This is a genomic window from Paenibacillus sp. NN59 (assembly GCF_057597225.1).
The window spans coordinates 2,133,587-2,248,929 of the sequence record NZ_CP199678.1; the positions used below are offsets into that span (position 1 = coordinate 2,133,587).

At 45.7% G+C, this 115,343-nt stretch carries 80 protein-coding genes, 2 tRNA genes and 1 pseudogene (2 of these 83 running past the window's edge); 63 read left to right on the forward strand and 20 right to left on the reverse strand.

Features of this window, described 5'->3' with window-relative positions; all coding sequences use genetic code 11:
* From ACT89M_RS09605 to ACT89M_RS09645, 9 genes are all read left to right on the forward strand, one after another.
* Positions 1-3,136, forward strand: the 3' portion of a protein-coding gene (locus ACT89M_RS09605) for a DNA polymerase III subunit alpha (RefSeq protein ID WP_487345213.1). 1,046 nt of this gene lie to the left of the window's left edge; the window shows 3,136 of its 4,182 coding nt (coding positions 1,047-4,182); its start codon lies beyond the left edge, outside the window; it ends in the stop codon at positions 3,134-3,136.
* A complete protein-coding gene (locus ACT89M_RS09610) occupies positions 3,111-3,437 on the forward strand; it encodes a hypothetical protein (RefSeq protein ID WP_154886741.1) in 327 nt (108 codons plus the stop codon). Before ACT89M_RS09605 ends, ACT89M_RS09610 begins: the two co-directional genes overlap by 26 nt.
* 205 nt (positions 3,438-3,642) lie before the next feature.
* Positions 3,643-4,134: a phosphatidylglycerophosphatase A family protein gene (locus tag ACT89M_RS09615; protein WP_090920516.1), complete on the forward strand. Its 492-nt coding sequence runs from the start codon at positions 3,643-3,645 to the stop codon at positions 4,132-4,134.
* A 282-nt stretch (positions 4,135-4,416) separates the two neighbouring features.
* Complete coding sequence (locus ACT89M_RS09620; RefSeq protein ID WP_090920220.1) at positions 4,417-4,605, forward strand: glutamate decarboxylase; 189 nt, start codon at positions 4,417-4,419, stop codon at positions 4,603-4,605.
* 339 nt (positions 4,606-4,944) lie between these two features.
* Complete coding sequence (gene accD / locus ACT89M_RS09625; protein WP_123064194.1) at positions 4,945-5,838, forward strand: acetyl-CoA carboxylase, carboxyltransferase subunit beta; 894 nt, start codon at positions 4,945-4,947, stop codon at positions 5,836-5,838.
* A complete protein-coding gene (locus ACT89M_RS09630; RefSeq protein ID WP_253495799.1) occupies positions 5,839-6,942 on the forward strand; it encodes an acetyl-CoA carboxylase carboxyltransferase subunit alpha in 1,104 nt (367 codons plus the stop codon).
* 107 nt (positions 6,943-7,049) lie between these two features.
* Positions 7,050-8,477, forward strand: coding sequence for a pyruvate kinase (pyk, locus tag ACT89M_RS09635; protein ID WP_090920229.1), 1,428 nt, complete (start codon positions 7,050-7,052; stop codon positions 8,475-8,477).
* Positions 8,478-8,609: 132 nt separating this feature from the next.
* The gene (locus tag ACT89M_RS09640; RefSeq protein WP_373323200.1) at positions 8,610-9,116 is read left to right on the forward strand and encodes an acyl-CoA thioesterase; all 507 of its coding nucleotides are present in this window, start codon (positions 8,610-8,612) and stop codon (positions 9,114-9,116) included.
* A gap of 1 nt (position 9,117) precedes the next feature.
* Positions 9,118-9,522, forward strand: a complete 405-nt coding sequence (locus ACT89M_RS09645; RefSeq protein WP_090920522.1) for an FxsA family protein — start codon at positions 9,118-9,120, stop codon at positions 9,520-9,522.
* A gap of 123 nt (positions 9,523-9,645) precedes the next feature.
* On the opposite strand, the gene ytvI is transcribed toward ACT89M_RS09645, so the two are convergent.
* Positions 9,646-10,764 carry a sporulation integral membrane protein YtvI gene (ytvI, locus tag ACT89M_RS09650; protein ID WP_090920232.1) on the reverse strand — a complete coding sequence of 373 codons (1,119 nt, stop codon included), beginning with the start codon at positions 10,762-10,764 and terminating at the stop codon, positions 9,646-9,648.
* Between the two features lie 495 nt (positions 10,765-11,259).
* Here ytvI and citZ point away from each other — a divergent pair, with 495 nt between their 5' ends.
* From citZ to ACT89M_RS09670, 4 genes are all read left to right on the forward strand, one after another.
* Positions 11,260-12,372, forward strand: a complete 1,113-nt coding sequence (gene citZ / locus ACT89M_RS09655; protein ID WP_123064199.1) for a citrate synthase — start codon at positions 11,260-11,262, stop codon at positions 12,370-12,372.
* 147 nt (positions 12,373-12,519) lie between these two features.
* Positions 12,520-13,812, forward strand: coding sequence for an NADP-dependent isocitrate dehydrogenase (icd, locus tag ACT89M_RS09660; RefSeq protein ID WP_090920240.1), 1,293 nt, complete (start codon positions 12,520-12,522; stop codon positions 13,810-13,812).
* Between the two features lie 28 nt (positions 13,813-13,840).
* Complete coding sequence (mdh, locus tag ACT89M_RS09665; protein ID WP_090920243.1) at positions 13,841-14,782, forward strand: malate dehydrogenase; 942 nt, start codon at positions 13,841-13,843, stop codon at positions 14,780-14,782.
* A gap of 135 nt (positions 14,783-14,917) precedes the next feature.
* Entirely contained in the window at positions 14,918-15,343 is a 426-nt protein-coding gene (locus tag ACT89M_RS09670) for a hypothetical protein (protein ID WP_090920246.1), read from the forward strand.
* A gap of 283 nt (positions 15,344-15,626) precedes the next feature.
* On the opposite strand, the gene ACT89M_RS09675 is transcribed toward ACT89M_RS09670, so the two are convergent.
* Positions 15,627-17,186 (reverse strand): histidine kinase N-terminal 7TM domain-containing diguanylate cyclase, encoded by a 1,560-nt coding sequence (locus tag ACT89M_RS09675; RefSeq protein ID WP_308722106.1) that lies wholly within the window; start codon positions 17,184-17,186, stop codon positions 15,627-15,629.
* A gap of 428 nt (positions 17,187-17,614) precedes the next feature.
* Between ACT89M_RS09675 and ACT89M_RS09680 the strand changes: the two genes are divergently transcribed.
* The 12 genes from ACT89M_RS09680 to ACT89M_RS09735 all read left to right on the forward strand — a co-directional run bounded on the left by ACT89M_RS09680 (position 17,615) and on the right by ACT89M_RS09735 (position 31,018).
* Positions 17,615-18,487 carry an SDR family oxidoreductase gene (locus ACT89M_RS09680; RefSeq protein WP_308722105.1) on the forward strand — a complete coding sequence of 291 codons (873 nt, stop codon included), beginning with the start codon at positions 17,615-17,617 and terminating at the stop codon, positions 18,485-18,487.
* Between the two features lie 353 nt (positions 18,488-18,840).
* Positions 18,841-19,185, forward strand: coding sequence for a cupin domain-containing protein (locus ACT89M_RS09685; protein WP_154886735.1), 345 nt, complete (start codon positions 18,841-18,843; stop codon positions 19,183-19,185).
* A 165-nt stretch (positions 19,186-19,350) separates the two neighbouring features.
* Complete coding sequence (gene pnpS / locus ACT89M_RS09690) at positions 19,351-21,180, forward strand: two-component system histidine kinase PnpS (RefSeq protein WP_154886733.1); 1,830 nt, start codon at positions 19,351-19,353, stop codon at positions 21,178-21,180.
* Positions 21,181-21,321: 141 nt separating this feature from the next.
* Positions 21,322-22,050: a response regulator transcription factor gene (locus ACT89M_RS09695; RefSeq protein WP_090920260.1), complete on the forward strand. Its 729-nt coding sequence runs from the start codon at positions 21,322-21,324 to the stop codon at positions 22,048-22,050.
* 149 nt (positions 22,051-22,199) lie between these two features.
* Entirely contained in the window at positions 22,200-23,396 is a 1,197-nt protein-coding gene (locus ACT89M_RS09700; RefSeq protein ID WP_154886731.1) for a methyl-accepting chemotaxis protein, read from the forward strand.
* Between the two features lie 251 nt (positions 23,397-23,647).
* Positions 23,648-24,403: a phosphate ABC transporter ATP-binding protein PstB gene (gene pstB, locus ACT89M_RS09705; protein WP_090920265.1), complete on the forward strand. Its 756-nt coding sequence runs from the start codon at positions 23,648-23,650 to the stop codon at positions 24,401-24,403.
* A gap of 63 nt (positions 24,404-24,466) precedes the next feature.
* Positions 24,467-25,126: a phosphate signaling complex protein PhoU gene (gene phoU, locus ACT89M_RS09710; protein WP_090920525.1), complete on the forward strand. Its 660-nt coding sequence runs from the start codon at positions 24,467-24,469 to the stop codon at positions 25,124-25,126.
* A gap of 248 nt (positions 25,127-25,374) precedes the next feature.
* Positions 25,375-28,029: a DNA polymerase I gene (gene polA / locus ACT89M_RS09715; RefSeq protein ID WP_308722104.1), complete on the forward strand. Its 2,655-nt coding sequence runs from the start codon at positions 25,375-25,377 to the stop codon at positions 28,027-28,029.
* Between the two features lie 60 nt (positions 28,030-28,089).
* The gene (mutM, locus tag ACT89M_RS09720) at positions 28,090-28,917 is read left to right on the forward strand and encodes a DNA-formamidopyrimidine glycosylase (RefSeq protein ID WP_308722103.1); all 828 of its coding nucleotides are present in this window, start codon (positions 28,090-28,092) and stop codon (positions 28,915-28,917) included.
* 149 nt (positions 28,918-29,066) lie between these two features.
* On the forward strand, positions 29,067-29,831 hold the full coding sequence (locus tag ACT89M_RS09725) for an MntP/YtaF family protein (RefSeq protein ID WP_308722267.1): 765 nt from the start codon (positions 29,067-29,069) through the stop codon (positions 29,829-29,831).
* Positions 29,832-29,861: 30 nt separating this feature from the next.
* On the forward strand, positions 29,862-30,458 hold the full coding sequence (gene coaE / locus ACT89M_RS09730; protein WP_308722102.1) for a dephospho-CoA kinase: 597 nt from the start codon (positions 29,862-29,864) through the stop codon (positions 30,456-30,458).
* On the forward strand, positions 30,455-31,018 hold the full coding sequence (locus tag ACT89M_RS09735; protein ID WP_090920282.1) for a lytic transglycosylase domain-containing protein: 564 nt from the start codon (positions 30,455-30,457) through the stop codon (positions 31,016-31,018). Before coaE ends, ACT89M_RS09735 begins: the two co-directional genes overlap by 4 nt.
* A 98-nt stretch (positions 31,019-31,116) precedes the next feature.
* On the opposite strand, the gene ACT89M_RS09740 is transcribed toward ACT89M_RS09735, so the two are convergent.
* Positions 31,117-31,338 carry an alpha/beta-type small acid-soluble spore protein gene (locus ACT89M_RS09740; RefSeq protein ID WP_017689472.1) on the reverse strand — a complete coding sequence of 74 codons (222 nt, stop codon included), beginning with the start codon at positions 31,336-31,338 and terminating at the stop codon, positions 31,117-31,119.
* 115 nt (positions 31,339-31,453) lie between these two features.
* Between ACT89M_RS09740 and nrdR the strand changes: the two genes are divergently transcribed.
* From nrdR to ACT89M_RS09760, 4 genes are all read left to right on the forward strand, one after another.
* Positions 31,454-31,921: a transcriptional regulator NrdR gene (nrdR, locus tag ACT89M_RS09745; protein WP_090920285.1), complete on the forward strand. Its 468-nt coding sequence runs from the start codon at positions 31,454-31,456 to the stop codon at positions 31,919-31,921.
* Between the two features lie 198 nt (positions 31,922-32,119).
* Positions 32,120-32,192 (forward strand) — tRNA-Ala (locus ACT89M_RS09750).
* A gap of 106 nt (positions 32,193-32,298) precedes the next feature.
* Positions 32,299-33,261, forward strand: coding sequence for a helix-turn-helix transcriptional regulator (locus tag ACT89M_RS09755; RefSeq protein WP_308722101.1), 963 nt, complete (start codon positions 32,299-32,301; stop codon positions 33,259-33,261).
* Between the two features lie 107 nt (positions 33,262-33,368).
* Positions 33,369-33,995, forward strand: a complete 627-nt coding sequence (locus tag ACT89M_RS09760) for a type 1 glutamine amidotransferase family protein (RefSeq protein WP_308722100.1) — start codon at positions 33,369-33,371, stop codon at positions 33,993-33,995.
* Positions 33,996-34,175: 180 nt separating this feature from the next.
* On the opposite strand, the gene ACT89M_RS09765 is transcribed toward ACT89M_RS09760, so the two are convergent.
* Positions 34,176-37,790: an S-layer homology domain-containing protein gene (locus ACT89M_RS09765; protein ID WP_308722099.1), complete on the reverse strand. Its 3,615-nt coding sequence runs from the start codon at positions 37,788-37,790 to the stop codon at positions 34,176-34,178.
* 399 nt (positions 37,791-38,189) lie between these two features.
* Here ACT89M_RS09765 and ACT89M_RS09770 point away from each other — a divergent pair, with 399 nt between their 5' ends.
* On the forward strand, positions 38,190-46,238 hold the full coding sequence (locus ACT89M_RS09770) for an immunoglobulin-like domain-containing protein (protein WP_487345214.1): 8,049 nt from the start codon (positions 38,190-38,192) through the stop codon (positions 46,236-46,238).
* Positions 46,239-46,396: 158 nt separating this feature from the next.
* Here the strand turns inward: ACT89M_RS09770 and ACT89M_RS09775 are convergent, their stop codons facing one another.
* The gene (locus ACT89M_RS09775; RefSeq protein ID WP_154886711.1) at positions 46,397-46,927 is read right to left on the reverse strand and encodes a glutathione reductase; all 531 of its coding nucleotides are present in this window, start codon (positions 46,925-46,927) and stop codon (positions 46,397-46,399) included.
* A gap of 206 nt (positions 46,928-47,133) precedes the next feature.
* On the opposite strand from ACT89M_RS09775, the gene ACT89M_RS09780 reads away from it, so the two are divergent.
* Positions 47,134-47,802, forward strand: a complete 669-nt coding sequence (locus ACT89M_RS09780; RefSeq protein WP_487345215.1) for a Type 1 glutamine amidotransferase-like domain-containing protein — start codon at positions 47,134-47,136, stop codon at positions 47,800-47,802.
* Between the two features lie 27 nt (positions 47,803-47,829).
* On the opposite strand, the gene ACT89M_RS09785 is transcribed toward ACT89M_RS09780, so the two are convergent.
* Together ACT89M_RS09785 and ACT89M_RS09790 are read right to left on the reverse strand one after the other, a co-directional pair.
* Positions 47,830-48,738 (reverse strand): FAD:protein FMN transferase, encoded by a 909-nt coding sequence (locus tag ACT89M_RS09785; protein WP_261769173.1) that lies wholly within the window; start codon positions 48,736-48,738, stop codon positions 47,830-47,832.
* A 42-nt stretch (positions 48,739-48,780) separates the two neighbouring features.
* Positions 48,781-49,710 (reverse strand): LysR family transcriptional regulator, encoded by a 930-nt coding sequence (locus tag ACT89M_RS09790; RefSeq protein ID WP_154886706.1) that lies wholly within the window; start codon positions 49,708-49,710, stop codon positions 48,781-48,783.
* A gap of 181 nt (positions 49,711-49,891) precedes the next feature.
* Between ACT89M_RS09790 and ACT89M_RS09795 the strand changes: the two genes are divergently transcribed.
* The 5 genes from ACT89M_RS09795 (at position 49,892) to ACT89M_RS09815 (ending at position 56,947) form a co-directional block, all read left to right on the forward strand.
* Complete coding sequence (locus ACT89M_RS09795) at positions 49,892-50,506, forward strand: NAD(P)H-dependent oxidoreductase (RefSeq protein ID WP_154886703.1); 615 nt, start codon at positions 49,892-49,894, stop codon at positions 50,504-50,506.
* A 13-nt stretch (positions 50,507-50,519) separates the two neighbouring features.
* Positions 50,520-52,970, forward strand: a complete 2,451-nt coding sequence (locus ACT89M_RS09800; RefSeq protein WP_487345216.1) for a flavocytochrome c — start codon at positions 50,520-50,522, stop codon at positions 52,968-52,970.
* Positions 52,971-53,140: 170 nt separating this feature from the next.
* Positions 53,141-54,658, forward strand: a complete 1,518-nt coding sequence (locus tag ACT89M_RS09805) for a spore germination protein (protein WP_154886699.1) — start codon at positions 53,141-53,143, stop codon at positions 54,656-54,658.
* Positions 54,655-55,833 (forward strand): Ger(x)C family spore germination protein, encoded by a 1,179-nt coding sequence (locus tag ACT89M_RS09810; RefSeq protein WP_154886697.1) that lies wholly within the window; start codon positions 54,655-54,657, stop codon positions 55,831-55,833. The genes ACT89M_RS09805 and ACT89M_RS09810 overlap by 4 nt, the downstream gene beginning before the upstream one ends.
* A 16-nt stretch (positions 55,834-55,849) precedes the next feature.
* Positions 55,850-56,947 carry an endospore germination permease gene (locus ACT89M_RS09815; protein ID WP_186809561.1) on the forward strand — a complete coding sequence of 366 codons (1,098 nt, stop codon included), beginning with the start codon at positions 55,850-55,852 and terminating at the stop codon, positions 56,945-56,947.
* Between the two features lie 102 nt (positions 56,948-57,049).
* Here the strand turns inward: ACT89M_RS09815 and ACT89M_RS09820 are convergent, their stop codons facing one another.
* Together ACT89M_RS09820 and ACT89M_RS09825 are read right to left on the reverse strand one after the other, a co-directional pair.
* Positions 57,050-58,315, reverse strand: coding sequence for an MFS transporter (locus ACT89M_RS09820; protein ID WP_154886693.1), 1,266 nt, complete (start codon positions 58,313-58,315; stop codon positions 57,050-57,052).
* Positions 58,315-58,965 (reverse strand): TetR/AcrR family transcriptional regulator, encoded by a 651-nt coding sequence (locus ACT89M_RS09825; RefSeq protein ID WP_154886691.1) that lies wholly within the window; start codon positions 58,963-58,965, stop codon positions 58,315-58,317. The genes ACT89M_RS09820 and ACT89M_RS09825 overlap by 1 nt, the downstream gene beginning before the upstream one ends.
* A gap of 247 nt (positions 58,966-59,212) precedes the next feature.
* Here ACT89M_RS09825 and fabD point away from each other — a divergent pair, with 247 nt between their 5' ends.
* From fabD to ACT89M_RS09870, 9 genes are all read left to right on the forward strand, one after another.
* A complete protein-coding gene (fabD, locus tag ACT89M_RS09830) occupies positions 59,213-60,421 on the forward strand; it encodes an ACP S-malonyltransferase (RefSeq protein ID WP_154886688.1) in 1,209 nt (402 codons plus the stop codon).
* Positions 60,414-62,999: a non-ribosomal peptide synthetase gene (locus ACT89M_RS09835; RefSeq protein ID WP_487345217.1), complete on the forward strand. Its 2,586-nt coding sequence runs from the start codon at positions 60,414-60,416 to the stop codon at positions 62,997-62,999. The genes fabD and ACT89M_RS09835 overlap by 8 nt, the downstream gene beginning before the upstream one ends.
* A gap of 18 nt (positions 63,000-63,017) precedes the next feature.
* Positions 63,018-74,549, forward strand: a complete 11,532-nt coding sequence (locus ACT89M_RS09840; protein WP_487345218.1) for an amino acid adenylation domain-containing protein — start codon at positions 63,018-63,020, stop codon at positions 74,547-74,549.
* A 22-nt stretch (positions 74,550-74,571) separates the two neighbouring features.
* Positions 74,572-81,552 carry an amino acid adenylation domain-containing protein gene (locus ACT89M_RS09845; RefSeq protein WP_487345219.1) on the forward strand — a complete coding sequence of 2,327 codons (6,981 nt, stop codon included), beginning with the start codon at positions 74,572-74,574 and terminating at the stop codon, positions 81,550-81,552.
* Positions 81,553-81,640: 88 nt separating this feature from the next.
* Positions 81,641-82,900: a macrolide family glycosyltransferase gene (locus tag ACT89M_RS09850; protein WP_487345220.1), complete on the forward strand. Its 1,260-nt coding sequence runs from the start codon at positions 81,641-81,643 to the stop codon at positions 82,898-82,900.
* A gap of 33 nt (positions 82,901-82,933) precedes the next feature.
* Entirely contained in the window at positions 82,934-84,178 is a 1,245-nt protein-coding gene (locus ACT89M_RS09855) for a macrolide family glycosyltransferase (protein ID WP_154886678.1), read from the forward strand.
* Between the two features lie 466 nt (positions 84,179-84,644).
* The gene (locus tag ACT89M_RS09860) at positions 84,645-85,454 is read left to right on the forward strand and encodes an alpha/beta hydrolase (RefSeq protein WP_090920360.1); all 810 of its coding nucleotides are present in this window, start codon (positions 84,645-84,647) and stop codon (positions 85,452-85,454) included.
* A gap of 48 nt (positions 85,455-85,502) precedes the next feature.
* Positions 85,503-86,021 carry a MarR family winged helix-turn-helix transcriptional regulator gene (locus ACT89M_RS09865; RefSeq protein ID WP_090920366.1) on the forward strand — a complete coding sequence of 173 codons (519 nt, stop codon included), beginning with the start codon at positions 85,503-85,505 and terminating at the stop codon, positions 86,019-86,021.
* Positions 86,022-86,195: 174 nt separating this feature from the next.
* On the forward strand, positions 86,196-87,551 hold the full coding sequence (locus tag ACT89M_RS09870) for an FAD-binding oxidoreductase (protein WP_308722090.1): 1,356 nt from the start codon (positions 86,196-86,198) through the stop codon (positions 87,549-87,551).
* A 66-nt stretch (positions 87,552-87,617) separates the two neighbouring features.
* Here ACT89M_RS09870 and ACT89M_RS09875 read toward each other — a convergent pair whose 3' ends face one another.
* The 4 genes from ACT89M_RS09875 to ACT89M_RS09890 all read right to left on the reverse strand — a co-directional run bounded on the left by ACT89M_RS09875 (position 87,618) and on the right by ACT89M_RS09890 (position 90,691).
* Complete coding sequence (locus ACT89M_RS09875; RefSeq protein ID WP_186809559.1) at positions 87,618-89,018, reverse strand: prolyl oligopeptidase family serine peptidase; 1,401 nt, start codon at positions 89,016-89,018, stop codon at positions 87,618-87,620.
* 159 nt (positions 89,019-89,177) lie between these two features.
* Positions 89,178-89,474, reverse strand: coding sequence for a putative quinol monooxygenase (locus ACT89M_RS09880; RefSeq protein ID WP_090920375.1), 297 nt, complete (start codon positions 89,472-89,474; stop codon positions 89,178-89,180).
* A gap of 122 nt (positions 89,475-89,596) precedes the next feature.
* A complete protein-coding gene (locus ACT89M_RS09885) occupies positions 89,597-90,247 on the reverse strand; it encodes a nitroreductase family protein (protein ID WP_090920378.1) in 651 nt (216 codons plus the stop codon).
* 24 nt (positions 90,248-90,271) lie between these two features.
* The gene (locus tag ACT89M_RS09890; protein ID WP_090920382.1) at positions 90,272-90,691 is read right to left on the reverse strand and encodes a MarR family winged helix-turn-helix transcriptional regulator; all 420 of its coding nucleotides are present in this window, start codon (positions 90,689-90,691) and stop codon (positions 90,272-90,274) included.
* A gap of 428 nt (positions 90,692-91,119) precedes the next feature.
* Here ACT89M_RS09890 and ACT89M_RS09895 point away from each other — a divergent pair, with 428 nt between their 5' ends.
* The 5 genes from ACT89M_RS09895 (at position 91,120) to ACT89M_RS09915 (ending at position 97,102) form a co-directional block, all read left to right on the forward strand.
* Entirely contained in the window at positions 91,120-92,721 is a 1,602-nt protein-coding gene (locus ACT89M_RS09895; protein WP_154886669.1) for an AraC family transcriptional regulator, read from the forward strand.
* A gap of 109 nt (positions 92,722-92,830) precedes the next feature.
* The gene (locus tag ACT89M_RS09900) at positions 92,831-93,814 is read left to right on the forward strand and encodes an ABC transporter substrate-binding protein (protein WP_154886667.1); all 984 of its coding nucleotides are present in this window, start codon (positions 92,831-92,833) and stop codon (positions 93,812-93,814) included.
* Positions 93,815-94,666, forward strand: a complete 852-nt coding sequence (locus tag ACT89M_RS09905) for a (2Fe-2S)-binding protein (protein WP_154886665.1) — start codon at positions 93,815-93,817, stop codon at positions 94,664-94,666.
* 367 nt (positions 94,667-95,033) lie between these two features.
* The gene (locus tag ACT89M_RS09910) at positions 95,034-96,461 is read left to right on the forward strand and encodes an NAD(P)-binding domain-containing protein (protein WP_308722089.1); all 1,428 of its coding nucleotides are present in this window, start codon (positions 95,034-95,036) and stop codon (positions 96,459-96,461) included.
* 134 nt (positions 96,462-96,595) lie between these two features.
* Positions 96,596-97,102, forward strand: coding sequence for a hypothetical protein (locus tag ACT89M_RS09915; protein WP_154886661.1), 507 nt, complete (start codon positions 96,596-96,598; stop codon positions 97,100-97,102).
* A gap of 87 nt (positions 97,103-97,189) precedes the next feature.
* Here the strand turns inward: ACT89M_RS09915 and ACT89M_RS09920 are convergent, their stop codons facing one another.
* A complete protein-coding gene (locus ACT89M_RS09920; protein WP_308722088.1) occupies positions 97,190-97,873 on the reverse strand; it encodes a G1 family glutamic endopeptidase in 684 nt (227 codons plus the stop codon).
* 189 nt (positions 97,874-98,062) lie between these two features.
* On the opposite strand from ACT89M_RS09920, the gene ACT89M_RS09925 reads away from it, so the two are divergent.
* The 4 genes from ACT89M_RS09925 (at position 98,063) to ACT89M_RS09940 (ending at position 102,805) form a co-directional block, all read left to right on the forward strand.
* Entirely contained in the window at positions 98,063-98,809 is a 747-nt protein-coding gene (locus tag ACT89M_RS09925) for a DeoR/GlpR family DNA-binding transcription regulator (protein WP_090920406.1), read from the forward strand.
* Between the two features lie 2 nt (positions 98,810-98,811).
* Positions 98,812-99,723, forward strand: a complete 912-nt coding sequence (pfkB, locus tag ACT89M_RS09930; protein ID WP_154886658.1) for a 1-phosphofructokinase — start codon at positions 98,812-98,814, stop codon at positions 99,721-99,723.
* 67 nt (positions 99,724-99,790) lie between these two features.
* On the forward strand, positions 99,791-101,758 hold the full coding sequence (locus ACT89M_RS09935) for a PTS fructose transporter subunit IIABC (protein ID WP_308722087.1): 1,968 nt from the start codon (positions 99,791-99,793) through the stop codon (positions 101,756-101,758).
* Positions 101,759-102,016: 258 nt separating this feature from the next.
* Complete coding sequence (locus tag ACT89M_RS09940; RefSeq protein WP_154886656.1) at positions 102,017-102,805, forward strand: class I SAM-dependent methyltransferase; 789 nt, start codon at positions 102,017-102,019, stop codon at positions 102,803-102,805.
* 179 nt (positions 102,806-102,984) lie between these two features.
* On the opposite strand, the gene ACT89M_RS09945 is transcribed toward ACT89M_RS09940, so the two are convergent.
* The 3 genes from ACT89M_RS09945 to ACT89M_RS09955 all read right to left on the reverse strand — a co-directional run bounded on the left by ACT89M_RS09945 (position 102,985) and on the right by ACT89M_RS09955 (position 106,395).
* Positions 102,985-104,124, reverse strand: a complete 1,140-nt coding sequence (locus ACT89M_RS09945) for a zinc-dependent alcohol dehydrogenase (protein ID WP_154886654.1) — start codon at positions 104,122-104,124, stop codon at positions 102,985-102,987.
* Positions 104,125-104,204: 80 nt separating this feature from the next.
* Positions 104,205-105,368, reverse strand: coding sequence for an oxalate decarboxylase family bicupin (locus tag ACT89M_RS09950; protein ID WP_154886651.1), 1,164 nt, complete (start codon positions 105,366-105,368; stop codon positions 104,205-104,207).
* 178 nt (positions 105,369-105,546) lie between these two features.
* Positions 105,547-106,395, reverse strand: coding sequence for an SDR family NAD(P)-dependent oxidoreductase (locus ACT89M_RS09955; RefSeq protein WP_154886649.1), 849 nt, complete (start codon positions 106,393-106,395; stop codon positions 105,547-105,549).
* A 134-nt stretch (positions 106,396-106,529) separates the two neighbouring features.
* Between ACT89M_RS09955 and ACT89M_RS09960 the strand changes: the two genes are divergently transcribed.
* The 4 genes from ACT89M_RS09960 to ACT89M_RS09975 all read left to right on the forward strand — a co-directional run bounded on the left by ACT89M_RS09960 (position 106,530) and on the right by ACT89M_RS09975 (position 110,505).
* Complete coding sequence (locus ACT89M_RS09960; protein WP_186809558.1) at positions 106,530-106,967, forward strand: MerR family transcriptional regulator; 438 nt, start codon at positions 106,530-106,532, stop codon at positions 106,965-106,967.
* Between the two features lie 44 nt (positions 106,968-107,011).
* On the forward strand, positions 107,012-107,920 hold the full coding sequence (locus tag ACT89M_RS09965) for a LysR family transcriptional regulator (RefSeq protein ID WP_090920428.1): 909 nt from the start codon (positions 107,012-107,014) through the stop codon (positions 107,918-107,920).
* 63 nt (positions 107,921-107,983) lie between these two features.
* A complete protein-coding gene (locus ACT89M_RS09970; RefSeq protein WP_154886645.1) occupies positions 107,984-108,718 on the forward strand; it encodes a spermidine synthase in 735 nt (244 codons plus the stop codon).
* A gap of 164 nt (positions 108,719-108,882) precedes the next feature.
* The gene (locus tag ACT89M_RS09975) at positions 108,883-110,505 is read left to right on the forward strand and encodes a sensor domain-containing diguanylate cyclase (protein ID WP_154886642.1); all 1,623 of its coding nucleotides are present in this window, start codon (positions 108,883-108,885) and stop codon (positions 110,503-110,505) included.
* Between the two features lie 71 nt (positions 110,506-110,576).
* On the opposite strand, the gene ACT89M_RS09980 is transcribed toward ACT89M_RS09975, so the two are convergent.
* The gene (locus ACT89M_RS09980) at positions 110,577-111,569 is read right to left on the reverse strand and encodes a Gfo/Idh/MocA family protein (protein WP_308722086.1); all 993 of its coding nucleotides are present in this window, start codon (positions 111,567-111,569) and stop codon (positions 110,577-110,579) included.
* 222 nt (positions 111,570-111,791) lie between these two features.
* Here ACT89M_RS09980 and ACT89M_RS09985 point away from each other — a divergent pair.
* Positions 111,792-111,876: transfer RNA gene (locus ACT89M_RS09985), tRNA-Leu, on the forward strand.
* Positions 111,877-111,941: 65 nt separating this feature from the next.
* On the opposite strand, the gene ACT89M_RS09990 is transcribed toward ACT89M_RS09985, so the two are convergent.
* On the reverse strand, positions 111,942-112,133 hold the full coding sequence (locus ACT89M_RS09990; protein WP_154886637.1) for a hypothetical protein: 192 nt from the start codon (positions 112,131-112,133) through the stop codon (positions 111,942-111,944).
* A gap of 189 nt (positions 112,134-112,322) precedes the next feature.
* Positions 112,323-112,919 carry a helix-turn-helix domain-containing protein gene (locus ACT89M_RS09995; RefSeq protein WP_090920440.1) on the reverse strand — a complete coding sequence of 199 codons (597 nt, stop codon included), beginning with the start codon at positions 112,917-112,919 and terminating at the stop codon, positions 112,323-112,325.
* A gap of 447 nt (positions 112,920-113,366) precedes the next feature.
* Here ACT89M_RS09995 and ACT89M_RS10000 point away from each other — a divergent pair.
* The 4 genes and pseudogenes from ACT89M_RS10000 to ACT89M_RS10015 all read left to right on the forward strand — a co-directional run.
* Positions 113,367-113,759, forward strand: a pseudogene (locus ACT89M_RS10000) (phage holin family protein); the annotation flags it as partial.
* Between the two features lie 316 nt (positions 113,760-114,075).
* On the forward strand, positions 114,076-114,363 hold the full coding sequence (locus tag ACT89M_RS10005) for a Dabb family protein (RefSeq protein WP_090920446.1): 288 nt from the start codon (positions 114,076-114,078) through the stop codon (positions 114,361-114,363).
* Between the two features lie 174 nt (positions 114,364-114,537).
* Positions 114,538-114,993 carry a DUF86 domain-containing protein gene (locus ACT89M_RS10010; RefSeq protein WP_090920449.1) on the forward strand — a complete coding sequence of 152 codons (456 nt, stop codon included), beginning with the start codon at positions 114,538-114,540 and terminating at the stop codon, positions 114,991-114,993.
* A 17-nt stretch (positions 114,994-115,010) separates the two neighbouring features.
* Positions 115,011-115,343, forward strand: the 5' portion of a protein-coding gene (locus tag ACT89M_RS10015; protein WP_154886631.1) for a DUF4261 domain-containing protein. It continues 570 nt past the right edge of the window; only the first 333 of its 903 coding nucleotides appear in the window; its start codon is at positions 115,011-115,013; its stop codon lies off the right edge, out of view.

Below are 115,343 nucleotides of genomic sequence, written 5' to 3' on the forward strand. Positions count from 1 at the left end.
GGATTTCATCGCTTATGCGCACAAGCAGGGAATTGTCACCGGACCGGGTCGGGGTTCATCGGCAGGAAGCCTGGTGGCTTATACACTTCGTATTACGGATGTCGATCCGATGAAATATAACCTGCTCTTCGAGCGTTTTCTCAATCCTGAGCGGATATCCATGCCCGATATCGATATCGATTTCAGTGATGAACGTCGTGACGAGGTCATTGATTATGTGGCACAGAAATACGGCAAAGCCCATGTTGCCCAGATTATTACGTTTGGAACCATGGCAGCCCGAGCTGCAGTCCGTGATGTTGGGCGGGCGCTGAACGTGCCATATGGCGAAGTGGACAAGGCTGCGAAACTGATTCCTGCACAGCTCGGCATTAACATTGAACGAGCAATGGAAGCTACGCCGGAGCTGAAGGCGTTGTATGAGACGAAACCCAAGACACGTGAGCTGCTCGATATGGCAATGAAGGTGGAAGGAATGCCTCGTCATGCTTCCACGCATGCTGCGGGTGTCGTCATCTCACGAGATCCGCTGACGGATGCCGTTCCATTGCAGGAAGGAAGCGAAGGAACAGCCCTGACACAGTATTCCATGGAAAATCTGGAATCGATAGGGCTGCTTAAGATGGATTTTCTCGGCTTACGAACCCTCTCCATTATAGAACGTTGTCTGCGCTGGATTGGGGAGCGTGCGGAAGTTCCTGATTTTACACGGATTGCTGACGACGACCCACTTACGTATGAGATGCTGGGACGCGGCGATACGATGGGTATATTTCAGCTGGAATCTGCCGGAGTACGTCGTGTTTTGAAGGAAATGAAGCCGAGTGTGTTCGAAGATATTATCTCCGTATTGGCGTTGTACCGTCCAGGTCCGATGGAGTTTATCTCCAAATACATTCAGGGTAAGCATGGTCAGATTGAAGTGGAATATCCACATGATGATCTGGAGTCGATTCTGAAAGATACGTACGGCATCATTGTCTATCAGGAGCAGATCATGCAGATTGCATCCCGTATGGCGGGCTTTTCCTTGGGAGAAGCGGATTTGCTTCGCCGAGCTGTTTCCAAGAAAAAACGGGAAGTGCTCGATCTGGAACGAGGCCACTTTGTTCAGGGCAGTCTGAAACAGGGATATAGCGAAGCAGAAGCAGACCTCGTTTACGATATGATTGTCAAATTTGCCAACTACGGTTTTCCACGTGCTCACGCAGCAGCGTATGGTGTGCTTGCATTCCAAACGGCTTACTTGAAGGCGCACTATCCCGTGCATTTCATGGCTTCTATGCTAACCGCTGTTATGGGGAGCCATCGTAAGGTTGCAGAGTATGTAGTGGAATGCCGTCACATGCAGATTAATGTGCTCCCGCCAGATGTAAATGAAAGTGGCATTTTGTTCACACCTGTGTTTGCTTCGTCTGCTGTGAAGGAGATGGATGAATCAAGGGAAACAGGTGGACAACCACCAAGACGTGAAGCTCCCGAAGCCCGCGAAGATGCTTCTTATGATAACTATGAGGAACATGGGGATTACGGAGAGGTGCCGTTACCGGATGATCCTGGGCCTATGCCGGACGATAACGAACACTTAACGGAAATGGAGAGAAGTGGATACAACGAAGGTTTGCACGCTGTATCTGCTAAGTCAGATTCGAAAGAGTCGGGCCGTAAGTTAGACCCGGGTCTGGTGAGAATATCTGTATCGGACACTGTGCTTGGATCGGAACAGGTTCATGATCAGCAGGAAATGCGGGATCATGATAGGATGCAGGGTGCCGAGCATGCTCAGTCTGAGGATGTGACGCACAACCAGAATCCCGATCATGCGCATGGACGGATTCAGGAGAAGGCATCAGAATTAAGCAATAAGGATAGTGGAGTAGTAACGATATGGTCCTCAGGAGCCATTCGTTTCGGGCTGGCTGCAGTGAAAAATGTAGGTACACAAGCGATGGAAAGCATTATGGCAGTCAGACAGGAAAAACCGTTCGACAGTTTGCTCGATTTTTGTCGCCGTGTTGATCTGAGAGTGTGCAACAAACGTGTCATTGAATCACTGATTCAGGCCGGAGCATTTGACAGCCTGCCAGGACATCGTGCGCAACTGCTGGCAATGTTAGACGAGACTGTTGAAGCGGCTCTGAAATGGCGTAAAGAGCGTGAGGATCTGCAGATTCAGCTGTTTGACTTTGTGGAGACACCAAACTGGGAGATTGAATATCCGGAAATTCCGCCGTTCTCGGCAAGTCAGCAGCTGGAACTGGAACGTGAATTGCTTGGTCTGTATCTGTCCGGTCATCCACTGGATGATTACGAAGATGTGCTCGCATCGAGCGGGGCTGACCGGATCATGGAATTGACGGAAGCGGCTGACGATACGATGGCCGTCGCCGCAGGTATGGTGGTGTCCGTGAAGTCGATTACGACGAAACAGGGCAAGGCCATGGCGTTCATGGAGCTGGAAGACCAGGTCGAACGCTGCGAAGTGGTTCTCTTTCCCGAGGTATGGCGGCGAAGCCAGCAACATGTCGGGAAAGGTGAACTGCTCGTCGTGCGTGCCAAGGTGCAGCAGCAGGACGAGGGCTTTAAGCTGCTGGCCGAAGAAGTGTCGCCGCTGACACCGGCGGCACTGGAACAGCAGCTGCGCAGCCGCGACCGCCGCGGCAAGCCCGGCAGCGGCAGCGCTTCGCGCCCGGCGCAGGCGGCTTCGCCGCAGCGACCGGCGGGCGCGGGAGCCGCAGCGCAGCGCAGCAGCGCAGGCGGTGACGCTTCCGCTGCGCGTGCAAGCGGAAGCCGCAGCCCTGCCTCGGCGCGCAGCGAGGCAGGCACAGGCGCCGCAGCCAGCGCACGCGCGGGCAGTGCGACGCCTGCGGCTGGCGCGGCGGAGCAGGGCCGCGCGCCGCGTGGGGCCGAGCAACGGGTGTTCGTGAAGCTCACCCCGCAGGCCGAGAAGCCCGAGCTGCTGGCGCGCCTCAAAGAGCTGCTCCAGCAGCATCCTGGCCCGGTAGCGACCGTACTTTTCTACGAGCAGCAGCAGAAGCTGCTCGCCTTGAGCGACGCCTACCGGATCAAACCTTCACCGGCACTGTTCTCCGAAATGGAGAAAATGCTTGGTGAAGGGACAGTCAAAATCAAATAAAGCTGAAGCAGGTTTTCACCACCTTCAGCGGGGGATGCCCACCGTTTGCAAGATTAAGAACGGTGGGCATCCTTTTTTTATAAAAGTTCCGTCAATGATGTATCCCTTCGGCTCAGTGTTATCGTTCACCAGAAGTCCTTGCGCGAATGTACACATTGCCAGTGGTAATGATCACAAGAACGGTTATTCCGGTGAAAAACAGCAAAATACGCCGGGAAATTCTATTTTATGCGGAATTGTGTCTGTTCCGTTTACCATGATCTCCGTCTTGAATTACAAGGCTCTCTCTATGAATGAATGATGAGGAAAATACCCTCTTTGAAATTTTAGCCAATAAACGCCAGCTGTACTTGCACATGCTAGCCAACAGAAGATCGGTATGGCGTAATGTCAGCTTGAGCGTGTACATTCGCACAATTTATGAACATTTTGGAAGTTCACTGCATACACTTGAGAACACCGAAGAACTTGGAGGTTCTCGGGGGATTGATGCGGGAGGTCGAGATATGTCATATGAGATCGCGGAAGCTATGCTGGCCCGGCGAGGTGTACACATTGATGCTATCGCAGAGATTGTGTATCGTTTGCAGAAAGGGTACCACCCGGAATTGACCATGGACGACTGTGTAACCAGCGTAAAATCCGTTTTGCAAAAAAGAGAGGTACAGTACACACTGTACACCGGCATTGCGCTTGACGAACTGGCTGAAAAAAAGCTTCTACCCCAACCGCTGCAAGCGATAATGGAAGCGGATGAGTCACTCTATGGAGTGGACGAGACTCTGGCTTTAGGGATAACACATGTGTATGGCATGATTGGTTTAACCAGTTTTGGCTATCTGGACAAGGAAAAAATAGGTGTGATTCATGATTTGAATGAACAAAAATCGGCCGTTCACGTGTTCCTGGATGATCTGGTTGCAGGTCTTGCTGCAGCCGCCTCCGCGCGGATTGCACACAAGAATATTAAAGCCAAGAAATACCTTTCAGACCTGTAAGATCTATTAATACCAACAGAAACCTGTGGTTACCATCTCAATCTGTCCAATAGCATTAAGGGCGGCTATGGCTGCCCTGTAAGGTTTTTGCCTCTTAGTAAAAGTCAGCGAATTATATCACATGACTATGACCATTTGGCTTGCCAAGCAGGGGACAATGTCCCGAATCATCCGATTTTCTCCTGAAAGGTCTTCAACCCTTCCTTGCAGAAAAAAACGGAGGTATGGTATCATTAGTCCAATATACGGGCTCTGAACATTAGCTTAGGGGGCGGACATGGCATGTGGACGGTGATTTACATTGCGCCGACAGCAAAGGTTGCGGACAAGATCAAGACCAAGCTTTCGGAAGAAGGTTTTCTGGTACAGACCCGTCCCATCAGTTTATCCAAGCAACAATATGAGATTCGCGTCCCTTCTGGGGAATTGGAAGAGGTTCAGGAAGTGTTGAATTCCATTCTTCATTCTTGATTCTCGATATTGAAGTGCCTTGGCAGATAACAAAAAGTACCACTGGTACATAAGGGACTGACCGCGGAAGCGGAAAGAGGAATCGACTTGCATGAGTATAATGCTACTGTCCTTCCTTCTTTTTTTGTTAATCGGTTATAGCAGGTAACCTCAATTGTGCGGAGAGTAGCCGTTGAGGTTTGCCTTGTATCGGAGGAATTTTGTTCTGAATGCTAGTAAGGTATAAGTCTTAACATGAGTTATAAGCGTAAGCGGTTCACCGCAGCATGCAGATCAAGCTGATTGTTACAGCGGACTGTGGCCTGCGGCCATCAAATTATTGGCTGGAGAGGTGTAGTTGTGTTCAAAGATATATTCCAAAAGAAACGGAAGTACGCTACCATACCTTCCGAGCGTGCAATTCCAGGTGAACGTCAAGAAGCCGTCGAGCGCCCGAAACGTGAAATACCTGAAGGGCTTATGAACAAGTGCAGCAAATGCGGCACCATTCAATATAGCAAGGAACTGGAGAAAAACCTGAAAGTATGTCCTGCCTGCGGCTACCATATGCGTCTTAACGCTATGGAACGTATTGCAATGGTACTGGATGAAGAAGGTTTTGTTGAGCATGATGCAGATATGGTTTCGGTTGATCCACTCGGATTCCCGGGGTACAGCAGTAAGCTGGAGCAGCAACGTCTGAAATCGGGTTTGAAGGAAGCCGTTATAACAGGAGAAGGGACCATTGAAGGTCTTCCTGTTGTTGTTGCTGTAATGAGCTTTGATTTCTTCACAGGCAGTATGGGCTCTGTAGTCGGAGAGAAAATTACCCGTGCTGTTGAACATGCCATTGAGAAGAAGCTTCCTTTAATTATTTTCTCTACTTCAGGCGGTGCACGGATGCAGGAGAGTATTCTGAGTCTGATGCAGATGGCTAAAACAAGTGCGGCTTTAGCTCGTTTGGACGAGCAAGGCGGGCTCTATATTTCGGTGATCACCGATCCGACAACCGGTGGGGTATCGGCTAGTTTCGCGAGCCTTGGCGATATTATTATCGCTGAACCTGGCGCTGTATTTGGTTTTGCAGGCAGAATAGTAATTGAGCAAACGATCCGTCAGAAGCTGCCGGATGATTTCCAGACCGCAGAATTCAACCTCCAGCATGGTCAACTGGACATGGTTGTTCACCGGAAAGAACTTCGGGCAACCCTTGGCAAGCTTCTCGATATGCACAGTGAAAAGGGAGGGGTCTAAATGGCGGGTAGTTTGCCATATGAAGCGCCTCTGATTGAGATGCGCAAAAAAATTGAAGAACTCGTTCAGTTTGGGCAGGAAAAAGGGATTGATTTTACCGAAGAAATAGCCCGTCTCGAAGAACGTTATCATAGACTTGAAGAAGAGATTTACACCAGCATAACACCGGCTCAGAAGATGCATTTGGCTCGTCACCAGCAGCGTCCAACAGCACTGGATCTGATTCAGCTCATTTTTACTGATTTTACCGAACTGCATGGTGACCGTATGTTTGGTGACGACCTTGCGGTTGTTGGTGGACTCGCCAAGCTGAATGGACAAACCGTAACGGTACTTGGCCAACAGCGTGGAAAGGATACGAAGGACAACATCGCCCGCTTTTTTGGAAGTGCTCACCCGGAAGGTTTCCGTAAAGGACTTCGCTTGATGAAGCAGGCTGACAAATTTGGTCGCCCGATTATTACGTTTGTTGATACTAAAGGAGCGTATCCGGGTAATACTGCAGAAGAGAGAGGTCAATCGGAAGCGATTGCCCGTAATTTGCTGGAGATGGCTAAACTCTCGGTTCCTGTTATTGTTGTTGTCATCGGCGAAGGTGGAAGCGGCGGTGCTCTAGCTATGGCTGTAGGTAACCGTGTGCTCATGCTCGAGCATGCCATCTATTCTGCAATTTCTCCTAATGGTGCGGCATCGATTCTATGGAAGGATGCATCCAAAGCAGATCAGGCCGCTGAAGCGATGAAAATTACGGCGAAAGACCTGCTCGAGATGGAAGTGATCGAAGAGATTATCACTGAACCGCGCGGCGGAGCTCACCAGGACTATGATACAGCTGCAACAGCGATCTCCGAAGCTCTAGTTCGTCATCTGGATGAGATGAAAGGATGGAGTGCGGAGCAATTAAAGCAGGATCGCTATGAAAAATTCCGCAAAATCGGCTCAGTGACTTTTGAAGCACCAGCCTCTGCGGTAGAACCTACTAAAGAAAGAGAGCCTGCGGGTGAAGTTGAAGCAAATTCCGAGGCAGAATCTGTCCAAGTGGAAGCATCGGAACAGCCGTTAGAAGCAGAACCTGTGAAAAATTTGTCGGGAAATGCAGAATGATGTGACGAATTTCCTATACAAATGATCGAAAGTATAGTAAATTTAATAGTTGGAAAAAGAAAAATAGAGATATAAAGTTAGACCTTTAAAATCGGAGGAAACCCAAAATGCGCAAAACGAAAATTGTATGTACGATTGGCCCATCCAGTGAATCCCTGGAGAATACCAAGAAACTGATTATGGCTGGCATGAACGTAGCCCGTCTGAACTTCTCCCACGGTGATTTCGATGAGCACGGCGGACGGATCGTAGCGATTCGCCAAGCATGTGAAGAGCTGAACAAAACTGTAGCAATCCTGCTGGACACCAAAGGACCGGAAATTCGTACAGGTAAACTTGAAGTTGAGCCAATTGAATTGGTTCAGGACGAGTACATCACTTTGACGACAGAAGAAATTCTGGGAACCAAAGATCGTCTTTCCATTACGTATGCAGATCTTCCTAAGGATGTTGAAGCTGGATCTACAATTCTGATCGACGACGGTCTGATCGGACTGACTGTGGTGGAAGTACAAGGCACCGAGATCAAATGCCGTATCGTTAACGGCGGTACAATCAAAAGCAAAAAAGGTGTTAACGTTCCAGGCGTCGCGATTTCCCTGCCGGGTATCACTGAAAAAGATGCTAACGATATCGTGTTTGGTATCGAACAAGGTATCGATTTCATCGCAGCTTCTTTCGTTCGTAAAGCAAGCGACGTGCTTGAAATTCGTGAATTGCTTGAGAAACATAATGCAGGTCACATTCAAATTATCTCCAAAATCGAAAACCAACAAGGTGTAGACAACCTGGACGAAATCCTTGAAGTGTCTGACGGCCTGATGGTTGCTCGTGGAGACCTAGGTGTGGAAATCCCTGCTGAAGAAGTACCACTGGTACAAAAACGCATGATCGAAAAATGTAATGTTGCGGGTAAACCGGTTATTACAGCTACACAAATGCTGGATTCGATGCAACGTAACCCGCGTCCGACTCGTGCGGAAGCAAGTGACGTAGCCAACGCAATCTTTGACGGTACAGATGCAATCATGTTGTCTGGTGAGACAGCTGCCGGTAAATATCCGGTAGAGTCCGTGCTGACAATGTCCCGTATTGCAGAAAAAGCAGAATCTGCTCTGCCTTACCAAGAGTTGTATCTGAAACAACGTGTTGCACAACAAACAACGGTTACTGAAGCGATCAGTCAATCCGTTGCTCTGTCCGCTCAAGATTTGAACGCAAAAGCGATCATCACTTCGACAGAATCCGGACATACCGCACGTATGATCTCTAAATATCGTCCAGAAGCTCCAATCATCGCTGTAACGACAGAAGACAGAACTTCCCGTCGTTTGGCACTGGCATGGGGTGTAACTCCTGTTAAAGGTAGATTGGTTGATTCTACGGATGCTTTGTTCGAAAATGCAATTGAAGGTGGCGTAAAATCAGGACTGGTTAAAGAAGGAGACCTGGTTGTCATTACAGCAGGTGTACCTCTGGGCCGCTCCGGTTCTACTAACCTGATCAAAGTTAGCCAAATTCCAAACAACGCTTAATTGTAGCGTATGATTCGGTAAGTAACATGAAAGAAGCAATGGGCCCTTATGTCCCGTTGCTTTTTTTCCATCTTCATGACACGATTCTGTGATTTGAAGCGTATGAATGGTAGAGCCAAGGAGGCTGAGAACGTGCGAAAAGAAAGTAATGGTAACTGGTATACAGCTCGTCTTCGTGTACGTTATCAGGAGAGCGACCAGATGGGGGTTGTCTATCATGCGAACTACCTGAACTGGTTCGAGATCGGCCGTACCGAGATGATTCGCCAAATGGGGTATACATATCGTAAAATGGAAGAACAGGCACTGTTGCTTCCTGTAACCGGTCTGGATGTGAAGTATCATAAACCGGCGCGGTACGATGACGAGATCATCATTTTCACTCGAATCACTGCTTTTAGCGGCTTGCGCCTGAATTACGAGTACGACATAAGACGTATGTCTGAGGAAGATGATGCTTCACTCGCTGTCGGTGAGCGGGTGTGGGCACATGATGAATCACTCCCAGGTGAACGATTGGTGACGGGATCTACCCAGCATGTGTGGGTGAATACAGACTGGAAGCCGGTTAGACTGGATAAGGTCGCTTCAGAGCTATACAGCGCGCTTGAAAAGGTGTGGTTCTCAGGAAAGGAGTAACATATCAATGCGAAAATGGATGTGGGCTTTACTTTTATTAATTCCGGTAATTGAGCTGTTTGGTTTCATTCTGATGAGTGATTGGATCGGGGCCGGAAAAACATTGCTTCTTATGATTCTCACGTCCTTGATTGGTATAGCCATGTTGCAGTTTGAAGGGCGTAAGGTATTGATGGACGCCAAACAGGAGATGGAACGCGGCAAGGTGCCTGGGCGGAAAATGGTCGATGGTCTTTTCGTTTTTGTCGGCGGATTCTTGCTGCTGATCCCTGGTTTTGTGACCGATCTCATCGGTTTTACGTTAGTATTTCCGTTAACACGTCCAGTATATCGGTTATTCTTCCTGGGCTGGTTGGAGAAAAAGATGAGAAACGGCAGCATTACATTTTATCGCCGTCCGAAATAGGAGAGCATCTATCTCGTTTAAACCAAAAGTCTCCGTTCTGCAGGCACCTTCTGCTTGGAACGGAGACTTTTTTTGCATTAGTTTAACTGGAAAAGGATTGTGATTAATGCTCTTCAATCAGACTCATCGGACTCTGCCATTAATGATATAGGTCCTGAGGTCACGAAGTACATTGGCACGGTTAAAGGCATCGAGAATCACAAGACTCACCGGACCGATAATGAGGCCTAGCACACCAAATAGCTTCAAGCCAACAAACATGCCTACTAACGTTGCGAGTGGGTCTAGCCCCACACTACTGGCAAGAACTTTCGGTTCAATGATCTGCCGGGCAATAAGCAAGATAAGATAGATCACACTAATACCGATGCCAAGATAGATATCCCCGTTCATGAACAAATACGCCGCCCAAGGTACCATGACCAGACCGACACCAAGATAGGGGAGCAGGTCGACCAGACCAATCAGCAGAGCGATCGTGAACGCTGACTTGACTTGAAGGATAAGCAACCCAATCATGACGAACAGCGCTGTAATCGAGATCATGATCAGCTGTGCGCGTACATAACCAAAGAGGGCTTTTTTGAGATCATTCCAGATATCAGAGATCGGTTTGCGAACTGCAGACGGAACCCAACCAGAGACGGTAATGCTATGACGAGTCCAGCCTTTGCTAATGAAGAAGGTAGATAGCAACACCACAATGAGAACTGCACCCATATTAGGTAGCGAGGTCAGCAGGTTTAAAATCAGGTTGAAAAACCCAGTAACAAGGTCACTTACCGCTGTTCCGACGGTCTCTGTTGTTTTGCTGATGTTACTGTTAATGGTTTCTTGATAATTCGGGTTTTCTTTGTAAAAATCGTTAATCTGCGCTATCAAACTTTGGATCGTATCGTTCTGCGTCCAGCGTACAAACGTTTCTTTGATTTCGTCCACATGCAGATCGAAACTGGTGGTTAGTGAAATGACTTCTTTAACCATACGAGTAACAGCCGCAGATAAAATTACAGCGATTGCCCCAAAATACAATAGAAGTGATAAGGTAACCGCGAGCCAGCGTGGAAAACGGAGCCTGTTCTGGAGCAACTTTACGAGCGGATTCATCGCGTAGGCAATAATCCAGGCAATAACAAAAGGATATAACAGCGGGAACAACAGATATACGGCTACGGCGATCAGAAAGGTAGCTACAATAACCCACAGACCGCGAAGCAGACGTTTGAGAATGATTCGATCCAAGGTTCAACTCCCCTTTATTCAGTCAAGAGCTTATCTTATTAATATAGAGCAATCGTCAGCTTTTGAAACGCCAAAAAGAACAGTCTGCAACCGTGTGCCGGAATCCTGCTTAGCACATCGTCTGCCTAAAGTATGCCTGAGGTTTACAAATTATAGCAATAGATTTTGTGACTATATTTTGGTTTGATTTCTCTAATGACATAAATTGTTCAGTACACATTAAATCCCAACCCTGCTTGTGTAAAGGTTTTCAAAAATGCTTTATCACTCCGATAAATATGTTTGATGTGCGAATGAACTCTCATCATGTTCACATAAACGACAAAATCCAGTATGATGATATAAGTAAATACCGATTGACAGATAAGAAAACCGAATTTTGACAACTTAGGTCATTTTTAAAATGAAACGGTTTACAAAAGAGGTTAGGTGCACTTTGGCACTGATATGACTTAGAATGATTTCTGATTTCGCTTATTAAAGGAGAGATGTAATATGACAGCTACCAAAGGTCTGGAAGGCATCGTTGCAACAACCTCTTCGATCAGCTCTATTGTAGACGGTGTGCTTACATACCGTGGATACGATATCGATGATTTGGCTGAACATGCAAGTTTTGAAGAAGTTGCTTATCTACTCTGGTTTGGCAAGTTGCCAACAGCAGATGAACTGAAGTCACTTCGTAAAAGTCTGAGCGATTACGCGCCGATTCCAAGCGAATTGATCGCCCAAATCAAGTTGTATCCAAAACACATCAGCACGATGGCAGCTCTACGCTCTGCAGTCTCCGCGCTTGCGCTCTATGATGAGCAAGCCGACGAGATGACAGAAGCTGCGAACGAAAACAAAGCAGTGAAGTTGCAAGCGCAATTGCCAACCATTGTAGCGGCAATCTCACGTATTCGTAAAGGGCAAGAGCCTGTGGCTCCAAAAGAAGGCGCTTCCATCGCTGAGAACTTTTTATACATGATGACGGGAGAAGAGCCGTCCGAAACCGCGGTAAAAGCACTTGATCAGGCACTTGTTCTGCATGCAGATCACGAGCTGAATGCTTCAACATTTGCTGCCCGCGTTACGGTAGCGACCCTGTCTGATATTTACTCAGGCGTAACTTCTGCGATCGGTGCACTCAAAGGGCCTTTGCATGGTGGTGCAAACGAAGCTGTTATGAAAATGCTGGACGAGATCGGTACACCGGATCGTCTGGAAGCAGCTATTCAGGAAAAACTGAATAACCGCGAGAAGATCATGGGCTTTGGACACCGCGTATACAAAAATGGTGACCCACGTGCAAAGCATTTGCAGAAGATGTCCAAAGAACTGGGTGAGATGAACAACGATACCCGTTTGTATGAGATGTCCGTGAAGATTGAAGAAATCGTGACAGGCCAAAAAGGTTTGAAGCCAAATGTCGATTTCTATTCCGCTTCCGTATACACTCAACTGAAGATTGATCAGGAATTGTTCACACCGATCTTTGCGATCAGCCGCGTGTCCGGTTGGACAGCGCATATTCTGGAGCAACTTGCAGATAACCGTATTATCCGTCCGCGTGCCGAGTACACGGGCCCAACAGATCAGAAATACGTTTCCATCGATCTTCGCTAAACTTTAGCAAAAACAGTATAATCATATAGATGAGGCGAGGGGCTTGTGAATATGAGGCTATACTGCCGAGTAGAGACAGCCCTTCCTTCCTGCAAAAATGTGGTATGCTTCATACTGTGAAACCAAAACTTAGGAGGAATTGTAATTATGAAATTGGAAAAATTTGCACTCCCAACTGAAGGCGAAAAAATTCAAATTGACAACGGTACGCTTCAAGTACCTAATAATCCAATCATTCCATTCATCGAAGGTGACGGTACAGGCCGTGACATCTGGAAAGCTTCTGTACGTGTTCTGGATGCAGCAGTAGAAAAAGCATATAACGGTACTAAAAAAATTGCTTGGTATGAAGTGTTTGCTGGTGAGAAAGCATTCAATACATACGGAGAGTGGTTGCCGAACGATACGCTCGAAGCGATTCGTGAGTACATCGTAGCCATCAAAGGACCTCTGACTACGCCAATCGGCGGTGGTATCCGTTCCCTGAATGTGGCACTTCGTCAAGAGCTTGACCTGTACACTTGCCTGCGTCCTGTACGTTATTTCAATGGTGTACCTTCCCCGGTTAAACGTCCTGAGCTGGTTGACATGGTTATTTTCCGTGAAAACACAGAGGACATCTATGCAGGTATCGAGTACGCTGAAGGTTCTGCAGAAGTGAAAAAAATGATCCAGTTCTTGCAACAGGAGATGGGTGTTAACAAAATTCGTTTCCCAGAAACTTCCGGTATCGGTATCAAACCTGTATCTGAGGAAGGTTCGAAACGTTTGGTTCGTGCAGCGGTACAATATGCTGTTGACCATAACCGCAAAACCGTTACTTTGGTACACAAAGGTAATATCATGAAATTCACTGAAGGTGCCTTCAAAAACTGGGGTTACGAAGTGGCTGAAGCAGAATTTGGCGACAAAGTATTCACTTGGGCACAATACGATGTGATCAAAGAAAAAGACGGTACAGATGCAGCTAATGCAGCGCAAAAAGCAGCAGAAGATGCTGGCAAAATCATCGTTAAAGATGCTATTGCTGATATCGCTTTGCAACAAGTATTGACTCGTCCGGGTGAATTCGACGTGATCGCTACATTGAACCTGAACGGTGACTATCTGTCCGATGCTCTGGCAGCGCAAGTTGGCGGAATTGGTATCGCACCTGGTGCGAACATCAACTATGTAACTGGACATGCTATCTTCGAAGCAACACACGGTACTGCACCTAAATACGCAGATAAAGATGTCGTGAACCCTGGTTCCGTAATCCTCTCCGGCGTAATGTTGCTTGAGCACCTGGGCTGGCAAGAAGCGGCTAACCTGATCTACAAAGGCATGGAAACATCCATCAACAATAAAACGGTAACGTATGACTTTGCACGTCTGATGGACGGCGCAACAGAAGTGAAATGTTCCGAATTCGCTGATCAAATCATTAGCAACCTGTAACAAAAACCTGTAAGGGGAGATGTGAATCGTGACTATTCAGCGCAAAAAAATCACAGTCGTTGGTGCCGGTTTTACCGGTGCTACAACTGCACTGATGCTTGCCCAGAAGGAACTCGGGGATGTTGTTCTGGTTGATATTCCTCAACTGGAGAATCCGACCAAGGGTAAAGCGCTCGATCTGCTGGAGGCTAGCCCTGTGCAAGGGTTCGACAGTCATATCGTGGGAACTTCCAACTACGAGGATACAGCTGGTTCAGACATTGTGATCATTACAGCCGGAATTGCCCGCAAACCGGGCATGAGCCGTGACGATCTGGTGAATACGAATGCAGGTATCGTGAAGTCCGTGTGTGAAAATGTGAAAACATATTGCCCTGAGTCCATTGTCATTATTCTGAGCAACCCGGTAGATGCAATGACGTATGCAGCGTATCAGACACTCGGTTTTCCGAAAAACCGCGTGATCGGACAGTCGGGTGTTCTCGACACTGCCCGATACTGTACGTTCATTGCGCAGGAGTTAAATGTATCCGTAGAGGATGTACGTGGCTTTGTGCTTGGTGGTCATGGTGACGATATGGTACCGCTCGTTCGTTATTCGAGTGTAGGCGGTATTCCAATCGATACCCTGATTCCAGCAGATCGCATTGATGCGATTGTGCAACGTACCCGTGTAGGCGGCGGTGAGATTGTTAACCTGCTGGGTAATGGCAGTGCATACTATGCTCCGGCAGCTTCACTGGTCCAGATGACGGAGGCCATTTTGAAGGACAAAAAACGCATTATTCCGGTTATTGCTTATCTTGAAGGTGAGTATGGATATCAGGATCTCTTCCTCGGTGTGCCAACCGTTCTGGGAGGCAACGGAATTGAGAAGATTTTCGAACTGGAGTTGACAGCCGAAGAAAAAGCAGCGCTTGATACGTCTGCAGATTCGGTGCGTAACGTCATTTCAATCGTTAATATTTAAGTTTTGAAGACTTTTTGAACATGAAAAGTGAGAAAACCTCCGTAAATACGGAGGTTTTCTTTTCTTTGGATAAGTTCCCCAGTATAATAAAATGTGATATACAGCACAGCGAATATGTTGAGGAGGATGAAAATTTTGACAATGATTATGTATTTGCTCCATATCGTCGGAGCACTGGCCATGGGATTTTATCTGATTTTGCCATTCGTGGTAGGTAAAATTCGCACATTGAGCTTGCCAGCACAGGAGGGAGCATTCGCGTCACTTCGTTCCTTAAACAAAGTTGCACAGTATGCGCTTGTTATTCAGCTTCTTACAGGTGGTTATCTGATGACCAAGGGAGATTACTCCCACATCTGGATGGCTGTTGTCGTAGTAATTCTTCTCGCGATTGCAGCCATTGGTGGAATTATGGGTAAACCGTTACGTCTTGCCGCAGAAGGCGTGAAAAATAATAAGGATGTAACACCATACCAAAGCAAAATTCGTACGTTCAGCACGTTGCTTGCCGTGTTCTTGCTCATCATGGTGTACCTGATGGTGGACAGATCCATTTTCTAATAGGAGAATAAGAGTCTTCAGCGTCTAATGTTGATTCTCAAACGATAACTATGAGTATAAGGTGAAGCGTTTGCACATGTTCAGGACAAGTGGTAGCGCTAAATAGCAATTTCTAATGAAATCATGTACGCTTTCAACCGGGTGGCATAAGTAACGCCCGGTACTGTTGAATCAAACCGTACAGACAGAGACAAACAAACAGACAGCCTGCAAAGGCTGTCTGTTTGTTTTGTGATCTTTTATTCAATGACTGCCGGGAACCTGAATACCTCGCTACTCATCATTAGCTAACACCGGCACCATAAACTCGTACTGCATTTCGGCCATTCCGTTTGGACTCATACAAGGCGTGATCAGCGTCACGTAGCAAAGATTCCAGCGTATCCGACTCGCCAACCGTTTGGGAGACACCAAAGCTGGCGGTGACCGGAATGGACTTGCCCTCTAGGTTGAGCGGTTGATTTAACAAAGCCATTCGCAACTGCTCTGCAAGAGTATATGCCTCCTGGAGTACCATGTTCGGCAAAGCGATAACGAATTCCTCTCCGCCGTAACGGGCGAATAACATTTCACTGTTTAAATAATGATTGCACATGGATACAACATGAACGATGGCTTGGTCACCCGCATCATGACCGTACGTGTCGTTGATACGCTTGAAATGGTCAATGTCAAACAAGATAAAAGAGACGGGGTGAAAATTAAGCCGGGCTTCTTGAAGCCATTCTCTTCCTTTGTTTAAAAATTGAGTCCGATTGTATATTTTGGTTAAACCATCGAAATAAGCTAGTTGTTTCAATTGTTCTTGTAAAAAACGTTGTTCGGTAATGTCGATTAGCATAATGAGAATACCGACAACTTGAGGATTTTTGTTAAATACATAAGACGTCCTGACTTGGTAACAGACGGTTTCTCCGTTTAATTGCCAGTACAAGTCGGTTTGCAGCCCTTCTCTTTCATATTCAACGGGAAAGGTCTCTCCTGCAAGACGAAGCCAGATGTCATTCAAGGGTTGCCCAACCATCGATGTTTCAATGTCAGGTAACATCAGTCTTAGGGATCTGTTGAAATCGACAAGACGATAGGAACTATCCAGCACAAGAACCCCTTCGCGCATACTTTCAAAAATACTTTCTTTGGCGATCGGTACAATGGTTAACAGTCTGGAGGACAGAATAGCCCAGATATACATAGCCGATGTAACACACATCAGAACGGGAACTGGGTCGAGGCCAAACGGAGTCACGCCAAGTAAGTACACAAATGCAGCAACCATCGGAATAATCTGCGACACAATTAACGTAAGCAGTTGACGACGGTACATCTTTTTGGTGTGACGCCATTGCCCAATTAAGATAAGGCCAGCACATAAAAGGCAGGAGAACGTAAATGCACCATGGACAACATACCATTGACCAATATCCATCGCCATGACGGGGACTGTGCTATCCTCACGTAACCATACTCTTTTGTAATAGAGATGATGCCAATCATTCGTAGCAACCAGAAAAACCGTAATGGTAGGAATGATGAATAAGGCTGACGTCAGCCATTTAGACAACTTTTTTCCAGTGTAATGGATCATGAGAAGCAGGCCAAGCGGTGCAGAGATCGGCATACCAATATATTGGACGATATTCCAGAACTTCATCTGTTCCAGTGTATTACTGGCGAGGCCGATGGCATATCCGAAGGTATATACGGACAGGGAAGCCGTGTACAGGATAAAGATGTTGGCGTTTGGAAAATGGGCTCTTCTGAAGTACGTATACATACACAGAAACAGATTCAGCACGGCTGACGTGGTCACAAGTGTAATGTAAGTAGTAATATGCGATTCCATGTTCAGATCTCCATGTCAAATTAGATTGTTGTCGTATTGAAGCAAATGAGATGATGCTGCTAATCACGCTAGGTGACTTAAAAAAAGATGAATATAATCTCCACACTGTACATTGTACATCAGCCCTATCTGCTTAGGAACACCATTTGTATGATGAAACAGGTCAATTTCGAAAAAATTTCGAATATTCACAAATGCAGATGGTGACGAAATACAAAGTTTGGATTTCCATATATGTGGTAAATAAGGAATGACAGTAATTATGAGGGTTCGCATTGCTGTCCAGTAGAAGAATAATCTGGTCGGTTCATGCCATCCTACAGAATGAGACTAATGAGAGTTATGACGAATGAGAGACAAGGAAGCATGTTATTTGTGTCCAAGTCTTCTTAAAATCAAACATGTTCATTTTGAAAGGAGAAGGTACAATGTCAAGTACTACCCAGCAAAAACAACAAACGATGCCTGCACAACATCAGGATCAGCGTCCGGGGATTGAATCCAAAATGAATCCCAAGCCTGAATTCGAGAGGGCGCAGTATAAGGCAGCCGGCAAACTATTGGACAAAGTGGCTTTGATTACGGGAGGAGACAGCGGGATTGGACGGGCTGTTGCTGTGACCTATGCCAAGGAAGGCGCCGATGTGGCGATTGTATATCTGAGTGAGCATGAGGACGCCAAGGAAACGAAACGTCAGGTGGAGCAGGAAGGGCGCAAGTGTGTGCTTATCGCAGGTGACATCGGTGATGTGAATTTTGCGAAGAAAAGCGTTCAACAAACGGTCGATGAACTTGGCAAACTCGACATTGTGGTTAACAATGCGGCTGAGCAACATCCGCAACAAAACCTGGAGGATATTACGCCAGAGCAACTGGAAAAAACATTCCGTACCAACATCTTTGGTATGTTTTATGTTACACAGGCGGCTATGCCCCATCTGAAACAAGGGAGCACCGTCATTAACACAACATCGATAACCGCTTATCGGGGAAGCCCGACGTTACTGGATTATTCGTCAACCAAAGGGGCAATTACATCCTTCACCCGTTCATTGTCGATGAATCTGATTGAAAAGGGGATTCGTGTGAACGCCGTAGCTCCTGGTCCGATCTGGACACCCTTGATTCCTTCGACATTTAATGAGAAAAAAGTAAGTGAATTCGGAGCCACGCAACCGATGAAACGTCCAGGACAGCCGGATGAATTGGCACCAGCTTATGTGTACCTCGCTTCTGATGACTCTTCTTATGTCAGCGGACAGGTGATGCATGTGAACGGCGGCGAAGTCGTTAACGGCTAGGTGATGCACCGTGCAAATGGCATTGCGGAACGGGCGAGGATAGTTGCTGTATTGAGAAGAGAAAGACGGGACGCTAAAGCATAGTGGCGTCCCGTCTTTCTTTATATATTTTTTTCAAATAAGAAGAGGGTTCCGAACAGGGGAGGCAGGTTGAAGTCCTATCTATTGTAAGATGTGATTTACAAAAGTCTGTATCTGCGTTGATATATTTATGATACCTTGTACAGGTCTGACTTTAAAGCAATGGGGTGAGTCAGAGGGGAAGAAGGCAGATTTATTGCTCATTTTACATGGAAAGATATCTCATTAGATGTGATATGATAAACCGGATAACATATTCGGGAGGCACTCATATGAAGATTAGCAAACAAGAGGCAGCGCATTATATATGGGGGACTCAGTGTGATGGTTGGCATCTGGTTCAGGGAGAGACACTTAGTGTGATTCATGAGCGAATGCCCGCAGGCACGACAGAAACAAGGCATGTACATGTGAAGAGTCGCCAATTCTTTTTTGTTCTTAGCGGTGAGGCTTGTATGGAGCTGAATGGAGAGACCTATGTGCTGGAAACACATGAAGGCATCGAAATCCCGCCGGGAGCACCCCATCAGATGCAAAATCGAAGTGCACAAGATGTGGAATTTCTAGTTATATCACATCCAACGACACGCGGTGACCGCAACGAACTAAATGGATAAATAATGGTTTGTTTTCATCATTTGAATTTACTCATTTACATATGAACGGTGAGGACAGAAAAAACCTGAAGATAACAGGGATTGGAAGGTTATTCTGTCATCAGAGTGGTTATGTAAATTGTCTTGTTGTTCAACGGACCAAAATATAACAGAAGGAAGAGATTAATGAGACCGTTTCGCATTCGCCTCGCTCTAATCATGATGGTACTCATTGGCGTATCCGTCATTGTAGCCGGATATACGATGGGCAGAGTTTTCAAGACTACTCATATCGCCGCACTGGAACAAACGATGGTGCGTGAAATTAATTTGTTAAAAGCGACATTCCCTTTTCATGATGCTTCCAAACCGACATCAGCGGAAACTCGGAAATATTACTCGGACCGAGCGCTGGAACTGGATCGTCTAACAGACTCGCGAGTAACTTTTATCAATAAAGACGGTGTCGTCATCGGCGATTCCGAGAGTGACCCTGCGACAATGGATAATCACCTGAATCGCGAAGAGATCCGGACGGCTACGGAAGGGACTTTTGGACAGTCCATCCGATATAGTGCAACGTTAGGGCAGGACATGCTGTATGTCGCGCTGCCTGTTAATTCGGATCAAAGTGACATGATTGAAATGCCAAGTGGCAAATTCGACGGTTTTATTCGTCTGTCTATGAGTTTGCAAGCGGTGGATCAAGGACTCCAACGCGGATGGATGATTATGTTTGCTGCCCTGGGCCTGCTTTTTCTCATTGTGGCATTTGTCAGTTACCGGGTAGCTAGAGGTCTAACGTCGCCCATTGAGCATATTACCAAAGTGGCACACCGGATTACAAAGCTGGAGTACGATGCCAGAGTAAAAGTAACGCGCAGGGACGAGATCGGCCAATTGGGTCTGGCGATTAACGGCATGGCAGACAGTCTGCAGTCCCAGCTCAAAACGATTCGGGACAATGAAGCATTGCTTCAAAGTGTGTTGGCGAATATGACGGGCGGGATCGTCATGATTGATGCAACGCAATCGATTGCACTGGTTAATCGGGAAGCAGAGCGTATGCTCGGTATTCAGGCCGTGAAGGTTACAGGAAGACCTTACACGGAACTCAAGCGGCATTACGAGCTGACACGCACGATTGAAGAGAGCGTAGCTAATCAGGAACGGATGCACGAAGAAGTAAGTGTATTTAACCCTGAAGAACGGTTGATAAGGCTGGATGGTGTACCGATGTCAGAAGACAATGGCGGATATCGGGGAATGTTATTCCTGTTACAGGATGTAACTGCGATTCGCAGATTGGAATCCATGCGTAGCGAGTTTGTGGCCAATGTCTCTCATGAACTCAAAACACCTGTGGCAGCAGTGAAGGGATTTGCAGAAACCTTACTAAGCGGCGGTGTACAGGATAAGGAAACGGAACGTTCTTTCCTGCAGATTATTTATGATGAAGGTGATCGACTAAACCGCTTGATTGGAGATATTCTGGAGTTGTCCAAGATTGAATCGAAACGTGCACCGCTGGAATGTTCACCAGTGCATGTGCATTCCTTCTTCGAAATGGTGCTTGGAACTTTGTCCAAGGTAGCGGAGAAAAAGCAGATTCGTCTGGAAATGAATGTACCGGAGGAACTGTATATTGAAGCGGATGAGGACAAAATGAAGCAGATTTTCATTAATCTGTTATCCAACGGCATTAACTATACACCTGAGGGTGGAAGGGTGAAACTCCAGGTGAAGATGGATCAGACGAGTGAGGAAGAGCAGGTAGTTTTCTCGGTGTCCGACACGGGAATTGGTATTCCCAAGAAGGATTTGCCGCGAATCTTTGAACGTTTCTACCGTGTAGACAAAGGCCGATCACGGAATTCGGGAGGAACAGGACTTGGACTCTCTATCGTTAAACACCTGGTGGAGCTTCATCATGGTAAATTGTCGGTCGAAAGTGAACTAGGGATGGGAAGCACCTTCCGGGTAATCCTGCCTTTAATTCAAGAAGAAGAAGTCTAGTTTTACTTTGGAAAGAAAAAGGTAGGCTTAGAGAAGCAAAATGTAAAATGAGCCATTTGCTTTACACAGCGTTAACAAATTAGTGCTATGATAGAAAAAGTGTTGTGGCAACAGACAACCTATGAAGAGAGAAGGGGTATCATGGCACAGCGTTTGCTGGTTATTGAAGATGAACCGACATTATCGAGATTACTTACGTATAACCTGACACAGGAAGGTTATGACGTAACGGCAGAGGATCATGGGTCAGCAGGATATGACCGGGCCTTGTCTCAGGATTTCGATTTGATTCTACTGGATCTGATGCTGCCAGGCATGAATGGTCTGGATATTTTGAACAAACTGCGTATTCAGGGAGTAAGCACTCCTGTCATTATTCTTACCGCCAAGAACGGTGAAGCCGAGGTTGTGCAAGGGCTGAAATCGGGTGCAGATGATTACATTACGAAACCGTTTGGTGTATCCGAGCTTTTGGCACGTGTAGATGCGGTACTCAGACGTTACTCGAATGGCGACGATTTACCGCAGCCTGAGGATAAAGACGGCTCACGTATTATTCTTGGTGAACTTGAAATTTATCCGTTGAAGTATGAAGTGACTCTGGGAGGACAATCGATTAGCTTACGTCCGAAGGAGTTCGAAGTCCTATTATATCTCGCTAAAAAACCTGGCGTGGTGCTGACCCGGGATGATCTGATGAATGCGGTCTGGGGTTTTGATTATATCGGAGGCCAGCGAACCGTAGATGTGCACGTCAGCTCATTACGTAAAAAGCTGGAACTTGACCCTGAATCCGTTCATATCGATTCCATCCGCGGCGTAGGTTATAAATTGGTTGTCAAAAGAAAAACTCCCCATCATTCTAGTTAAATGATCGGGGAGTTTTATTTTACCTCCTTTTTACACAAAGGAAGATTTTTCTTCATTTACGGGGAGTAGGATAAGGTTATCCAAGTGATACTTTGTACCTAAAAACCCACCTTAGGGCGGAGCTAGCACGTAAAGGAGAATGTGTAATTATGCCCATGTTGTTAGAGGCTAGACCTGAGAATCTGGATGTTAGTTTACAAAAAGGGGAAGAAACATCGTTCGTGCCTGAGTTGGAATCGGACGAATCAACAAGTGAAGTTCAGGAGGAACATGCCGTTTCTTTGACTGAATATTTCCGTCAGGTGCCTATAGCTAGGGGAGATACTACTTGCGGAGAGGCTGCGGCGATGTTAAGTGATGGACTGGAGCATCCATGTATTGTGCTCTGTGATGAACACATGAAACCGATAGGATTATTGATGCGTGAGAACTTGTATCGTTTACTGAACGGAAGGTTCGCAGCGGACTTATTTTATCGTAAACCGATTATGAATGTAGCTAACGCATCACCGGTTATTGTAGATATACATATGGACCCCGCAGCTATTATTGATGCCGCGCTTCGGCGGGATGAGGATCATTTCTATGACTGCCTGCTCGTAACGGAGCAGGATTGCTTGCTTGGTGTACTGACGATCCGTGATGTGATGTCGCTTTCTCGTAAACTTCAGCAGAAGGCATCCGCAGATCGCATATGCACCGTGACGGAGAGTGGACAGGAAATTTCACGCATTCATGCGGCTGTAACCAAACTGGTTCAAGCGGCGAATCAGACCGTACAGGAAGCAGGGCAAGTTATCCTCTTGTCAAATGAGGGAGAAGGGCGTCTGCGTCAAGTTGAGTCTTCCTACCTTCAGGTTCATGAGCATATGGGGGATCAGGGCAAACACGCAAGTCAGATGCTCGAATCCATCAAAACAGGTGCGGGTATGGCACGTTCCATTCGAACGCTGGCGGATCAGAGTGGGTTGCTAGCACTGAATGCATCGATAGAGGCTGCGCATGCCGGAGAATACGGCCGGGGGTTCCAGATTGTTGCCGGAGAGATCCGGGCACTTGCCAAACAGACACGAGAAGTGGCTGGAAGCATGACCGTATTGCTTCAGGATATTGAACGTTTAACCCAGCAGACCGTATCCCTCATTCAGGCGAGTGGTACTGAAATCGATGAGAGTGCGCAGGTTGTGCAGGAAGGTGCGGCAGCGTTTGGGAAGTTAAATCATGCGGTAAAAGCTTTGTCCTGCATCGTGGAGACCATTGCTGCTGAAGGCGGGGAAGCTGGCAGGGTCGCAGAGAATATCCAGTTGAAGCTGAAGGCCATGATTACGGATCATTCCGAGCTGTGAACTAAAGCACAACCGAGGCACAGCGTATAACGGAAATCGCGCAGATTAAAAAAGAGAGACCTGGGACGTTGTATAACGGACTAGGTCTTCTTCAGGTGTTTTTACATTCCGTTAACATGAAGGTGGTACTGTTTTTACAATGTTACGTTAGGATATTAAAGATGACTGTGCTGATTGGTAGAGAATATGAACGCCGGTCTCAACGTAAAGGGAATCCGATGATCCCTGCAACGAAGGAGAAGTGAGCATCCATGAAAGACCTCATTCACATTGATGGACTTAATTTATACTATGATACGCATCACGCGCTTAAAAATATATCGATGGATCTGCCGGAGAAAACCGTCACAGCGTTTATCGGGCCGTCAGGCTGCGGTAAATCGACATTGCTCCGCACGTTGAACCGGATGAATGACATGATTCCGGGTGTTCGTGTGGAAGGACAAGTTATGCTGAACGGTTCGGATATTTACAGTAATGAAATTGAAGTGGAGACGCTGCGCAAACGGGTAGGAATGGTATTCCAACAGCCGAATCCTTTTCCAAAATCGATCTATGACAATGTGGCGTACGGACCACGTCTGCACGGCGTAACCCAAAAAGCAGAACTGGATAAACTCGTCGAACAGAGTCTGGTTCATGCGGCATTGTGGGATGAAGTGAAGGATGTGCTGAAAAAATCGGCGTTAAGCCTGTCTGGCGGACAGCAACAACGTCTGTGCATCGCACGTGCACTGGCTGTACAGCCGGATGTGTTGTTGATGGACGAAGCAACTTCGGCGCTGGACCCGATCTCCACGCTGAAAATCGAGGAATTGGTCAAAGAGTTGCATCATAAATATACCATCGTCATGGTTACTCACAACATGCATCAGGCAGCACGAGTATCTGGACGAACGGTATTTTTCCTGAATGGTGAAGTGGTGGAGGCAGCTGATACGGAGACGTTATTCTCCACACCGCAAGATTCCCGGACCGAGGACTATATATCCGGTCGGTTTGGTTAAGGCGAGCTGAACAGGATGATCCCGGCTTACCCGGAGATGATGGAGAAGGAGGACATGAAATCTATGATTCGCAGAAAAGAATTTGATCAAGAGCTGGAAGAACTGCGCTCCCTGCTGAAACAAATGGGGGAACATGTAGGAAATGCCTTGGACGGTGCGATTGAGAGTTTGCAGACATTGAATGTAGAGAAAGCTCAGATCATCATTAAGAATGATGCGAATCTCAATGCCCTTGAGGACAAAATCATGGAGCTGGGCTCCAAGCTGATTATTACACAGCAGCCCGTTGCGAAGGATTTAAGACGTATTATCGTGGCCTTCAAAATCTCCAGTGACTTGGAGCGTATGGGGGATCTGGCCCTCGACGTGGCGAAGGTAACGATTCGTATGGAAGGTCAAGAGCTGATCAAGCCGCTGGTGGATATCCCGCGTATGGCGGAAGTGGTAAAATCCATGATTGATGAGTCCATAGAGTCCTATTTGAAAGAAAATACGGATCTGGCCTATAAAATGGCACAAACCGATGATCAAGTCGATCAGTTGTACAGCAACATGATTCGTGATCTCTACACATTAATGACTGAACATCCAACGAATGCATCTCAGGCTATGTTGCTCTTGATGGTTGGGCGTTACATTGAACGTATTGGTGATCATGCGACCAACATCGGTGAGAGCACGGTGTATCTGGTCACAGGTCAGCGTCCGGACCTGAATCAATAAGTTGTTCTGGGCAGGCACTGCTGCACAAGCAATGAAACATGCACATACAAGATCAGAGTTGATGATCGAAATGAGAGAACTTTCTTCCGGCTGGCCTGTGCACAGGCTGACTGGGAAGGAGGTTCTTTTTTTGCGGAAGAAATGTGGTGAGAAGGGGTGTGAAGTTTTTTTGATGTAGGTGGCAGGTATGGTATCATGAGAGTAGGTATGTAAGTACAGTCTGACCATATGATACGCGAGGTGCTGGAATGGACAAGTTTATTCTTATAGATGGAAATAGCATTATTTATCGGGCATTTTTTGCAATGCCTCCCCTGACCAATTCGAAAGGTCTGCACACCAATGCGGTGTACGGATTTACGACGATGCTGCTTCGCTTGCTGGAAGAACACAAGCCTACACATGTGATGGTGGCGTTTGATGCGGGCAAAGTGACGTTCCGTCATGAAGGGTATCAGGAATACAAGGGTGGACGGGAAAAAACACCGCCGGAGTTGTCCGAGCAGTTTCCTTTGCTCAAAGAACTATTGCAAGGCCTCGGGATCGCGCAGTTTGAACTGGCTGGTTTCGAGGCGGATGATATTATCGGAACGCTGACCAAACGCGCGGATGATGCAGGCAGACAGGTTCTCGTTGTATCGGGTGACAAGGATATGTTGCAACTTGCTTCCGAGCATGTACATATCGGGCTGACGCGTAAAGGGGTTACGGAGATTGAACTGTACGACCCGGCACAGATTAAGGAACGTTACGGTCTGACACCACTACAGATTATCGATCTGAAAGGTCTGATGGGCGATGCTTCCGATAATATTCCGGGTATTCCGGGTGTTGGGGAGAAAACGGCGCTGAAGCTGCTGCACCAGTTTGGATCGGTGGAAGAGGTGCTGAACGGTACGGGTGAACTGAAAGGCAAGATGAAGGAAAAGATTGAAACCCATGCCGAAGATGCACGCATGAGCAAACAGCTGGCGACCATTCACCGTGAGGTTCCGCTGGAACAGACGTGGGATGATATGCAGTTTGATGGATTGAAAGAAGCTAGTGCAGGGCCTGCACTGGCTAAGCTGGAGTTTAAGTCATTGCTGGAGCGTTTGTCCTTTAGCGGTAGCGTGGCTTCCGAGCAAGAGGCTGTTCCGGCGGCTGAGGTTGAATCTACGATTGCAACAGAAGATAACATAGCTGATCTGATGGATATGTTGGATTCGATCGATGTGCTGCATGTGGAAACGCATGGTGACAATCCGCATCAGGCGAAGCTTGTTGGTCTTGCCGTAGGTGCCGGGGAGAAATATACGTTCATATCTCCGGAATTACTAAAGTCTGATGCGGCAACTCCTGTTCGGGAATGGCTTGCAAGTGCCGACCAGCCGAAGCGTGGCTATGATCTGCATCGTGTGGATTTGGCTTTGCATGCACATGGCATTGAATTCGCAGGTGCATCATTTGATGTGCAGCTTGCTGCTTATTTGCTTGACCCGACCGAGTCGAATCAGACAATCAGCGGGCTGACGTCCAAGTATGGGCTGCCTTCACTGGTTGAAGACGATAGCGTTCTGGGGAAAGGGGCTAAATACAGAGTACCAGAGGCGGAAGTTCTGGGTGATTTCTTATGCCGGAAAGCCGCTGCGCTGGCCGCGATTATCCCCCTTCAGGAACAAGCGCTGGAGAGCGATGAGATGAATTCGCTTTTCCATGAGCTCGAAATGCCGTTATCCCGTATTCTTGCCGACATGGAGAAGCAGGGAATCAAGGCGAACACAGAAGACTTACAAGCACTTGGTCGTGAATTTGAAGGACAGATCGGCAAGCTGATGGCGGAAATCTACAAGTTGTCCGGTACGGAGTTTAATCTGAACTCACCAAGACAACTCGGTGAAATTTTGTTTGACAAGCTGGGCCTGCCTGTCGTGAAGAAAACAAAAACAGGATACTCCACCGACGCTGAAGTGCTGGAAAAGCTGGCTCCTTATAACGACGTGGTGCAGCACATTTTGCAATATCGCCAGCTTGCCAAGTTGCAATCCACTTATGTGGAAGGTTTGCTGAAAGAGATATCGGACCGGGATGGCAAGGTGCATACGTTCTATCGTCAAACCATTGCAGCAACAGGACGACTGAGTAGCCAGTTCCCGAACTTGCAGAACATTCCGATTCGTATGGAAGAAGGACGCAAAATTCGTAAGGTCTTTGTACCGTCCGAGCCGGGTTGGTCTATTCTCGCAGCCGACTACTCTCAGATTGAACTGCGTGTACTGGCACATATTTCAGATGATGAACGTCTGAAGGAAGCTTTTGTACATGATATGGATATCCATACGAAGACTGCCTCCGATGTATTCGGCGTGAAGCCGGAGGATGTGGACAGTGACATGCGTCGTTCTGCGAAGGCGGTTAACTTCGGAATCGTATACGGAATCAGTGATTATGGTCTATCGCAAAACTTGAACATTACGCGGAAAGAAGCGGCACAGTTTATTGATCAGTATTTTGAAATATTCCAGGGTGTGCGCCGGTATATGGATCATATTGTGAAGGATGCACGCCGGGACGGTTATGTGAAAACGATGCTGGAACGCCGCCGTTATCTGCCCGAAATCAACGCGAGTAATTTCAATCTACGTTCCTTCGCGGAACGTACCGCGATGAACACACCGATCCAAGGTACTGCGGCTGATATCATTAAGCTGGCGATGGTACAGATGGACGAGGCGCTGCGCGAACGTAAGCTACAGAGTCGTATGTTACTTCAGGTACACGATGAGCTCGTGTTTGAAGTGCCGGCGGATGAACTGGAGCTGATGAAGGAGCTTGTGCCTTCGGTGATGGAAAAGGCGCTTCCGCTGTCGGTGCCGCTAAAAGCCGAAGTTAGCTTTGGTGAGAACTGGTATGAAGCAAAATAGATAAGAAAGGGTCCCGCTGAGCGTCATCTTCCGTTATAATATAAGGGAGGTGAGAACATCATGCCGGAACTACCGGAAGTCGAAACAGTCAGAAGAACGTTGAATCAACTTATTGTAGGTAAAACGATTGATCATGTTACCGTTAATTTGCCGCGGATTATTCAGCGGCCTGACGATATAGAAGCATTTGCATTGGAACTGGCAGGACATACCGTGATTGGTGTAGAGCGCCGGGGCAAGTTTTTACGGATTTTGCTGGACGGGCTTGTGCTGGTCTCCCATCTGCGGATGGAGGGACGTTATGGTGTGTATCATCAGCACGAAGAGGTGGAGAAACACACTCATGTCATCTTCCACTTCAATGATGGCACGGAATTGCGATACAAGGATGTTCGTCAGTTTGGGACGATGCATCTGTTCAGCGCAGGTGAAGAGCTGGTTTCAAAACCGCTCATGAAGCTTGGGCTGGAACCACTGGATGAGGCTTTTACCGTGGACGCGTTCCGCGCTGCAGTGGGGAAACGTACGACCAAAATTAAAGCTGTATTGCTGAATCAGGCATATGTGGTTGGCATCGGGAATATTTATGTGGACGAGGCTCTCTTCCGTGCAGGTATACATCCCGAGACGATTGCGAAGACGCTGACCGAAGCACAGCTGAAGGTTTTGCATGAAGCCATTGTGGCTACGCTGCAGGATGCTGTGAATGCAGGAGGTTCCTCGATCAAGTCATATGTTAATGGGCAAGGCGAGATGGGCATGTTCCAGCATCAGCTGAAAATTTATGGCCGTAAAGCCGAGCCTTGCCATACCTGCGGCACATTGATTGAAAAAAGTGTCGTTGGCGGACGTGGGACGCACTTTTGCCCGAATTGTCAACGACTTTGATCTCCCGAACCAGAACTGAATCAATGAAATGATGAAATCATAGCACCCTTGGATTCCTCCCTCCATATACTGATATGGCAGAAATAAGCGGGCATATACCCATACTGACATCATCAGTTGGCACGTACCGCACAGGGGAGGAATCCGGGGTGCTGCATCATTTTATTTCATTACTGGCGCTTGCTTTTGCAGTGAGTTTAGATGGTTTTGGAGTTGGAATTACATATGGACTTCGGAGGACCAAGATTCCGCTCTTATCCATTGCTATTATTTCGCTTTGTTCGGGATTGGTAATCGCGTTATCTATGCAGGTTGGTGTGCTCTTATCTCATGTTGTGTCCCCAGAAGTAGCTTCAATTGTGGGGGCTGTCATTCTCATTGTGATTGGTGCGTGGTCGCTTTTGCAACTGATCAGGCGGCGGGGCAAAGAACGTGAGGAAGCAGAGAGTGGATTGGTGCAGGAGAGATTGCTTCAAGAAAATGGAACAACGGATTCGGGGCTTTCATCCAGAAGCAAGAATCAATTAATGGTTCTGGAAGTACAGCCTTCGCCAACGGATGGTTCGGTGGAGCGCATGGTATTTACACTGGAATTGCGCAAGCTGGGTGTGGTTATTCAAATTTTGCGCAGCCCGTCCAAGGCGGACATGGATAACTCAGGCAGTATCTCCGCACAGGAAGCGATGTGGCTCGGAATTGCGCTGTCACTGGATGCCTTTGGTGCAGGTCTGGGTGCGGCATTGCTTGGATTCCCTACGCTGTGGACAGCACTGGTGATTGCGTTGTTTAGTGGGGCGTTTCTGTCACTTGGCATGAAGGTAGGATTACGGTTTGCAGCACAGCGCTGGATGCAGAAACTCTCAGTTCTGCCGGCCCTGCTGTTAATGATTATGGGAATATTCAAGTTGTTTTGAGGAGTAATAAAGCTGTTATGAGGTGAGACGATGAATATAGGCTTAACGGGCGGAATCGCAACAGGCAAAAGCAGTGTTTCCGCCTATCTGGCCAGTAAGGGAGCGCTGCTCATCGATGCAGATGTTATTGCCCGGGAAGTTATGTTGCCTGGGCATCCCGTTTTGGCTGCCGCTGTTCAGCGGTTTGGACAAGCTATCTTGAATGAGGACGGAACACTGGATCGGAAAAAGTTAGGGAGTATTGTTTTTCAGCAACCTGAGGAACGTAAAGCGCTTGAGGCCATCACTCATCCGGCGATCCGGAAGGAAATGCGTGAAAGAGCGGCTGCATACGAATTGAAACATCCGGACAAGCTGGTGGTGTCGGATATTCCTTTGCTGTACGAGTCGGGTCTTGAGGAAGGTTTTACGGAAGTTATGGTCGTATATGTACCTAGAGCAGTACAACTGGAGCGACTGATGAACCGGGATCAGATGACCCAGGCTGACGCAGAAGCACGCATTGCGGCCCAGATGGATATTGAACGCAAAAAAGAGCGGGCAGATATCGTTATTGATAACAGCGGATCATGGGCTCAGACGGAGAAGCAGCTTGAATTATTTTTAACGCATAAGGGTTTATTATGAAAATATTGCGTAAAAAACGTGTACTGCTGATCATGTTTGTTTCCTTTGTACTTGTGTTATTTCTAAATACGAACTGGATGGCCTGGTTTTATCCGATTGAATATAAGGAAGAGATTCGGGCGCAATCCCAAAGTTATGAGGTTGATCCGTTTCTGATCGCTTCGATTATCAGGGTGGAGACCAATTTCAAGACCAGTAAAGAATCCAAACGTGGTGCGATCGGACTGATGCAGCTCATGCCGGATACGGCGAACTGGATTCTGGAACAAGCCAAAATTCCGGATACTTCGCTGGAGGAATTGAAACATGAACCCGGGCGAAATATTCAACTGGGGACATGGTATCTGCGTAATCTGTCAGACCAGTTCGGTGGCAACGAAATTGTGATGATTGCCGCTTATAATGCAGGACCGGGGAAGGTCAGCAGCTGGTTGAAAAATGGTGTATGGGATGGCACACTTGAAACGGTGAAGGATATTCCTTTTGGCGAGACACGCCACTATGTACAACGGGTTATTTACTATTATAATCAGTATGTGAAGATCTACGATACGTTCTAAAGCGATTGCTCGGAAAAAGATAAGGAGAAGCACGGAGCAGACCGGTAGTGTACCGGCCGCCCCATGCTCCTCTGTGTAACGTATTACGATGCAGATAATTATTGGTATTGACCTGCCAATTGCTGTTCTGCAATTGTTACCAGACGCTTCGTGATGTATCCACCGATCGAACCGTTCTCGTAAGAAGTCATGTTACCTTGGTACCCATCTTGTGGGATGCTGATTCCGAGTTCTTGAGCTACTTCATATTTCATTTGCTCCAGGGCTGCGGAAGCTTTAGTTACAACCAAGTTGTTGGAGTTACCGTTGCTTTGTGCCATTGCTGTTCACCTCCTCGCGGGTTGGTAAAAGTATTATGTGTCGCGAATGCGATTTTCATTACAAAATATGCTCAGGGAATATGTGGTAAAAAGTAAAAGTGGGAAGTGATCTAAGTTGAAATGTCCTTATTGTGGTTATTTAGGTACCAAAGTGTTGGACTCCAGACCAGCGAATGAATCGAAATCCATCCGCCGCCGCCGCGAATGCGAGCAGTGCGCGAGAAGGTTCACAACCTTTGAAATGATTGAAGAAACACCGTTGATCGTCATTAAGAAGGACGGCAGCAGGGAAGAGTTCAGCCGTGACAAAATTCTCCGTGGTTTGATCCGTGCGTGTGAGAAGCGTCCGGTCTCTGTAGAAACGCTGGAGATGATGGTATCTGAAGTGGAGAAGTCACTGCGTAACACAGCTGAAGCTGAAGTGGAGAGCCGCCAGATCGGCGAGCTGTTAATGGAGCAGCTGTTTCCGGTTGATGAAGTGGCGTACGTGCGATTTGCTTCTGTGTACCGCCAGTTCAAAGACATTAACATGTTCATGAAAGAACTGAAATCACTGCTGTCCAAAGAAGATCTGGAGGACTAATGTAGTGGGGAAAAGGAGAAGAGCAATCCGGAGCTGCATCTGGTATATACCGTGTGTGCTCGTAACATGAATGTTCTTCTCCATAGATTTCGGTGTTTCAGAAGGGTATTGACAGTCCAGAAGGGATTTTATATGATATAGAAGTCGCCTGTAAAATGAGTTTTTAGCAGTGCTGGACAAGATGTAACATCATATCCTGGGGCCTTAGCTCAGCTGGGAGAGCGCATCGCTGGCAGCGATGAGGTCAGGGGTTCGATCCCCCTAGGCTCCATAAGAGTGTGTGACGAGAAACGGCAGAAATGCCGTTTTTTTGTTTTTGTGAAAATCAATTGACGCAGGTGGAATTCCTAATATGATGAAATGGGGGAGGATTGCTTATGCCGAAAAAAGATAATATGTTAGCCATTCTATGGATGTTGAATTCGGGAGAGAAGTTGACTGCAAAGCAAATATCTGAAAAGTTAGAAGTGAATATAAGAACCGTTTATCGGTACATTGATGCACTATGTTCTAGTGGGGTGCCGATCATATCCGATGCAGGTCATCATGGTGGATATAGTCTGCTGAATCATTTTATCAGAGCGCCTCTGCTATTTGATATGGAAGAAAAAAAGACACTTCTTCATGCTGCTGTTTTTGCAAAAGAAGCCGGATATCCATTGACTGAGACATTAGAGAATGCGACAGCCAAGTTGAAAATGTATTCGAATGAGCAACAGGAGAGCACACTAAACCAACAATTATCTGGATTTGAAGTGATAAACCGCATGGCCAGCCCTTCGAGTCAGCTCGTATTAGCGGAATTGGAGCATGCTGTTGAAAAGGAAATCACTGTAGAGATAGATTACCGTACAAACCATGAAGAGAAGCCAAAGAACAGGCTGATAGATCCGTATGGAATCGTTTACTGGAACAATAAATGGTATACAGTTGCATTTTGCCACCGAAGAAATGAAATACGAAGTTTTCGAGTAGATCGGATTTTACGAATCAAGCGTACTCAACTCATTTTTAAGCGTCCTGAAGCTTTTTCTAGCCGTGATTTTTTTATGAAAAACCTGTTACCTGATCTTGTGGGGAAGGAAGGGTTAATTTCTTTAAGGATCGAAGGCAGGCCGGAAGCGTTAGATGAACTAAGCATGCATTGGTTTTTCGGTCATCATCTGCAAGAGCGAATATCTAATCAAGCCATCTTTTTATTTGAAAAAAAATCCATTCATAATTCTGTCCCTTATTTTCTTCTATCCTATGGTAAATCCATTCGAATCATCGAACCCCAGAGTGTGAAAGACAGACTTGTGGCTATTGCAGCAGAGTTAATGGAATATTATCAACAATAATAGCTTCACTGACAGCGGATGTCAGTGAAGCTATTTTATAATGAAATAGTCAGTGATTATCGATGGATTGTAGTCCTTGATAGATAAGAAAAGGGGAGAAATTCAAAATGAAAAACACAGTATATCTTTATGTTTTTGACAGCATGTCCGATTGGGAGATAGGTTATTTAACTGCTGAGCTAAACTCAGGAAGATACTTTAGAAAGGGACTGGCTCCAGTACAAATCGTTACTGTTGGGCTCGAAAACACTCAAGTAATTACAATGGGTGGGTTGAAAATAACACCTGATATTACAGTGGATGAGTGCAACATTACAAGCGTAGATGCATTGATTTTACCTGGGGGAAACACATGGACAGAGGATGTTCACAGGCCCATATTAAAATTTGCCGAGATGTGTTTACAGGAAGGGATCGTAGTTGGAGCGATTTGCGGAGCTTCCATAGGACTTGCTCAAGCAGGCATGTTAGATTCCCGCTCGCATACAAGCAATGATCTAGCGTATCTTAAAATGATTTGTCCGTCTTACACAGGCGAAGAATATTACAAATTGGACGTTGCTGTTACGGATGGAAAACTGATCACCGCTTCCGGAGTAGCTCCACTTGAATTTTCTGTTCATGTTTTAGGAGCGCTAGATGTATTTTCTCCAGAAACATTAGATGCATGGTATCGTCTTAATAAAACTCATGAACCTCAATATTTCTACGCGTTAATGAATTCAATCCAATGACCGCTCCCGTTCAAGAGAAACGCCATCACTTCAATGTGATGGCGTTTTTTGATGGATTGCTCCGTAAGTCTGTCTTCTTATCGGAAGTGAAAGAAAAGACGTTTTTAAAATGGTCCTCTACAATGGAGGACTTTAGTTATGTTGCTTAGCCAGAAGGAGCGTATCATCCTGTACGCGCTTTCAATTATGCAAGTGTTCGATGAACCTTACAAAGAGAGTAGCTGCTTCAGAGCGGGTAGCAGTGGCTTTAGGAGCAAAGAGATTGTCCGAATTGCCTAATACAACACCGTTGCTCCGCATCACCTTAACGGCCTCCAATGCCCATGAGCTCATCTCATTCTCGTCGGTGAAGGACTTAGACTGGCTTTTAGGTATTTGATAGCCCTTGTACTGCATGTAGTTGTAAAGGATCACTAACATCTGCTCGCGAGTCATCGGAGAATTAGGGTCAAACAGATTGGCGTTTAAACCGTTGACTATGCCTTTTTCTGCCGCCCACTCGACTGCCGCCGTGTACCATTGTCCGTCCGTCACGTCGCTATAGCGGGAACTCCTATAGTCGGTTTGTTTTACGTTCTCCAGATTGGCTAGTACCTGCACGAACATTGCACGTGTCATTCCGGTGCTAGGTGAGAATGATGTAGAAGTCGTGCCGTTGAAAAGGTTGTATGTGTAAGCGGAATTTACGTTACTGTAGAACCAGTCATCCATGGTGGTATCCCTAAAAGGATTGCCCGATCGTATGAGGAAGCCCAATGAGGTGGCATCATTGAATGCAAGCACCGTAGCCTCACGGATGTTTAGCGACAAGCCGCTGTTTAAGTCGACTTTTGCTCCGTCCGGTCCAATCAATATCGTACCGTCGCCCCGTATCTTTGATCCTTCATGGATATGCAATTGATTGTCATTTGGCAGGTTCACGTTGGCTACTTTGCCACCCACAGTGACCGTACCGTCGTTTTCGATTGTCGATCCACCAGAAATGGTCACTGTGCCTTTGCTGCTAGGTAGCGTCACTTGGGCGATCTTGTCCGCCGGAATAGTCACCTTACCGTTAGAGTCTATCGTTGTACCCTCTGGTACCGTGATCTCGATCTCGCCTTTGGTTGAAATCTTGCCGCCACCGGGCAGGGTGGTAATTCCATTTTTGTCCGTGACAGCGGGTTTATCCTTCGGTGTAGTCAGGGTGTAGTTCGAATTTGATATTCCGTTATCTGTCCCGGTGCCCGTACTGTCGGAGTTGCTTGTGTTACCAATGTTGCCTGTATTACCGGAAGTTCCACCAGAACCAGGCACGGTAGGAGTTGTCGCCGCTGTTGGCATGGCCGTCACACTGATCTCTGCTCCATCGCCCTTCGCGTTCAACGCGATGATCTTGAAGCTGTAGCTTTGGCCGTTTGTCAGGTTATTGAAAGTATATTTGGTCTCCGCCGCATCCAATGTGACTGGCGGTACGTTGCCATACCATACCTTATAGCCTAATATCGCGTTACCACCGTTGTCAGCAGGAGCAGACCAGCTCAAGGTGACCCGTCCGTCACCCGCTGTTGCCTTGAATCCGCTCGGCGCTCCGGGCACGACCGGTTTTCGCTGCGCGAACATCCAATCAAAGACATCTGTGTAGTCATTGTTCCAGGCCGGCAAGTTAGAAGATTGTGCCGTGGGAGCTATACTCCAAGTCCCCATCGTTATCTCGTTGTAGAGAACAGCCGCTTCAACTTCATGCGCTATATAATCCGCCAGAACAGGTGTGTTGGCAGGATTAGGTCTCAGATTAGGCTGATCAAATTGATTGTAAGGCCACGTAAGTACCTCATTACTCTCAAAGCGTGAAGCCCTTGCGTTAATCATTTTTGGCATATTGTTATTGATGAAGTTATTGAGGTTAGTCTGGTAGCCACCAACGTTATGAGCATTCAAAAACATCCAATAGGCCAAGTTATTGTGTGCGTTATTGGAGTTAGCGTTCGGTGAACCGCTTACCGGAGCCATAGGTGCGGCGGCAGCGAAGAAGCCGGGATAGCTGTTAACTAAGTTGTTCGTATACTGTCCGCCCCAGGAGAAGCCTGCTGCGTAGACACGATTAGGATCTACTTCGCCGCTGGAGATCAGGGCGTCAATGACCTTCTTAACATTCTGTGTGGAGGGAACAGAAACGCCATTATAGGAAATATTCAGGATGTGGCTGGCGTATTTTTCGGGATTCTGGGCCATTTTTTTCATTAGAGCGACGGAGCCGTTGGCAGATTTCATGGCCGCTTTTTGGTCTGCCGCAGCGTTTGTGCCGCCGCGTGACATGCCGTGGGTGTACACATATAACGGCAATCCTTTCATCACGTTACCGTCTTCATCCTTATGAAGGTAGAGCGAGCGATTGACCGAATTATCCGTGAAGGTTGTGAACTTATCAAGGATGGCATTCACAACTTTTTCTTGCTCAAAAACCACGTTGTGAAGTGCATTCCCCTCTGTCAGCACGATCTCACCCTTTGGGCTGAGGGTGTAAACCTGCTTTGTTGAGTTACTGCTGCCGTCCAGTGTTGTATTGCCGCCGCTTTCTGAATAAAACTCAGACTCAACGACGATGTAACGCCCGCTCGCCAGTCCGTCCTGATAATCTGGTGAATTGCTAACCGGCCCCACATAGCCGCGTACCTTCGGTTCATCATTAGCATATACCCTTGTGATCTTGCGTGGTCCTTCTAAGGTAACCGCTTCACCATTCAGGGTGGTGTTCCTAACCGATAAGGCGAACAAGTCCGGATTAAGCGCGGAGCCTAACGCCGCCTTTCCCTCGCCTAAATCAATGATAACAGCCGTTGTGTACTCGCCACTGGCAAAGTTGTCATTCCATACGATAAAGGGAAGTACCCCTGCGTCCGGATCGTTCTTGAATGTCACATGAATGGTATGGTTAGCCTCAATATTCGAAAAGGTATAAGAGCCAGAAGATAGAGTCACAATCTCGCCATCTACCGTTACCGTATCCACAACTTTACCGGAATCGGGGGTAAACGTTATTTCTTTGTTAGAGCCCCGATCTACTCTCAGCACATCGCCGGGTGGGTTCGACATGATTGAGCCGCCCGGTCCGGCAGTGGCGGTAATGGATAATCTAGTGTCCACTTCATTGGCTGAGATAAGCTGCAGGCTGTCTGTAAATGAATCAGAGCTAGTATAAGCCGCGTCGGGTACTCCAAAAGAGGAAACGACTTCATAGCGGTCACCGCCGTTTTCCGTTGAGTTATTAATGTAGACCTCAAAGGTAATCTTTCCCTCCTGTAAGGTCAAGTTTCTTTTGGGTATTCTCATCTCCACGATATATCCAGTTTCCGTAATCTGGGTCCATGCAGCTCTGCCAGGAGCGGCCTGCCCTGAAAACACACCCGTCGCGCTGACACGCCATTGATTAGAGCCACTGGTTCCGGTACCCACATAAAACTCCAGGCTGTCATACCGGTGATCTCCGCCAGCTCCCTGATAAAGATTACTGTCATTCACAACTACGCGGGCATACAGGTAGTCGTGATCCCAGAGGATTCTGGCTGTGCCCGTGGCATGGGGTCTTGGGTCGGTGGGCACCGTGCTTTTGTTGATGTGATGTTCCATAGTTTGGCTCCAGAGTGGGTCGTTTGACCCGAGTTCGGGAGTGCCAAAAATGGCGGCCTTTGTTTCATTTGTTACTGCTGAGCTCTCAATGTTGTCACTGTCGGCAGCGTAGCTCGTAGGCATTAGCGAGGCCACCATTACCAAGCAACAAAGGAACGCGAGCATTTTTCTAAATCGTTTTGGCATAGATGCAATCCTCCTTATTTTTTGATCCGGTGCGCTCATGGTTTACTCGCATCCGTATTTGGAAGCGTTATCAAGTTTATAAGCGCCCAACTATATATATTATGTTTATCTAGAGTTAAATCCTTTATTTTCAATGTAAAGTATATATTGGAATAAAAACGATTGATTCGAGGAATAGGGACAATGCTTCAATCCAAATCAAATTTCAAATTGAAATAAAAAAGTCCACGTTATTAACATGATAGTACATTGAATTGAAATATCGGAACACGTAATATGAAAAAATGTAAGCGTATTCATTTTGGGGTGGTTCTCTAGTTTCTTGAGTGAAGGGGTCTTGGTTTGAAAGCGAGCTATGGTTTTGTGTGCTTCTGAATATTCAATGAGGGGAAGAATGCTATGCGAAAGCGAATGACAAACATCACTTTGGTTTTACTGTTGACCTTCAGTAGCTGTTTTAGTTTTGGTATGCCATTTAAAAATCAAGCTTCAGCTGACCCAATTACACCAACGATGTTGGCGCATTATCCATTGCTTGAAGATGTGTTGGATACATCAGGTAATGGCAAGCATGGGACGGCTGTAGGCAATATCACTTATGCCGATGGTCTTACTCTGCCTGGAGGGACCGATAGTACTACGAACTACGTGCAACTTCCTACGGGTTTGTTCGACCATCAAGAAAACACAACGATCTCCGTATGGATGAAGAGTAACACTGGACGTGGGAACTACGCAGCCTTATTCTACGGTACGCCAGAGGCTGAAAATAAGTTGCCAACGAATTACTGGCTGTTTAATCCATCCAATCCAAGTGGTGAGTTTAAGTCCGTATTTACAGATGGCAATAATGTTGATCAGCCTTGGACGACGGAGATAGGCGTAACAGGCACTTCTACGTCACAATATGAAGGTCAATGGGTTCACTATACAACAGTGATTACAGAAGACTCTATTACAGGTTACATTAACGGAGTAAGTATAGGCACCGTCTCCAAAGAGAAAACAACAGCAAGCTTTGGTACGGATTTGGAAGCTTACATCGGTCGCTCCAATTATTTAGGGGATGCTACTTTTGCGGGTAGCTTTCAAGATTTGAGAATTTACGGAGAGGCATTAAGTAGTGATGATATCGCTGGAGTATATCAACAATCGCTCGATGAAAAGCAAGTTCAACAAAGCAAAAAAGAGCTAACGTTAGGCGACATATCTGCCGTTACCGAATCTCTTGAACTTCCTTCTGTCAATAAATATGGCGCATCGATAGTATGGTCTTCCAGTGATGAAAGTGCAATTAGCCCAACGGGGGAAGTGTTTTTACGAGAAATGGAGCAACAAGTGACGTTAACGGCAACCATTTCTTTGGGTGGGAGCCAAGCAACGAAGGCGTTTATCGTCACCTTGTTGCCTAAGGATGACTCTATTGAACAAGTTACTGTTAAAGGTGTATCTCTTAATGAATCTACACTTCGTTTATCAGTAGGGGACAGCGAGACACTCGTGGCTACAATTTCACCTGCGAATGCAACCAATAAAAAAGTTACCTGGACATCGAGTGATTCCAGTGTAGCGAATGTCGATTCGGCAGGTAACGTTACAGCGGTTAGTGAAGGGACAGCCACCATTACGGTACAAACGAAAGATGGAGATTTTACAGCTGTATCCGCTATTAACGTTCAAGCCAAGTCGCAAAATGATGATCTGATTCTTCATTACAACATGAAAACCACTGCAGAAGTAGATGGTCAACTCGTACTGAAGGATGTCGCCAACAAACAAGTTACATTTGATGGAATATTTAAAAATGCAAATAATGGACAATTCATTTCTAACAGTAAGGTTGGTTTTATTTCCTTCAATGGTGGGAGCTCTACATCGAATAGTGGATACGTTGAGATTCCTAAGGGCTCCAATGGACTAGATCTATTACAAGGTCTGAATGAGATTACCGTATCTTCCATCGTGAACTGGACGAATGATGGTACGAATCGCTGGTTTTTCGGTCTGGGTACAGTGTTAACACCGGAAACAAACAAGTATTTTTTTGTAACTCCACGTCACGGTAGCGGAGCGGGCAATATGATTGCTACAGGTATTTCTAGAAATGGCTGGCCGAACGAAGCGTTAGTGACAGGTAGCGCAAACTCCAATCTGATCGCTGGACAGTGGAAGCATGTAATGGTGTCCTTCTCCGAAGCCAGCAACACGATCACATTATTTGTGGATGGAGTCAAGGTTGCTTCAGGTAATACGAAGGGACTAAAGCTGTCAGACATCATTAATCCAGATTCTACGTTCTCTGGATTTATCGGCAAGTCCATCTTCGCGAACGATCCATATCTTCAAGGAAGCGTAGCTGATTTCCGAGTATATGACCGTGCGTTGACGGAGCAAGAAGTGGGCGAGTTATATCAACAAGAAGCCGTAACTCACATCTCGAAAATACGTCAGCTTACTGTTGATGATGCAGCGAATCAACTTAGCATAGATCGTTACTTGGACGAGGCAGATCAGAGTGCGGATAAAATAACGAAAAATGTTACCTTACCAACAAGCGGTAAAAACGGTGTAAGTATCACATGGAGTTCCAGTCAGCCTACAGTTATTTCTAACAGTGGCGCTGTACAACGTCCAAATGCTCAGTCAAGCGATGTTCAAGCAGAGCTAACGGCTACATTAACGTATCAAGGCGTATCTACATCGGCTGTATTCCCTGTTACGATCTTGAAGCAATTTGATGACCAGCAAAAGGTTGATCTGGATGCTGAACAATTAGAGATCTACAATGCAGACAATGTTAAAGGAAATTTACGTCTTGTGACTAAGGGTGAACAAGGCTCCACCATTACGTGGACGTCTAGCAGACCTACCGTTGTTAAAGGCACGGCTGAAGCGGCTAGTAATGCTACACAGTTAGGGTGGGTAAGCCGCCAAGCTACGGAGGTACCCGTTAAGTTAACAGCCACAATTACAAATGGCTCAGCTTCTAAAGAGCGTACGTTTGATCTTACCGTTAAAAAAGCAGCTGCGCCAGTACAGCTTGATGCGTACTTCTTTGCGTACTTTACAGGTGAATATGAGGGTGGTGAAGAGATTTCCTTCGCTACGGCTGAAGATCCACTGTACTGGAAAGCGTTGAACAATGGGAAGTCGATCCTACAATCGAATATGGGTGAAAAGGGACTTCGTGATCCATTCGTTATTCGTTCAGCCGAAGGTGATAAATTCTATATGCTGGCAACCGATTTGAAAATGGGTGAAAGTACGAATTTCGACCAGGCTCAAATTACGGGTAGCCATTACATGATGATCTGGGAGTCGGAGGATCTCGTCAACTGGAGCGAGCAACGAATGGTCAAGGTTGCTCCCAAGACAGCAGGAAATACGTGGGCACCAGAAGCAATCTATGATCCTGCAACCGGAGAGTATATCGTATTTTGGGCTTCATCGATGAAAAATACAGAGACATACGGTGATTATAACGGAAGACCGGCAGGTCAGTACAATGTGATGTACTATGCAACAACACGAGATTTCTATAACTTTTCAGAGCCAAAGGTCATGATTGATGAGTCACTTCCAACCATTGATACGACGTTTATTGAGCATAACGATATGTTGTATCGATTTACCAAATCAGAAGTCAATACCAAAGTGTATGTGGAGAAAGCACCAAATTTCTACTATGACAAGGACGGTATTGCTGCCAATGGCCTTCAATACGACGCTGTTCCGGGTACACGTGATAACAAACTTGGCTTGATCGGAAAAAATGGAAACAACGAAGGACAAACCATATTTAAGGATATTCATCAAGACAAGTGGTATCTGTTCCTGGATTCATGGCCTTATCATGTACGATATACAACAGATCTGAATAGCAGCACGCAATATATTAACAATGTATTAAGCAGTGATCAATATGCACTTCCGCCAGGACCAAGGCACGGAACGGTGATCCCAATCTCACGTGCGGAGTATAATGCTTTGCAAGAGAAATATGCTTTGAAGGGACCCGCACCATCACCAGACCCAGTTGTACATTACTCATTTGATGCAAATACAGTGAACGGTACAACGTTGAACGACATTTCGGGGAATGGCCATCACGCAACACTGGTAGGTGGAGCAACGGTTAATGAAGAGGATCACATCGGTAAAAAGGGCGCTTCGCTAGAGCTTAATGGGTCTACAGGATATGTGAAACTGCCAGATAACCTGATTCAATCTTTGAATCTGGAGAAGGCTACGTTCTCTACATGGGTTCAAATGGACAAAAATCAAGCCAACCAGAGAATATTTGATTTTGCTTCCGAAACAGGTAGACAGGTTAACCGCAACACCATGTACTTGAGTACTCAAGGCGATACAGGTAGTCTAGAGTTCGCTGTCGTAACCCCTTTTACAGAAAAATTTAGCAATGACAGCACGAAACTCGGATCAGATTATAAATATGCATTGCGAAATACCGGACTATTACCAACGAAGACTTGGCAACATGTTGCCGTTACTATGGATGAATTTGAAGCAGTACTGTATGTGAATGGGAAAGAGGTTAAACGTAGCTCGACATTTAATGTTGAACCGAGAATGTTACTGCAAACAACGATGAATTACATTGGTAAATCCAGAAATAATTCTGATCGTTTGTTTGATGGTAAATTGGATGACTTCCGTATTTATAATCGTGCATTATCTGGTCAAGAGATTGCAGCATTAGCAGATGAAGACGTTACTCCCCCAGTAGAGCAGCCATCCGGGGCTGAGCTCATTCTGCACTACGATATGAATGATATCGATCGTGGGACTGCGACGGTTATTGATCAAACAGGTAACTTCAACGGAAAATGGATGAATCCGTCTAAGGCAGAATGGATTCGTACAGAAGATGCTGGTGTGCTGAGCTTTAACGGGGGCAGGGCGGACTCCTATGTAGAGCTGCCACAAGGAGTTCTCGATGGATTAACGGATATCACCGTTTCATCGATTGTGAATTGGAGCGGTAAAAACGCTGCGGAGTGGTTGTACGCACTAGGAAGGCCAAATAATAATACGCACTATACGTATTTCACACCACGATATAATGCTAACGGTCTAGCGCGTTTAGGCATCGCGACGAATGCCTGGAATAATGAGTCTTCAACTTCTACCACGGGCTTAAAGAATAATGAATGGAAAGTAGTGACGACGGTTGTTTCAGGCAAGGATGGTACACTAACCATTTATATTGACGGTGTTGCTGTTGCAACAGGCTCAACGAATGGAATGACGCTAGAACAAATAAAAAATACTTCAGGCAGCAGTGGAACCATCGGTAAGTCATTCTATACAGCTGATCCATACTTCGGCGGGTTGATTGCAGACTTCCAAATCTATGATGGTGCTATGACTGCGGCCGATATTACAATCCTTAAGGCTCGTGCGGATCAGAAGATTGCTTCAATGAAGGGCATGCTTGTATCGGCTGCGACAGAGAAATTAACAATCGATGAACTGCTTGCTTCGAATACATCCAAAGATGCGATTACAAGCAATGTAACCTTGCCAACTTCAGGTGCTTATGGCACAACAATAAGCTGGACAACGGATAAGAGCAATGTGATCTCAACTACAGGTGTCGTGACTAGACCAGATAACGCAACTGGTGATCAAGTTGTAACGTTAACAGCGGTATTTACAGATGGTACAGAGACAACGAACAAAACTTTTACGTTGATGGTTAAAGCATTGCCGAGCGATGCCAATGCTGTAGATGAAGCAAAAGCGGCACTAGTTGTGCATAACATTCAGGATGTAAGAGGTCATCTCTCCTTACCGGCATCTGGATTATATGGATCAACGATTACTTGGGCTTCCGCTCAACCAAACGTCCTTTCAAGGACTGGTGAAGTGAAACGTCCGATCCATGGTAGTGGAGATGTAGACGTGAAGCTTACAGCTACGATTACATTAAACTCAACATCCGCTACGAAGGAGTTTATTGCGAAGGTCAAGGAACTGCCGGCTGATGAAAAATATGCAGGATACTTCTTCACCTATTTCACTGGGGAAGGTACTTCAACAGGTGAGCAAGTTTATTTTGCACTAAGTAACGGTAATGATCCGTTAAGCTGGCGAGAATTGAATGAGGGTAAACCTGTACTGACCTCTACCTTAGGAGAGAAGGGAGTACGTGATCCATTCATTATTCGTTCGCCTGAAGGCGACAAGTTCTACATGATCGCCACCGATCTGAAAATCAACGGTAATGGTAACTGGGGCAGAGCACAGACGTGGGGTAGCCGTTCCATTATGGTGTGGGAATCGAGTGATCTCGTCAACTGGACAGATCAACGCATGGTAGAGGTTGCACCCGAAGAAGCGGGTAATACCTGGGCACCAGAAATCATGTACGACAAGACAACAGGTGAATATATCGTATTTTGGGCATCAAGAATGTTTGATGATGCATCTCATACCGGTAACGCTTATCAACAAATGATGTATAGCAAGACAAGAGATTTCCATACGTTTACTGAACCGAAAGTATATTTGGATTATGGGTACTCCATCATTGACACTACAATGATTGAACATGATGGAAAAGTGTATCGTTTTACGAAGGATGAACGAGACAACGGAGTTACTGCTCCATTTGGCAAGATGATTTTCCAAGAGATGGGTGACTCGATCTTAGATCCAACCTTCAAGATGATTAATCAAGGTGTGGGTAACATGAAATGGGTCGAGGGGCCAACCATCTTCAAATCGAATACAGAAGAAAAGTGGTATTTATTCGTAGATGAGTTTGGTGGAAGAGGTTATATTCCATTCGAGACAACCAATCTTGCATCAGGCGAGTGGACATTATCTTCGAACTACAACTTACCCGCTAGTCCGCGTCACGGAACGGTCATTCCGATTACACGAAGTGAGTATGATGCACTCAGTGGGAAGACGGTACCGGTTAGCGGAATTAGCTTGGACAAAACGACGTTGTCCATCGTAGAAGGTCAATCAGGGCAATTGACAGCTACGATCACACCGGCAAATGCAACGAAAAAGGCAGTAAAATGGCGCTCAAGTAATCCAGCAGTAGCCACTGTAAGTGCGACAGGTCGAGTAACAGCTGCGGCACCAGGAACAGCAAGCATTACAGTAACTACAGTAGATGGTGGTATATCATCCAGCGCTACAGTAACGGTGACACCACATGCACCAAGCAGTGGTAATGGAGATGGTGGCGGTAGTGGTAGTGTCGGTAACATCCCTGCACCTACAGTACCACCAGCTTCTACAGGTGGAAGTGAACCGGTTGTGATGGGCAACGGTCAGATAAACATTAAGCCAGTTGTTAATGAGAACGGTGCTTCTATAGTGAAGCTAAGTCCTGATACAGTGAAGCGTGCACTTGATCAAACGACAGGTGATAAGCTACAGGTACAACTTGAAGGAGATCAAAGCTTGAACGAGTTAAGCGTTGAGTTAGCGGTAGATCCCCGCTTAACAAGTGCAGCTTCTAAGGTAGATCACATCGAGATTAACACAGGCTCAGTAGTCGTAACGTTGGCTACCGAACGGCTTGGAACAGAAACAAGCGCAGGGAAAACGTTAGGATTGTCGATCAAGAAAATAGCGGCTAATCAACTGCCAGCTGGCACACAAGCTAGGATGAATGGTGAGGTCGTATATGATATCAAGCTAACGATAGATGGTACGAAGCTTACGGCGTTTGATGGTAGAGATGATCTCGTGATTGCATTGCCATATACGCTGAAGGTTTCTGAGAATCCAAACAACATCATCGTATACGATGTAAAGGGCAACGGAGAGCTAAGAGTTGTGATGAATGGTAAATACAATGCAGGAACAGGTCAAGTAGAGTTCAAACCAACGGATCTAAGTAAGTATACGGTAGCGTATGTTGCAACGAGCTTTCAGGATGTGACCCAAGGCTGGGCGAAAGATGCGATCTCGGCATTGGGAGCAAGAGGAGTCGTAAAGGGTGTGGGCGATGGCGAGTTTAATCCGAAAGGTCAGGTGACAAGAGCAGAATTCATCACGATGCTGATGAATGTGTTGGAGTTATCGGATGAGAGCGAGGCGGCAAGCTTTAGTGATGTGAAACAAGGAGAATGGTACCATGGAAATATCGCAATCGCGCAGAAGCTGGGGATTGTGAACGGGAAACCAGATGGAAGTTTCGGAGTTCATGAGAATATTACGCGTGAAGATATGGCCGTTATGGTATACAAGGCGATCCAATTGAAGCAACTAAAATTACAAGATCGTGAAGCTATAGCTTTCAAGGATAAAGCAAACATCGCAAACTATGCGAAGCAAGCGGTAGAGACAATACAAGGAGCAGGCATCATAAACGGTGTAGGTAACGATGAGTTTGCACCGAAGAAAACGGCTAACCGTGACGAAGCAGCAATGATGATCTATAATTTATGGAGTTTGATGTAAGCTTGTTAAATATAGGGTATCTACGTGGAGTCAAGACGAAGCGGTTAACCTACTAGGCTCCCAAATAAAAGGAACGCCATCACAATACGTGATGGCGTTTTTGATATAAAAATCGGGGAACTTAGAGTAGTGTACAAGTACCAACGAGTTTTCATCCCTTATTCGGAGGTACGCGCTTTTTGCCTTGTTTCAATTAAAGTGAATACTTCATCCATGTCGAGAGAAAACATATTGCTTTTATTTGTTACTGGCTGGAAGTAGAATTCAAGTTTTTCTTTGCTGAACTGGTTCTCCAGTTCTGTCCACTGTTCCGTAGATAATAAGAGATATGCTAACGTGTCGTTGCCTAAAGACTCCATAAACCATCGAATCTGATATCGGGGAGCAATCATTTCCTGCATCGCCCGAATCGCGCTGTCTCGATCAGTCCGATCATCGGCGAACGGAATTGTATGCTTTCGATCGTTCGAACTTAACACAATATCAACGCCTCTCGGCTTGTCGATGTCGATGATCTCACACTTGATCTGATCGGATTCCGGCAGTTGACCGTTGAAGTATTGGATGATGTCCCCCTCGTCTTCTCTCCAATCAATCCAGATTAATGGCTCGTGCTCAAAAAATTGTTCAACGACGTCTTCATCAGAAGAATGTTGCAAGACATGGATAATTGGTTGTAGCGTACTCATGATCATCCCATCCCTTATTCGAAGTTTATATATACTCTATATTATCTTATAGGGTGGGCAGGTCTGAATAGGGCAACGGACATACTTCTTTTCGGAGATAGGACCATTTCTCATCATTTAATTCGATGCTATGCTAGTATGGAGTTATGTTTTTAGTTTTCTTAAGTATAGAGATAGGTCAATTATACATATGGAGGTAATACAGTTTGAGTACTCACTATTATTTCAGTTGGTTTAATAATTTTTTTCCAGAGAAACCGGTCGAACGATTGCAAGAGGATATCACAGATAGAAAATCACTTGTAATGATCAGCGCTAAGCCGTCTGATTATGAAGGAGAGCAAGTGAACTTTGAGGATATTACGGAATGGACCTGGTTAACTCAGGCTAACCTGATTTTTGATGAATATCACTTCATTGATTATCGTATGCAGAAAGAAGAGGCTCATCAGTTGATTCGGAACGCGTCTGTCATTTTTATGTGTGGAGGATATCCTGTTCAGCAGCATGAGTTTTTGGCGGAATATGAACTATCCGATATGATTAAGAATAGTAATGCCATTATCATCGGTGCAAGTGCAGGTGCATTAAATATGGCTGCAAAATGGATATCTTCGAGTGACGATACCCCTAAGGCTGAAACAACGACGATTTATGAGGGTTTGAGCTTTGATCATTTTGCCTATGAATCTCATTCTAGGCGCGACTATGGCGCTTTTGTTAAAGGATACCTGTTTCCACTATCTGAACAGATGAATGTGTATGCGGCAGAGCAGGAGAGTGCTATTCGTGTAAAAGACGGCAAAATGGATATCTTAGGCCCTGTATATTTAATCTCCGAATCTAAGATTCAGAAATTGATTGAAACACTCTGAGAATCGCCTGAACAATCTCCTCATTCATTAACTGGATAGTGGTTGGATTCTTCCCCGTAGACTTTCGGTGTAGGCCAGATTCCCATCTGTCGTGATGACGGCGGCTTCGATATGTTTCATTTGATTCACTTTATGAATAATGGAGGCCGCATCTAATCCGAATAATTCTGTCGTATAGATGTCACAGTCGAGTGATCTATCCGCAATAATGGTTAACGAAGCGACATTACTTTCAATGGGATAGCCTGTTTTGCTACTAAAGATATGATGGTACTGCTGTCCTTTCTTTTCTAAAACACGCTCGTATATGCCTGAGGTAACGACGGATTGCTCCCTGATACTGACGATTGCTGCTGCATTGCCTCTGGGTAAAAAGGGATTCTGTATTCCCACATTCCAGTGACTCGAACCCGAAGGGGAGTCCCCATGAACAAGCACATTTCCGCCCATATCGACCATAGCTGAGATTACTCCGTTTTTCTTGAAAAAGGCCATCACCTGATCGGCAAAATAACCTTTAGCGATGGCTCCCAGGTCGATTTCCATCCCCTTTTTTAATAAATGTACGGTCTGGTGCTCATCATTGAGCTGTATATGTTCAGGCTTTAAGAGCGCCAGTACCTTCTTAATCTCTGCATCCTCTGGCACCTGTGCCTCGCGGAAACCGATTCTCCACAATTTGATCAACGGGCCAATCGCAATATTTAAAAAAGAATCTTCCTCCAGGCTATGTTCTTTGCCTATCTTGATGAGATCATACAGCTCCCTGTCGACTTGAAGCGGTTGGGAGGCGGCTTCTTGCTTCAACATCGCGAGCTGTGAGTGATCACTGTTGGCGCTAAACACTTTCTCGTAACGGAACAGCATATTCTCTGCTTCCTGCGCGAACTCTTCTGCATCTTCCCCCTCGATAAATAGAGAAATCTTAGTTCCCATGAGAGGGATCATTTTCGTAAAAGTATTTATGCGGATCTCCTCCTACACTGCACATTGTTGTCCATGATTCAGAAATGTATGGATAAGGTCATGATCCACACTAGACAGCTTTCTTTCGCTATGATGTGCTATAAAATAGTCCAGACTCATCTTATCAATCGGGATTGGGTAGATGTTGTATTCCGAAGCAGACTCGTCAATTCGGACACTTTCGGGAATGATCGTCAGGCCCATATTTTGTTTGGCAAGCTTCAACACTGTGTGAATTTCGTTGCTTTCCATCACGATGCTTGGTTGTATTTTGTGCACACTAAGTAATTGATCGATCTGTTTACGGACGGCAGAGCCTTTGGACGTTAAAACGAGCTGCTGACTCAGAATGGTAGCAATATCAAACGTACCCTCCGGGATGACGGCAACATTTCTTTGATACAGTTCACAGCCGCGCGGGATAACAGCCCGGTAGCTATGCTTGCCCCAACTAAATGCGTTTAGATTTGGAGAAATACTACTCGAATTTTGTCCAATCCAGAAGTCCAATTCAACATTTTGCAGCCGTTTTTCATTTTTTTCAGGCAGATCCTCTACCAGATTAATCTTATAAGCAGGATGAAGCTTTAAAAATGCAGGTAAAAAAAGGGGTATCAAATAAGAACCCAGGCTAGGCAGAATTCCGATTCGTAACACTTTGTTGCCGATATCCGATGCATAGGAAATTTCTTTCATGAGCTTGGCGTAGCTATGTTCGAGCGATGTTAAATACTGATAATAGATCTTTCCCTGTTCGGTTAATCGATATGGAAGCTTGTTGCGAGTGATCAGCTCACAATCCAACTGGTTTTCGACTTTTTTGATGACCTTGGTCAGGTAGGGCTGAGAAATATACAGTGATTGGGCGGCTTTGCTAAAGTTACTGTATTTCAAAAGGCTGTCGATGTAACACAAGATATCCTGTGATTCTAATTTAGACATGTCCCTCACCCTTTGTGAAAAAAATAACAAACTTTGAATTTGAGCTGATTATAACAAATTGGTTATCAAACTGCAATGAATAACTATTAGATCAATCTTCCATTCCTATGTTAGAGTTATGCCGAAAGATCGAGTCTGACTTTGACGAACATTATTTTCGAATGACAGAAAGGGGATTACCATGAATTATTTAGCTATCGTGGGTACCAATTCGGATGAATCAACGAACCGTACTCTGCTTCAATTTATGCAAAAGCATTTTGCAGATGAGGCTCAGATTGACTTGTTTGAAATTAAGGATCTACCTGCTTTTATTGAAAAAGATGAAATAGAAGATGCTGAAGTTGACATTCCTGTGAAGGTGCAAGATTTACTGGATCAGATTTCCAAAGCTAAGGGCATTATTATTGCTACTCCGGAGTACGACCATGCGATCCCTGCTGTGTTGAAAAGTGCGCTGGAATGGGTCAGTTATACTACTCAAACCTTGAAGGACAAACCTGTTCTGATCGTAGGTGCTTCCCACGGCTCACTTGGTTCTTCCAGAGCGCAAGCGCATCTTAGACAAATTCTAGACTCACCTGAGCTTGGAGCGAGAATGATGCCTAGCAGCGAGTTTCTTTTGGGAAAATCGCAGAGTGCATTTGATCACAGTGGCAGCCTGATTAGCGCAGAAAAAGTAGCGGAGCTTGAAGAGATTTTCAGGGAGTTTGTTTTGTTTACGGAGATCACGACGGAACTGTTGTCCAAAAGAACGTTGAAGCAAAAAACGAAAAAATTTTCCTGGCAAGAGTAGGAGGCTGACTACAATGAAAATCATAGCAATCGTAGGCACTAATGCAAAGAAATCGTATAATCGCAAGTTGCTTCAGTTCATGCAAAAACAATTTGAGTCCAGAGCAGCCATTGAAATTCTCGATATTACAGATGTGCCGATGTTTAATCAATCCGATAACCAGACGAACAGTGCCATTATACAATCGTTTAATGAGAAAATTATCGCAAGTGATGGCGTCATCATTGCAACTCCGGAATATAATCATTCCATCCCTTCATCCCTTAAGAGCTTGCTCGAATGGCTTAGCTTTGAAATCCATCCGCTGGCTGGGAAGCCCGTTATGATCATTGGAGCGTCACAGGGAACACAAGGTTCATCTCGTGCCCAGTTGCATCTTCGTCAAATTCTGGATGCACCGGGTGTTGAAGCTAATGTGATGCCAGGGTATGAGTTTTTGCTGGGGAGTGCACATAAAGCGTTTGACGAAGCAGGAAACCTGAATCATGAAGGAACGATTGATTTCTTGGAAGTATGTTTCCTGCGTTTCCTTCGTTTTGCCAAAATTTCTAATCAGTTGAATGAGGAAGAAGAGTTTACTTATAAACCGGGTGTGTATGAGGTCAATGCCATTGGTCACAGTGGGAATTTGCCGATGAAAGTGTCTTTTAGTGCAAACCGAATCGAGAGTATCGATATTGATGCAAAGGGGGAAACCGAGGGTATCGCCGATGTTGTTTTTGTGAGAATTCCGAATAAAATTATTGAAGGACAGACACTCAATGTGGATGCGCTCTCCGGTGCTTCTGAAACGAGCAACGCGGTCATCAACGGTGTTGCTAAAGCAGTTAAGCTTGCCGGCGTGAATCCGGATATTCTGAAAAGACGTGCAAAACCTGCCAGCAGCCAGATGAAAGATGATGAGGAATATACTTGTGACGTGGTCGTTGTAGGGGGAGGCGGCGCGGGTTTAAGTGCTGCTGCAACAGCTCTACAACACGGCGCAAGTGCGATTGTTCTGGAGAAATATCCAGCCGTAGGGGGCAACACGATCCGTTCGGGTGGTCCTGTTAATGCAGCTGATCCTCTATGGCAACAACAGTTTAATGAAAATCCAGGTGAAAGACAGACTATTGAGAATTTGTTAAGTACGGATGAGAACCTAATCCATCCCGAATATATAGATGATTTCCATGCACTAAAAGAAGAATTCACAGCATATCAGGAAAAGTTCGGAACACAAAAGGCTTATTTATTCGATTCCCCGCTACTTCACAGAATGCAAACGTATTTTGGGGGCAAACGAACGGATTTGAATGGCAATACGATCTATGGACAGTATGATTTGGTCAAAGTACTTACAGACCGTGCCCTGGAAAGTGTGCAATGGCTTGAAGATATCGGGGTCGAATATGATAAGAGCATCGTATTTGCTCCAGTGGGTGCCCTGTGGCGACGTGGTCATAAACCTGTCAAAAGTTATGGTTCTGCCTTTATCATCGCACTTAGCAAGTATGTAGAAGAAAATGGCGGTCAAATTATTACAGATAGTCCGGTTAAACAGCTCATCATCGAAGATGGAAAAATAGCAGGTGTTATTGCAACTGGAGTCAACGGACAGAGAATCACCGTTCATGCGAAAGCTGTTGTGCTTGCTAGTGGTGGTTTTGGTGCAAATACACAGATGCTCAAGGAATATAACACGTACTGGAGCCACATCGATGATGATATCAAAACGACGAATTCCTACGCGATGACAGGGGATGGAATATCGCTTGGCAAGAGTGCAGGCGCGGCATTAACAGGCATGGGTTTCACACAAATGATGCCTGTAGCCGATCCAGAGACTGGCGAACTGTTCAGTGGACTACAAGTACCACCTGAGAACTTTGTCATTGTTAACAAAAAAGGCGAGCGTTTCGTTAATGAATTTTCTGGACGGGATGTCTTGACTAAAGCGGCCATCGAACAGGGAAGTTTATTTTATCTAATCGCTGACGACGAGATTAAGAAAACCGCAGCGAATACCAGCCAGGAGAAGATAGATCGGCAAGTTGAAGCGGGGACTCTGTTTAAAGCGGATACGATTGAAGAACTGGCAGTAAAAGTGGGCATGGACCCTCAGGTACTCAGAACGACAATTGATAAGTATAACTCTTATGTGGATGCGGGCTTTGATCCCGAATTCCATAAGGATACGTTTAGTTTAAAAGTAGAGAAAGCGCCATTTTACGCTACGCCTAGAAAACCTGCCGTTCACCATACGATGGGCGGGATCAAGATTGATACGGAAACCCGTGTATTGAATGAAAACGGCCAGCCGATTGCCCATCTATATGCCGCTGGAGAAGTGGCAGGGGGGATTCACGCAGGCAACCGTTTGGGCGGTAATGCCCTGACAGACATCTTTACGTTTGGACGAATTGCGGGTAAAACGGCTGTTGAAGAAATGAATCTTGTGGGCAATGTGAAAATAGAACGCTAGAGGTATAAATCCATCCGTAAACCACTTCATTTTGAAGTGGTTTATTTGCTGTTTTTTCACGCTAAAAGAATAAAAAATCCGATTGGGGAAAATATATCCTTACATTGAATTTTGCTACTAGGCTGTACATTGAACGAATAAACTATTTTTCCTATTTAAGGAGCGTTCAGATGGTCGACGTTTTGGATTACCGAACGATGCCCTTCAGCACCGTGCTTTCGGAGAATGTGGACATTGTCCAAACGATATACAACCATTCCACAGATATCAAAACCAGAACATTTCCGCTTGCGGGCAGCAGAGAAGCGTTTATGTTGTTTATTGACGGAATGGTCAATGAATCGTTGCTGGATCTGCATGTTTTGGCCCCGCTCTTACAAGCCCGCACGGACAAATCTCAGATTGACTTCGCATACATAGGTTCTATTGTGACCACAAGTCAGCTCACCATCGTGACAAGCTTTGAGGATTTGTTAAACCATATCGCTAACGGTTGTGTCGCATTGCTTGTAGATCAACTGCCGTTTGGTATTGCCATTGGGGTAGCTGGTTGGCAGCAAAGGGGCATTGAGGAGCCAGCAGCAGAATCGATTATTCGCGGGCCAAGGGAAGGTTTTACAGAGACACTCAGTGTAAACACTTCGATGCTACGCCGCAAAATTAAAGACCCTTCTCTAAAATTAGATCCGTTTCAGGTTGGGCGATATACAAAAACGTCGGTCCTTGTTGTTCATATTGACGGCATTGCTAGCCATGCATTAGTTGAAGAGGTTCACAGCCGCATCAAGAGAATTGATATTGACGGTGTGCTGGAAAGTGGTTATATCGAGGGATTGATCGAGGATCACCCCTATTCTCCGTTCCCGCAGATTCAAGTTACAGAGCGACCGGATGTAGTCAGCGCTTCTCTCCTTGAAGGAAAAATCGGCATTATGGTGGATGGCACACCATTCTGTCTCATTGCCCCGACGACTTTCTTTGCGATGTTACAATCACCGGAAGACTATTACCAACGTTATGTCATAAGCAGTTTCATTCGCTGGCTGCGATTTTTGTTCCTGATTATTTCGCTGGTGCTGCCTTCTCTTTACGTAGCCATTTTGACATTTCACCAGGAAATGGTGCCCACCTCATTGTTGCTTAGTATCGCGAAGTCACGGGAAGAGATTCCGTTTCCTGCGTTGATTGAAGCGTTGCTCATGGAGGTTTCCTTCGAGGCACTGCGAGAAGCTGGCGTACGTTTGCCCAAACAGGTCGGTTCCGCCGTCAGTATCGTTGGCGCGCTTGTTATTGGACAGGCAGCGACCTCTGCTGGTCTTGTTTCTTCCCCAATGGTTATGGTGGTTGCCATTACCGGTATCGCATCTTTTTTGCTGCCACAATATAGCGCGGGTATAGCTATTCGTCTGTTACGTTTTCCGATTATGTTTCTGTCAGGAATGTTTGGACTGCTCGGTCTGATGCTTGGCGTCATCGCCATCATTATTCATCTATGTTCCTTACGCTCGCTCGGTGTTCCCTATCTACAGCCCCTTGCGCCAATGAAGTGGAGTGAAATGCTCGACAGCTTCATGGTGTCGCCAATATGGGCTAATCTCAAGAGACCAAGTTTGACAGGGCGAAAAAATGCAATTCGGCAACCCTCCAATAACCGTCCGGATCAAGAGGATGAAGGAGCCTCGCCATGAAGCCGTGGATGCGTTATTTTTGTCTAATGTTGGTTGTTCTGTTATTCTTTCCACTGCTGGCTGGATGTTGGGATCGTAAGGAGATCAATGATCTTGCGCTTGTAACGGGTGTAGCCATTGATAAGGCAAGTGACAACTCGATTGAAGTGAGTATTCAGATTTTTATCCCTCAAGGTTCAACTCAAAGCGGTCAGTCTGGGGGAGAAGCAACGGGTGGAAGTGGCACAACGTTTGTGCAATCCGCTCAAGGTGTCAATATAGCAGATGCCCTGGCCCAATTGCAGATGAAGTTTTCGCGCAAAATTTTCTGGGGGCATTCCGAAGTCTATTTATTTGGTGCAGAAAAGGTAGAGCAGGGCTTAAAGGATGATTTAGACTTCCTCATGCGGGATTCCGAGCCGCGCGAACGCGCGTTTACTTTTGTCACCAAGGGAAAGGCCAGAGAAGTATTAGAAAAACATTCGATTCTGGAACGGAATACGTCTGAAGTTTTGCGTGAGATGGCAGTAAACAAAACGAGCATCAACTCGTCGATGGCACATTTAATGGAGATGCTGGAGGATGAGAGTAGAGCGGCTTTACTCCCTTGGGTCGAGATATTACAAGCTCCGGGACAAGATGACCCATCCAAAGGCATTGGTTACATTAACGGAACAGCGATCATGCACAACCATAAGTTGGTAGGTGTAGCGGATAACCGAATCACTCGTGGTATCTTGTGGGCTGTAGATGAGATGAATAATGCGATCATTACAATTCGTCCAGAGCACACGAAGGGGACCTTGTCGGTGCAACTATTGAGGAACCGATCCAAGATTACACCCATGTACAAGAACGGGGAATGGTCTCTCAGAATCGATGTGGATTGCAAAAATCAGTTGATTCAGAACACAACGGAGATTAACATCGACCAGAGCAGTGATAGCTTGGCGAATATTGAAAAACAACTGGAAGAAAATATAGAAGAGCGTATTCACCTGGCGATCCATGAAGCTAAAACCAAATATAAAGCGGATATTTTTAATTTTGCTGGTGCATTTCACCGTAAATATCCCGTTTTGTGGAAAAAACATGAGAAGGAATGGGACACTATTTTTCCAGAACTCAAAATTACAGTAAATGCACAAGCGGATATTTTGCGTCCAGGCATGTTCAATACCCAACAGAAGCAATAGGGAGAGGAGGGTCTTCATGTACAAGGAAAAAATCAGTGGTAATCAGGTTTTTTGGCTGATTTCCACGATGCAGATTGGTATGACCATCCTGCTTACGATTAATCCGTCCATTGCTGTTGCCAAGCAGGATGCCTGGATTTCCATATTACTCTCCAGTATGTTTTCCGTAGGACTTGCCTATGTGCTGACACGTATAAGCATTATGTATCCCAATGAGTCTCTTATCAGCTATGCACCTAAAATTATGGGCAAGTTTCTGGGGCATGTGATTATTTTGATCTATGTATTATATTGGTTTACGGTGCTAGGGATTATCTTGCGACAGTATGGCGATTTTATGATTGGCACCATCCTTCAATTGACGCCAGTCATCATCCCCATTATCGGCATGCTTGTTGTTGCGGCTTATGTAACGTATGCGGGTATCGAGGTCTTGGCCAGATGCAGCGAGGTACTGGGCCCTCTCATCTTGCTTGGTATTATGGTGCCCTTGCTCCTCAATATTTCCCAAATCCAACTTGATAACCTGCAGCCGATTATTATGGACAATACCTTTTCCGTGTTGCTGAAGGGAGCTTTGCCAACAGCCTCATTCCTAGGCGACAATATATTGCTCATGATGATTCTTCCTTTTGTGGCTGATCCACGAAAAGGCGTGAAGGGCGCTCTCCTAGGTTCTGTTATAGCAGGTCTCTTCACCTTACTTTCAGCGATGCAATGTATTGCTATCTTTGGTTATTCTACGGCATCCAGACAGACCTATCCGTTTCTTAATCTGGTACGTTTTATTTCCTTTGGTTTCCTGCAAAATCTCGATGCGATCGTCGTTGCGATCTGGATCATGGGGATTTTTATCAAGGTGTCTTTATATCTGTTTGCAGCATCTTACGGGACTGCCCAGTGGCTAGGGGTTAAACGTTGGCGGAGCTTCATCTTTATCGCATCTCCAATTGCCATCATACTATCTATGCTGCCACGGAACTTTGTGGATAGCTCTATTCTTTTTCCGAAGCTTGTAGCCGTACCGTTTAACCTGCCCGTTGTTTTTATTCTACTTCCGCTGTTGTTATGGATTGTGGCAATGATTCGTAACAGGCAGAACAAGGGGTTGTGAGATGATGTAAATGGAGTGCCCCCTGAAATAAACATCGAGATCATGCTGAATGCTGTAGTGTCTCCGATGGATTGCAGGGGGGATTTGGTTTGGAAAATATGATTATGGTGTAGCCTGTTCAGCAGTTGCAGGTGCCGTGGTTTTGCGAACAAGTCCCGGAAGTGATCTCAAATAGAAGAAACTAACGGCGACTGTGCATATAGCGAGTGTCAGATGAAGCCATGTCACATTGATCCACACAGGGAAAGCCAAGCTGATCGTTCCGAGTGCCAGAGAATGGCCCAGCATCATAACGGGTTCAATGAGTGAATTCACACGTCCCATATTCTGAGGCGGAACAAGTTCCGGAAGCCAGCTACCAAGTGCAATGTTGATAGGAGCAATGGCGATCCCTGCCAGCAGAATAATAACGAAATAAAGCTCCACACGAGGTACGAGGCCCAATCCTGCCAGGAACAGGCTTGCTAGAAATAGACAAGTGATCAGAATGGGTGTTCTTGTGTAACGCCGAATCAGAATGGGACCCAAAATACTGCCGATCAAGAAACCAATCCCCATAAAGACAGTGACAAGGGATGAATGGACAACATACTGATCCGGGCTAAGTTTGTACTTCATTGAAAAGATTGGAAGGACGGAAAAAACTCCGTTAACTATACCAAAAAACATGAATCCACTAATTAAAATCAGCAGAAGCCGGTTATGTATAATATATTGAAGCCCCTGCCAGAAGTCTTTGATGACAAGAGAAAATCGCAGATCACGTACACGGTTTTTTCCGTTCGGCATGCGTGCCTGTTCGGGAAATTTGGCCCAGGCGAGAAGGAAACCAGATAACAGGAAGCTGCACAAATCCACGATAATAGCTCCCTCGATACCAATGAAATGGTATGCCGTTGCTCCCAGACTCAGTCCAAAAAGCATAAATACACCTGAGATGATCTGAATAAGTCCAGATGCGTGAACGTACTGATCTGGACCGATGCTACCTTGGAGAAGTCCCATTTCGGCCGGTCCGAAAAACTTGGAAATGGAACTACGCAGAAAAAGAATCAGAAAGCACATAAACAACACGTCATAGTGAACAAAAAGTAGCAATAACAAGGTTAACAAAGCTCTGATCCAGTCACTGTATGTAGCAATATGTTTACGATCAAAACGGTCTGCGACGACTCCAACAATCCAGAAAACGGCTAAGGTTGGAAGGGAATACATAAGCTCTGCCATACTGGCCAAAGACGGCTGGTTACTGAAACGATCCACCATATAATAAGCGAACGCCATATTTCCAACGACATTTCCCAGCTGCGAAGTGAAGGTTGCCAGAAAGAGTTTCAAGAAAGTTGGATTACGGAAAAGTTCCTGCATTAGTTTTCCTCCGAATGGTCAGGTTCGTGAATCATTACGGGATGTAACAGTGTTTTCAGATACGCGAGCAACGCCTCAAACTGCATGCTTGTTTTAGCCTTTTCGGTACCTACCGTGATGGAGTGTGTCATGATTCCTTCCTGATACGATGCAACGAGTCTGGAAATGTCCATCACGTCCATGTCAGTTGAGAATTCTCCTCGCTCTACGCCAATCCGAATTAAGGTTGCGAACTGTGCAACACCCGAATTGTAGCGCTCAATCAGTAAGTTCCGGCGTTCTTCATCGCGTGAGCCAATCAGAGAGTATTCATAGAAAGCAGATTGTAGTCCCGCATTTGGGAAACGAAGCAGATCCTCTAATTGCTGCGTATAGAGATCCTGGATAATTTTCCAGATGGATGACGAAGAGTGAATCAAGGTTTCGATGTGTTCTTTGTACCGCATATCTTGCCAATGAAGCAGTGCCTCGAAGATTTCTTCTTTGCTTTGATAATATAGATAGATCCAGCCTCTGCTCATACCGGCCTCTTCGACGATATCTTTTAGCGTTGTTGCCCCATAACCCTTGTATTCAAATGCACGTTTCGCTGCTTCAAGAATTTGCAAAGTCCTTAGTTCCTTCTGATCATCGGATAACTTTGGAGACATCGGATCAATTCCTCCTTTTCTTAAAAATGAATCACGATTTATTATAATATAAATGACATTCAGTTCATTTTGCAATGGGTAAAAAAAATAAATTGATCTGTTTAAGGCAGTGTTGATATAATGTGTTCAAATGTAAATAAATTGTATTATAATCCTTAAATTTCAATTATGATTAGATAATTAAATCATGTAACAACGTAAATTGAACATCGAATATTGTCGAATATCTGGTTCTGAGGGGGATGTTATGCACACGGCACTGCTGTTTCCAGGTCAGGGATCGCAATATATAGGTATGGGACAGGAGCTGTTTTCCAGTTCCATAGTAGCCAAAAGAACGTTTGAAGAGGCCTCAGAGATCTTGGGATACAGCGTATCGAACCTTTGTTTTCAAGGGAGTCTGGCAGAGTTAACCCGGACCGATTACGCACAGCCGTGTATTTTGACGGTTGGCATCGCTGCCTTTCGTGTGTTAATGGAGAGAATGGAACGTGAGCCAGTCTATTTGGCAGGGCACAGTCTTGGAGAAATTACAGCGCTTACTGCTTCGGGAGCATTACATTTTGCAGATGCCATTCGCCTTGTCCGTTTTAGAGGCATGCTGATGCGAGATGCCCAGAAGAATAAAGCAGGCTCCATGATGGCTATCCATGGGCTTACCCCTCAAGTCATTGAGAAGGAATGCCTTGAGCCTGAATATCGAGGCTTGGTGGTCATTTCCAATCTGAATTCCAGTCGCCAAACTGTCGTTTCCGGTCAAGTGAATGCGCTTACAAAGATGAAAGAACGCTTTATTGACTTAGGAGGTCATGTTACATCGCTCCAAGTGGGCGGTGCCTTCCACAGCCCATTCATGAAAAATGCGGCCATGCAATTGTATGATGAACTTGGTCGTATCCCTTTTCATTCCATGCGCTATTCCGTGCTTTCCAATGTTACAGCACTTCCTTATCCTTCTGTGACTTGCATCCCCTCTTTTTTGTCGGAACAAATGGTAGAAAGAGTCCGCTGGCAGGGATGTGTGCAATTCCTAATGGAGAGGCAGGTTAACAACCTGATCGAGGTTGGGCCAGGCAGCGTGTTAAGTAATATGCTGCGAAGAGAGAAGCTTGATGCATGTATGATCCAGTCTATAGACACAAAGGAGAATCTGCAGAAGCTGATAAAGGAGAGGATGCCTAAGGGGACGGGAGCAGTCTCCTATGCCCGTTATTTAAAGGCGGCACTTTGCGCCAAAAACTACAATATTCACGGGGGAACTTCGGATTATCTGGAAGAGGTCGCGGGGCCGTTTCGGGAACTGGAGCAACTTGCTAGGGCAGGCGATGTTGCAGGCGGTAATGCTAAAGCACTCGAAGCGTTACATCACATTTTGGATTGTAAGATGACTCCTGCTTTACAACGGGGAGATATTCTCAGTCATATAGCTGAAGAAGGAGTGGTTCGGCATGTTTAGCACACTCAATGAGGCCCTGAATCATCACACTGTTCTGGAAGAGCGAGGGATCACCTTTATTGAAGGAGAATCCCAGAGCGAATTTTGCAACTTTGCGGAGCTTTATCGGTCCTCAATGTCTGCCCTGCATCTTCTAAGGAAGAACGGAGTAAGTGAAGGATCTGAAGTGATTTTGCAGTTGGATAACACCCGTGAATTCCTCGTTATTTTCTGGGCATGCCTGCTGGGTGGGTTCATCCCTGTTCCATTGACGGTGAGTAAAAATGAAGAATCGCTGGCCAAAACGTTACGTGTAACCAGTGTTCTGAACCGTCCCTTTATTGTAGCGGAATCGCGGCATGTGGAAGAACTTCGTGAGCATCTGTCCCGTATTCCAGATCGAAATTGTGCTCTACTCAATATCCAGGATCTGATAAACCAGAACCTGAAACATCAAGAGCAACCTATTTCTGCCAACCCTGACGATGTTGCCTTTATTCAGTTTTCTTCGGGTACAACGGGAGAACCCAAAGGTGTGAAACTGACTCATCGCAAACTTCTCGCGAACATTTATGATCTGGAAGAACGTTTGGGAGCCACCTCAGAAGATGCTTTTCTAAATTGGATGCCACTGACTCACGACCTCGGCATGATTATGTTCCATTTGCTCCCGCTCGTGGCCGGGTTGAATCAGTATCAGATGCCAACATGGCTTTTTATAAGACGGCCTGTTCTCTGGTTGCAAACCGCCAGCCACTTCAAGGCAACAATACTCGCTTCGCCTAATTTCGGAATCAAGTATTTCTTAAACGCGTATCACAAAGCTGCGAACCAGCGCTCTTTTGATTGGAATTTAACTCCAATTAAAGCGATCGTGAACGGTGCAGAACCTATCGATGTGGACGCATGTCGACAATTTTTAGATGAGATGGCCGTTTTCGGACTTGACGGGAAATCGATGAAAATGGGATATGGCATGGCTGAAGCTTGTGTGGCGGTATGTATTCAGGAGCAGAACGAAGCGTTCACAACGTATTATGTCCGTAGAGATAATCTCAGTGTCGGGGACCAGGCTGTTTTTCTATCAAGTGAGGATGAAGCAGGGCTGGCACTCTCTGGAACGGGAACCCCGTTACGAAATAGCCAGGTGAGAATTTGTGATGATTCTGGTCGTACGCTCCCCAAGGGTTATATCGGATATATCCAGATCAAGGGTGCGAATATTACAGACGGATACTATAACAATGAAGAAGCGACCAACAAACTTTTTACGCCGGACGAATGGGCTCATACAGGTGATCTGGGCTTTCTAATCCATAATCACCTGGTGTTTACGGGGAGAACCAAGGACATCATCATCATTAACGGCTCCAACTATTATCCCTATGATATTGAACGCATTGCAGAGGAATGTACGGATCTGAAAATCAAACGAATGATTGCTTGTGGAGTATATAACGAAGCTACAGGCACGGAAGAGGTTGTATTGTTTGTCTTGTACAGAGACAAGCTGGAAGAGTTCGGACGTCACGCGGATCAGATTAGAAGACATGTAAACCATGTGATGGGTATTCATCTAAGTGTTATTCTACCGATTTCCAAGATACATCAAACGACCAGCGGCAAGTTACAGCGTTATAAATATATTGAAAAATATAAAGAAGGAGCATTTCAGAAAGTCGAAGACGAACTAAGCAAGTGGCAGGAAATGCGGGAACAGGAAGCGTTGGTGCATAGACCTAAAGATGCGACGCAACAAGCGCTGTTTGAAATATGGAGCAAGCTGCTTGGCAAGAAATATTTCGGAGTCCATGACAGCTTTTTCGAGATAGGTGGGACTTCGATTCTCGTTATTCAGATGCTTGAGGAAGTAGACCTTTTATATCCAGATGTCATCACACTAACTGATATTTTTGCCTATCCTTCTGTGGAACAGCTCGCACAGCTGATTTCCAGTTCAGATGGATTGTCAAAAAAGGAGATACCGCTCCAAGCAGTCCAGTTGGAAGCGCCGTACTTCGAAGCGGAGTGGAGCGGAGCAGAGAATCAGTACCGTATGGTGATGTCCTCGTCGCAACGAGATCGATTCCAGACATTTTGTCACGAGTTGCAAGTTGCAGACGAAGCGGTATGGCTCGCCCTTTTTTCGAACGCTATTTATGAAATATCGACCGGACCTAAAGTGACCGTGCATACCATGATGGACGGCAAAGGCTGGATTGTGCCTTTTCACGTGGATTTTGCGCAAGTTGAAAGAATAGAAGATTTGCTCATCCTGGCTGGTGCGAAGAAAAAAGTGGGTGAAGCAGAAGTGTACCATACGAGAGATATTGAAAGACATGTGACTCGCATTGAACCTGGATATGTCCGCTGCCTGTTCGCACAAAAAGGGTGGTTGCATACAGAAGATGCCCTTCATAACGTATTTGACATGATCATGGAGTGGGAGGACTTAAAAGATACATCAGAGCTTTTTTTCCGCTACAACCCTTCCAGAATGAACGGGGTTCTTATGAAAGAGTTGTTCCAGACAGTCGCGGACTCCATTGAGTCTCTACTGAGTGTTGATAGGGTTACCAACATTTCGGTATCACAGTAAGTGAGAAGGGGAGAGTCGATGAAAAAAAGTTTGTTGCCTCGCCGTACGAAAGAAGATCATATTCCAGCTGCAGTTATTGAGGAGCAGTCAGGTAAGGATATCGCGGTGATCGGCATGTCGCTCAAAGTCCCTGGTGCGGATTCACTGGATCAATTCTGGAGCAATCTGTGTCGCGGTGAAGATTGGATTCGTGAAGCTCCAAAGGTCAGAATGTCAGAGGGGGGAATAAAGGCACCACGACGTGGTTATTTGACCGAGATTGACACGTTTGATGATTTTTTCTTTCGTATCCCGCCTAAAGAGGCAACGTTAATGGACCCGTATCAAAGGTTGTTTCTTGAAATAGCATGGAGTGCGATTGAGGATGCAGGCTATGGCGGGGATCGCATAAAAGGAAGTCGGACTGGTGTTTATGTCGGATCAGGACATGAAAACGAGTATAAACAAATGATCTCTTCTTACAATACAGATCTGTTGTCGGCAGCGGCAGTAGGTAACATGTCCTCCGCTATAGCGAGCAGAATCAGTTATTTGCTTGATCTTAAAGGTCCAAGTTTGGTCATTGATACGGCCTGCTCTTCATCGTTAATGGCTGTTCATCTAGCTTGTCAGGCACTGCTCTCCAGGGAATGTGACATGGCTATCGCTGGAGGCATTCAATTAATTCTAGATCCACAAGCCGAACAGCCCCAGATCGGAATTGAATCCCCTTCGTCTAAAGTCAGGGCGTTCGATGAAGAAGCTGACGGGACGGTAAGAGGAGAGGGCATGGGCGCTATTCTGCTTAAACCTTTGTCCAGGGCCATTGCGGACAATGATCTTATATACGCCGTAATTAAAGCAAGTGTCTCCAATCAAGATGGCAAATCCATAGGCATTACGTCACCTAACCGGTCGGCTCAAGAACAGCTTCTTATTCGTGCTTGGGAGCGTGCAGGTATTCACCCGTCTTCCTTGTCCTATATCGAAACGCACGGTACAGGAACACCCATAGGCGACCCGATTGAGGTTCGTGCTATCCATAATGCGTTCCGTCTGTATACCGATAAAGTCCAGTTCTGTGCGATCGGCTCACTTAAGCCCAATATCGGACATTTGTATCATGCCGCTGGCATTGTTAGTTTTATTAAATCAGCGTTGGCGCTTCATCATGAACAGCTTCCGCCTTCGCTCTATTTTGAAAAGCCCAACCCGCAAATCGAATTTGCGAATTCTCCTGTATATGTCAATGCTCACTTATCGGATTGGAAGAGAGGTACGGATGTACGCCGATGCGGAGTAAGCTCTTTCGGTATGAGTGGCACCAATTGTCACGTTGTGCTGGAAGAGGCAAGCGAAAGAAAGGTTGTTCTTTCGCCGAATACAGAGAACGGACCTTCCTTGTTTACTTTATCTGCCAGAACGCTAACCTCTTTGCGGTCTCTGATCGATAAATATCGTCTTTTTCTTCTTACATCTGACCCACAATCTTTTACAGACATTTGTTATACCTCGAATATTGGTAGAGGCCTGTATGAGTACAAACTTGCAGTAATAGCACATCACCATCAAGAGTTACGGGACAAGCTGGCATTTTTGCAGTACGAGACTTTCACCGGACAATACGGTGAATTGGCGGAGGGAATCTGGTTCGGTGGACCTGAACAGGATGGCTCTTCAACTTCCTCCGACCTGAACTTGAACGTTGCCAAGCCAAGTCTGGTAAATGTTAATGTCTTGAATCAGATCGCTACCCAGTATGTTTGTGGTCAACCCATCGATTGGAAAGGTCTCCATGCTGGAAGCAACAAGCGTGTAGTTTCAGTTCCGACATACGCATTCGATCGACATCGCCACTGGATTGTTCCTGTGATGGTGGAAGAGAGCAGTGGGGGAGTACCCCACAAACCGGAGGATAAAAAGGAGAATTCAACGATGGAACATCGGGTTGTCCAGAGCGCAAATATTCATTTTTTCACAAGCGCGGTACAGGAAATGATATCGAATATTTCAGGGTACTCCCCAGAAAACATCGGGATAAATCGAAACTTCATGGAGCTTGGCATGGATTCTATTTTGCTGGTCAATGTCAAACATGCAATCAAAAATGAATTTGGCGTAGATATTCCGATGCATCTGTTTTTCGAAGAAATGTCTACCGTCGCTGAAGTAGGGAAATATATTGCCAGTCAATCTCAGCAATTGCCAGAGTCTCCGATTCTAAACGGGCAAACAGAGGATAAGGGAGTGCCTCAGGATGCCGTACTTTTGCAAAATGTATATGTACATCCGTATGCAGCGTCATCAGAGGAAGAGCGCGAATCGAGTAATCTATCCGTAGCAGGTTCAGGTCTGGAGGGCATTGTACAGAAGCAACTGGACTTGATGACTCTCCAACTTTCCATGCTACAGGCAGGTTCGGCGGGATCGGAAGCTTCTGCAATTCGTTTGTCGGCGGCGACGGCGGTACAGGCGAATAAATCGGTGGAAAAAGACTATTTCGACAATTCGACGGATAGCCAGAGCGTGCCCTCTAATCTTACAAAAGAACGTGTGCAGACCAATCGGCCCTACGTCCCGTTCCAGAAGCTTGAAACGCATTCGAAGACAGGATTGAGCCCTGTGCAAGAGCATTTTATAGACGAATTTATTTCCAGATATACTGCCAAAACAGTTCGATCACAGCTTCATACACAAGCATTCCGTAAATTGGTGGCCAATAATCGCAATGTGGCAGGTTATCGCCCCTACTGGAAGGATATCGTCTATCAGATCGTTGTTGATCAGGCCGAAGGATCTGGCATTACGGATATCGATGGGAATCGCTATATTGACTTGACGATGGGCTTCGGTGTGAACCTGTTCGGCCATCAGGTGTCTTTTATTAACGAAGCAATGCAAGAGGCTATGCAAAAAGGAATGTGTGTTGGCCCGATCAATGCAGCGGCTGGTCAGGTTGCTTCTGCCTTGCATCAATTGACTGGCGTAGAACGTGCTGCGTTTTTTAATTCCGGGACAGAAGCGATCATGGTTGCCATGCGTTTGGCTCGAGCGGCTACAAACCGAAGAAAAATAGTGATCTTTTCAGGTTCTTATCACGGTACTTTCGATGGTGTTTTGGCTATGAGTGCAGGACTTGGAGGCAGTAGCACACCAATCGCTCCAGGGATTTTGCAAGGTATGGTGGATGATCTGATTGTCCTGAATTACGATCATCCCGAATCACTGCGGATCATCGAACAGCGTGCTGGAGAGCTGGCAGCAATACTTGTAGAACCGGTACAAAGCCGTAGGCCAGACATTCAGCCAACCGCTTTTCTCAAAAAGCTGCGTTCGTTGACCGCCACAGAGGGCATCGCTTTGATTTTTGATGAAGTCATCACCGGATTTCGGATTCATCCTGGAGGTGCACAGGCATGGTTCGGCATTGAAGCCGATATGGTGGTCTATGGCAAGGTGGTCGGTGGAGGTTTGCCGATTGGCATCGTCGCTGGAAAAGAACGATATTTGGACGGCATAGACGGAGGGATGTGGTCTTTTGGGGATTCCTCGTTCCCTCCGCATGAAGAACGGAGAACATTTGTAGCCGGAACGTTCTGCCAGCATCCGTTGGCTATGAATGCTGCTCTGGCAGTCCTGCAGCGGTTGCAGGAGGAAGGTCCGGCCCTTCAGGAGCAATTGAACAGGAAAACGGCGGCTTTGGCAGACAGATTGAATCATTATTTTGCAGAAGAACTGGTGCCGCTTGAGATTGTGCATTTTGGTTCCTTGTTCCGTTTTGTGCAAAAGTCTGATCTGGAGCTTCTGTACTACTTGTTAATCGAGAAAGGAATTTATATTTGGGAAGGCCGAAACTGCTTTTTATCCACAGCTCATTCGGAAGCGGATATCGATCGTATTGTAGATGCCGTGCAATCAAGCGTAGAGGAATTGCAAAGTGCCGGATTCCTGCCTCCGAGTTCACCGACCTCGCCGGGAGGCGGGAGAAAGCAAGCCGGCAAAGCATTGACCGTAGAAGTGGGGAGACAAGCCGAGCCCCATCCGCTTACATCGGAACAGACGCAACTCTGGTTTGCATCTCTGGCCAATGACCATATGAGCGATGCTTACGTGGAATCTGTTGTACTTCGTTTGGAAGGAGCAGTGGATAGCGAAAGGTTACGGGAAGCCGTTCGTTATGTGGTCCAAAGACACGGGATGTTGCGAACCCATTTTTCTAACGATGAAGGGTTGTATTACACGGAGCTGTTTGAGAATGTAGCTTCGAAAATTATGTTTGAAGAAGCGGAAGATATAGAAGAGTCAAAGGGTTTGCCCAGATCCATTCAACAAAAATGGACCAATGGATTTGATCTGTCCAACAGTCCTTTGATCCGCTTTTGTCTGTTACATCATGGACAGCATCAGTATAGACTCATCATGCAAGTGCATCATTTAGTAGCAGATGGCTGGTCCATTGTTCAGATTTTGAAAGAGATTGCCGGATACTACACGATGCAAAATCGGTTGCAGTCTCCTGACCCTGTATTGTTTTCTGCATTTGCACAGTGGCAACATAATCTGCCGCTGGAGGAGAAGCAACATGCTAGGGCGTTTTGGACTAAACGACTCTCCGCTCCGAAGCCGGAGTTGGTTGTATCTGCTAGACTCGCTTCGGAGTCTGTCTCACTCTATCCGGGAATGCGTCTGTACAGGAACTTAAATACTGAATTCACGGCAGAGTTGAGGGCATTTGGCAAAAAAAAGGGTGTCTCCTTATTTATGCTTATGCTTGCGGCATACAACATGCTGTTATCTCGAATTTCAGGTCTCCATCAGATCACGGTTGGTATTCCCGTGGCTGGTCAGCTCCAGATGGGGCTGCCACAATTGGTGGGTCAATGTGTCAACTTACTGCCCTTTTCAAGCCAGTTGCCAGCTAAGGTAGAACTATCCGAATACGCGACACAAGTAAGGAGCGAAATGCTTGAGCTACTGGAGCACCAACGTTCCTCTTACGTAGATATCGTTACAGTGCTAGTCACGGAAGGAGGATCTGTTTATCCTCCAGTCATCAATACCATTTTTAATTTTGACAAAACGCCTGAATTTCACTTCGAAGACCTGAGAGTACAGCTTGAGTCGTTTCCGCCATCGTCCTTCAAATACCCGATCAGCATGAATGTTCTTGAGGTGGATCAAGAATTGGTGCTGGAATTAGATGTGGGGGATGGAGTATGTGGACGGGAAGAGGCCGAAGGCTGGCTTGAAACATACACCTTATTACTGGATACGCTTGAGTCCAAAGTATGGAAGGAAGGAGAGGCAGAACCAAAGTCTCGGTGTAGTAAAATACATACTTTGTTATCGACACCATCGTTTGTTTCATCCGAGAAGCTTGCTGCTTCCCTTAATCCGTACAGAAATGATCTCACTGCCGAGCAAGCTCGGAAAAACGTAAACGATAGAGCTGCAGGGTATACCCCTCCGGTTACGGAAATGCAGATCAGGATTCATCGGATATGGCTTGAAATGATGAAGCTGGAAAACGCCGGCATTCATGATCATTTCCTGGAAGTGGGTGGTAATTCACTTGCAGCGACAGTCATTACGGCCCGACTTCAGGAAGAGTTAGGGATCAACGTTCCGCTAAGTCTGTTGTTCCGCCATCCAACGATCGCCGAGTTAGCACAGGTGTTGGACGATGTTCCCACGGCTGAATCCCTTCGGATTCCGAAGGCGCGTTCAGCCGATTGCTACCCACAGTCCGCTTCTCAGCGTTCGATCTTTGCTGTAGAGAAACTGGGTAGAGCAGGTACGGCCTACAACGTCACGGGACTGATCACTGTGGAGGGCTCGCTTGACCTACAGCGCTTGAAAGTGGCGGTCAACTCGCTGGTCAAAAGGCATGAGTGTTTGCGAACCACTTTTGATCTGGATGAAGACGAGCCGGTACAGCGTGTGCTCAGTGAGTCATTCATGGAAATTCCCATGCATTTGCTGGACAGTGATACGACGGAGGAGATGATCCTGCGCACGATTCGGCCGTTTGACCTCGAACAAGCACCGCTGATGCGGATGGAGTACTGGACTGAGCAAAAGGAATCTGGACGGCAGTATTTGCTGATGGATATGCACCATCTGATCGCAGATGGACTTTCAGCGAATCTGCTGCTGGAAGAGTTAATCCAGTTGTATGACGGTCAAAGTTTGCCGACAGTCACGTTGCACATGAAGGACTTCACCCAATGGCAGTTGGGCCGCTTCGGCGCAGGAGATATGAGGGAAAGCAAGAAATACTGGGCTCAGCAGTTCAAGGACGGAATACCGCGGCTGGATTGGGGAATTCATCATCAGCGGCCTGCTATACGCAGTTATGAAGGAGAAAGATACGGTTTCAAGCTACCTGACGAAATCCTGGCACGTATCAAGGCATATGCCGCGGCTGAGAAAGTCACGTTATACAGCTATTTTCTAGCTGCATATAAGGTGATGTTGTCTAAATATTCTGTTCAGGAGCACATCATGGTTGGCACAACCGCATCGGGACGGTTGTATTCGGATATCGAACGAACTCCCGGTATGTTCGTCAACACCATTCCGTTGCGAAGCGATCTCTCCGGCAACCAGTGGTTCTCCAAGCTGGTCCATGAAGTGCAGGTAAATGCGTTGCATGCATTGGAGCATCAGGAATATCCGTTGGAACAATGGATTGCTCTCGGGAACGAGGAGCGGGATTCGGGTCGGAATCCTTTGTTTGATGCGGTCTATGTTTACCAACATCAAGCTCTTTCTATCGATCCGCAAATAAGTGGTGGCGTCAAGTTCACGGCTTCCGAGTACAAAAACAGAATGGCCAAGTTTGACCTGACACTGGAAGTTGTAGAGAAACAAAATGAACTGTATCTCGATCTTGAATATTGTACGGCAGTATTTCACCCTGAAGCTATAGAAGCAATGGCTGGACACTTCATTGCCATTTTGGAAGCTGTGTCCCATCAACCTGACGTTTCTATCTCGGAAATCAGCATGCTCCATGCTTCGGAAACCAAGCAGTTGCTCCATGAATTTAATGAAACGGATAACCCGCTGCTCCTTGATCAGCCCATCTTCGTTTTATTTGAAGAACAAGTTCAACGTACACCTGGTGCAATAGCAGTATCTTGTGCAGGCGTGCAACTCACCTACCTTGAGCTTAACATGAGAGCCAATCAATATGCTCAGGTGTTGAAGGAGCAGGGAGTGCTGAGAGAGATGGCCGTTGGCCTGGTTATGAGGCGATCTCCCGATCTGCTGGCAGCCATTCTCGGTATATGGAAAGCAGGTGCCTGTTATGTGCCGATCGATCCATCGTACCCGAGGGACCGTATCCGTCATATATTAGACGACTGTAAGGCACAGTGGGTCATTGCGGATGCAGCCTATGAGGAATTGTGCAATTTCTCGGGTTCAGTAATATTGACGGAGGAAGTGCACGGAAACGTACCTTTAACACCAGTGAACCTCGAACAGATTGCCGGGCCTGACGACCTGGCCTACATCATCTATACATCAGGTTCTACGGGCAAGCCCAAGGGCGTTATGGTAGAACATCGAGGTTTGACCAACTACATTCGTTGGGCAGATCAGACCTATGTACGAGGGGAAAAGATTTGTTTTTCGTTGTATTCATCCATTTCATTTGACTTGACGGTAACATCGATGTTTACACCCCTATTGTCGGGGAACCAAATTATTATTTATTCGGAAGATGTGGAGTTTGCGCTTGAACGGATTTGTGAAGATGGTGAAGCGGATCTCATTAAATTAACGCCTTCCCATCTAAAACTCCTGTCTCTTTATAACACAAAAGGATCAAGCTTGAAGCGTTTTATCGTAGGTGGTGAAGCATTTGAGAGCTCTGCGGCAGCGGATATTATCTCTATGTTCGGTCCGCATGTTGAAATTTACAACGAGTATGGCCCTACTGAGACGGTCGTTGGCTGTATGATCCATCAATACGACCCTGCTGAACCATATAGCGAGGTGCCTATTGGCTGGCCGATTGACAATATGCGGTTATATGTTTTCGATGAACAAGGGAATTTGCAGGCGAAACATCTTCCCGGAGAACTGTGCATTGCCGGTGTTGCCGTAGCCAGAGGATATGTTAACCAGCCTGAGCTGACCGAGGAGAAGTTTGTATCGGACAGATTCCATGAACCGGGCAAAGTTTACCGTACCGGAGATCTGGTGCGTTGGTTGCCAGCAGGTGGAATGGAGTATCTAGGCAGAATCGATGAACAAGTTAAAATTCGGGGTCACCGCATTGAAATGGGAGAGATTCGCAATTTGCTTCTCACATATTCATCTATTCGAGAAGCGGCAGTGATTGTCAAAGAGACTGAAAGTAGCGGAAAGCGTTTGTGCGCGTTCTATGTCTCGACAGGAATTTTGGAGATTGCGGAGCTGGAAAGGTACCTCTCGACGTATCTGCCTCCATATATGTTGCCGTCCGAATATATTCGTTTGGATCGACTCCCGCTTTCTGCCAATGGAAAGGTGGATATCAAGAAACTGCCTGTTACGTTGGCAGAACCGACTCCGTTCGAGCATCCATCTCTGGTTGAAATCCCTGGTGAGGCGGAGTTGTTGCAGGCATGGCGTGAAATACTCAGAGCGCCTGATGCCAGCAGAGATGATCACTTTATGCGACTTGGCGGGGATTCGATCAAGGCGATACAGATTGCGGCTCGTATGAAAAAGTGTGGATATCGGCTTGAATCGGCTGAAATTTTACGTTTGAAAACGGTGAGCAACATCGCCCCAATGCTTATAGCGTTGGAAGAGACATCCCCCCGTAAAACTTCAGGGCCTGTAGAGGGTGATGTACCACTGTCGCCTATTCAACAATGGTTTTTCAAGCAAAATTTTACCGAAATGAATTATTGGAATAACAGTGTGACGCTGATTAGTGTTACGAGGTTCAACGAACTGTTTGTCAGAGAATCACTCAGATTACTCACGGTTCATCATGATGCATTGCGAATGACATTTAAGCGAAATGGCAACCACATTCAGCAATCTTGTCAACATTCAGACCGGCAGGCTTTTGCATTCCAAGTAGCCGAGTCAATAGGGGAGACGAATAGCGAGCAATTCAAGGCTGTCAAGGAACGAATGATGGAAGAAATGCACCGGGCAATGGATCTGAAGCATGGACCATTAGTACAGGCGGGCCTCATCCAGGGGTCAGATCGGGACGAACTAATCTTTACGATTCACCATTTAGTCATCGACGCCATATCCTGGCGCATTTTACTGGATGATTTTTATGATATCTACATTGCTCTCGAACAGAATATCCAGCGAGTTCTGCCTTCTATATCCGATTCTTATAAGGATTACGCACAGAGAATGCATACGTATGTTGCTACTGGTGAATGGAAACATGAAGCGCAATATTGGAAGAATGAAATGGCGCGACCAGTTTCGTCGCTCATTGGGGACGGGATACACACGAAGGGTCAGGTTCGAGATAGTGAAGTGGCAAGTCTTTATTTTACACAAAAAGTCACTACGACCCTCGTACAATCGGCGACCGAGCGATACGAGGCGGATACCGCGTCTTTGTTGCTTGCTGCCTTAGGTACTGCAATGGAGGCAATGGGTGTTCGAGATGGTCTATGGGTCAACATGGAGGGACACGGCCGGGAAAGTTTCGGTGAAGCTGTAGATTATTCACGAACAGTCGGCTGGTTTACATCGCATTACCCGATTTATCTGGATACTTCAGTAGCCCAAATGCCACACCTTTATGTTGCACAGCTTCATCGTGAGTTGCAGCGTATCCCTCACAGGGGTGCTGGATATAACGTAATGAAGTACATGCTGCCCGAAGCAGTGACCAGATCATTCCATGGATTTGAGATTGAGCCACAGATTTGCTTCAACTACCTTGGTGAAATGGATGACCGTCGTTATCAAAATCTGTTTCGGCTTTCGCAGCTTCCGATGCACGGAACAGAGAGTCCAGATGCGGACCGCCCATTTGCAATCACTTGCAATGTGCTCTTATCGGACGGGCGGATGCTGGTGGAGTTTGATTACAATAAACATCAGTTCCAAGCAGAAACCATCCAGAGAATGTTGCAAGGTTTCCTTAATGGTTTGCAAGACATGATGTATGCCGGTGAGGGAGAGATAGTTACAGAAGAGGAACACGAGGGATTTCAGCTGGTACCTTCTGCAGAAAGGGAGGTCCTTGAGCAGGTAGCGCCTTTTCCAATGCTCAAAGCTTATCCGCTGTCACCTATGCAGGAAAGTATGTTGTTCCATTACCTTCGTTTTCCGGATTCCACGGCTTACGAAGAGCAATGTGTCATTCATTTGCAAGGTGACCTTGACCCAGAACGGCTTAGAGATTGCTTTCAGCAGGTGGTTAATCAACATGACATTCTTCGTACATTTTTTGCCTTGCGTGGGCTCGAACGGCCGCTTCAGGCAGTGGCGAAGTCATGGAATCTTCCCTTTGAGTTTATGGATTGGACGGCGGAACATGGCGAATGTGAGCCCGAGAAGTTTCAACAATATCTTCAACAAAATCGTGAACGGCGCTTTAATCTATTTGGTGAGGTCCCTTTGAGAGTAACGCTTATTCGATCAGACGATAACGCGTATAGTCTGGTTTGGAGCTTTCATCATATTTTGCTTGATGGGTGGAGTGTAGGCCTTCTTCTTAGTAGCATCTTCGATCTATATGCCGATCTGCCTGATGTACAATCACTTGTCTCAGCGCCGCACTATGGGGAATACATCGGGTGGCTTGAAGGGCGAGATCCTTCTGTGGCTGAATCGTACTGGGCGACGTATTTAACGGAATACCGAAGTAAAAATGTGCTACCACGGTTACATGGATCAAGTGGTGAGTATGTACGGGAGGAACTTACCCGTAACTTGCCAGAAACGCTCCAGGAAGCACTTAAGCAATTATCCGCCGAATACGGTTTGACGCTAAATATTTTGTTTCAGGCTGCTTGGGCGACGGTATTGCAGAATCTCAACGAAACTGAAGATATGATCTTTGGCGCAGTTGTATCGGGCAGAAGTGTCGAGGTACAAGATATCGAGAACATGATGGGGCTATTCATTAATACGATTCCTGTTCGGGTAAAGTCAGCTTCGGGTACCTTTTTGGAACTCGCATCACAACTTCAGTGGGAACAGATGGAAAAAGAACCCTATTCCCATATTCCACTTTCTTCAATCCAAAAGTCTGGCGGCGGGGTAGTTCTGGATCATATCCTTGTATTTGAAAATTATCCGCTGGAACTGCAGCTTCCTTCCGGACTGGAAATGGTAGATTACGATTTACATGAGTATACAAGCTATGATTTTAACCTGATCATTGAGCCGCATGAGAACTTCCTCATTCGATTTGTTTACAATAGTGCCGCACATAGAGTAGAAGAGCTGGAAGATTGGATGAACTGTCTGCTCATTGTTCTCAGTCAAATCAGTGAAAATCCGAATGTGTTGTTGAAAGATCTTTTCCCGGATGAAATTGTAACGAGTTCAGATGAAGGAGAAAGTCTAATTAAATTCCATTTCTAGACAACCAGGGGGATGAAGTGACATGGATCGAACGTCGCAAAAAGAGGCTGTTTCCGCACAGGAACTAAGATTGCAAAAGAAGCACTGGGTAAAAAAAATGCTGGCACTCAAAACGGAGGAAACGTTGTTCACGTCATCCTTTACACCTCAGCATGAGAAGTCCGCTGTTCAATCCTACCCGTTTAAGTTGGCACAGAATGTAAGCGAACGGTTGCGCACCATGAGCGGGGAATCCAAAGAAGCTCTGTTTTTGATTTTACTGACAGCTTTAAAGACTCTTCTTCACAAGCATACCAGCAGTGATTCGCTTACCGTTGCTTACCCGGTGAACAGAATACAAGACACAAGCGAATGTTCGCCGGAGCCAAACTGGATTCCACTCATCGACCATTCCCCGAAAGGCTGTACTTTCCGGGAATGGCTAAATGAACTTAAATCGACATATATCGAGACAGTCAAACACAGTGATTATTCGATGGACCGCCTTGTAGACGATATGAAGGTTGTCCATGACCGGGATTACGCTTTTCTTCAACATATTCGTTTTTCCATTCAGGGGATGTACAACGTAACAGATGTAGAGAGTGAGACGCTGGGCATGCGGCTTCATATGTATTGGAGTCAGGACAAGCTGTGCGGTGTGTTAGCCGGCAATACCCGCTTCTTTAACACCGCTGATTTGGAGCGTTTTGCGAAACAGTATGGGGTTATCATTGAACAATTAATAGAGAACCCGGATCGTCCGGTGGAGGCCAGTGGGGTGCTTGCTGGACTAGAACGCGACCGATTGTTGAATGAATATGCAACAGGGCCGCGCCGGACCTATGGTTCCAGTGTAATGGGTTTGTTTGCGGAGCAAGTCCAGCAGACACCAGAGGCTACAGCCATCGTGACATCGGATGCTTCGATACGTTATGCAGAGCTGGAGGAAAAAGTAAACCGCTGGGCTACTGCATTGATTAAAGACGGAACAAAGCAAGGGGATATCGTAGGACTTTACCTTGACCGAAGCCTGGAGACGGCCATTGCAATCTTAGCCGTGTGGAGGGCGGGGGCATGTATTTTGCCAATAGATGTGCAGACGCCCGCAGAGCGAGTTCGATTCATACTGAAAGATGCCGGGGTAAATCGTCTGCTCACACAGGCCCGTTATGTTAGTCTTTCTTTGTTCCAAGACGTGGAACGATTACTTTCGTGTGAAGACCTGGATGCAGCAAGTAATGATGGTGAGATCCTTGTTCCCATCACGGCTGAACTACCCGCTTATATTATATATACTTCGGGAACAACCGGGAATCCAAAAGGAGTAGTCGTATCTCATGGAGGACTGGTCAATTCAATCGCATGGAGAAAAGAAGAGTACGCATTGGGAGTAGAGGACAACACGATCCAGCTCTTTTCCTATTCCTTTGATGGCTTCATGACGGGATTCTTGACCCCGCTTGTGTCGGGAGCAAGTCTCTTTATGGCTACCGAAATTCAGGTTAAAGATCCACTACGTCTGAAGCAATTGCTTATCGTATATCAGATCACTCATTTTATATGTGTGCCTTCGTTGTACCGCCTGCTTTTGCAACAGATTAAACCGGAAGACAAACTGTGTGTGCACCTTATTACGCTTGCAGGGGAGAGTGTCTCTCCTGCACTGGTTCAGGAAAGCAGAGAACGGCTTCCGGATGTGAAGATATACAACGAGTATGGTCCTACTGAATCCAGTATCGTCGCTCTCTGTAAAAGAGATGTGGAACAGGGAGAGAAGGTGACGATTGGTCGTCCGATATCGAACATGCGTGCATATATTCTCGATCATTGGAACGAGCCTGTTTCGCCGGGAATCGTTGGGGAACTTTGTTTGTCGGGTCCGGGTCTGGCTCGCGGTTATCTTAACCAGCCTGAGCTTACTGATCAAGCTTTTGTACCCAATCCGTTTATTGCGGGTGAGCGACTATATCGGACTGGAGATCTGGCCAAATGGACGGAAGAGGGGGAGATCTGTTGTCTCGGGCGCAAGGATGCTCAGGTGAAGTTAAGAGGATATCGGATTGAGCTTCCCGAGATTGAACAGTGTCTTCAGAGCTACCCAGGTGTTCAAGCGGCAGCGGTTGTATGTGAGGAAGAAGAAGGCATTCCCGTCCGATTGATTGCTTATCTTCAAACCGACGACATCAAGGCTGTTGAATTACGTGATTACATGGCAAGAGAGTTGCCTTTCTATATGCTTCCGGCGCGCTATTATCGACTTCATCAGCTTCCGCTGTCCGAAAACGGAAAGTTGGACAAGAAGGTGATCTCTTCCATGGATTGTATCAACCTGGATGTTGAATTCCGAGAGCCGGAAAATGAAACGGAACAGAAGTTATGTGAGATATTTGCTGATGTTCTTGGATTGAAGAGGGTATCCGCAGATGAGAATTTTTTTACTGCAGGAGGACATTCCCTTAAAGCGACGATGCTGATGTCCAGAATTCAGAAAGAATTCCGTGTGGAGATCAGTGTAGATCATATTTTCGAAAAGCAGACCGTCAAGGCGTTAGCGGAAGTGATTACTTTAAAAGAAATCAGTGCTTGTCCGGCAATTTCGCCTGCAAATCCGGGGGTGCATTATCCTTTATCTTTTACGCAAGAGCAGATGTACACGCTGTTCTGTAATGATCCGCATTCAACCGCTTATAACATGCCAGAGGCTCTTGTTATCGAAGGGGATTTCGACGATCAGCGACTTCGGTATGCGCTTGAGGAACTGACGAAGAGACACGAAATTCTTCGAACGACTTTTTATGCAATCAATGGTGATCCTGTTCAGGAAGTACACGATGAGAACGTCGTCTCACTTGAGTATTCTGAGCAGGCTTCAACTAATCTTGAAGAAACGATAAGACAATTTATCCGTCCATTTGATCTGGCAAGACTGCCGTTATTTCGAGCAGGAATAACGAAGATGGGGCCGAGAAAACATCTGCTTCTGATTGATCTTCATCATATCGTAGCTGACGGAGCCTCCATTGGCATATTCATCTCAGAACTGGCGAGCATCTACAATGGAGATTCATTACCTGAGATCAAACTTCACTACAAGGATTTCTCGGTATGGCAACATAAACAGAAAGAGGATCGTGCATTTCAGGCTCAGGGGCAGTATTGGACAGATCAGTTCAAAAACGGAGTTCCCGTTTTGAGTCTGCCATATGATCACCCTAGACCGAAGCTTAAAGGTTTGGAGGGTAGCAGAATTAACTTTACCGTTGATGCAACTCGCACGTCGTCTCTGAAGAGGCTCGCTGCCGCAAATGGCGTTACGTTATTCATGTTGCTCCTGACAATGTACCAGACCATGCTCTCCAAGCTGTCCGGACAGAAGGAACTGGTCGTTGGTTCGCCAGTCTCCGGCAGAACACAGGCCGATCTGGAACACACGATGGGCATGTTTGTAAATGTGGTTCCCATCCGTGCCGAGGTGTCACCGCAATTACGTTTCACTGAGCTCCTGACTCAGGTAAAACATACGGCGCTGGGTGCGTTTGAGCATCAGGCGATACAATATCAGGATTTGGCACGGAACTTGGGATACACGCCAGATCCCAGCCGTAATCCGATGTTCGACACGATGTTTGTCCTTCAAAATATGGCTGAGAATCGTTTTGATTTTAGAGGACTGCATTTCTCACATGTTGGCTTCGAGCAAACTGTGTCCAAATTTGATCTTACTTTAGCCGGGTTTGAGGGCGGGGATGGTGTGTTGTATTTCGACTTGGAGTACTGCACCCGTCTTTTCCAAAGGGACAGCGTACTGCGTTATGTGGACTATTTTATGCATATTATGCAGACCGTTATAGAACATCCGCAGATACTGGTATCGCAGATGACGCTGCTACCCCAAGAGCTTTTGCATGAACAATGGAAGGGACTTAACAGTAAGAATCGATATGATGCACCTGACCTGACTTTACTGGAGCAGTTTGCCCTGCATGCCAAACGATCTCCCCATAAGGAAGCTTTGTTGTTTGGGGATTCACATATGACGTACGAACAGCTGGACACACAGTCAGAACTATGGGCTAACTGGCTACGTTCAAGGGGCCTGGGCCTGGAAGATGTCGTAGCGGTCAGAATGGAGCGTTCCTTCGAACTTGTCATTGCGTTTCTGGCGGTACTCAAGGCAGGAGCGGTATATCTGCCAATCGATCCGGAATTTCCGGCGGATCGCACATCATACATGCTTCAGGACAGCGGAGCAGTGCTAATGATTACGGATCAGGCAGATACACAGCATACCGCAAATCATATGCCTGTTTATCTGCCTCAGGATATGCAATTTACCGATGTGAACACAAACAACGCATTGCACAGACCACAAAGAAACAATCTGGCTTATATTATCTATACTTCAGGGACTACAGGCAGACCTAAAGGTGTGGCGCTAGAACATGCAGGACTAGCTAATCTTTCGACACTCTTTATCTCTACGCTCGGAATACATTCCGAAGATCGCATTCTTCAATTTGCTTCTTGCTCTTTTGATGCATCAATATGGGAGTTTGCCATGGCATTTACTACCGGAGGAACACTGTGTTTAGTATCAGCAGAGACCATTGCTGATCCGGTTCACTTCGAACGGTACGTGGAAAAGGCGAATGTTACAGTTATGACGCTTCCGCCTCCTTACATGGCACGTTTGCAACCTGAGCATTTACCTGGTCTTCGCCTCATGATCACAGCTGGTTCAGAGCCGTCATCGGCCATGCTGTCGACATGGAGCCAGCATATGCGCTGTGTGAATGCTTATGGACCAACCGAAGCATCTGTATGTGCAGCGATATGGGAATATCAACAAGAGGCCGATATGTTATCTGTGCCTATTGGATACTCCATCCCTCATAGCAGACTGTGCGTTGTAGATGCAGAACTGAACCCACTGCCTGTCGGGGTGTCTGGAGAACTATGCATCGCAGGTACTGGACTTGCGCGGAGTTATTTGAATCTGCCGGAAATAACTGCGAGACATTTCGTCTCCTCAGACATGCCAGGGTTTGAACGGATGTATCGCACGGGAGATCTAGTCAAACTGTTACCAGATGGCAGGATGATATACCAAGGCAGAATGGACAATCAGCTTAAGATCAGAGGATACCGTGTTGAACCAAGTGAGATTGAGGCACGACTGCTACAAATAACGGGTGTTCGTGAAGCCGTTGTATTGCCTAGACTGTGGGAAAATGAAAATTCACTAGTAGCCTATTACACGGGTGACCATGCACCAGCATCGCGCGAACTGAAGATCGAGCTTACGACTGTTCTTCCTCATTATATGCTTCCATCATTCTTGGTGAAGCTGGACGGGCTCCCTGTGACGTCAAATGGCAAGGTAGATCATGGTGCACTTCAACGTTTGGAACTGTTGCAAGAGGCAGGGGAGCTATCCCGTATGCCTGAGAATGAACTGGAGGCAACGATCGTTCGTGTGTTTGAACAAGTCTTGAATGTTCATGGAATCGGAACCGATGACTTGTTCCACGAACTGGGTGGCGATTCTATCTCGGCAATGAAAGCCAGCTTTTTGTTGAAAGAGCAGGGGGTTGCTCTGGATGTGAGAGACTTGTTAGTTCATCAATCTCCTGTTGCTCTAGGGAAACGGTTACTTCAAACTACATCTGAAGATGATCAGCAGCTTCAATCGGAAGGTTTACCAGAACGAATATCCGGTGGAGCGAAGACATTCGGTTCACAACAGAAGCAATTGCAACAGGTTTTGGGTGATTCGGAACGGAAGCAACTGATGGTTGCCCGTGCAACCATTGCAGATCAACAAGAGGTATACAGAAGACAATTGACCGCAGAGGTGGAATTGGCCATATTGCCTCTTACCGCTTCCCAGTCCACACATCTCGGACGCGCAGAAAACGTTGGTGTTGTTATGCATTTCCCTGCCGACAAGACATATGAGGATATCCATCAAGCCATTCATGGATTGGTGCAGGAGCAGGAAATGATGAGGTGTTTGTACAATGGCACTATGGCCAAAAGTTGGAGCTTGCGGGAGCATCCTGCCGGATTTAAAGTACCACACGTCAAACTTGAGACAACCTGCTCCGAAGCAGTAATGGAACAATTGGTTTCTGAATTGTACTATGACAGATTTGAAGAGGATGGACCAGACCGTTTGTTGTACCGAATGGTAGTCATTGAGAACAGCAGAACCGGAGCGAAAGTTTTGGTGTATTCTTCTCATCATGCTTTATCCGACGGGTTAAGTTGCAGTTTAATTGCTGAGGTATTAACAGGGGCGGCATCCACGTTGCACGGGGGAAAACATCCTACCCGATATCGTGATTACCTGCGACGGATCGAGGAGGGGCCGATCGGAATAAGCTTTATGGAACTGGAGCGTCGCTTCGAACTGGGAACGTATCGTCAGCTTCTTCTAGGCATGAGTAACAAGCTCGCGGAGTTCCCGGCCCAGAAGAGCACATCGATCACGTTGGAATGGGAGCTTGCAGGAGGAAACCCGGAGGAAGGCTGGCTGAAGGTGCTCGGTTTGCTAGCGGTTTTTGGGCGGGAATATCTTGAACTACAGCAATTGCCTGTACAATTGGTCAGCAGTGGAAGACGATATGGGGAGCATACCTATTATCATCTTGTCGGTAATTTTACGGACTATATTCCATTGGTGCTGGATACCCATTCCCCAGCGGAGCAACTCTTGCAGCAAATTCAAGCATTGAATCAAACGACTTCCGCTCACCAGATCCGTTTCACTGATATGGAAGATCAAGGCACAGGCAAGGGGATTCTGCTCAATTATTTTGGAGCTATACAAGCGGAACCAGAAGATAACGTCATACCTGATGGGGGACCTTCTTTTGCAGAAGCGGCTGATCATTATGGGATTTATTTCTACGTCAGACATGTCGGTTGCAACATGCAAGTGCATATCGCTCTTCCATTCGAGACGAGTGCCGAAGAACTGGAGAAGAAACTGACAGCAGGAATGATTACGGTGCAGTAGCTCAAATCACTAAAACTTTCTTGAAATCTCCGGGCATGTTGCGATGTTCGGAGATTTCAGACTTGATGTACGAAAGGGCGGTGCAGCATTGGGCACAACCGTTGTGTTCAGTTTTCCGTATTTTGGTCATGTTAATCCTACAGTGAGGTTGGTTCAAGAACTGGCCAACCGAGGGGAACAGGTCTATTACTATACCACAGATGCGTATATGAAATATGTACAAATGGAAGGCGTGATATGTCGAAGTTACGGGGATGTGCTTCCACTGTTAGACGAAGAGATCCCTATTCTTACGACAGACCCATTGAAAGTGTTAGACCAGCTTGTTCCACATAAACTGAATAAACATCAGAAGATGGTTCGTTTACTCCTTGAACAGGTGATGGAGGATGATCCAGACTACATTATCCGGGACTGCGAATCTTATTGGGGAAAAATGATCGGCACTATGCTTGATATTCCGGTGATTTGTTATATCACTACCATTGCTTTGAATGAAACGATGATGGATCTTCATCATGACTATTTTGTTGCCAATGTATTCGGAAATACGACAGGACGTATGGCGTGGCTTCCCGAGTCCGGCAGTTTCAGCGAATATTTGAATGAATATACAAGGCAACTCTCTCTTCCATATTCTGTAGAATATAGGGCGATCGATGCCTTTTCCGGGGCGGACGACCTTAATCTTGTTTTTACTTCACGGGTTTTCCAGCCATTTATAGAGTCGTTTGGTTCGGATTATCTGTTTCTGGGTCCGATGATTCGTGAGGAGGAACAAGAGGGCGGAGACCTGCCGCATGTTGAACAGGATCTGCCTGTAATCTACATATCGATGGGAACCGTATATAACGACTGTCTTCTTTTTTATCGAAAATGTATCGAAGCATTTCAGGAACATCGGTGGAACGTAATCATGTCTGTCGGACAGCGAATCTCTCTTGAAGAATTGGGGGAGTTTCCCGAGCATTTTACTGTTCGATCCCATGTTCCTCAGCGAAGACTGCTCCAATATGTGGATGTGTTCATTACACATGGAGGTCATAACAGTACCAATGAAGCACTCTACCACGGAGTGCCTATGCTGGTGTTCCCGCAAGCAGCGGATCAGTTTGCTGTGTCCAGCCGGATTGAGGCATTGGGGGCAGGAAGCATCGGCGATAGCCAACACTGCACACCTTCAGATATTTCGTTTATGACGGAACGTATCCTCCATGATAAGGCTTATGCTGAGTCCTGCAAGAGGGTCGGGGAAGAGATCCGTACGGAAGGCGGAGTGAAGCTGGGCGTTGACGGTATTTTTGCGTATCTTGACGAAGGAGTTCTGATAGGTAATACAAATGAGTAATACGTGTGAATCGTATGACGAAGGGAGTCCGCTATGGCAACGGTAATGATATTTAGCCTTCCATTTTTCAGCCATGTTAAACCAACACTACCCCTTGTTGCAGAGTTGCTGGCACGTGGAGAGACCGTGATTTATTATTCGGATGAACAATATAGAGGGTTGCTTGCCGATTATGATGTGGATTTTCGAAGCTATGGGAATATGAGAGAGTTGTTTGTGGACGACAATGATCCGGGCCTATTTTTGAGTAATCCGCAGACGATGCTGGAGCATCTAGTTCCTGGAGTGATCCAGAAAAGCAGGGCCGTTCTTCATGCGATTTTGGCAGAAGTTATGGCTGAGCAACCGGACTACATTGTCAGGGACAGTGACGCTCATTGGGGCAAACTGATTGCAGAACTGCTTGAGGTGCCAGTGGCCTGTTATGTCCTAACGTTTGCGATCAATCAGGCGCTTTTGGAGAAAGACCATCATTTTCTCATACACAAGGTATTCAGAATCCAAGAAGGCTACGCATTTGCAGACACGACGGCCAGCGAACTAAACCGTTTGGCGGGAGAACTGGCTGAAAGGCATCATATTCAAGATTTTGGCCTGGTAGATGCGTTTAGTGGGAATGAAGAATTAAATCTAGTATATACGTCAAAAGTATTCCAGCCACATTCGGATGTGTTTGATGACCGTTTTGTGTTTATAGGTCCACAGTTCCCTAATGTTAGCTCTGAAATGCTTCAATCCATGAGGATAAGAACGAAACAGGAGCATGAGCTTCCCCTGATTTACATTTCGTTTGGCTCCATCTATACAGATCGCCCGGATTTCTACCTGAAATGTATTGAAGCTTTCAGATACAGCGAAGCTCAAATCATTATGTCAGTAGGGAAAAGGATTGATATTTCATCCTTGGGAGACATTCCCGAAAATATGACGGTATCTGCATTTGTTCCTCAGTTGGAGATTTTAAGCAAGGCAGATATTTTTATCTCTCATGCCGGTTATAACAGTGTGTCCGAAGCCCTTGCATTTGGCGTGCCAATGATTCTGTTCCCTCAAGGGGCTGATCAATTTGCAATTGCATCGAGATTGGAAGAATTGGGAGTCGGTGTGTATGGCCGTGATATGAACATGCCTGCTTCAGATCTAAAGGACATGACGTTTGAAACGATGAGAAGTGAGAAGATGAGAGCTGAAGCGGTGAGATTGGGGAGCAGTTTTTTTGAAACGGGAGGTATGGTGGAGGGCGTGAGTAGAATTTTGGAATTCGTCGAACAAACATAAGATGCAGGCTTATCATCCAACAAACGTTGTTAAGCTAGAATTAATCTAGAGTTAGTTCATTTAAACCCAATGCCAATGCTACAAGATCGGAATCACTGCTTATGATTTTGCTCATGTTAAATGCGAGTCTTGGATTTACACTGGATATAGAGTAGTAATAGAACCAGAATAAATACAGAGCAATACAGAGAGAGAAGACAGGTACTGTTAAACAGTGCCTGTCCTTTTTTTATTGTTGTTACGTTCATCAGAAATAATAAGCGGAAAAGAAGAAGAACGAGGCTTTTTTGACCGTTTAGGAGCACAAAGTATGACATGCCTTAAGAAGATGCACTTCCGTAAAAATTTAATTGTAAACGCTTTAAAAATTCATGGACAAACGCTTCATAAGGGTGATATATTGTTTCTGTAAGAAACAATATTATTTATAACGAATATAAAAATGAATAAAAGGATGGGATACACGATGAACAGCATCGAAACAACACTTAAATCCTTTGACGGAACACAGCTTTATTTCAGCAAAAATTTAGTTGAAAATGCGAAGGCCGCCATAGTCATTGTACACGGATTGGCAGAGCATGCCAGCCGCTATGATTATTTGACAGAGAAATTGAACGGCCGTGGATTCAACGTATACCGTTTTGACCATCGGGGTCATGCAAGATCGGAAGGACAACGAACATTTTATAGTGATTTTCATCATCTGATTGATGATGTCAACGCTGTAGTGGAGGTTGCACTGGAGGAGAGCGGCGATACGCCACTGTATATTATTGGACATAGTATGGGCGGTTTTGCTTCTTCATCATTTGGAACGAAATATCCGGGAAAAGTGAAAGGTATCGTATTATCAGGAGCGCTTACTCGATTTAATACGAAAGTGGCTGGAGAACTGCCGATGGCTCTGCCAGCAGGCACGTATTTCCCGAATGAACTCGGCAGCGGAGTATGCAGTGTTCCTGAGGTTGTATCCGCTTACGCTAATGACCCGCTGGTAGAAAAGCAGATTTCTGTAGATTTGTTTAACAGTCTGGGGTATGGAGTAGAATGGCTGAAAGAACATGCGAAGCAATTTGTTGATCCGGTGCTTGTGTTACATGGAGCGAATGATGGACTTGTTAGCGAAAAGGATTCCCGTGACTTCTACGGAGATATCGCTTCGGCAGATAAAACACTGAAAATCTATGCACATCTCATGCATGAAATATTTAATGAGACAGCACGGGATGAAGTGATTGAAGAAGCGATCTCATGGATTGAAAAACGAATCTGATTTCAGTAGAGTAATAGAGAGAGAATTCGAAGACGAAAGGGATTACGCATGAAATTAGATTGGATGGGTGACCATCGGGAGCTTGTCGAGAAGATCATCAAATACGGCAATGCCTACTCGAACACCTATAAGCTGCAACGAAGCTACGGAACAGATATGACATTCTCTGCAGCCCAGATTCAGACGCTTGAATACATTCTGGAAGCAGAGGATCAGGAAGAGAAGATGTCCGAGATGGCTGCTCGTTTGGGCGTTAGCCGCAGTACTTTTTCTAAAAATGTGAAGAATTTGACTGAAAAAGGACTACTTGAAAAATATCATCTGAGTGGTAACCGCAAAGATATTTACGTCAAACCGTCTGCCAAAGGTCGAGAGGTATACACGAAGTACACCGCATTTGTTCGTGAGCTTTGTTTTGATGACATATTTAAGCTCGCAGATCAGATTACGGAAGCCGACAAAAAAAGCTTTATTCGTATCATGGATCTGTTCGCTGATGTGCTTGTCTGGTATGGTGAAAAAGAACAAGAGCCGCGGAAACTCATCAAAATCGAACCGGATAGTTGATGAAAATTACGAAATGAAAATTAATTCCCTTACAGCGGTCTATACGCTTTAAGGGAATTTTTTTGCGTATAGGACATTCTACAGCCCATTCCCTCCGCGAATGTCGTTCATACAGTATAAAATGCCTAATGCAGAAATGCTGTATAACGATGCTAAACGCAGGGAGTGGGATATGTGAAAACCAACAGTAAAACAAAACTAACCGGACGTGTCATTTTTAAAGGGGATCCAGGGTATGAGGCAGCACGTAAAAACTGGGACCCGCATACCGACAGGTATCCTAAAGTCTTCGTTTTTGCTCAAAAAACGAAAGATGTCTCCAATGCCATCAAATGGGCTCGTGAGAACAACGTACCGATTCGTCCGCGAAGTGGAAGACATGCGCTTGAGGTTAATCTGTCACAGGTGAACGGCGGGATTGTCATTGATGTCAGTGATCTGAACACCATCAAGCTGAACAAAACAACAGGAACAGCCGTTGTGGGAGCGGGAAACCGAGTTGGCAGAATTGCACATACACTCGCACGTCAGGGATTCATTGCTCCATTCGGGGATAGCCCAACCGTTGGTATAGGTGGTATTACGCTTGGGGGAGGGATCGGGCCTCTTCAACGAACGATCGGTCTGATCAGTGACAATCTGCTGGAATTCGAGATGGTGGATGCAAACGGGAAAATCATTCGTGCGAACAAAAAATGTAACGCTGATCTGTTCTGGGCATCGCAAGGTGGTGGCGGAGGAAATTTTGGAGTCTATACCCGTTACAAATTCAAAGTACGCCGGGCACCAGCCAGAGCGACAGTATATCGGATCACCTGGCCTTGGGCTCAGTTCGAGAAGGTACTCAAAGTGTGGCAAAAGTGGGCGCCTTCCGTTGATACCCGGCTCGGGAGTGAGCTGTCTATCGGCCCCAAAAAAGGCGGCAATGTCAGTATGGAAGGTTTGTTTCTGGGTTCTAAATCCGGGGCACTGCGTTTGTTAAAGCCGATGACCAGCACGGGCACACCATCCCAGACGATCATACGTTCAGTGCCTTATACAGAGGCGGTTACTTTTCTTCTACCTCCAGATCCTGTGCTTACTCAGAGATACAGTAATCAATTTTCTTCCGGATTTGGACGAAAGCCGTTCCCGGATCGGGCAATCAAATCGATGCGAGCGTTTCTGGAAAATGTGGAAGGCGAATTCGCCGGTTTCTTTTTCCTCAACTGGGGCGGAGCTGTCAGTCGTAAATCACCTACATCTACAGCATTCTACTGGCGTAAAGCCAAGTTCTATGTGGAATGGAACAGCTCCTGGACGAAACCGTCCCAGGCAGCCAAAAATATTGCCATTGTGCGTAACACACGCCAAAAATTACAGCCTTACATCGTCGGTTCCTACATTAATGTACCGGATCAAGGCATCAAACGCTCAGGTCCAGTGTACTACGGGGCGAACTACGCCAGATTACGCAGAGTCAAAGCCAAATACGATCCCCAAAATGTGTTCAACAACCCGCAAAGCATTCCTCCGGCACGTGGCCTGTAGTTATATCAAAGGAATAGAAAAGGAGCCGCTTGGTGCGGCTCCAGCGATGTAGACATGCCTGGCCTGTTACTTTTTCTGGTTAGCCAGCCACTCCATAAGCGTTACGCTTTTACCTTTGATTTTCACAGGTTTACCATCGAAGTCTTTGGAAATGTCATTGTTTAAAACAGGAATCCAGGACCAGTGTCCATTATACTCGTATGGGGTGTTATCGCCATTTCCTTTGGTGTATACTCCACTTAAATCCAGCACCTTATCAAAATAGGAGTAATGAGCATTTTTGGCTCCCGCAGCAATCAGGCGTTTGTAGGTAGCTGTTGACGTTTTGGACGTATCCACCGTCTGATCCGCTCCTGCCGCCGTGAACCAGATCGGAATATTTTTAAGTTTGGCGATATCCTGTTTGCTCAACAAACGATCCTCGTACGCTTCTGCGGAAGGATAAGCAGCTGCAAAATAATCCGGGTTCGCAAGCAACATGTTCAAAGTCATAAATCCGCCATTGGAGCAACCGCCAATGTAGATTCGGTCTGTATCAATATCCGTAGCATGCTGCTTCACATATTGTTTGATCAACGCAGTTAACGATTTCGTATACATACTCTTTCCGTCTTTGGTATATTGCCCGGTTCCGTCATTCATCCAGAAGGTTGGAGTCTGGGGCACCAACACAGCAGCATCTCCAAAATACTTTTGGATCGATTCATCGGCTAAAGAGGTCACCTTATTACCCAGCAGGGCAATTCGCGGATCCGTACCTCCTTCACCGGCACCATGAAGCCAGATGATCAGTGGTTTTTTCTTGTTGGTTTCCGGCATATAGGAAGCGTACGTTAGATTAATCTGACCGAACTTGGAGTCCTTGTAACTGAATTTGCCGGATGTATCAAACACGTCGACACCTTGTTCGATCATGGTATGCGGGGTGTCTGGTCTTGTGGTCAAATGCTCAACGGCATTGCCCATGGTATCTTGAAGGGATTTTTGCTGAACAATCGTATATTGAAGCTCAACATACTTATTGGTAAACGATTGCAGATCAAACATAAACGGACTTGCGGTCATTAGATCGGGATGGACTTTCATCTCAATCGTAATATATTGTCCTGCGGAGAGGGAGGTTTTATTGCCGTCTTTGTCCGAAAGATAAGCTCTCTCGATCGTTCTGCTACTGCTGTCTGAGCCATCATACTTTTGCTGCGTTTGAAAATTAATCATTGGATAATTACGTTCCGCAAGAACCTTGAAGGTGTCTTTGGTCAGTGTATTTCCTTGAATGGCTACACCTGTATCCAGAATAATCTTGTAAACACCCGGACCCCAGTCATAACCTTTGGTTACGAGGGAGTAGGAGAAAGGAGTGCGTGACTCGGTAGAATTGTTTGCGCTTACATTTGTGGATGCGAGGAGAGTGGAAGTTAAAGCCAGAGCCAGGAAACCTGAAAGCAGTCCTTTTTTCATCTTCATCAGCATATACCTCCGAATATATTATGTATGTCACCTTTATCATTGTACCATTTCAGGAGGAACATGGGAAATATTGCAACATTTCCTGCTGTTTAACATGCAAAAGAACCGCTTGAAAATCACCTCTAGGTGAGATCCAAACGGTTCCTTTTAGTTGTATTATTGTTTAACAGCTTCGCCGGCAAACACTTCAACGTTCATTGGTGCAGCCATGAATGCCGCAGCTTGTTGAACAAAGGCCAGGAAGTGAGCACTAGAGTTGTGAGCAGCGGTTGCTGGCTCATCTTTCCACAGCTCGATCATCGTGTAGCTTTGCTCACGTTCTGTGCTTTTCACCAGATCATAGCTGATGTTGCCTTCTTCTTGACGTGTCGCAGCGATCAGTTCTTTGGCAGCAGCCAAGAAAGCTTGCTCTTGAGCGGCTTGTACTTGCAAATGTGCATGAATGATAATCATAGTTGTGACCTCCAGATAGTTGTATGTTTACAAAAAGATTTAATCAATACAAGACAATAACGTTATGTGTTTCATCTTAAGAAGCAGATTGAGCAATTTATAATAAAAGCGGTTGTACTCGCTTAAGCCCAAGTTGTGATCGTATCTACAGGCAGACGGTAAGATGGGTGACCTTCTTTGGCAGATTTACCAATCGAGATCAGCATAACCGGTTGATAACGGTCTTTATCCATGCCGAATGTTTCAGCGATTTGAGCTTTTTCGTATCCGCCAATTGGGTTTGTATCGTAACCGTGAGCACGTGCAGCCAACATCAATTGCATGGAAGCCAGACCAGCATCGATCAGGTTAACGTCACGCAGATCGGAAGCAGGCATATTGTCGTAATAAGGTTTAACCACTTTAACTTGTTGTTCAGCGATTTCTTTTGGCATAAATCCATGCTCCACAGCTTTACCAAAAATCTCTTCCAAGTACTCACCGTTTTTCATATCAATAAACACACCGATAACAGCAGCAGAAGTCAGCACTTGATTTTGGTTGAATTTTGCAAGTGGTGCGAGCTTTTCTTTGCCTTCAGGTGTATCAACAACAAGGAAACGCCAAGGTTGCATGTTTACGGAAGATGGAGCGCGAGAAGCTTCTGCCAAAATTTCAGTCATTTCTTCACGGCTGATTTTCACTTCTGGATCATACAATTTGACGGAACGACGACCGTACGTAATTTCGTTAAAATCATTTGTTTTTTGGAATTTGCTTTGTGTTGTAGACATGGAAATCTCTCCTCTATATATGGTTTAAAAATTGTTTTGCATACGTTCCAAGAAATCGGCCAGTGCCTGAATCTCATCTTCACTGAAACCATCCAGAATCTGATGAATATAGTTGGTTTTCTCTGCTTTATATCCTTCAATCTGTTTGCGCCCATGATCCGTGAGACGAACAAAAGTCACCCGATTATCCTCAGGATTTTTGCGTCTTGTAACCATGAGGTCAGCTTCAAGTTGTTTCAAGTGGCGAGTAATGGCAGCACTATCGATGTTAATGATTTTCTGGAGCATAGATTGGTTGATCTCATCTACCTGATCCAGCTCGTGCAGAATTTCAAAGCGAGAGGAACTGATCCCGGTACAGCGTTCAAACTTGGGACTGATTTTGTTCCCCAGTACATTCAGCAGATTAATGATCTGCTCTTCTTTGGAAACCATACGTGTCATGACTAGACCTCCCGGGTGAATCCAATCAACAACGGCGTATGTTAACAAATAATTAAAGTTGCCAGTATACAATGCCATTGCTTCATGATTCTGTAGCTCTCTCAATCGTTGATGGATCAATAGTTGATACGTCAATCATTGATGGCTCAATTAATATAACATGTCATAGATGAGAATGCAACAGGTTGAAAAAAAGAAAAAATAGATTTTTTCAGAACCTATCTTAACGTAGATATTCATAAAAAGGAGAGGTTAATAATATAGGTTGTCCCTAAAAGGATAATTTAACTCGGTTTGAGTTTTATTGAGAATTATTATCATTCAAACTATAATGAAAATAAAAAAGTGTCGGATTTTGTTGATGAAGAGTAAATTAGATAATTAATTTGGTGAGAAGTAGCGGCTTACCATATGGAAAGGGAGTTATCATGGAGAGGAATGACTGGATTAAACGACTGGAGCAATTATATCTTTCATCTGTTCATATCTGCCAATATGTCGGTATTTCAGGAGAAGCCCAGCACAGGGTATGGAAAAGATTCGCCGTATGCAGAGTAATGGATGGCAAAGGGACTTTGACAATTGATAACGTAATGCATACGTTGTCCCGTGACGATTGGTTTGTGCTTAGTCCAGGCATGCACGTGGAGTTACAGACAGATATTGAAGCCCCTGTCCGAGTGCAACTAATCTTATTTTCCGGTGTTGAACTTGTCCGAACAAACAATGTTTGGCACACGAAGCCGCTTGATTTTCCAATTACGGGTAAGCTTCACCTTCCAACCAATAGACGAGATATTCAAGAAATGATGGATCAATTCATCTATACAAACTTCGCTGCAGCCGAATCGGATAACATAGGCAAGAAATATCTTTTGCACCAGCTACTAATTCAGTTGATGACTAATGTTAAATCGTTTGTTCAACCTCATGTTGCAATGGACTTGGCCATAGATTATATGACACATCACTATACGAAGGACATTCGAATGCATGACATGGCCCGCCTTGCAGGGCTTAGTGTGAATCATTTTATAAGAACATTCAAACGTCAGTTTGGGATAACACCGATGGATTATATTCAGAAACAACGGATGACTCGGGCCAAACAGCTATTGTTTTCTACAGATAAAATCAAGATGATCGCGGAGCAGGTCGGATACAAGGACGAGCACTATTTCAGCCGGGTATTTAAAAAAAATGAAGGTGTTGCTCCAACGTTTTATATGAAAAATAAAGTTAACCGTATTGCAACATTATACTATGGACTGGATGATGTTGTTCTAACACTCGGGTTGGAACCTGTGTCTGCTTTATCTTATGTTCAGAGAGTGACTCATCCTACCCTTATGCCTGCACATCAAGCCGATTCTCCTCAAGGACTTATTCTGGACAGTTCCGGTCAGAACTATGATAAGTTGAAGGGATTGCGGCCAGATTTAATCATTACGAGTGACCGTATGGAACCGAATGAATCTCTGCATCATATTGCTCCTACGGCTATCCTTAAACACACGAATCAAGTAGGCAAAAGTTTGCTTTATATGGCAAATATCATGGGACGGAATGAATATGCTATTCGCTGGATTGAACAGCATGCGGATTTAAGCCATGTTCTTCAAAATCGTATTCACTCCGAATGGGGAAAGCAGTCGGCAATGTTTATCCGCGTTTCCTCCGAATTCTATCGGATGTATGGATTGCATAATCAGACCGGTTCCTTGCTGTATGATGATATGGGATTACATATGCCAGAGAATTACCCAAGCGAACAGTGGGCTGTGGAGATGAACATCAATGATGTACAGCTATACAACGCGGATCATCTATTTGTTATGGTGGATCCTACAGCAGAAGCGAGAACTCAATTTCAACGTTTGATGAAATCTGATGGATGGATAACATCGAAGGCTGTACAGGAAGGTCATGTTTATGATGCAGGGGATATGTTCTTCCAAACGCTGGGTCCAACCGGGCGTGTAAGAGCTATGAAGTATGTGGCCAAGCAGCTTGGTGTTACCGTAGGGTGATATTTTACACGTAAAGAGAGTGGAATAATCCATGGAAAGCTTGTTTGCTTTTTTCTACCATAATGATAATGATTATTATTATTAAGTAGAGAAGGGGAATTAAAAAGAAATGCTAAGACAGAGAACAGCCTATATGATCTTGTTGTCCCTGCTCATGCTCGTTCTAGTAGCATGTGGTAAGTCGACAACGGAAGCAACAGATGCAACATCTTCAAAAAAGGCAACCACGGTGGAAGACAAGAGCACACAAACAATTAAACACCTAAAGGGTACTTCGGTTGTACCCAAAAAAATAGAGCGTATGGTTGTGTTATCTGCTGCTTATATTGATCACATGCTTACCATTGGTGAGAAACCTGCTGGTGTTAATGTAGAAATACGCTACGGTGGAGATTACTTGCCTTATCTGGCAGATCAGCTTCAAGGGGTTCCAACGGTAGGTTCGGCAGATAGTCCCAACCTTGAGGCCATTGTTCAGATTGATCCGGATGTGATTGTAATTGAGAGTCGAACAGCTGAAAATTCATATGATCAGTTGGAGAAAATTGCTCCTACGATTGTATTAGGTGACGATTGGATGGATTACAACGGCGATACAGAGTATTGGACTCAAGATTTACTGACTATTGCTGGAATGTACAACAAGGTTGATCTGGCCAAAGAAAAAATCGCGGAAGTAGAGCAACAAGCCGATCAACTTAAAGCTAAAATAGAGCAATTGGATCAGAAAAAACTGGCTTACCTAAGAGTAAGGGAGAAGAACCTGCAGATTTATGCGGCAACAGGTCACCCAACCAACACGCTCTTGTATCATGATCTTGGGTTTGAACCTTCTGCAGTGACACCTGCAGAACAACGTGAGGATCTGTCTATGGAGAAGATAGCAGATATCGATGCCAATTATGTTGTGCTTGAAGCAGATCCTAATGCCCAGGATTATTTAAGTAAGATGAAAGAAAGCTCACTTTGGAAAAACGTCCCGGCTGTTGTAACTGGTCAGGTCTATCAAACCGATTCCTTCTGGTTGTTTAAAGGATGGGGAGCTATAGGACGAATCGAAATATTAAATGAAATTAAAGATATGATTCAATAGATGGTACTTTATTCAGGGAATGACCGTGAAGAGATGGTGGCTGTTTTGGAATCGTCTTTTGTGACGAGTATCCGTGGGGCCGATGATTCTTCCACCTATGTTTTTGCTGCCGGTGACTTGCTACATGATGAGAAGAGAGACTTGATATTACACCAACAAGCCATACAACAAGGACTCGATCAAGGCGGCACAGGAAGTGTGGCGGTGGGTACCCTTTTTGCCAAGCGATATTCGGTATGGGTTATGGCTGTAATCTCAGCTTGCAGTTTATACGATACTGTTCTAAATATCGAGGATAATGTTGTACGATTCGTATTGAATGGCACGGGCGGCATGCGCTATGAGACTCGGTTGGAAAGAAGTCTGGATAATGGTTCAGGACTGGGGATTGGGGCAAATGTAGCTCCAACTAGTGAGGTTTTGGCTCAACGCAGGACAGAAATTAGTATGCTACGGGATCGTTTACAGCTACACTTGGGACGTATTTTCCAATCAGTTGCTGCGGCAACAGGAGCAAGCATAAGGGTTATGAATGAACTGGTGGCGCATAATGTACAACAATTATTTACACAAGCGATCGAAGATCACGCGATATGGAAGACGGATAAGCGTCTTGAGCTCATTAAGCATGATGCACATGTATGGCTAGAGGAGTCAACCGATAATACATTTTTCACTCGGTTACAACGCTTTGAACATCCGGAATGGCAGGGCCCTCAGCTTCTGATCCGCAGGTATTGCTGTCTGGCGTATCAAGTGGGTAGCGGCAGTTCTGCCCACGGCTATTGTAACACTTGTCCAAAACTAGATTCAGAATCGCGATGGCGCATGCTTTTGAAATCGGATGATTAAAGAATTTGTTTTATAAAAATACAGTTACAGTCGGTGTATTTTAATCTCCGAAGGTAGCTGTTTTTTTGCGTTAGAGAGAGTTGTTTTTATGAGTGGTATACCCTGACAAGAGCGCAAGTGATCTTCAAAGAATAAAGAGTATCTCAGCGCAAATTTTAAACATAGTAATTTTCTTTAGTATGAGGAAACAAGTATACCTAACTTTTTTAGGTTGAATGACAATTACGTTTCTGTTAGCTTCCCCTACTGGATTTCAACTCATATAATAACGCTAATTCTATTCGGATATTGCAATGCAACCTAGAGATAAATATGTATGAATGCAACGGAGCCTGTTCTAGATAGATCATGAAAGGGTTGGTGAAGTATGGGCCTCGAAGCTTTGAATGAACGTGTGAAGCATGATTTAGCGTATTTATGTTTTGGAGGTACCAGCTGGGTTCGTACAAGAGAGCACGCAGAGGGGCATGTCTATGATGTTGTTATTGTAGGCGGTGGACAGAGTGGCCTTGGGGCTGCATTTGGACTTTTGCGCGAACGGATCTCGAATATTCTGATCATCGACGAAAATGTGGAAGGGCAAGAAGGGCCATGGGAAACTTATGCACGGATGGTAACGTTGCGGACGCCGAAACATCTAACTTCCATTGATCTGGGTATTCCCTCTCTGACGTTTCGTGCATGGTGGGAGGCTCAGGAGGGTGTTGAGGGATGGCAGAAGATCGATAAAATTCCTCGCAGTGACTGGATGAATTATTTGCGTTGGTATCGGGAAATCCTGGACCTTCCAGTACAGAACGAAGTTAAGTTAGACCTCATTGAACCTGGGCAGGATGGAATTCATCGTCTACATGTAACCGAACTAGGAATTCGTGAAAAGCACATTTTGGCTCGGAAAGTTGTGCTTGCAACGGGTATTCAAGGAGGCGGCGAGTGGCATGTACCCTCACTGATCTCAGATCATCTGCCGCGAGAGTTGTATGCCCATACTTCAGAAATGATTGATTTTGAACGGTTAAAAGGAAAAAAGGTTGCAGTGCTCGGCGGTGGAGCCTCAGCTTTTGATAATGCAAACCACGCGCTAGCCTCAGGTGTGGCTGAAGCTCATGTTTTTGTCAGACGTGAACAATTACCACGAGTCAATCCGATTCGCCAAATGGAACAATCCGGCATGATCGAGCGGTTTCACGCTTTACCTATAGCTGATAAGTATCAGGTGATATCTCACTTTTTCAAATATAATCAGCCACCTACCAATGATACGTTCAACCGGGCCGCATCTTGGCCTGGATTCGAGTTGCATCTGGACTCACCATGGTTAAGCGTGCAAGCTACGGATCAAGGAGCAAAGGTTGAAACGGCACATGGAAGTTATACGTTTGATTTTCTTATTGTAAGCACAGGTCTGCTCAGCGATCCCGCTCTCCGTCCCGAACTGCAACTCGTGGAACAGCACATTGCTCGCTGGCAAGATTGTTACGAAGCCCCGCTGGAAGTTCGAAATGTGCTACTTGATGCACACCCCTTTTTAAGCCCTGGATTTGCAATGACCAGTAAAAGTGAACAGGGAAAAACGCTACTGCATGGCTTGTTTATATTCAATTATTCTGCACTGGCCAGTTGTGGATTGTCTGCTTCAGCGATATCGGGCACCAGAAGTGCCATCCCCAAACTGGTTGCAGGTATAGCTGATCAATTGTTCCTCGATGACCGGGAGGAGACACTTCGTGGGTTTTATGATTACAATGAGCTGGAATTTACGGAGATATGGGTGAAACGCCGGGTTCTTGGCTGAGGCGATCATATGATATATTTCGTGCAGCGAGGGGATGCTGTACGTTTTTTTTTGTTTTTTTACATTGTGACTTACACTCGGTGTCGATTTATTGTAAAATGTCGTTTGGATCATGTTAAAGGCAGGGATAAAAAATGGAACAAAAGAAACAAATAAAACAAATGAATTATGAGCAATTCAGGGCTCATGTGAAAAAGGCATCACGTATACGCAATGTACCTCTAATTAAAATTGTGGCATTTCAAGAGAAATTTATGAAAATTGAGGAAGTACAGTTCTATGATGTGGAGCAAAATTATATGAGTGTGCAAGCCTGTAATACGTTGTGGATGAACCTTGAGAACAAATCATTCCGTAATATGGTGTCCCAACCATTACAGGTCTATCGGCAGATGCCCAATCTTGGGCGGCTTTCTTTCGAGAATCTGATCCGTGAATTATATGATACTGCTGTCCCCATCTTGATGGATTATGACCCTGATGAATATTACACCCTGGAACAGTTAATTGAGATCCTGACAACGGATGAGGAGAAGCTAATCGAGCAACTGGAGATGGGAAGATTCAAGGGTGCTTTTATTAACGAAGAAGGAAAATGGCTCAAACCCAAACCAGAAGTGGAAAGCGCGGAGTTATTGTAGAAATAAGCCGTATTATACAAAAACGTCAAAATCCTGCAGCACTGCCACCAGAAGCGGCGGTTGTTGCAGGATTTTTAATGACAAGTCTTAATGAGCACGACGAACTACAAATCCATCTCTGCAACAATTGGGAGATCCAGGTATCGATAAGATACGCTGGCCCTGAATCAGGATTCCTTTATCTCTGATACATAAGGCAGGAGGGCGGCCGTTCAGACGACAGTTTCTGAAAGCAACTGGACTAAGACGAGACATGGAGGCAATGGAACCACCTACGGAGGGAGCCTCAACGATCCATTCGGCAGAGCTTTGAGGGCCTGTATATCGTTGAATAGTTCGGAAAGTCCAGCCTTTAGTGAGGTTGATCAAGCTAATGCACCAGGAATGGCGAGTTAACTTCGTAATGATACCGCGCATGCAGTCACCTGGGCTTACTGGGTTGGGAATCATGGTTTCGGTTGCCGGAAGAATCTCCCACCAGGCATAATAGACGGGTTTGCCTTGTATCCAATCGTGGGCTGTTCCCGTCTGAATCAGATCTGTGTTTGCGAAGCCGTCAATGCCAATCCATGCAGAGGAATACGAATTGCGGGAGGAAGGCAGAACATATGGTACAGTCCAATCAGCAGAAATCCGCCTATAGGGATGAGTTGTTTTTCTTTTTGCGTAACCGCTCCAATTGAAGGAAATCCAGCCCGAACGCGGGCGTGAAGATTCTTTGGTTGGATGTAACACACAGGGTTTCCGTCGTTTGATCGTACGGTCTGACATTGAAGTCATCACCTCTCCGTTGTAGGGACTAGGTTATCAGATGCGTACTATGGACTATTGGATAGGGACACTTGGACAAGAAAATAAGTCGAACGGTGAAAGTTTTTGAAGGTTTTCGAATTCTTTTGAATGAAAACGATTGTTTTTTACGGAATTTATGATACTATAGAAGCAGTTGGAGGAATGCATATGCTGACTGAAGAACGATATGCTGCAATTGTAGAGCGCTTACATTTACAGGGAATTGTGAAGTTGCAAGAGCTTGTTGATGTGTTGGGTGTTTCTGAATCCACGATTAGAAGAGATTTGATTGATTTGGAAAGCCGTCAGATGCTCAAACGTATTCATGGTGGTGCTTCACTGGTGAATGAAAAGTCATTAGAACCAGGCATGGAGGAAAAAACGTTCAAAAACATTCAACAGAAGACAGTGATTGCCCGCCTGGCAGCGCAGGAAATCCAGAACGGGGAGTGCATTTATCTAGATGCCGGCACAACAACACTCGCTATGATCCCTTTTATAGAAGCTAGGGATGTAACCGTGGTCACCAATGGACTATCCCATGTGGAGGCGCTGGTAAGCAAACGAATTCGCAGTTACTTGCTGGGTGGCATGATGAAAATTCATACCAAAGCGGTGATCGGCAGTATCGCGCTACAGAACATGGACAATTTCCGATTTGACAAGTGTTTTCTAGGAAGTAACGGAGTAGATCCGGAAATGGGGTATACAACTCCTGATCCAGAGGAAGCCTTGATTAAGAGGCGTGCACATCAATTGTCAGGGAAATCTTATGTGCTGGCTGATTCCAGCAAAATCGGGGATATTACTTTTGCCAAATTGTTTGATTTGGAGGAGGCAGATTTGATTACGGAGCGAATGCCTGAACATTGGCGTGCAGTAATCACCCAGAAAACTAAAATAATTGAGGGATAGCGATGATATATACGATAACACTCAACCCGTCCATTGATTACATCGTCGAAGTGCACGATTTGAAGCTCGGCGGACTTAACCGCATGAATCGGGATTTGAAATTACCTGGCGGGAAAGGCATTAACGTTTCCAGAATTCTGAATCAACTCGGTGCTGCGAACACAGCTATCGGATTTTTGGGTGGGTTCACGGGACGTTTCATCAATGACAAGTTGCAGGAGGATGCGATTCAAACGGATTTTGTCACCATTGCAGATGATACTCGCATCAACATTAAGCTGAAGCACGGGGATGAGACAGAAATTAACGGTCTTGGACCAGCGATTCGTACAGAAGAGGCAGAGCAATTACTGAATAAACTATCTTCCTTGCAAAAAGGAGATATCGTCATTCTCTCTGGTAGCGTTCCGCCATCACTTGGTTCAGATTTCTATGATCGGCTCATTCATGTATGCAAACAGACAGAAGCCGAGTTTGTTATTGATACAACAGGGCCTGCTCTGATGGAAGCACTCGTTCACCAACCGTTGCTGGTGAAGCCGAACCATCATGAACTAGCTGAATTGTTTGGCGTAACCATCGAAACACGTGAGGAATTGGTTTCTTACGGACGTAAATTGCTCGAAGCAGGTGCCAAGCATGTGTTGATCTCTATGGCTGGAGAAGGAGCATTGTTCATCACCGAGAAGAATGTCTATCACGCAACTGTACCTAAAGGGACTGTGAAAAATTCCGTTGGTGCTGGTGATTCGATGATTGGCGGATTTGTTGGTACCTATGTGTTGCAAGGAGACTTGCTTGAAGCATTCCGTACAGGGGTAGCTTCCGGCAGTGCGACAGCCTTCTCAGATGACCTCGCTACACGTGAGTTTATTGACGAATTGCGTAATCAGGTGACGATTACAACGCTTTAATTACCTTGAATAACTGATATAAGGCCTGCCATGTGCAGGCCGACCGAACTTAAGGGAGTGTTCCAAGATGAAAATCACTGACTTAATGATCCAGGAAACGATGATTATGGATCTGCAAGCAACAACCAAAGACGAGGCGATCGACGAACTGATTGCAAGTCTTAACCAGAGTGGACGTATTAATGATCCAGCATTGTTTAAAGAAATGATCTACAAAAGAGAAGCCGAGTCCAGCACTGGCATCGGCGGCGGTATTGCTATGCCACACGCAAAAACCAAAGCGGTCAATGAACCAACGGTCGTTTTTGCAAAAAGTAAACAGGGTTTGGACTTTGAAGCATTGGATGACGAGCCTGCTCATATCTTCTTCATGATTGCAGCACCAGAAGGCGCAGGCAATACACATCTCCGCACACTAGCGGCTCTTTCAAGGCTGTTGGTTGATAGCGATTTCATCGCTGAGCTGATGAACACGAATACGCCGCAAGAAGTTAGCGCTTTGTTTGATGCGAAACAAGCTGAAGCTGCGGAGAAGGAAGCTGCGAAAGAGAAGGCTAAAGCAGAGAGAGTAGCACAAGCATCTTCGACTGAAAGTGGTGCTAACAACGTGAAAAACAACTCCGGTGTCATTGTTGGAAACGCAAATACAGAAGAATTTGTTGTTGCTGTTACAGCATGTCCAACGGGGATTGCCCATACATTTATGGCTGAGGATGCTTTGAAGAAAAAAGCCCAAGAGATGGGCATCAACATTCGTGTTGAGACCAACGGTTCCGAAGGCGCACAAAACGTATTGACAGCTGACGAGATCGCTCGTGCCAAAGGGGTTATCATTGCAGCTGACAAAAACGTCGAGATGGCTCGTTTTGACGGTAAACCTGTGTTGCAAAGACCGGTAAGTGACGGTATCCGTAAATCCGAAGAACTGATCCGCAAAGCGGTCAACGGCGATGCACCAATCTATCGCAGCCAAGGTAGCAGCGCGAAGGATGAAGGTGCAGGCGATAGCAAGATAAGCGTAGGAAGCAAAATTTACAAAGATTTGATGAACGGGATTTCACACATGCTGCCATTCGTTGTCGGCGGTGGTATACTGCTTGCTATTTCTTTCTTGGTTGAACAGCTTGGAGGTTCTGACAATCCGATTTTTAAACTGCTGCAAACAATTGGTGGCGAAGGAGCATTCCACTTCTTGATTCCTGTGCTTGCGGGATTCATTGCGATGAGTATTGGTGACCGCCCAGCCCTGATGCCTGGTATGGTTGGTGGATTGATGGCTGTAAACTCCAATGCCGGTTTCCTTGGTGGTTTAGCTGCCGGTTTCCTTGCGGGTTATGTGGTCATTGGTCTGCGTAAAGCGCTAAAAGGCCTGCCCAAAGCCATTGACGGCTTGAAACCGATCCTGCTCTATCCGGTTCTTGGTTTGCTGATCGTTGGTACGATTGCTTATTACATTTTTGATCCGGTTTTCGGAGCTTTGAACACATGGCTTGTAGATGCACTCGGTAATCTGGGAACAGGTAACAAGGTATTGCTTGGTTTGCTGCTCGGCGGCATGATGGCGATTGATATGGGTGGTCCGTTTAACAAAGCGGCTTATACCTTTGCGATTGGCGTATTTACATCCAGCGGAAATACAGACGGGGCATGGATGGCAGCGGTTATGGCAGGCGGTATGGCTCCTCCACTGGCGATTGCCCTTGCAACAACGTTCTTTAAATCCAAATTCACGGAGCAAGAGCGTAAATCCGGTCTAACAAACTATGTACTCGGTCTTTCCTTTATTACAGAAGGTGCAATTCCATTTGCAGCGGCTGACCCGCTTCGTGTACTGACCTCCTGTATTATTGGTTCTGCGGTAGCAGGTGGACTTACTCAGCTGTGGAGCATTAACGTTCCAGCTCCACACGGTGGTATTTTCGCAGCGGCACTGGCTAACCATGCATTGCTCTTCCTGCTGGCTGTTGCGATTGGTTCTGTCATCTCGGGTCTCATTCTGGGATTGTGGAAAAAATCACCTACACTTGTTAAATAATAAATTAGGTTAATGTAAGTTCAGGTGAACTTGCTGTACCAATGGTAAAACGATTATCAACTCTAGGCATCCCTCCAGTGAAATTTTCATTGAAGGGATGTTTTTTTGTGTTTTTTGTTTCGTTTGGAGAGGGGGTATGATATGATGATTCTAGACTAAATGAAACTCGGTTTCACTAGATGGAACTTTGGGGATGACGGAAAGTAAAATCAAGGATATATTCGTAAGATATGTCCGAGAGAAAGAGGAGGAATCAAAATGGAGAAGGATCAGATCAAAAATCAGATGCGGAAGCAATTTTCTCAGAATGCCGAGCATTATGTCACAAGTGAAATTCATGCACAAGGTGAGGACCTTGCGTTGCTCGTTGCATCATCTCAGGCGGCAGAACATATGAGTGTGCTGGATATAGCAACGGGTGGAGGACATGTCGCGAATGCGCTTGCTCCGCTGGTAAGTCGCGTGACAGCCCTCGATCTGACTGAAGGAATGTTAGAGGTGGCTGCACGTTTTATCCAGGGCAATGGTCATGAAAATGTGGATTTTGTAACGGGAGATGCTGAGCATATTCCTTTTCCGGACAATAGCTTTGATCTGGTGACCTGCCGGATTGCAGCACATCATTTTCCGGATGTATCCTCGTTTGTTTCCGAGGCTTATCGGGTGACCAAACCTGGTGGCCGATTATTGTTTATTGACAATGTGGCTCCCGAGCAGGATGAACTAGATCGTTTCTACAACGACATAGAGAAAAGGCGTGACCCAAGTCATGTTCGGGCATGGCGGAAAACAGAATGGATTGGACTTTTGGAACGTATGGGGTATCGGGTTGAAACGATGGTTTCTTTTGCAAAAAAATTTCATTTTGATGATTGGTGCACACGTGCATCCCTCTTTGGAGAAGGGCGGCTGGAGCTTGAAGCAAGAATGCTACATGCGACGGGAAAGGTGAGAAGTTATTTTAATATCGTGGAGAAAGAGCAGGATGAAATTCTCAGCTTTGAAGGAGAAAGTGTGTATATCCAGGCAATCAAGCGTGGAGTGTGAGAGGGGAAGAGGCACGGTTCATATCCTAAAGAATAAAGAAACTTCAAAAGCAAAAAGCAGACCTCTCTTGTAAGAGAAGCCTGCTTTTATTTTTATTCCTGGTCTTGTTGCCTTCATTGTATTGCCAAAAGAATGAGCCTGTAATGTAGTATCCATTACCAAAGCTTTCCTTCGTTCATTCAGGGTTTTAAAATGACCTTGGTGCATTCATCTTCGTGGTCATTAAATATCCGGTAAGCCTCGCTCGCGTTATCCAGTGATACACGGTGTGAGATAATCTCAGTTGGATCAAATTCACCGGCTGTAATTTTACGGAATAGTTCGGGCATATAATGAATAACAGGAGCTTGTCCCATTTTAATGTTGATGTTACGCTCAAACAGGTTTCCCAAAGGAAACATATTATAGGAGGAGCCATATACGCCTGTAAGCTGTAGTGTTCCAAACTTGCGCACGGCTTTCATGCCGATTTCGATGGCACTCAGCGCCCCGCCATGGAGTTTTAGCTTCTGACCGATCTCTTCCAGCATGGACTTTTTGCCATCCATGCCAACACAGTCAATAACAACATCTGTTCCACCCTGAGTGATCTCGCGGATATGCTCACCCATATCATCATGCTCTTCAAAATTAAAAACCTCTACGTCATTCATACGTTTAGCCTTATCTAGTCGATAAGGCAGACGATCCACGGCAATAACCCGCTTGGCTCCTTTCATCCAGGCAAACTTTTGCGTCATTAGCCCAATAGGGCCACTGCCGAGTACAGTGACGGTATCCCCAGGCTTGACGCCAGCATTTTCAACACTCCAGTATGCCGTCGGCAACACGTCGGAAAGGAACAATAATGCCTCGTCTTCCAGCTCACAGGATTCGGGAATGACAAATGGAGTGAAGTTGCCGTAAGGCACTCGTAGCAGTTCAGCCTGACCGCCCGGATGACCACCATATCGCTCGGTGAACCCGAAGTACCCCCCGGTATGAATATCAGGATTTCCATTGGATTTGTCACATTGACTCTCCATATCGTGGTTACAGTAGAAGCATTGACCGCAAGCGATGTTAAAAGGCAGGACGACTCGATCCCCTTTTTTGACTCGCGTAACCTCAGGTCCGACCTCTTCCACAATGCCCATCGGTTCATGACCGATCACATAGTCTTTTGCAGCAGGTAGCGCGCCTTGATAGATATGCAAATCCGATCCACAGATCGCCGTTGAAGTAATACGAACGATAATGTCATCATGCTGTTGCAGTGCCGGATCTTCGACCTGTTTCACCTGAATGTCCTTGATGCCCTGAAACGTAACGGCTTTCATCTTCATATTCCTCCTTGGTCTATGTGGGGTTCTCTTCCTTTTACCCCATTTTCGTGCATATGATATAGGTTTATACTATTTTATACGACAGGCCACTTCACTTTCCGTAATGCATCCAGCAGTTCTGGAGGAGCATTCAGATTGTCTCGAACCAGATCACGCGGTGTTAGAGCCATCCATTGATTGAGAGAGACATCCTCAAAACGGTCACTTCGGAATATTTCCAAAAACCATAATGTGTCTTTTCCGGTATTTTGTATATAGTGCCCCATGGCAACGGGAACATACCCTACATCTCCGGCCCGGTAATCAAAGGTGCGTGCGATCCCATTGCCACCAAAGACGGTCATTCTGCCTTCACCCGTCAAATAGTACTGCCATTCATCGGCATTGGGGTGCCAGTGTAGCTCACGCATCGCCCCAGGTTTGATCTCGACTAGCGCTGCAGCGACTGTAGTGGAGATCGGAAAGTTGGTGGAATCAACGATGCGCACACTTCCTCCAGGTGTGATCAAAGGTTCCTGTGCAAGCAAACGATAGGTAAACGGAAGAGGAACGGTTCCGTAGGGGGATTGAACGCGCTGGCTTTCAAGTGAACCAGGTACATCATCTTGAAAAATATAAACCTGTTCCTTGGGCATCGATTGGAAGGCTGATTCAGGAACGCCAAAATTCAAGGATAGTACCTCTGGTGGCGTATGGGCAAACCAGTCTGAGATGGACAATGTATTCAGATCAGAGAAGCTTCCATCATCGAATACCAATAAAAATTCACACCCGTTCTCCAACCCTTGAATCGAATGAGGAAGTCCTTTTGGGAAAAACCAAAGATCACCGGGACCCACATCAGCGATAAAATTCCGTCCGTTCTGATCCACAGAAGTGATGCGCGCAGTACCCCAGATCATATAAGCCCATTCAGATTGCTGATGCCAATGCAGTTCGCGGACGCCGCCTGGAGTCAGGCTCATATTCACGCCGGCGAGCGTAGTGGCAACAGGCAGGTCACGTACCGTAATTTCACGTGACCAGCCGCCGTGATTGAGCTGCATATGGGTGTCGGAGAAGGACATCCTGAGGTTAGGTAACAAGCCATTATCTGTCTTAGGGGGGACAAGCATATCGGGATTTTGCTTGTCTCTTAACACATCTCTTGGTCCATAATCCGGGCCGCCTGCACCGTCGCTTCGAATAGGTTGGGGGATAATATACGGCTGAGCACTGGGTTGTTTTTCTTTACTCATTCTGATGTCTCCTTCCGATATCCGCTGCAATCCGCGTCATGTGGTTTACTCACCATGCTTACACCTATGAACGAAGGCTTGGAAAATATGAAGGACAAAGATAAAAAGACCTGACCTTATTCGGTCAAGTCTGGAATCAGACTTCTTCAGGGCGAGAGCGGTAAATTTCAAGCATGAATTAGGTATTCAGATAATTTTGCTCATAGATTTCATGCACACGTTGAAGTATGGTAGATCCTTGCTCATGAAAACGAAGGCGTGCTGCCTTATTATTAACCAGAAACGCACCAGAATCATGCTTCACGCTCCCGAGCACTGCGTTATGAAGCAGTGATGCACCTCGACTTGGATGAGAAAAGAATAATTTCATAACAGGTTTGATATAGAAGGGCAAACCGGATGTTTTGTTGCTTCTTAGCGTGTTGTTTCCACCCGGATCAACACTAAGAAGTCGAATGCCATCCGCCATAGCTTTGGATGCAGCCTCAGCTGTCCACAATGAGAGGGCGAGCTTGGACGCAGCGTAAGGACCAAAAAGCTTTTTGAAGGAAGCTGGCCGCTCCAACGTATCAAGGTCGAACGCTTTTAGCATGCGAAAAGCAGTCGAGGAGGTGTTCACAACGGTTTTCATCCTCCCTTGGCGGAGCGACTCATACAGCTCCCGATAAATGATATAAGGAACCACCGTCTGAAGCTCAAAATGCAACTCACGCCCCTGGTCGGAGTATTGGAGGGTAGAGGTGCTTCCGCCTGCATTGTTGAACAGGACGTCAATGGAATCCGTCTGTGATCGAATCTGGTCCAGCGCTGAGCGAAGGCTGGCATAATTCGTGAAATTGGCTTGAATGGATCGTAATTGACCTGAGCTTAATGCGGACTGAATTACACGATCATCTGCCGGGAACGCGGAGCGGTTAAGAGCGATAATCTTCCACTGATCCTTTAGAAGCTGTCTTGTTAGTTCCAGTCCAATTCCTGAAGATGAGCCGGTTATTACGGCTGTGCGAAGCGGATTTACTGGGTTCATTAAAATGACCTCCTCATGTATTCGAGTCATTCTACAATTTGGAGCTGACTCCAAGTCAAGAGGGATATTTCAGGCTTGACTTGGAGCCAGCTCCAAGTTATATGATAGAGAGAAGTATGGGTATGGGAGGGCTAATGATGAGTGAGCAAAGTACGTTCTCCATTCATGAAATATCGGAGCGGTCGGGGTTATCCAAAGATACCATTCGTTATTATGAGAAAATTGGTCTGCTTCCACGTGCGGAACGTAAAGCAAGCAGCCACAGAGTCTATTCGGAACAGGACATCCAGACGATGAGCCTAATTACTTGTCTGAAGAAAACAGGCATGTCACTTGAGGATATGAAGCCATTTCTGCAGATGTCGCTGGAGTCGGATTTGAACGATTTTCCGGAGGAACGGGAGATGCTGGTCAATTATCAGAAAAAAGTAGAAGATCAGATCGCCTCGCTGCAACAGGTCGTTGATTTTATTCAGGATAAGCTGGAGCAACGTAGTATGTTTCCTGAACGTTGTTCGCTGGAAGCAGAGAATCTAGTGACAGGGATCGCCCAAAAGAAAACTTTCTCTTGATGGAATATAAGATATACGAGGGATATCGGAAAAGGAGTCAAGTCATGACATTACAACAACTTAAATATGTAATCGAGGTTGCCACACACGGATCGATGAACGAAGCAGCCAAACGGTTGTTTATCTCCCAGCCGAGCTTATCAAACGCGATTCGCGATCTGGAACAGGAGCTTCGTATTACCATTTTTGAACGGACCAATAAAGGCATCACTCTTTCCAAAGAAGGGGTGGAGTTTCTAAGTTATGCTCGTCAGGTCGTCGAACAGGCCGAACTGCTGGAGAATCGTTATCTGAATGCGAAGCCGTCTCCGCAACACTTTTCGGTATCCACCCAGCACTACGCTTTTGCGGTGAATGCATTTGTAAAGCTTGTTCAGCAGCACGGTCATGATGAGTATGAACTCGCACTGCGCGAGACTAAAACGTATGAGATCATTCAGGATGTAAAAAGTCTTCGGAGTGAGATTGGCATCCTTTATCTGAACGAATTCAACGCCAAAGTTATCAATAAATTGTTGAAAGATGCCGGACTTGTGTTTACAAGCCTGTTTACAGCGAAACCGCATATTTTCATCAGTGTGAACAATCCGCTTGCGAAGCAGGAGTCTGTGGCCATTGAACAGCTTCAGGATTATCCTTACCTGTCCTTTGACCAGGGGGAGTATAATTCTTTTCATTTTTCCGAAGAAATTCTGAGTACGTTATCTCATCCCAAAAGCATTCAGGTCAACGACCGGGCGACTTTATTTAATCTGCTTATCGGTCTAAATGGGTATACGATCTCGACTGGAGTGCTTAGCGCCGATCTGAACGGCAACGAGATCATTCCGGTTCCCCTCGAATGTGAAGAGTCCATTAATGTCGGGTGGATTTCTCATAAAAGCACGTCACTTTCCAATCTCGGCGTGGCTTATGTGCAGGCATTACACGAAGCAATTGGTTTGCAAGATTGAGTCACAGGGTCTTTGTAATATGGATTTTATAGGTTCAAAGGTTCATCTGAAGGGAGCAGGAAGTTGAGAGTATTATACCGGAATAAAAGTGAGCAACATGAGCTGACGGTGTACGAGACGAAAAGGCTTTACGGGGAAAAAGGACATTTTCGTGTATTGCAGTTCTCTAATGATGCCGTGCAGGGGGCGATCGATGTAGAGCAACCTTCCAGGATTGTTCTAGAGTACCCGAGGGCTATGCTACATCTGATGGAGCGAAATAACCCGCATTACAATCGCGTATTCGTCGTGGGGCAGGGTATTGGCACAATCCCTTCTTATTTGTCTGATCGACAAGTTAAGGTAGCGGAGTTGGATGCGGAGGTTGTGGAAATCAGTCAGCACTTTTTTGGATACAAAGGGTCCCCTGTCCTGGTGGGGGATGGTCGGGAACTGCTGGAACGGGAACAGGCTGGGACGTATGATTATATCGTTATAGATGCATTTACGGCAACGGGCACACCAGAGCAGTTTACGAACCGTTCTTTTTTTAACATGGCAAAAGACAAACTGTATGCAGGTGGTGCTGTGCTGCTTAATGTGTTTGGACGTTGTGGTAACGATCAGCTTGTCAACGCAATCTACACAACGCTTGGAATAGAATTCCCTTATGTACGTGCCTTTGCACTTCCGGCCGAGCCTAATGACGTTCAGAATCGCATATTGATGGGAAGTCTTCGCCCAATTGATGTTCAGGTGCGGTATATGGCGGGCTTTGTGGAGCAAAACCTGGAAGAGGGTTATGTCATTGAAGGGTAAATAGATGAAGAGAATTCGCTTATTCCCCGGATGAGTTATTTTGTCATAAATTCGTCAATCCTATAAATTCAAAGTTAATATACGTCATTTCTTCATTGTTTCTTAACAACTTTATTATATGATGATGTAGGTATGCTTTTTTATGAAAATCCGGGGGAAGCAAAATGATTGCAAATAAAAAAAAATCCAGATTACGCAGAAAAGTAAAGAAGTTCAAAAAAGTCAGTCTGACCGCATTACTTGGTGGATTCGTTACAATCTCCGTATTGATGACGCTAACCATTATGGTGATTACCTCGTATACCACGCAGAAACAGTCTCTTATTAACAATACTCTTTCTGTTAACTATGCGAGTGCTGTACAGATGAGTCAAACGTTAAACTCCTTATTTGAATCCATGAAAAAAAGCTTAAAGTATGGAGCCGCACATTTTAAAAATGTCGATTTCAATGATAAGGAGAAACTGAACACTACGCTGGATCTCATCCATAATAGCAGTGATTATTTTAACGCTGTAGTCTTGGCAGACCAGATGGGGCTTGTGCTGTCGAGGTCACCGTATTCTCAGGCCAGTATTGGTACACATGTGAGCTCCGAGGCGGCCAAAGCGGCGATCAAATCCAAAGCCTCATACATATCAGATGCTTACGTGACACCGCGAACGAATCGTAGAATTGTTTTTCTCAGTGAACCAATTGTTGATCCAATGGGAAAATACAAAGGCATGATTAGTGGGAGTATCTATTTGCAGGAAAATAATATACTCGATTTGTCGTTTGGGAGTCAACTTAAAACCGACAACGGAACATACTTTTTTATAGTTGACCATAAGGGAACGCTGCTTTTTCATCCCAACGTCAGCCGAATTGGCAGAGATATTAGAGCCAATACAGTGGTGCAGAAACTGATCAAAAATCAGACGGGACAAGAGCAATATACGAATTTGGATGGGGTTAATACGCTTGCCGGATATTACAAAGTTCCAGCAACCAACTGGGGAGTGGTTGTCGTATCTCCAACCCAAATCGTATATGATCAGTTAAACCGTCAGATCGGACTGTTGCTGCTATACATAGCGGTACCCTTTATATTGTTGACTCTAATTGTGTTAAGAGTTGCCCGGAAGCTGGTGCATCCGTTTGTATTCTTGGCTGATCTTGTGCAGCAAGTGGACAAAGGGCAGGTGGAGTTACCTGTCGTGAAGCCGCATTGGAACAGGGAAGCCGATCTGCTTACTCGAGCGGTGCTTGGAGCAATGACAAGTTTCAGAAACAAGACGGATCAGTTGGTGTATGATGCTAGAACGGACGTATTAACTGGTTTGAATAATCGCCGAACCTTTGAGGAAGTGATTCAGGCATGGACTCATGATGAGAATCCATTTGCGATCATTGTTCTCGATATAGACCGCTTCAAGTTAATTAATGATACCTATGGTCATTCGACCGGAGATGAGGTTCTAAAACAGATCGCGAAGTTGATTCAGATGTCTGTAAGGCCTGAGGATGTTTGTTTTCGGTTTGGCGGTGAAGAGTTTGTTGTACTGTTAAGGGATTACGACTCCAAAAAGGCGTATGAGATAGCCGAACGCATTCGGATATCAGTTGAAGAAAGTATATTAGCTGTTGATCGTACGGTTACGATATCTGCAGGCATTGCTGAGTTTCCAATGCATTCCCGCTCGGAAACGGAATTGTTTCATCTGGCAGATAATGCGCTCTATCTGGCCAAAGAAGAGGGACGCAATCGAACCGTCATCATTCAGACGGTGGAAAAAGCAAAATAGTAGCACAGAAGAACAGAGAAACGGAAGAATACGAACAGACCCTTATGAACAGGGTCTGTTTCTGTTTGTTTCTATATGAAAGATGACAGGATTCGGTCACATAAAGCCATTGTGCTAACATTATCGCGAGCGCTTGAGAGTGGAACGGCCCCCGTCTGGCAACAGGACATAAAGTGTCTCATTTCACCTACAAAGCCACGCAGATAAAGATCCCTATAAGCTCCAGACATTGGGGTGCCGGAAGGAGTATATAACGAATCGTGTTCTTCAAGAGACTTCCATGGAAGAAGATCCCCTTTATGAGATTCATGTATTGTAAGTTTGGTGATCTCATCGGCTAGAGCGAATCCATGCTCAAAAGTAACCAGCACACTTTCGCTTTCACGTGACCATGCACTCATCCCTGTAAAATAGGCACTGCCCGTGACACCTTCATCAAAAATCAAGGAAATACTCTGGTTAATATGTTTTCCATCTCTTACAGTCGTTCCTGTTACTTGCATAGCTTCGCCAAACAAATAACGCATGAGATCCACCATATGTATGGCAGCAAGTTTCATAAACTGTTCTTCATTTTCACAAAAAGGCGTGCTATCTACGGCAAATTTCATCTGGAACGAGTGCACTTTACCGAGTGTTCTCTCATCAATGAGTGTCTTGAGTTTTTGATAGATCGGAGCATATCGTTTCATAAAACCGACCATGACCACAACAGCACCCTGATCTGCTGCTTGGGCCACCTTAGCGGCTTCTTCTGCAGTCCAGCCAAGTGGTTTGTCCACATAGACATGTTTACCTGCCTCAATGCATTCCAGCACAAGTTTGGTTTGATCCACTGGCTGAGCAACGACGACGACTCCGTCACAGGTTTCCTGCTTCAGCATCTGGCCGGCATGATCATAGGCTTGACCTGAACTGCCAAAGCGAAGCAGGGCCGCCCTAGATCGTTCAAGATTCCTTGTAGCCACAGCCTGAATGGTTGCACCCGCTTCGATCGCTGCAGGGTAAATATTCGTGGAGGCATGGAATCCGGCTCCGATAAAACATAGTTTTGAATTCAGCAAATGAAAGTCCCCTTCATTGGTATATGTGCTTTATGTCATTATAAAATTACTATTGATAAACATATGTGGTTTGAATTAGTGAGAAAAGGACATATGTCCCTCTAAGGGATTAAAAAAGTTGTTGCAATATAAAAATGTAACATGTATACTCTGAATTACGGTAAAACAAGGAATTGTTTCACCGGATATACTTTTCATCGATGATGAAGAGATACATAATATGCGGTCGTGGCGGAATTGGCAGACGCGCACGGTTCAGGTCCGTGTGGGCTAACCCCCCGTGGAGGTTCGAGTCCTCTCGACCGCATAACAAAAAGGTTTGTATGTTGCCCGAATGGGCAATGTACAAACCTTTTTTCGTTTGCTTTTTCCTTAATGCTCCTGAATCTGGTTATACCAAATTTTACTGGTCAGCAATCCTGAAAGGATACCAGCTAAACCGAATAGAGCAACACTGAGCATTAATTGAACGGGCGAGAAACGAAACAAAAACGCAATTCCACTACCAAAGGTGGTTCCAGCGAGAAAGCCCAAGGCGACCCCCAGATGTTTGAATGACTTCATTGTATTCACCTGCTTCTAAAATAGAGTATGGAGTGGTCCATTTTTGTAATGCAATAATCCGCTCGCTACACAGTTTCATTTTGTGGTCTTTTCAGGTAAATTATGCATCGTTCATCATCTTGGCGTATCCAACTAAAATAGGCTCTGGCCCCCGGGAGAGGGCGCAGAGCCTTTTGGCTGTTCGCTGTTTTATTGATTACGACGATCCTTAAGAATGACATCTGCGAACAGAATAGTTTTCGGGATGCGGAAAAATTGTTCCGCTTGTTCCTGAAACGCGGCAGAAGGCAGCGTTCCCTGATGCAGCCATTTGCGGAAAGTGCCGGGATGAACCCCGATCCAGTGGCTGACATCTGTCACCGACAAATCATGGACCATACACAGGCCTGTCAAAATACGGTTACTCACTGGAGAGCGGGTTACCGTCCGCTTCATAAAGCGGGAAGGCTCGGGTTGACAGATGACAGGACTGTTGCGCACGACCTCTTCATTAAAAAGAATATGTCGCGGGTAGCCAAGCAACTGACAAGTTTTGTCCAGATTGGTACTGCCGGGTATTCGCCCTTCATACACCCACGCGCTTACACTGCGTGAGGAGATCGAGAGGTCTTCAGCGAGCTGAGACAATTTAATATCGTTGGCCATCAGCACGGCAAGAAGAACACGATTGCGGATTTGACAGCGTGTCGGTTTGCGGAACCGTTTAACACGGACACCTTTTCCCAAATATTTACGGTTGATCAGAGACCACGCCTGGATGGAATGTTGTTCTGGTTGATTAGGCATATTTCCTCCGATTTTTTTAACCAAATACTACAATAAATAAAGGGGTACTTTCAAGTGCCGCAATTACTGGTTTGAAAACCGCTTGTGCGTCATTCTACATGAAAGAGGGAACTACGAACTAGACCTCTTGCGAAACACATCCTAGTATATTCCTAGATTACAATGATTCACTAAAAAAGATGGAATGAATTGTACGAGATTACAAATTAATTAGTTCTATTTACCCACTCATAGGTCTTTAGAACTTTTGTGTTATTTTTGTTGATTTCATGCTGTTTTTCCCCTGAACTCCTACTACATTTGTAAATCTACTTTTGGTGTTCAAACCAAAAAAGTGCACAAATCTGAAATGATAAATCCGCATGTTCAGCAAGACAGATGAACGATCACAATCTCTCATTCTCACATATATTGTAGGGTGTTCAAACAAGAAAGAACAAGGGAGAGGTGAGGAACGTGAGCCCAGCGGTGAGTTCGGTTACTGCTATTTCGGGAGCGGTTGTGACGTTCGCTTTTGGCGGGTGGGATCAGCTACTTAGTCTGCTTGCGATCGCTATGGCTATTGATTATGTTACAGGTCTGGCGGCAGCTGTGAGAACGGGAACGGGATTGAACAGTAATATTGGCTTCTGGGGACTTGCACGAAAAGGGCTAATGCTGACCGTTGTTCTGCTTGCTCACCGTATTGATCTGATTATGGGGACCGATATTATTAAGGGAGGAGCAATTTATTTTTACTTGGTCAATGAATTGATCTCAATCACAGAGAATTATGCCAAAATTGGATTGCCTTTACCTGCCAAGCTCAGACAGGCTATCGCGGTACTTAAGAAACAGGAGGAACAGAGCAGTCTGCCTGACCGGGAATGGAACATGCCTAAGCCAAATTCCGCTATCCCTTCCCCAATAAAAGAAGAGGTTCAATCAAAAGAAGATGTTCAAACTGTTCAAGGTCAGGAGAAAAGGGTTGAGAATGGGGGAGTGTCTTCTGATCGGCAGTCGGATTCAACGAAGGATTAGCCTGGGGGAATATTATTGTTGTTCGGGAAACGCATACAAAGCATCCTTTCGTAATAGACGGTGATATGATATATTTTGGATACACGAAACATAGCTAATAGTTCTAGTTATTAATCCAAACGAGGTGTTTACCAAGATGATTAAGCATATTGTCCTGTTCAAAATGAAAGATCGCTCTGCAGAAAGCGTTGAGGCGGCTGCCCAGGTTCTGCGTAATCTGGAAGGCAAAATCGATGTTCTCATGTCCCTTGAGGTGGGTATCGATGTACTGCGTTCGGACAGATCATTCGACATTTCACTGACAGCGGAGTTTGCTTCGCTGGAAGATCTTCAGGCGTATCAGGTTCACCCACTCCATCAGGATGTCATCAAGTACATGAACGAAGTGAGAGAACAATCCATTGCTGTTGACTATGTGATCTAAGGTTTTACACATTCTATTCTGGATTTGAAGGGGAATCTGCATGAGCGATTTAAGAGACGTTATGGAATTTCTATATATTTTTGTTGTGTTTCTGATCGCTTGCCCTGTTATGATCTTCTGGCTTAAGCGCAGAGGGAAACGAAACCGATAACTCACTGAACGGGAAGTGAATGAATGTATTATGTGAATAGGGAGCAGATCGCTCGCCGGCTTGACGCGATACCGGAAGTTGCTGAAGGGCTTCGGCAGGTTGTACAGGCCTGGGATGGTGGTCTGGTATTGGGGATGGTGCAAGAACGATGTTTGCATCTTGCCGTTGAGATTGTGACTGATGTGGGCAGTTATCTCATTGATGGTTTCATTATGAGAGATGCAAGCAGTTACGATGATATTATTCAGATTAATTATGAAGAGAACGTATTTGATGAATCAACATACGGGGTTTTGCGTCAACTCGTTACGTTGCGTAAACCGCTTGTGCAAGATTATTACAGCTGGCAGCGAACCGTGTTGAATCCACTTAGTGCAGCCTTGCCGGATGTGCTTGAACAGTTCTCCGGCCAGGTAAGCACTTATGTGGAAAAAGAACTTGGACCTTTTCAGGGAAATGAAGGCCAAGTGAGAGAGTAAGGAATGAGGGAAGCTGTATGGAGAAAGATTCGAAAGGGACAGATCAAGGGAAGCGGGAAAGCGATGAAATGTCATCAGGATTTCACCCCGTGTACATGTTGGAGTTCCTGTTTAATGAAAAGCCAGATGTGAATCGGCATGTGTTACAGGAGGCGCTCATCCATCGAACGGGACAAGGGAGACTGGATGTAAAACAGGAAGAGAAGGAACAGGGAACGCAGGAGATGATGGTGTTCTACCATATGGAACATAAGGTTTCCTTTCAGGAAGGTAGCATCCCCGCTCAGACTTGCTTGCTACCCGTACATGAAATTGTGGACCGTACACGTTTTGCAGGGGCTTTACAGCAA

Bases quoted from the DNA above. Each gene is read 5' to 3' on its own strand.
- ACT89M_RS09615 (WP_090920516.1), top strand. From the start codon at position 3,643: ATGTCATATGAGATCGCGGAAGCTATGCTGGCCCGGCGAGGTGTACAC.
- ACT89M_RS09620 (WP_090920220.1), top strand. From the start codon at position 4,417: ATGTGGACGGTGATTTACATTGCGCCGACAGCAAAGGTTGCGGACAAG.
- ACT89M_RS09630 (WP_253495799.1), top strand. From the start codon at position 5,839: ATGGCGGGTAGTTTGCCATATGAAGCGCCTCTGATTGAGATGCGCAAA.
- pyk (WP_090920229.1), top strand. From the start codon at position 7,050: ATGCGCAAAACGAAAATTGTATGTACGATTGGCCCATCCAGTGAATCC.
- citZ (WP_123064199.1), top strand. From the start codon at position 11,260: ATGACAGCTACCAAAGGTCTGGAAGGCATCGTTGCAACAACCTCTTCG.
- icd (WP_090920240.1), top strand. From the start codon at position 12,520: ATGAAATTGGAAAAATTTGCACTCCCAACTGAAGGCGAAAAAATTCAA.
- ACT89M_RS09675 (WP_308722106.1), bottom strand. From the start codon at position 17,186: ATGGAATCGCATATTACTACTTACATTACACTTGTGACCACGTCAGCC.
- ACT89M_RS09680 (WP_308722105.1), top strand. From the start codon at position 17,615: ATGTCAAGTACTACCCAGCAAAAACAACAAACGATGCCTGCACAACAT.
- ACT89M_RS09685 (WP_154886735.1), top strand. From the start codon at position 18,841: ATGAAGATTAGCAAACAAGAGGCAGCGCATTATATATGGGGGACTCAG.
- pnpS (WP_154886733.1), top strand. From the start codon at position 19,351: ATGAGACCGTTTCGCATTCGCCTCGCTCTAATCATGATGGTACTCATT.
- ACT89M_RS09695 (WP_090920260.1), top strand. From the start codon at position 21,322: ATGGCACAGCGTTTGCTGGTTATTGAAGATGAACCGACATTATCGAGA.
- ACT89M_RS09700 (WP_154886731.1), top strand. From the start codon at position 22,200: ATGCCCATGTTGTTAGAGGCTAGACCTGAGAATCTGGATGTTAGTTTA.
- pstB (WP_090920265.1), top strand. From the start codon at position 23,648: ATGAAAGACCTCATTCACATTGATGGACTTAATTTATACTATGATACG.
- phoU (WP_090920525.1), top strand. From the start codon at position 24,467: ATGATTCGCAGAAAAGAATTTGATCAAGAGCTGGAAGAACTGCGCTCC.
- polA (WP_308722104.1), top strand. From the start codon at position 25,375: ATGGACAAGTTTATTCTTATAGATGGAAATAGCATTATTTATCGGGCA.
- mutM (WP_308722103.1), top strand. From the start codon at position 28,090: ATGCCGGAACTACCGGAAGTCGAAACAGTCAGAAGAACGTTGAATCAA.
- coaE (WP_308722102.1), top strand. From the start codon at position 29,862: ATGAATATAGGCTTAACGGGCGGAATCGCAACAGGCAAAAGCAGTGTT.
- ACT89M_RS09735 (WP_090920282.1), top strand. From the start codon at position 30,455: ATGAAAATATTGCGTAAAAAACGTGTACTGCTGATCATGTTTGTTTCC.
- ACT89M_RS09740 (WP_017689472.1), bottom strand. From the start codon at position 31,338: ATGGCACAAAGCAACGGTAACTCCAACAACTTGGTTGTAACTAAAGCT.
- ACT89M_RS09755 (WP_308722101.1), top strand. From the start codon at position 32,299: ATGCCGAAAAAAGATAATATGTTAGCCATTCTATGGATGTTGAATTCG.
- ACT89M_RS09760 (WP_308722100.1), top strand. From the start codon at position 33,369: ATGAAAAACACAGTATATCTTTATGTTTTTGACAGCATGTCCGATTGG.
- ACT89M_RS09765 (WP_308722099.1), bottom strand. From the start codon at position 37,790: ATGCCAAAACGATTTAGAAAAATGCTCGCGTTCCTTTGTTGCTTGGTA.
- ACT89M_RS09770 (WP_487345214.1), top strand. From the start codon at position 38,190: ATGCGAAAGCGAATGACAAACATCACTTTGGTTTTACTGTTGACCTTC.
- ACT89M_RS09775 (WP_154886711.1), bottom strand. From the start codon at position 46,927: ATGAGTACGCTACAACCAATTATCCATGTCTTGCAACATTCTTCTGAT.
- ACT89M_RS09785 (WP_261769173.1), bottom strand. From the start codon at position 48,738: ATGGGAACTAAGATTTCTCTATTTATCGAGGGGGAAGATGCAGAAGAG.
- ACT89M_RS09790 (WP_154886706.1), bottom strand. From the start codon at position 49,710: ATGTCTAAATTAGAATCACAGGATATCTTGTGTTACATCGACAGCCTT.
- ACT89M_RS09795 (WP_154886703.1), top strand. From the start codon at position 49,892: ATGAATTATTTAGCTATCGTGGGTACCAATTCGGATGAATCAACGAAC.
- ACT89M_RS09800 (WP_487345216.1), top strand. From the start codon at position 50,520: ATGAAAATCATAGCAATCGTAGGCACTAATGCAAAGAAATCGTATAAT.
- ACT89M_RS09805 (WP_154886699.1), top strand. From the start codon at position 53,141: ATGGTCGACGTTTTGGATTACCGAACGATGCCCTTCAGCACCGTGCTT.
- ACT89M_RS09810 (WP_154886697.1), top strand. From the start codon at position 54,655: ATGAAGCCGTGGATGCGTTATTTTTGTCTAATGTTGGTTGTTCTGTTA.
- ACT89M_RS09815 (WP_186809561.1), top strand. From the start codon at position 55,850: ATGTACAAGGAAAAAATCAGTGGTAATCAGGTTTTTTGGCTGATTTCC.
- ACT89M_RS09820 (WP_154886693.1), bottom strand. From the start codon at position 58,315: ATGCAGGAACTTTTCCGTAATCCAACTTTCTTGAAACTCTTTCTGGCA.
- ACT89M_RS09825 (WP_154886691.1), bottom strand. From the start codon at position 58,965: ATGTCTCCAAAGTTATCCGATGATCAGAAGGAACTAAGGACTTTGCAA.
- fabD (WP_154886688.1), top strand. From the start codon at position 59,213: ATGCACACGGCACTGCTGTTTCCAGGTCAGGGATCGCAATATATAGGT.
- ACT89M_RS09835 (WP_487345217.1), top strand. From the start codon at position 60,414: ATGTTTAGCACACTCAATGAGGCCCTGAATCATCACACTGTTCTGGAA.
- ACT89M_RS09840 (WP_487345218.1), top strand. From the start codon at position 63,018: ATGAAAAAAAGTTTGTTGCCTCGCCGTACGAAAGAAGATCATATTCCA.
- ACT89M_RS09845 (WP_487345219.1), top strand. From the start codon at position 74,572: ATGGATCGAACGTCGCAAAAAGAGGCTGTTTCCGCACAGGAACTAAGA.
- ACT89M_RS09855 (WP_154886678.1), top strand. From the start codon at position 82,934: ATGGCAACGGTAATGATATTTAGCCTTCCATTTTTCAGCCATGTTAAA.
- ACT89M_RS09860 (WP_090920360.1), top strand. From the start codon at position 84,645: ATGAACAGCATCGAAACAACACTTAAATCCTTTGACGGAACACAGCTT.
- ACT89M_RS09865 (WP_090920366.1), top strand. From the start codon at position 85,503: ATGAAATTAGATTGGATGGGTGACCATCGGGAGCTTGTCGAGAAGATC.
- ACT89M_RS09875 (WP_186809559.1), bottom strand. From the start codon at position 89,018: ATGAAGATGAAAAAAGGACTGCTTTCAGGTTTCCTGGCTCTGGCTTTA.
- ACT89M_RS09880 (WP_090920375.1), bottom strand. From the start codon at position 89,474: ATGATTATCATTCATGCACATTTGCAAGTACAAGCCGCTCAAGAGCAA.
- ACT89M_RS09885 (WP_090920378.1), bottom strand. From the start codon at position 90,247: ATGTCTACAACACAAAGCAAATTCCAAAAAACAAATGATTTTAACGAA.
- ACT89M_RS09890 (WP_090920382.1), bottom strand. From the start codon at position 90,691: ATGACACGTATGGTTTCCAAAGAAGAGCAGATCATTAATCTGCTGAAT.
- ACT89M_RS09895 (WP_154886669.1), top strand. From the start codon at position 91,120: ATGGAGAGGAATGACTGGATTAAACGACTGGAGCAATTATATCTTTCA.
- ACT89M_RS09900 (WP_154886667.1), top strand. From the start codon at position 92,831: ATGCTAAGACAGAGAACAGCCTATATGATCTTGTTGTCCCTGCTCATG.
- ACT89M_RS09905 (WP_154886665.1), top strand. From the start codon at position 93,815: ATGGTACTTTATTCAGGGAATGACCGTGAAGAGATGGTGGCTGTTTTG.
- ACT89M_RS09910 (WP_308722089.1), top strand. From the start codon at position 95,034: ATGGGCCTCGAAGCTTTGAATGAACGTGTGAAGCATGATTTAGCGTAT.
- ACT89M_RS09915 (WP_154886661.1), top strand. From the start codon at position 96,596: ATGGAACAAAAGAAACAAATAAAACAAATGAATTATGAGCAATTCAGG.
- ACT89M_RS09920 (WP_308722088.1), bottom strand. From the start codon at position 97,873: ATGTCAGACCGTACGATCAAACGACGGAAACCCTGTGTGTTACATCCA.
- ACT89M_RS09925 (WP_090920406.1), top strand. From the start codon at position 98,063: ATGCTGACTGAAGAACGATATGCTGCAATTGTAGAGCGCTTACATTTA.
- pfkB (WP_154886658.1), top strand. From the start codon at position 98,812: ATGATATATACGATAACACTCAACCCGTCCATTGATTACATCGTCGAA.
- ACT89M_RS09935 (WP_308722087.1), top strand. From the start codon at position 99,791: ATGAAAATCACTGACTTAATGATCCAGGAAACGATGATTATGGATCTG.
- ACT89M_RS09940 (WP_154886656.1), top strand. From the start codon at position 102,017: ATGGAGAAGGATCAGATCAAAAATCAGATGCGGAAGCAATTTTCTCAG.
- ACT89M_RS09945 (WP_154886654.1), bottom strand. From the start codon at position 104,124: ATGAAAGCCGTTACGTTTCAGGGCATCAAGGACATTCAGGTGAAACAG.
- ACT89M_RS09950 (WP_154886651.1), bottom strand. From the start codon at position 105,368: ATGAGTAAAGAAAAACAACCCAGTGCTCAGCCGTATATTATCCCCCAA.
- ACT89M_RS09955 (WP_154886649.1), bottom strand. From the start codon at position 106,395: ATGAACCCAGTAAATCCGCTTCGCACAGCCGTAATAACCGGCTCATCT.
- ACT89M_RS09960 (WP_186809558.1), top strand. From the start codon at position 106,530: ATGATGAGTGAGCAAAGTACGTTCTCCATTCATGAAATATCGGAGCGG.
- ACT89M_RS09965 (WP_090920428.1), top strand. From the start codon at position 107,012: ATGACATTACAACAACTTAAATATGTAATCGAGGTTGCCACACACGGA.
- ACT89M_RS09975 (WP_154886642.1), top strand. From the start codon at position 108,883: ATGATTGCAAATAAAAAAAAATCCAGATTACGCAGAAAAGTAAAGAAG.
- ACT89M_RS09990 (WP_154886637.1), bottom strand. From the start codon at position 112,133: ATGAAGTCATTCAAACATCTGGGGGTCGCCTTGGGCTTTCTCGCTGGA.
- ACT89M_RS09995 (WP_090920440.1), bottom strand. From the start codon at position 112,919: ATGCCTAATCAACCAGAACAACATTCCATCCAGGCGTGGTCTCTGATC.
- ACT89M_RS10005 (WP_090920446.1), top strand. From the start codon at position 114,076: ATGATTAAGCATATTGTCCTGTTCAAAATGAAAGATCGCTCTGCAGAA.
- ACT89M_RS10010 (WP_090920449.1), top strand. From the start codon at position 114,538: ATGTATTATGTGAATAGGGAGCAGATCGCTCGCCGGCTTGACGCGATA.